At 63.1% G+C, this 106,868-nt stretch carries 100 protein-coding genes, 2 tRNA genes and 2 pseudogenes; 52 read left to right on the plus strand and 52 right to left on the minus strand.

Features of this window, described 5'->3' with window-relative positions; all coding sequences use genetic code 11:
* Positions 1–131: 131 nt before the first annotated feature.
* From AC3WR3_RS05970 to AC3WR3_RS05980, 3 genes are all read right to left on the minus strand, one after another.
* A complete protein-coding gene (locus tag AC3WR3_RS05970; RefSeq protein WP_492291434.1) occupies positions 132–758 on the minus strand; it encodes a glutathione S-transferase family protein in 627 nt (208 codons plus the stop codon).
* Between the two features lie 101 nt (positions 759–859).
* Entirely contained in the window at positions 860–2,128 is a 1,269-nt protein-coding gene (locus tag AC3WR3_RS05975) for an O-acetylhomoserine aminocarboxypropyltransferase/cysteine synthase family protein (RefSeq protein WP_492291435.1), read from the minus strand.
* Positions 2,129–2,283: 155 nt separating this feature from the next.
* Positions 2,284–2,460: a hypothetical protein gene (locus AC3WR3_RS05980; protein WP_265436477.1), complete on the minus strand. Its 177-nt coding sequence runs from the start codon at positions 2,458–2,460 to the stop codon at positions 2,284–2,286.
* Between the two features lie 100 nt (positions 2,461–2,560).
* On the opposite strand from AC3WR3_RS05980, the gene sgrR reads away from it, so the two are divergent.
* The 3 genes from sgrR to AC3WR3_RS05995 are packed head-to-tail and all read left to right on the plus strand — an operon-like array spanning position 2,561 to position 5,489.
* Complete coding sequence (sgrR, locus tag AC3WR3_RS05985; RefSeq protein ID WP_492291436.1) at positions 2,561–4,300, plus strand: HTH-type transcriptional regulator SgrR; 1,740 nt, start codon at positions 2,561–2,563, stop codon at positions 4,298–4,300.
* 50 nt (positions 4,301–4,350) lie between these two features.
* The gene (locus tag AC3WR3_RS05990; protein WP_319912269.1) at positions 4,351–4,746 is read left to right on the plus strand and encodes an acyl-CoA thioesterase; all 396 of its coding nucleotides are present in this window, start codon (positions 4,351–4,353) and stop codon (positions 4,744–4,746) included.
* Positions 4,747–4,775: 29 nt separating this feature from the next.
* The gene (locus AC3WR3_RS05995) at positions 4,776–5,489 is read left to right on the plus strand and encodes a hypothetical protein (RefSeq protein ID WP_492291437.1); all 714 of its coding nucleotides are present in this window, start codon (positions 4,776–4,778) and stop codon (positions 5,487–5,489) included.
* A gap of 48 nt (positions 5,490–5,537) precedes the next feature.
* Here AC3WR3_RS05995 and AC3WR3_RS06000 read toward each other — a convergent pair whose 3' ends face one another.
* Together AC3WR3_RS06000 and AC3WR3_RS06005 are read right to left on the minus strand one after the other, a co-directional pair.
* On the minus strand, positions 5,538–6,287 hold the full coding sequence (locus tag AC3WR3_RS06000) for a lipase secretion chaperone (protein WP_492291438.1): 750 nt from the start codon (positions 6,285–6,287) through the stop codon (positions 5,538–5,540).
* Complete coding sequence (locus AC3WR3_RS06005; protein WP_492291439.1) at positions 6,284–7,195, minus strand: lipase family alpha/beta hydrolase; 912 nt, start codon at positions 7,193–7,195, stop codon at positions 6,284–6,286. Before AC3WR3_RS06005 ends, AC3WR3_RS06000 begins: the two co-directional genes overlap by 4 nt.
* Before the next feature lie 280 nt (positions 7,196–7,475).
* Between AC3WR3_RS06005 and AC3WR3_RS06010 the strand changes: the two genes are divergently transcribed.
* On the plus strand, positions 7,476–7,901 hold the full coding sequence (locus AC3WR3_RS06010) for a DUF2753 family protein (protein ID WP_139439193.1): 426 nt from the start codon (positions 7,476–7,478) through the stop codon (positions 7,899–7,901).
* 23 nt (positions 7,902–7,924) lie between these two features.
* Positions 7,925–8,539 carry a superoxide dismutase gene (locus AC3WR3_RS06015; protein WP_492291440.1) on the plus strand — a complete coding sequence of 205 codons (615 nt, stop codon included), beginning with the start codon at positions 7,925–7,927 and terminating at the stop codon, positions 8,537–8,539.
* A 78-nt stretch (positions 8,540–8,617) separates the two neighbouring features.
* Here AC3WR3_RS06015 and AC3WR3_RS06020 read toward each other — a convergent pair whose 3' ends face one another.
* The 8 genes from AC3WR3_RS06020 to AC3WR3_RS06055 form a co-directional block, all read right to left on the minus strand.
* On the minus strand, positions 8,618–9,544 hold the full coding sequence (locus AC3WR3_RS06020) for a SanA/YdcF family protein (protein ID WP_319916813.1): 927 nt from the start codon (positions 9,542–9,544) through the stop codon (positions 8,618–8,620).
* 155 nt (positions 9,545–9,699) lie between these two features.
* Entirely contained in the window at positions 9,700–12,444 is a 2,745-nt protein-coding gene (locus AC3WR3_RS06025) for a collagenase (RefSeq protein ID WP_492291441.1), read from the minus strand.
* 177 nt (positions 12,445–12,621) lie between these two features.
* Entirely contained in the window at positions 12,622–14,037 is a 1,416-nt protein-coding gene (locus tag AC3WR3_RS06030; RefSeq protein ID WP_492291442.1) for an AMP-binding protein, read from the minus strand.
* Between the two features lie 10 nt (positions 14,038–14,047).
* Complete coding sequence (gene menC, locus AC3WR3_RS06035; RefSeq protein WP_429161733.1) at positions 14,048–14,977, minus strand: o-succinylbenzoate synthase; 930 nt, start codon at positions 14,975–14,977, stop codon at positions 14,048–14,050.
* Complete coding sequence (menB, locus tag AC3WR3_RS06040) at positions 14,977–15,837, minus strand: 1,4-dihydroxy-2-naphthoyl-CoA synthase (RefSeq protein ID WP_236661741.1); 861 nt, start codon at positions 15,835–15,837, stop codon at positions 14,977–14,979. Before menB ends, menC begins: the two co-directional genes overlap by 1 nt.
* 86 nt (positions 15,838–15,923) lie before the next feature.
* Positions 15,924–16,691: a 2-succinyl-6-hydroxy-2,4-cyclohexadiene-1-carboxylate synthase gene (menH, locus tag AC3WR3_RS06045; RefSeq protein ID WP_492291443.1), complete on the minus strand. Its 768-nt coding sequence runs from the start codon at positions 16,689–16,691 to the stop codon at positions 15,924–15,926.
* A gap of 135 nt (positions 16,692–16,826) precedes the next feature.
* Positions 16,827–18,560, minus strand: a complete 1,734-nt coding sequence (gene menD, locus AC3WR3_RS06050) for a 2-succinyl-5-enolpyruvyl-6-hydroxy-3-cyclohexene-1-carboxylic-acid synthase (protein WP_492291444.1) — start codon at positions 18,558–18,560, stop codon at positions 16,827–16,829.
* A gap of 30 nt (positions 18,561–18,590) precedes the next feature.
* Positions 18,591–19,910 carry an isochorismate synthase gene (locus AC3WR3_RS06055; RefSeq protein ID WP_492291445.1) on the minus strand — a complete coding sequence of 440 codons (1,320 nt, stop codon included), beginning with the start codon at positions 19,908–19,910 and terminating at the stop codon, positions 18,591–18,593.
* A gap of 208 nt (positions 19,911–20,118) precedes the next feature.
* Between AC3WR3_RS06055 and AC3WR3_RS06060 the strand changes: the two genes are divergently transcribed.
* The 5 genes from AC3WR3_RS06060 to AC3WR3_RS06080 all read left to right on the plus strand — a co-directional run bounded on the left by AC3WR3_RS06060 (position 20,119) and on the right by AC3WR3_RS06080 (position 25,090).
* Positions 20,119–21,024 (plus strand): 1,4-dihydroxy-2-naphthoate polyprenyltransferase, encoded by a 906-nt coding sequence (locus AC3WR3_RS06060; RefSeq protein ID WP_162519292.1) that lies wholly within the window; start codon positions 20,119–20,121, stop codon positions 21,022–21,024.
* Between the two features lie 273 nt (positions 21,025–21,297).
* Entirely contained in the window at positions 21,298–23,424 is a 2,127-nt protein-coding gene (gene cstA, locus AC3WR3_RS06065) for a pyruvate/proton symporter CstA (protein ID WP_265436465.1), read from the plus strand.
* A gap of 59 nt (positions 23,425–23,483) precedes the next feature.
* On the plus strand, positions 23,484–23,681 hold the full coding sequence (locus AC3WR3_RS06070) for a YbdD/YjiX family protein (RefSeq protein ID WP_025325546.1): 198 nt from the start codon (positions 23,484–23,486) through the stop codon (positions 23,679–23,681).
* A gap of 163 nt (positions 23,682–23,844) precedes the next feature.
* Positions 23,845–24,858: a CobW family GTP-binding protein gene (locus AC3WR3_RS06075; protein WP_492291446.1), complete on the plus strand. Its 1,014-nt coding sequence runs from the start codon at positions 23,845–23,847 to the stop codon at positions 24,856–24,858.
* Positions 24,859–24,871: 13 nt separating this feature from the next.
* The gene (locus tag AC3WR3_RS06080) at positions 24,872–25,090 is read left to right on the plus strand and encodes a DUF6500 family protein (protein ID WP_111910688.1); all 219 of its coding nucleotides are present in this window, start codon (positions 24,872–24,874) and stop codon (positions 25,088–25,090) included.
* Between the two features lie 77 nt (positions 25,091–25,167).
* On the opposite strand, the gene AC3WR3_RS06085 is transcribed toward AC3WR3_RS06080, so the two are convergent.
* Positions 25,168–26,562, minus strand: a complete 1,395-nt coding sequence (locus AC3WR3_RS06085; RefSeq protein ID WP_492291447.1) for a PepSY-associated TM helix domain-containing protein — start codon at positions 26,560–26,562, stop codon at positions 25,168–25,170.
* Between the two features lie 259 nt (positions 26,563–26,821).
* Between AC3WR3_RS06085 and AC3WR3_RS06090 the strand changes: the two genes are divergently transcribed.
* Positions 26,822–27,229, plus strand: coding sequence for a hypothetical protein (locus AC3WR3_RS06090; protein ID WP_492291448.1), 408 nt, complete (start codon positions 26,822–26,824; stop codon positions 27,227–27,229).
* A gap of 33 nt (positions 27,230–27,262) precedes the next feature.
* On the opposite strand, the gene AC3WR3_RS06095 is transcribed toward AC3WR3_RS06090, so the two are convergent.
* Both AC3WR3_RS06095 and dbpA read right to left on the minus strand, forming a co-directional pair.
* Positions 27,263–27,553, minus strand: a complete 291-nt coding sequence (locus tag AC3WR3_RS06095) for a YkgJ family cysteine cluster protein (RefSeq protein ID WP_492291449.1) — start codon at positions 27,551–27,553, stop codon at positions 27,263–27,265.
* Positions 27,554–27,643: 90 nt separating this feature from the next.
* Positions 27,644–29,023: an ATP-dependent RNA helicase DbpA gene (dbpA, locus tag AC3WR3_RS06100; protein WP_139439596.1), complete on the minus strand. Its 1,380-nt coding sequence runs from the start codon at positions 29,021–29,023 to the stop codon at positions 27,644–27,646.
* A gap of 531 nt (positions 29,024–29,554) precedes the next feature.
* Here dbpA and AC3WR3_RS06105 point away from each other — a divergent pair.
* Positions 29,555–30,760 (plus strand): NupC/NupG family nucleoside CNT transporter, encoded by a 1,206-nt coding sequence (locus tag AC3WR3_RS06105; RefSeq protein WP_492291450.1) that lies wholly within the window; start codon positions 29,555–29,557, stop codon positions 30,758–30,760.
* A gap of 168 nt (positions 30,761–30,928) precedes the next feature.
* Here AC3WR3_RS06105 and AC3WR3_RS06110 read toward each other — a convergent pair whose 3' ends face one another.
* Positions 30,929–33,925, minus strand: coding sequence for a beta strand repeat-containing protein (locus AC3WR3_RS06110; RefSeq protein WP_492291451.1), 2,997 nt, complete (start codon positions 33,923–33,925; stop codon positions 30,929–30,931).
* A 506-nt stretch (positions 33,926–34,431) separates the two neighbouring features.
* Positions 34,432–34,884: a YaiI/YqxD family protein gene (locus AC3WR3_RS06115; protein WP_202047499.1), complete on the minus strand. Its 453-nt coding sequence runs from the start codon at positions 34,882–34,884 to the stop codon at positions 34,432–34,434.
* 139 nt (positions 34,885–35,023) lie between these two features.
* Between AC3WR3_RS06115 and zntB the strand changes: the two genes are divergently transcribed.
* Positions 35,024–35,989, plus strand: coding sequence for a zinc transporter ZntB (zntB, locus tag AC3WR3_RS06120; RefSeq protein WP_202047498.1), 966 nt, complete (start codon positions 35,024–35,026; stop codon positions 35,987–35,989).
* Positions 35,990–35,998: 9 nt separating this feature from the next.
* Positions 35,999–36,517, plus strand: a complete 519-nt coding sequence (locus AC3WR3_RS06125) for a mechanosensitive ion channel domain-containing protein (protein ID WP_139438827.1) — start codon at positions 35,999–36,001, stop codon at positions 36,515–36,517.
* Between the two features lie 39 nt (positions 36,518–36,556).
* Here the strand turns inward: AC3WR3_RS06125 and AC3WR3_RS06130 are convergent, their stop codons facing one another.
* The 8 genes from AC3WR3_RS06130 to AC3WR3_RS06165 all read right to left on the minus strand — a co-directional run bounded on the left by AC3WR3_RS06130 (position 36,557) and on the right by AC3WR3_RS06165 (position 47,113).
* Positions 36,557–36,805, minus strand: a complete 249-nt coding sequence (locus tag AC3WR3_RS06130; protein ID WP_025325558.1) for a hypothetical protein — start codon at positions 36,803–36,805, stop codon at positions 36,557–36,559.
* A gap of 85 nt (positions 36,806–36,890) precedes the next feature.
* On the minus strand, positions 36,891–38,678 hold the full coding sequence (locus tag AC3WR3_RS06135; RefSeq protein WP_492291452.1) for a cation:proton antiporter: 1,788 nt from the start codon (positions 38,676–38,678) through the stop codon (positions 36,891–36,893).
* Between the two features lie 125 nt (positions 38,679–38,803).
* Positions 38,804–39,325 carry an MltR family transcriptional regulator gene (locus tag AC3WR3_RS06140; RefSeq protein WP_025325560.1) on the minus strand — a complete coding sequence of 174 codons (522 nt, stop codon included), beginning with the start codon at positions 39,323–39,325 and terminating at the stop codon, positions 38,804–38,806.
* Between the two features lie 103 nt (positions 39,326–39,428).
* Positions 39,429–40,574, minus strand: coding sequence for a mannitol-1-phosphate 5-dehydrogenase (locus AC3WR3_RS06145; RefSeq protein WP_202047495.1), 1,146 nt, complete (start codon positions 40,572–40,574; stop codon positions 39,429–39,431).
* A gap of 37 nt (positions 40,575–40,611) precedes the next feature.
* A complete protein-coding gene (locus AC3WR3_RS06150; RefSeq protein WP_492291453.1) occupies positions 40,612–42,540 on the minus strand; it encodes a PTS mannitol transporter subunit IICBA in 1,929 nt (642 codons plus the stop codon).
* Positions 42,541–43,223: 683 nt separating this feature from the next.
* Positions 43,224–45,260, minus strand: a complete 2,037-nt coding sequence (locus tag AC3WR3_RS06155) for an exoribonuclease II (protein ID WP_492291454.1) — start codon at positions 45,258–45,260, stop codon at positions 43,224–43,226.
* An 86-nt stretch (positions 45,261–45,346) separates the two neighbouring features.
* Positions 45,347–46,246 carry a LysR family transcriptional regulator ArgP gene (locus AC3WR3_RS06160; RefSeq protein WP_319912248.1) on the minus strand — a complete coding sequence of 300 codons (900 nt, stop codon included), beginning with the start codon at positions 46,244–46,246 and terminating at the stop codon, positions 45,347–45,349.
* A 240-nt stretch (positions 46,247–46,486) separates the two neighbouring features.
* Positions 46,487–47,113 (minus strand): acyl-homoserine-lactone synthase, encoded by a 627-nt coding sequence (locus AC3WR3_RS06165; RefSeq protein ID WP_265437064.1) that lies wholly within the window; start codon positions 47,111–47,113, stop codon positions 46,487–46,489.
* Between the two features lie 64 nt (positions 47,114–47,177).
* Here AC3WR3_RS06165 and AC3WR3_RS06170 point away from each other — a divergent pair, with 64 nt between their 5' ends.
* The 3 genes from AC3WR3_RS06170 to AC3WR3_RS06180 all read left to right on the plus strand — a co-directional run bounded on the left by AC3WR3_RS06170 (position 47,178) and on the right by AC3WR3_RS06180 (position 50,952).
* Complete coding sequence (locus AC3WR3_RS06170; RefSeq protein ID WP_005324972.1) at positions 47,178–47,960, plus strand: LuxR family transcriptional regulator; 783 nt, start codon at positions 47,178–47,180, stop codon at positions 47,958–47,960.
* A 264-nt stretch (positions 47,961–48,224) separates the two neighbouring features.
* Entirely contained in the window at positions 48,225–48,845 is a 621-nt protein-coding gene (gene lysE / locus AC3WR3_RS06175; RefSeq protein WP_139438811.1) for an L-lysine exporter, read from the plus strand.
* 127 nt (positions 48,846–48,972) lie between these two features.
* Positions 48,973–50,952 (plus strand): bifunctional 2',3'-cyclic-nucleotide 2'-phosphodiesterase/3'-nucleotidase, encoded by a 1,980-nt coding sequence (locus tag AC3WR3_RS06180; RefSeq protein ID WP_492291526.1) that lies wholly within the window; start codon positions 48,973–48,975, stop codon positions 50,950–50,952.
* 62 nt (positions 50,953–51,014) lie between these two features.
* On the opposite strand, the gene lpxL is transcribed toward AC3WR3_RS06180, so the two are convergent.
* The gene (gene lpxL / locus AC3WR3_RS06185; RefSeq protein WP_492291455.1) at positions 51,015–51,938 is read right to left on the minus strand and encodes an LpxL/LpxP family Kdo(2)-lipid IV(A) lauroyl/palmitoleoyl acyltransferase; all 924 of its coding nucleotides are present in this window, start codon (positions 51,936–51,938) and stop codon (positions 51,015–51,017) included.
* A 253-nt stretch (positions 51,939–52,191) separates the two neighbouring features.
* Between lpxL and hldE the strand changes: the two genes are divergently transcribed.
* A complete protein-coding gene (hldE, locus tag AC3WR3_RS06190; protein WP_106885090.1) occupies positions 52,192–53,619 on the plus strand; it encodes a bifunctional D-glycero-beta-D-manno-heptose-7-phosphate kinase/D-glycero-beta-D-manno-heptose 1-phosphate adenylyltransferase HldE in 1,428 nt (475 codons plus the stop codon).
* A 108-nt stretch (positions 53,620–53,727) separates the two neighbouring features.
* On the opposite strand, the gene tolC is transcribed toward hldE, so the two are convergent.
* The gene (tolC, locus tag AC3WR3_RS06195) at positions 53,728–55,053 is read right to left on the minus strand and encodes an outer membrane channel protein TolC (RefSeq protein WP_139438805.1); all 1,326 of its coding nucleotides are present in this window, start codon (positions 55,051–55,053) and stop codon (positions 53,728–53,730) included.
* Positions 55,054–55,359: 306 nt separating this feature from the next.
* Between tolC and nudF the strand changes: the two genes are divergently transcribed.
* The 11 genes and pseudogenes from nudF (at position 55,360) to parC (ending at position 66,712) form a co-directional block, all read left to right on the plus strand.
* Positions 55,360–56,001: an ADP-ribose diphosphatase gene (nudF, locus tag AC3WR3_RS06200; protein ID WP_492291456.1), complete on the plus strand. Its 642-nt coding sequence runs from the start codon at positions 55,360–55,362 to the stop codon at positions 55,999–56,001.
* 51 nt (positions 56,002–56,052) lie between these two features.
* Positions 56,053–56,499, plus strand: coding sequence for a DUF1249 domain-containing protein (locus AC3WR3_RS06205; protein ID WP_025325573.1), 447 nt, complete (start codon positions 56,053–56,055; stop codon positions 56,497–56,499).
* A gap of 27 nt (positions 56,500–56,526) precedes the next feature.
* Positions 56,527–57,345, plus strand: coding sequence for a 3',5'-cyclic-AMP phosphodiesterase (gene cpdA, locus AC3WR3_RS06210; protein WP_492291457.1), 819 nt, complete (start codon positions 56,527–56,529; stop codon positions 57,343–57,345).
* A gap of 12 nt (positions 57,346–57,357) precedes the next feature.
* The gene (locus AC3WR3_RS06215) at positions 57,358–57,945 is read left to right on the plus strand and encodes a YqiA/YcfP family alpha/beta fold hydrolase (RefSeq protein WP_202047489.1); all 588 of its coding nucleotides are present in this window, start codon (positions 57,358–57,360) and stop codon (positions 57,943–57,945) included.
* Positions 57,946–57,947: 2 nt separating this feature from the next.
* A pseudogene (locus AC3WR3_RS06220) lies at positions 57,948–58,572 on the plus strand (NUDIX hydrolase).
* A 38-nt stretch (positions 58,573–58,610) separates the two neighbouring features.
* Positions 58,611–59,012 (plus strand): GFA family protein, encoded by a 402-nt coding sequence (locus tag AC3WR3_RS06225; protein ID WP_492291458.1) that lies wholly within the window; start codon positions 58,611–58,613, stop codon positions 59,010–59,012.
* A gap of 93 nt (positions 59,013–59,105) precedes the next feature.
* A complete protein-coding gene (locus AC3WR3_RS06230) occupies positions 59,106–59,348 on the plus strand; it encodes a DUF1656 domain-containing protein (protein WP_139438791.1) in 243 nt (80 codons plus the stop codon).
* Positions 59,341–60,207, plus strand: coding sequence for an efflux RND transporter periplasmic adaptor subunit (locus tag AC3WR3_RS06235; protein ID WP_247627317.1), 867 nt, complete (start codon positions 59,341–59,343; stop codon positions 60,205–60,207). The genes AC3WR3_RS06230 and AC3WR3_RS06235 overlap by 8 nt, the downstream gene beginning before the upstream one ends.
* A 1-nt stretch (position 60,208) precedes the next feature.
* Positions 60,209–62,221 carry an FUSC family protein gene (locus tag AC3WR3_RS06240; protein ID WP_492291459.1) on the plus strand — a complete coding sequence of 671 codons (2,013 nt, stop codon included), beginning with the start codon at positions 60,209–60,211 and terminating at the stop codon, positions 62,219–62,221.
* 219 nt (positions 62,222–62,440) lie between these two features.
* Positions 62,441–64,336, plus strand: coding sequence for a DNA topoisomerase IV subunit B (gene parE, locus AC3WR3_RS06245; protein ID WP_202047484.1), 1,896 nt, complete (start codon positions 62,441–62,443; stop codon positions 64,334–64,336).
* A gap of 81 nt (positions 64,337–64,417) precedes the next feature.
* The gene (gene parC, locus AC3WR3_RS06250) at positions 64,418–66,712 is read left to right on the plus strand and encodes a DNA topoisomerase IV subunit A (protein WP_492291460.1); all 2,295 of its coding nucleotides are present in this window, start codon (positions 64,418–64,420) and stop codon (positions 66,710–66,712) included.
* A gap of 51 nt (positions 66,713–66,763) precedes the next feature.
* On the opposite strand, the gene AC3WR3_RS06255 is transcribed toward parC, so the two are convergent.
* A complete protein-coding gene (locus AC3WR3_RS06255; RefSeq protein WP_492291461.1) occupies positions 66,764–67,657 on the minus strand; it encodes an HNH endonuclease in 894 nt (297 codons plus the stop codon).
* 738 nt (positions 67,658–68,395) lie between these two features.
* On the opposite strand from AC3WR3_RS06255, the gene AC3WR3_RS06260 reads away from it, so the two are divergent.
* A complete protein-coding gene (locus AC3WR3_RS06260) occupies positions 68,396–68,608 on the plus strand; it encodes a hypothetical protein (RefSeq protein ID WP_202047481.1) in 213 nt (70 codons plus the stop codon).
* A 118-nt stretch (positions 68,609–68,726) separates the two neighbouring features.
* Here AC3WR3_RS06260 and AC3WR3_RS06265 read toward each other — a convergent pair whose 3' ends face one another.
* From AC3WR3_RS06265 to AC3WR3_RS06275, 3 genes are all read right to left on the minus strand, one after another.
* Positions 68,727–69,524 (minus strand): CPBP family intramembrane glutamic endopeptidase, encoded by a 798-nt coding sequence (locus AC3WR3_RS06265; protein ID WP_492291462.1) that lies wholly within the window; start codon positions 69,522–69,524, stop codon positions 68,727–68,729.
* 193 nt (positions 69,525–69,717) lie between these two features.
* Positions 69,718–70,092, minus strand: a complete 375-nt coding sequence (locus tag AC3WR3_RS06270; RefSeq protein WP_492291463.1) for a hypothetical protein — start codon at positions 70,090–70,092, stop codon at positions 69,718–69,720.
* A 70-nt stretch (positions 70,093–70,162) separates the two neighbouring features.
* Positions 70,163–70,414 carry a hypothetical protein gene (locus AC3WR3_RS06275; RefSeq protein WP_492291527.1) on the minus strand — a complete coding sequence of 84 codons (252 nt, stop codon included), beginning with the start codon at positions 70,412–70,414 and terminating at the stop codon, positions 70,163–70,165.
* A 242-nt stretch (positions 70,415–70,656) separates the two neighbouring features.
* On the opposite strand from AC3WR3_RS06275, the gene AC3WR3_RS06280 reads away from it, so the two are divergent.
* Positions 70,657–70,980 (plus strand): hypothetical protein, encoded by a 324-nt coding sequence (locus tag AC3WR3_RS06280; RefSeq protein WP_492291464.1) that lies wholly within the window; start codon positions 70,657–70,659, stop codon positions 70,978–70,980.
* 98 nt (positions 70,981–71,078) lie between these two features.
* Here the strand turns inward: AC3WR3_RS06280 and atcC are convergent, their stop codons facing one another.
* From atcC to atcJ, 4 genes are read right to left on the minus strand one after another with little or no spacing between them, the layout of a single operon-like run.
* Positions 71,079–71,981: a cold adaptation protein AtcC gene (atcC, locus tag AC3WR3_RS06285; protein ID WP_492291465.1), complete on the minus strand. Its 903-nt coding sequence runs from the start codon at positions 71,979–71,981 to the stop codon at positions 71,079–71,081.
* 10 nt (positions 71,982–71,991) lie between these two features.
* A complete protein-coding gene (gene atcB / locus AC3WR3_RS06290; protein ID WP_492291466.1) occupies positions 71,992–72,753 on the minus strand; it encodes a cold adaptation protein AtcB in 762 nt (253 codons plus the stop codon).
* A 13-nt stretch (positions 72,754–72,766) separates the two neighbouring features.
* Positions 72,767–73,297, minus strand: coding sequence for a cold adaptation protein AtcA (atcA, locus tag AC3WR3_RS06295; RefSeq protein ID WP_139438756.1), 531 nt, complete (start codon positions 73,295–73,297; stop codon positions 72,767–72,769).
* 7 nt (positions 73,298–73,304) lie between these two features.
* Complete coding sequence (atcJ, locus tag AC3WR3_RS06300; RefSeq protein ID WP_139438754.1) at positions 73,305–73,589, minus strand: cold adaptation protein ActJcold adaptation protein ActJ; 285 nt, start codon at positions 73,587–73,589, stop codon at positions 73,305–73,307.
* A 361-nt stretch (positions 73,590–73,950) separates the two neighbouring features.
* Between atcJ and AC3WR3_RS06305 the strand changes: the two genes are divergently transcribed.
* On the plus strand, positions 73,951–74,370 hold the full coding sequence (locus AC3WR3_RS06305) for an EF-hand domain-containing protein (protein ID WP_202047477.1): 420 nt from the start codon (positions 73,951–73,953) through the stop codon (positions 74,368–74,370).
* A 79-nt stretch (positions 74,371–74,449) separates the two neighbouring features.
* Here AC3WR3_RS06305 and AC3WR3_RS06310 read toward each other — a convergent pair whose 3' ends face one another.
* The 5 genes and pseudogenes from AC3WR3_RS06310 to AC3WR3_RS06330 all read right to left on the minus strand — a co-directional run bounded on the left by AC3WR3_RS06310 (position 74,450) and on the right by AC3WR3_RS06330 (position 78,343).
* Positions 74,450–74,977 (minus strand): protein disulfide oxidoreductase, encoded by a 528-nt coding sequence (locus AC3WR3_RS06310; RefSeq protein ID WP_492291467.1) that lies wholly within the window; start codon positions 74,975–74,977, stop codon positions 74,450–74,452.
* Positions 74,978–74,980: 3 nt separating this feature from the next.
* A pseudogene (locus AC3WR3_RS06315) lies at positions 74,981–75,136 on the minus strand (DsbA family protein); the annotation flags it as partial.
* Positions 75,137–75,144: 8 nt separating this feature from the next.
* On the minus strand, positions 75,145–75,876 hold the full coding sequence (locus tag AC3WR3_RS06320) for a DsbA family protein (protein WP_492291468.1): 732 nt from the start codon (positions 75,874–75,876) through the stop codon (positions 75,145–75,147).
* Positions 75,873–77,915, minus strand: coding sequence for a protein-disulfide reductase DsbD family protein (locus AC3WR3_RS06325; protein WP_492291469.1), 2,043 nt, complete (start codon positions 77,913–77,915; stop codon positions 75,873–75,875). Before AC3WR3_RS06325 ends, AC3WR3_RS06320 begins: the two co-directional genes overlap by 4 nt.
* 50 nt (positions 77,916–77,965) lie before the next feature.
* Positions 77,966–78,343, minus strand: a complete 378-nt coding sequence (locus AC3WR3_RS06330; RefSeq protein WP_479758861.1) for a hypothetical protein — start codon at positions 78,341–78,343, stop codon at positions 77,966–77,968.
* 176 nt (positions 78,344–78,519) lie between these two features.
* On the opposite strand from AC3WR3_RS06330, the gene AC3WR3_RS06335 reads away from it, so the two are divergent.
* From AC3WR3_RS06335 to pspG, 4 genes are all read left to right on the plus strand, one after another.
* Positions 78,520–79,248 carry a 1-acylglycerol-3-phosphate O-acyltransferase gene (locus AC3WR3_RS06335; RefSeq protein WP_139438739.1) on the plus strand — a complete coding sequence of 243 codons (729 nt, stop codon included), beginning with the start codon at positions 78,520–78,522 and terminating at the stop codon, positions 79,246–79,248.
* Positions 79,249–79,455: 207 nt separating this feature from the next.
* Positions 79,456–80,118, plus strand: coding sequence for a phage shock protein PspA (gene pspA / locus AC3WR3_RS06340; RefSeq protein ID WP_492291470.1), 663 nt, complete (start codon positions 79,456–79,458; stop codon positions 80,116–80,118).
* 2 nt (positions 80,119–80,120) lie between these two features.
* Positions 80,121–80,327: a PspC domain-containing protein gene (locus tag AC3WR3_RS06345; protein WP_492291471.1), complete on the plus strand. Its 207-nt coding sequence runs from the start codon at positions 80,121–80,123 to the stop codon at positions 80,325–80,327.
* 48 nt (positions 80,328–80,375) lie between these two features.
* Positions 80,376–80,594 carry an envelope stress response protein PspG gene (pspG, locus tag AC3WR3_RS06350; protein WP_139438733.1) on the plus strand — a complete coding sequence of 73 codons (219 nt, stop codon included), beginning with the start codon at positions 80,376–80,378 and terminating at the stop codon, positions 80,592–80,594.
* A gap of 70 nt (positions 80,595–80,664) precedes the next feature.
* Here the strand turns inward: pspG and AC3WR3_RS06355 are convergent, their stop codons facing one another.
* A complete protein-coding gene (locus AC3WR3_RS06355) occupies positions 80,665–81,009 on the minus strand; it encodes a GIY-YIG nuclease family protein (RefSeq protein WP_492291472.1) in 345 nt (114 codons plus the stop codon).
* A complete protein-coding gene (rarD, locus tag AC3WR3_RS06360; RefSeq protein ID WP_319916848.1) occupies positions 81,006–81,899 on the minus strand; it encodes an EamA family transporter RarD in 894 nt (297 codons plus the stop codon). Before rarD ends, AC3WR3_RS06355 begins: the two co-directional genes overlap by 4 nt.
* Before the next feature lie 101 nt (positions 81,900–82,000).
* Between rarD and AC3WR3_RS06365 the strand changes: the two genes are divergently transcribed.
* Positions 82,001–82,582, plus strand: a complete 582-nt coding sequence (locus AC3WR3_RS06365; RefSeq protein WP_139438723.1) for a uracil-DNA glycosylase family protein — start codon at positions 82,001–82,003, stop codon at positions 82,580–82,582.
* Position 82,583: 1 nt separating this feature from the next.
* On the opposite strand, the gene AC3WR3_RS06370 is transcribed toward AC3WR3_RS06365, so the two are convergent.
* Complete coding sequence (locus AC3WR3_RS06370) at positions 82,584–83,441, minus strand: DMT family transporter (RefSeq protein WP_139438720.1); 858 nt, start codon at positions 83,439–83,441, stop codon at positions 82,584–82,586.
* 91 nt (positions 83,442–83,532) lie between these two features.
* On the opposite strand from AC3WR3_RS06370, the gene AC3WR3_RS06375 reads away from it, so the two are divergent.
* On the plus strand, positions 83,533–84,423 hold the full coding sequence (locus AC3WR3_RS06375) for a LysR substrate-binding domain-containing protein (protein WP_025325605.1): 891 nt from the start codon (positions 83,533–83,535) through the stop codon (positions 84,421–84,423).
* 98 nt (positions 84,424–84,521) lie between these two features.
* Here the strand turns inward: AC3WR3_RS06375 and znuB are convergent, their stop codons facing one another.
* A complete protein-coding gene (gene znuB, locus AC3WR3_RS06380) occupies positions 84,522–85,301 on the minus strand; it encodes a zinc ABC transporter permease subunit ZnuB (protein ID WP_042001991.1) in 780 nt (259 codons plus the stop codon).
* A 20-nt stretch (positions 85,302–85,321) separates the two neighbouring features.
* A complete protein-coding gene (znuC, locus tag AC3WR3_RS06385) occupies positions 85,322–86,086 on the minus strand; it encodes a zinc ABC transporter ATP-binding protein ZnuC (protein WP_492291473.1) in 765 nt (254 codons plus the stop codon).
* 94 nt (positions 86,087–86,180) lie between these two features.
* Here znuC and znuA point away from each other — a divergent pair, with 94 nt between their 5' ends.
* Together znuA and AC3WR3_RS06395 are read left to right on the plus strand one after the other, a co-directional pair.
* Positions 86,181–87,125 carry a zinc ABC transporter substrate-binding protein ZnuA gene (gene znuA / locus AC3WR3_RS06390; protein ID WP_492291474.1) on the plus strand — a complete coding sequence of 315 codons (945 nt, stop codon included), beginning with the start codon at positions 86,181–86,183 and terminating at the stop codon, positions 87,123–87,125.
* A 76-nt stretch (positions 87,126–87,201) separates the two neighbouring features.
* On the plus strand, positions 87,202–87,876 hold the full coding sequence (locus AC3WR3_RS06395) for a transglutaminase-like cysteine peptidase (RefSeq protein ID WP_111913433.1): 675 nt from the start codon (positions 87,202–87,204) through the stop codon (positions 87,874–87,876).
* On the opposite strand, the gene AC3WR3_RS06400 is transcribed toward AC3WR3_RS06395, so the two are convergent.
* Both AC3WR3_RS06400 and AC3WR3_RS06405 read right to left on the minus strand, forming a co-directional pair.
* On the minus strand, positions 87,871–88,812 hold the full coding sequence (locus tag AC3WR3_RS06400; protein WP_492291475.1) for a TAXI family TRAP transporter solute-binding subunit: 942 nt from the start codon (positions 88,810–88,812) through the stop codon (positions 87,871–87,873). The two genes, AC3WR3_RS06395 and AC3WR3_RS06400, sit on opposite strands and share 6 nt — an antisense overlap.
* Positions 88,809–90,107 (minus strand): LapD/MoxY N-terminal periplasmic domain-containing protein, encoded by a 1,299-nt coding sequence (locus tag AC3WR3_RS06405; protein WP_492291476.1) that lies wholly within the window; start codon positions 90,105–90,107, stop codon positions 88,809–88,811. The genes AC3WR3_RS06400 and AC3WR3_RS06405 overlap by 4 nt, the downstream gene beginning before the upstream one ends.
* A 270-nt stretch (positions 90,108–90,377) precedes the next feature.
* Here AC3WR3_RS06405 and mepM point away from each other — a divergent pair, with 270 nt between their 5' ends.
* Positions 90,378–91,715 carry a murein DD-endopeptidase MepM gene (mepM, locus tag AC3WR3_RS06410; protein ID WP_139438705.1) on the plus strand — a complete coding sequence of 446 codons (1,338 nt, stop codon included), beginning with the start codon at positions 90,378–90,380 and terminating at the stop codon, positions 91,713–91,715.
* A gap of 66 nt (positions 91,716–91,781) precedes the next feature.
* Here the strand turns inward: mepM and AC3WR3_RS06415 are convergent, their stop codons facing one another.
* Positions 91,782–92,726 carry a D-2-hydroxyacid dehydrogenase gene (locus AC3WR3_RS06415; protein ID WP_202047463.1) on the minus strand — a complete coding sequence of 315 codons (945 nt, stop codon included), beginning with the start codon at positions 92,724–92,726 and terminating at the stop codon, positions 91,782–91,784.
* Positions 92,727–92,887: 161 nt separating this feature from the next.
* Here AC3WR3_RS06415 and AC3WR3_RS06420 point away from each other — a divergent pair, with 161 nt between their 5' ends.
* Complete coding sequence (locus tag AC3WR3_RS06420) at positions 92,888–93,469, plus strand: YjaG family protein (RefSeq protein ID WP_163147989.1); 582 nt, start codon at positions 92,888–92,890, stop codon at positions 93,467–93,469.
* Between the two features lie 47 nt (positions 93,470–93,516).
* Here the strand turns inward: AC3WR3_RS06420 and AC3WR3_RS06425 are convergent, their stop codons facing one another.
* Complete coding sequence (locus AC3WR3_RS06425; RefSeq protein WP_025325615.1) at positions 93,517–93,996, minus strand: MarR family winged helix-turn-helix transcriptional regulator; 480 nt, start codon at positions 93,994–93,996, stop codon at positions 93,517–93,519.
* A 163-nt stretch (positions 93,997–94,159) separates the two neighbouring features.
* Here AC3WR3_RS06425 and AC3WR3_RS06430 point away from each other — a divergent pair, with 163 nt between their 5' ends.
* The gene (locus AC3WR3_RS06430) at positions 94,160–94,687 is read left to right on the plus strand and encodes a hypothetical protein (protein WP_025325616.1); all 528 of its coding nucleotides are present in this window, start codon (positions 94,160–94,162) and stop codon (positions 94,685–94,687) included.
* 9 nt (positions 94,688–94,696) lie between these two features.
* On the plus strand, positions 94,697–96,295 hold the full coding sequence (locus AC3WR3_RS06435; RefSeq protein WP_429161812.1) for a BCCT family transporter: 1,599 nt from the start codon (positions 94,697–94,699) through the stop codon (positions 96,293–96,295).
* A gap of 74 nt (positions 96,296–96,369) precedes the next feature.
* On the opposite strand, the gene mutS is transcribed toward AC3WR3_RS06435, so the two are convergent.
* Positions 96,370–98,940 (minus strand): DNA mismatch repair protein MutS, encoded by a 2,571-nt coding sequence (mutS, locus tag AC3WR3_RS06440; RefSeq protein WP_492291477.1) that lies wholly within the window; start codon positions 98,938–98,940, stop codon positions 96,370–96,372.
* A gap of 268 nt (positions 98,941–99,208) precedes the next feature.
* Positions 99,209–99,616 carry a Spy/CpxP family protein refolding chaperone gene (locus tag AC3WR3_RS06445; RefSeq protein ID WP_236661740.1) on the minus strand — a complete coding sequence of 136 codons (408 nt, stop codon included), beginning with the start codon at positions 99,614–99,616 and terminating at the stop codon, positions 99,209–99,211.
* A gap of 239 nt (positions 99,617–99,855) precedes the next feature.
* Here AC3WR3_RS06445 and pncC point away from each other — a divergent pair, with 239 nt between their 5' ends.
* From pncC to AC3WR3_RS06485, 8 genes are all read left to right on the plus strand, one after another.
* Positions 99,856–100,347, plus strand: a complete 492-nt coding sequence (pncC, locus tag AC3WR3_RS06450) for a nicotinamide-nucleotide amidase (protein ID WP_202047579.1) — start codon at positions 99,856–99,858, stop codon at positions 100,345–100,347.
* A gap of 80 nt (positions 100,348–100,427) precedes the next feature.
* Positions 100,428–101,489, plus strand: a complete 1,062-nt coding sequence (gene recA, locus AC3WR3_RS06455; protein ID WP_005324574.1) for a recombinase RecA — start codon at positions 100,428–100,430, stop codon at positions 101,487–101,489.
* 40 nt (positions 101,490–101,529) lie between these two features.
* Entirely contained in the window at positions 101,530–102,030 is a 501-nt protein-coding gene (locus AC3WR3_RS06460; protein WP_454009048.1) for a regulatory protein RecX, read from the plus strand.
* Between the two features lie 276 nt (positions 102,031–102,306).
* The gene (gene alaS / locus AC3WR3_RS06465) at positions 102,307–104,931 is read left to right on the plus strand and encodes an alanine--tRNA ligase (protein ID WP_247627295.1); all 2,625 of its coding nucleotides are present in this window, start codon (positions 102,307–102,309) and stop codon (positions 104,929–104,931) included.
* A 16-nt stretch (positions 104,932–104,947) separates the two neighbouring features.
* Entirely contained in the window at positions 104,948–106,195 is a 1,248-nt protein-coding gene (locus AC3WR3_RS06470; protein WP_202047460.1) for an aspartate kinase, read from the plus strand.
* A 93-nt stretch (positions 106,196–106,288) separates the two neighbouring features.
* Complete coding sequence (csrA, locus tag AC3WR3_RS06475) at positions 106,289–106,477, plus strand: carbon storage regulator CsrA (RefSeq protein WP_005315760.1); 189 nt, start codon at positions 106,289–106,291, stop codon at positions 106,475–106,477.
* 213 nt (positions 106,478–106,690) lie between these two features.
* Positions 106,691–106,783: transfer RNA gene (locus tag AC3WR3_RS06480), tRNA-Ser, on the plus strand.
* 4 nt (positions 106,784–106,787) lie between these two features.
* Positions 106,788–106,864, plus strand: a tRNA-Arg gene (locus AC3WR3_RS06485).
* Positions 106,865–106,868: the final 4 nt, after the last annotated feature.

The raw sequence follows: 106,868 nt of genomic DNA on the forward strand, positions 1-106,868 counted from the left end.
GGGTGAGCAGCAGGACATAGATCCGGACAAGGTAGCCAGGATCCTTTCCCACGCGCTGTGATCCTTCCCGAGCTGAAAAGAAAACGCCCCGAGTTCGGGGCGTTTTGCATGTTGTGGCGAGGTGCCGGGGCTCAGGTCCCCTGATCCAGCTCGCGCTCCAGGGCAGCCGCCTTCTGGCGGGCCGGATGGGTATTGAGCCGCTGCCAGTAGGCCTCAAGGTGCGGGAACCGGGCCAGCTGGCCGCCCTGGGCCAGCAGATCCACCAGGAAGGAGTTCATGATGTCGGCGCCGGAGAGGCGATCCCCCACCAGATAGCGGCGGCTTGCCAGCACCTCGTTGAGATAGCCCAGCACCTTGGCGCACTCCGCCTGGGCGTAGCCCGGCAGGAAGCGCATCGGGCTGCCATCCTTGCGCACGAACATGTCCAGCAGCAGCGGCAATATGCCGGAGCTCTCGGCGAAGTGGATCCATTGCAGGTATTCGGGGTAGTCGGGGCTGTCGGTGGCTGGCGCCAGCCGCTGTGGGGCGTGGCGGGCTATCAGGTACTCGGTGATGGCGCCGGATTCTGCCAGCACCCGCCCGTCGAACTCGATGACCGGCGACTTGCCGAGGGGGTGGATGGCCTTGAGTTCGGGCGGTGCCAAAAAGGTGGTGGCGTCGCGCTGGTAGGCCTTGATCTCGTAGGGCAGGCCCAGCTCCTCGAGCAGCCAGATGATGCGTTGGGAGCGGGACTTGTTCAGGTGGTGCAGGACTATCATGGGAACCTCGATTCGGTGGCGGGATTGGGTGTACGAAGGGGCGAGGCAAGTGGTTCACCGATGGACAAAAAAGAGCGGGCAGATGCCCGCTCCGTGCCGACTCAGGTTTCCAGCGCCTGATCCAGATCCGCCAGTATGTCTTCGATCGCCTCGATCCCGACCGACAGCCGGATCATCTCCGGCTTGACCCCGGCCTTGGCCTGCTCGGCTTCGCTCAGCTGGCGATGGGTGGTGGAGGCGGGGTGGCAGGCCAGGGACTTGGCATCCCCGATGTTGACCAGCCGCTTGAAGATCTTCAGCGCATCGTAGAAGCGCACCCCTGCCTCGTAGCCTTCTTTCAGACCGAAGGAGAGGATGGCCGAGGGGCGACCGGCCATGTACTTCTCCGCCAGCGGATAGTGGGGGTGGCCCGGCAGGCCGGCGTAGCTGACCCAGGCCACCTTGGGGTGATGCCTGAGGTGGTGGGCCACCCGCAGGGCGTTGTCCACGTGGCGCTCCATGCGCAGGCTCAGGGTCTCCAGCCCCTGCAGCAGCAGGAAGGCGTTCATGGGGGCCAGGGCCGCCCCCGTGTTGCGCAGGGGCACGGTGCGCACCCGGCCGATGAAGGCGGCTGGGCCAAAGGCGTCCGTATAGACCACCCCATGATAGGAGGGCTCGGGCCGGGTGAGCTGGGGGAAGCGCTCGGCGTGATCCGCCCAGGGGAACTTGCCCGAGTCGACGATGACACCGCCCAGGGAGTTGCCGTGGCCACCGACATATTTGGTGAGGCTGTGCACCACTATGTCGGCGCCGTGCTCTATGGGTTTGCACAGCACAGGGGTGGCGACCGTGTTGTCGACGATGAGGGGCACGCCGCGGGCGTGGGCCACCCTGGCGAAGGCCGCCAGATCGACGATGTTGCCCGCCGGGTTGCCGATGCTCTCGCAGTAGACCGCCTTGGTCCTGTCGTCGATGAGGGCGGCGATGGCCTCGGCGCTGTCATCCTTGGCGAAGCGCACCTCGACCCCGAAGCTCGGCAGCATGTGGGCGAACAGGGTGTAGGTGCCGCCATAGAGCTGGGGGGTGGAGACTATGTTGTCGCCGGCGGCGGTCAGCGCCTGGATAGCGTAGGTGATGGCGGCGGAACCCGCCGAGACCACCAGCCCGGCGATGCCCCCCTCCAGGGCGGCCATCCGCTGTTCCAGCACGTCGTTGGTGGGGTTCATGATGCGGGTGTAGATGTTGCCGGGCACCGCCAGGTTGAACAGATCCGCCCCGTGCTGGGCGCTGTCGAACTCGTAGGCCACCGTCTGGTAGATGGGCACGGCCACCGCCTTGGTGGTGGGGTCGCTGGAAAAGCCGTGGTGCAGGGCCAGGGTCGCATCTTTCATCACACACTCCTTGTTGGACGTCGTCGCCATTATGGATGGATAGACGTCCAATCTAGCAGGCCCTGTGCCGATGTAAACCACCCAATCCGGCAAAGCATTGTCAGGGGCTTGCAGTGATCCTGCCGCGCCCTTTCCCGTCCGGAGTCCTGGCCCGATCAGAGGCGGCGACGATACTCCCTGTCGTCTATCTGCTGCATGTCCCACTGCATCAGGCGGTTGAGCTGCTGCATGGGATCCTCGATCAGGATCAGGGGGCGGGGCTGGATCCGGCGGAAGTAGCGGCGCATTCCTTGCTGGATCCGGTTCGGTGCATGGGGGTTGGTCTGGCTCATGATGGTGCTCCTGTGCTGTGGTGCTCACGTTCGCCAACAGTATTGAGCTAAAATGAGGAAGTAAAAACTGACGACTTTATTGAGAAGGATTTCCTCTTTTATGCCCAGCCGCCGCCTCTACCAGCAATTTCAACGGCTCGCCCAGCAGCTTGGCTGCGATGAGCGGGAGACCAGCCTCGCCGAGGTGGCGGATCTGCTCTGCTGCACCCCGCGCAACGCCCGCCTGCTGCTGCGCCGCATGCAGGATCAGGGCTGGCTCAGCTGGTCGGCGGAGGCCGGGCGGGGGCGGCGCTCCCGGCTCATCTTGCTGGACAATCAGGAGAGCCTGACTCGCCGCCGCCTGCGGGATCTGCTGAGCCAGGGCCAGCTCGCCCAGGCGGTGCGGCTGGCGGAGGGACGGCTGGACTTGCTCACCCCGCTGCTCATCGAGCAGCTCGGTCAGGCCACCCGGGAGGGGCGCCAGATCCTGCGGGTGCCCTACTACCGGCCGCTGCCCCACCTGCTGCCCACGGATCCCCTGCGCCGCTCCGAGGTGCACCTGAGCCGCCAGATCTTCAACGGCCTCACCCGGCGAAATGAGGAAAATGGGGAAATCGAGGGGGATCTGGCCCACCATTGGGAGTGTCTTGGCCCCTGCCACTGGCGCTTCTACCTGCGCCCGGCGGTACGCTTTCACCACGGCCGCGAGCTGGCGGTGGAAGATGTGATGGAGAGCCTGCTCGGCCTGCGGGATCGCCCGTTGTTTGCCCACCTCGCCCGGCTGGAGAGTCGCTGGCCGCGCACCCTGGATCTGCACCTGGACAGCCCGGATCCCCTGCTGCTGCACCTGCTGGCGGAGCCGGTGGCGGCCATCCTGCCCCGCGAGCTCAAGGGGGAGGCGGGCTTTGCCCTGCAGCCGGTGGGCACAGGCCCCTACAGGGTCACCGCCAACGATCCCCTGCAGCTGTGCCTCGCGGCCTTCGACGACTACTTCGGGCTGCGGGCCCTGCTCGACGAGATCGACATCTGGATGCTGCCGGAGCTGGCGGAGCGGCTGGAGAGCCACCTGCAACTGGGGCGCGACAGCCCCGAGCTCGGCACCATGCGCGGCGAGTCGGAGCTGGAATCCGGTTGTTACTTCCTGCTGCAGGACGACAGATCCCTCCCGCTGCAGGATCCCGCCCTGCGCCAGTGGCTGACCCGGCTGCTCAACCCCATCGCCCTGATGGGGCGGGTCGCCCCCGAGCTGCAACGGGGCTGGACCAGTGCCCTCGGCCTGCTGCCCCACTGGCGCGAAGCCCTGCCCGCCGAGGAGCCTCAACCTGCGCTGTTGCCGACCCGGCTGGTGCTGGCCTGTTTCAACCAGCATCTGGAGTTCAACGAGTGTGCCAATGCCATGGCCAGCCTGCTGGCAGAGCAGGGGATCCGGCTCGAGGTGCGCACCCTGGATTACGGCCGCTGGGTGAGCGGGGAGGATGAAGACGTGGATCTCTGGCTCGGCACCCTGAACCTGGAGCATGAACACGCCTTCGCCCCCTACGCCTGGCTCCAGGGCACCCCCTTGCTGCGCCGGGTATGGGGAGGCCAGCAGGCCCTGTGGCAGGGATTGACGCAGTGGCGCGCCAGCGGCGCCGAGCCAGGCCCGCGGGCCTTGCTGGCCGAGGTGCAGCGCCAGGGCTGGTTCGTGCCGCTGTTTCACCACTGGCTGGAGCTGGAGAGCCGGGTCGGCGTGCACGGGGTGCGGATGACGGCCCTCGGCTGGTTCGATTTTCGCAGCGCCTGGCTCAAACCCGAACAGGGGATGGCGGCGCCGGAAGCCGGAGGCGGCTCCCACCCGGATGCCGGGACGCTTGAGTCATAAGGGTTGGCGCGCTAGCCTGTGCGCGGTCCCACGACAAGGAGTCGATATCCATGCTGGAAATGCAGATCCAACCCCGTTTTCAAGAGACGGACGCCCTCGGCCACATCAACAATACGGTGCCGGCGGTCTGGTTTGAATCGGCCCGTGATCCCCTGTTCCGCCTCTTCTCTCCCGAGCTGGATGTGCACGACTGGCATCTGATCATCGCGGGCTATGCGGTGCAGTTCAAACGGGAGCTGTTCTATGGCCAGCAGGTATTGATCAAGACGGGGGTGAGGCGCATCGGCACCAGCTCCTTCACCCTCTGGCAGGAGGCCTGGCAGGGGGGCGAGCTGGCGGTGACCGCCGAGACGACCCTGATCCATTTTGACTACCAGACCCGTCAGTCCATCCCCCTGAGTGACGCGCACCGGGAGGGGCTGAGGGCCTGGCTGGTAGAGAGTTAACCTGGCCTTTTGGCCATCACAGGACACTTATGCGCAAGACAGCGATCGCCCTGAGCCTCGGCTTGGGACTGGGACTCTGCTCCCTGCCTTCTCTGGCCACCACCCTGGCCGAGCAGTTCACCCTGATGGAGAAGGGGGCTGACTATGGTCTCGACACCCGGCTGTTCAGCCATGACGGTGTGGACATCAAGGCCTGGATAGACGGGGTTCCCGTCATCATAGCCGTGCCCATACTGAACGAGCAGGGCAAGCAGGAGGGGGAGAGCCGCTACTACTTCAAGGGGGGCAAGCTGTTCGGGGTGAAGGAGCCCGCCGCCCAGTTCGTCTTCGATGACGGCGGCAAGTTGACTCAGTGGCTGGATGAGAAGGGGCAGCCCGCCGAGTTCGTCAGCAAGATGAGCATGCAGCAGCGGGAGGCCTGGCTCACCAAACGGGCGGCCGAGCTGAGCGCGCTGTTCGTGCCGAGTCAGGCGGAGCAGCAGGCCGGCGAAGGCGGCGTCAAGCTGAAGGGGGCCGAGCTGACCCGCTGGCTCTGCAACGGCAAGCTGATGGCGCTGGCCAAGGGCGACAAGGTGACCTTCGAGCAGGCCAGGCTCAAGACGGGGGCTGAGGGCATGAAGGGGGAGCTCTCCCTGCGCCAGGAGAAGGGGTGGCAGGATCTCTGCCTCACCTGCGAGGTACAGGGCACCCAGGTGACCCGCCTCACCTGGCAGCCGCTGCCGGGTGCCAACAAGCCGCAATGAGTGCGGTAACAACATGAAGCGAGGGGGCCGTCGGGGCCCCCTCGCCATTTATGGCCGCTCCCCGAGTCTCTGCCGGGTCAGCGCCTCCACCCGCCGCCACTGCCCAGGCTCGAACCAGCGCGCCAGGATCGCCTGCTGCTGCTCGGCCCTGTCCAGGGGGAGCAGGGGCTCGAGTTCCGCCAGATAGCCCGCCAGCTGCCGATCGAACCCTTGCTGGCTCTGCGCCAGCTGGCGCAGCCGATCCACCGCCTCAGGCCCCAGCTGTTCCAGCAGCACGGCGTCCCGTTCGGCGGGGGAGAGCCGCTCCAGGCGCTGCAGATCGCCGAGCAGGCGGCCGTTGGCCTCCGCCTCCCTGAACCACTGGGGCTGTTCCGCCAGCCAGAGCGCCAGCTCTTCCCCCAGCATCACCCTGTCTGCGGCGTCGGCCTCTGCCAGCGCCTTGCGCCTCAGGGTCCACTGCTCCATCAGCCTCTCTTCGGCAAACAGCGACGCCTGCTCGGCGGGTCTGAAGTGTTGCCGGCGCAGCCGTTCACGCTCGTCAAACAGCAGCTGCAGGCTGGCGAGGCCGGGATCCGTCGGCACCGTCAGGCTCCCTTCCGCCCGCAGAAACTGCCGATAGCGGGCCAGCATGGCGTCCTCTTCGTCCGTCTCGCCCTGCTCCAGCCGCTGGGCCAGCTGGTGGCGCAGGGCTCCCCGCTCGGGGGCTGCCGCCAGATCAGGGGCAGGCTCGGGCCAGAGCAGGAGTGTGCCCACCAGGGCCGCGCCCAGGGAGAGGGCGACCAGCAGGAGCCGTCTCATAGCCCCAGCCTCTGCAGGCGGTTGGCATGCTGGCGATAGAGGGTGACGGGATCCGTGTCGAACAGGTGGTGGATGCCGAACGACTGGTTCACCTCGTCCAGGTGGTTCATCCGGTAAGCCGTGCCTATCACCTTGCCGAGGTGGCTGCTGCAGACCCCGACCAGGCCGTCATTGGGCTCGTGAAAGAAGGTGCCGGTCAGGGCCAGCGCCGGATCCACGGGATCCAGAATGTTGGTCATGTTGCCGCGCCCGCTCCAGGAGAAGTAGTAGACGCCGTTGTCGGCCAGCAGGGGCCCCTCGCCGCAGTGCTGGCTGGGCAGTCCTTCCGGATAGCGCTGGTTGAAGCGCTGGGCTCCGGCGCTGGTCAAGGCATCGAGGGAGGCGAGGGGATCCTGGGGCAGGTCACTGCCGCCGGAGAGCAGCGCGATGACCCCGGAGAGCGCCGAGGCGGCGGCCACCGCCAGCTGCTCGGCCACCGAGCCCGGCGCCACCCTGGCGCGCACCAGGTCGGCGATCTCGGAGCCCTGGTTGACGCCCCCCACGCTGGTGGCGGAGGCGACCAGCTCGGGGGCGACCGAGGCCACATAGCGAATGGTGGGGCCGCCGTGGGAGTGACCTATGAGGTTTACCTTGTCGGCCCCCGTGATGGCGAGCACCTGCTGTACCTGCCTGAGCAGCTGCTCGCCGCGCAGCTCCGAACTCTGGGTGGCGGAGACCTGTGCCACGTAGACGCGGGCACCGTCCCGGGTCAGGGCCTGGGGAATGCCGTAGAAATAGTCGACCCCGAGCAGCTTGTCGAAGCCGAACAGCCCGTGCACCAGCACTATGGGGTAGCGGGTCTGGGTATAGCCGGCCCCCTGGCCCAGCATGGGCAGGGCGCACAGGAGCACCAATAGCCATCTTTTCATCTTCACCGTCCTTGTGAAAACCGACTGCGCTCCGGCAGCCACCGGCCTCATGCCAGTAGCAGCAGCATGGTAGCTGAACTCAAATGTATCTGTGGATGGGATCACTAAACCGGGGATTGCAGAAAAACCCTACCCATATGGGCAAAAAGAGGCCGCGCCAACTATTCCTTGTGTCCGCCTATCAAATAAGTTAAATAATAATTATTATCATTTGAGTGTCTGAGTCATGACGGTAACCTGGGTGAAGGGATGGGTCGGTGCCACCGACGGGGAGAGCAGCATGGCGCACTGGAAGGCGCAGACCCTGAGTGGCAATCGCCACTTCGATGCGGGAGAGCACGCCAGGGCGCTCGACTATTACCAGCAGGCCCTGTGGCTGGCCCGTCAGCAGTTCGCCTGCTGGCCGGATGCGGACGAAGCCGTGGCAGCCCTGGTGGTGGCCCACCACAACCTGGCGGATCTGCTGGTGGCCATGACGCTGCCGGACAGGGCCGCCGACATGTTGTGCCATGTCCACGACTGCCTGCTCGCCACCAGCCAGTCTCCCGCAAGCCCGGATCCCCTGCGGGCGGCGGCCCTGCGCCATAGCCGCAGCACCCGCACCGAGCTGCTCGCCTTCGTGCAGAAACACGGTCATCACGACGGCATTTTGCGCTGCCTCGGTCAATGTCAGTGCCAGACCGAGCCCGCCCATCGATTGCATTGAGCCCAACAAGAGAGAGAACGAACATGAGCCATACCCTGCCTGCCCTCGCCTATGCCTATGACGCGCTGGAGCCTCACATAGACGCGCTGACCATGGAGATCCACCACAGCCGTCACCACCAGACCTATATCACCAACCTCAATGCCGCCCTGGCCGAGCTCCCCGAGCTGGCGGCCCTGCCGGTGGACGAACTGCTCGCCCGTTTCGACAGCCTGCCGGCGAGCGTGCAGGGGGCGGTGCGCAATCACGGTGGCGGCCATGCCAACCACAGCCTGTTCTGGCAGGTGATGAGCCCGCAAGGGGGCGGTGAGCCGGGCGGTGAGCTGGCCGAGGCGATCAATCGGGATCTGGGGGGACTGGATGCCTTCAAGCAGGCCTTCACCCAGGCGGCCCTGAGTCGCTTCGGCAGCGGCTGGGCCTGGCTGGTGGTCGATCAGAGCGGCAAGCTGCAGGTGGTGAGCAGCGCCAACCAGGACAGCCCCCTGATGGAGGGGCTGGTGCCCGTCCTGGGGCTGGACGTGTGGGAGCACGCCTACTACCTCAAGTACCAGAACAAGCGTCCCGACTACATAGCCGCCTTCTATAACGTGGTTAACTGGCCGGAAGTGGCGCGTCGCTACCAGCAGGCGCTGGCATAAAGAGCGGCATTTACTGCCATAGATGAAAAAAGAGACCCGCCAGTTGGCGGGTCTCTTTTTGGGGTTTCGTCACCGAGCTCAGTCGGTTGCCTTGTCTGCATCTGTCGCTACCGCCGCACTGGTCACCTCGGCAGCACTCGATGTGGCGGGGGCACTGCTGGCTGCCGTGGCTAAGGCCGAACTTGTCGCGGTCGCTACCGCCGCGCTGGGCACGGGTTGTGATGGCTTCGCGGGCTTGGCCGGCGTCTTGGCTGCGGGAATGGGCAGGCAAGGCTGGTGGGTACCTAGTGTGCTGAGGGCCTGACAGGGGATGGGACCACCGATGACGATGGGCTCGCCGAGGAACTTGGGCCCCTTGTCCAGCACGTAGAGATCGAGCAGCCCCATCAGGCGGGCGAACACTTCGCGCACCCGGGTCTTGATGCCCTGATAGGCGCTGGGATCCAGGGCGTTGAAGCCGACCGCCTCGATGCCGAAGTGGCGGGCGATGAAGATGGCGCGCTCGTTGTGGAAGGCCTGGGAGACCACGGTGAAGCGGGCCTGGCCGAACACCTCCTTGGCCCGCACTATGGAGTCCAGGGTGCGAAAGCCCGCGTAGTCGCTGTAGATGGCGCTGGCGGGGATTCCCGCCTGGATCAGGGCCCGCCGCATCTGGCGCGGCTCGTTGTACTGGACGGTGGCGTTGTCGCCGGAGACCAGGATGTAATCCACCTTGCCGTTGTTGTAGAGCTCGGCGGCGGCCTTGATCCTGTACTTGAAGTAGTGGTTCGGGCTGCCCCCGATCAGATATTTGGAGGTGCCGAGCACCAGGGCGACCCGATTGTAGGGCACCGCCTCGACGTCGTCGTAGGTGTAGTGACGGGCGTCTGAGACGGTCCACTCGCTGTAGCCCAGCAGCGCGGCGACTGAGGCCAGCAGCAGGCAGAGGCAGGCGAGCAGGATCTTGGCAAACTTCTTCATGCGCGGTGCGGTTCGGGTCTGAAGTAAGAGATGACAGGGGGCCATTCTATTACAAGTTGCCGTGGCGCGTCAGGTTTGATGCGCCCCCATGGCGTCACTCGGGCACAGGCTGTCGCAGAGCGCGGCGCTATCTTGAGCCCATCAAGGGGCGCCATAAACAAGGGCGGCCATGGCCGCCCTTCCTCATTCATGGCTCACCCTCAATGGGCCGAGTCGTTCGCCTTGCACTCCTCAGACTCCTTGTTGGCGTCCCACCAGGGCAGCAGATCCCGGCTGAGCCAGGCCTGATAGGCCTCGCTGTCGTTTGCGATCAGGGCGTCCAGCTCGGCCTCGAAGTCGCTCATCGCCTGCTGTTGATCCGGGCCTCGCAGGGCCCGGGCCATGGCCAGCCAGCTGGCGCCGCGGCCGGTCTCGCTCAGGAAGCGATGCACCGTATAGGACCAGGAGTAGACCATCTCGCCCCCCTTGTCGTAATCCAGGTGCAGTATGTCGGCCAGGGCAGGTCGTTCGGCCGCCGGGCGACCGGCGACGTTGTCCAGGCCGCGGGCGAAGCACTGGCCGTGGGCGATGAACTCCGCCAGCCCTTCCGACCACCAGGTGGTGCGGTTGAGCGGGTAGTGGCCGAAGTTGCCGTACTGGTTGAAGCGACCGTCCAGGTAGTGGACGTACTCGTGGCGCAGGTTCCACACCTGGAAGGCGGGGCGCTTCCACTCTGCCTCATAGGCGAAGAAGCGGGCCTGGTTGCCGGGACGGGCCGGATCCCCCTCGATGTAGATGCCGCCATTGTCGGTGGAGACGCCGCCAAACAGGGCGCTGCCGTAGCGTTGCCAGTCGGCGGAGGAGTCGAAGATCACCAGCTCCAGGGCCTCGTTGAGATCGTCCGCCACCGGCTGACCGCCGGTCTCCATCTGGCGGTGGAACTGCTGCTCCTCGGCGCCGAGCTCACGGCAGATCCCCTCGGCCTGACTCATGGTCAGCTCCTGGGCCCGCAGGCGCAGGGTCGGCGAGCAGGTGTGCTCGAACGGCAGTACGTCCTCCACCCGGACAGGGGTGCAGAGTCCGGCGAAGTCACCGCTGATGCAGGCCTCGCCGGTGCGATCCGTGTAGGTCAGGTAGTAGGTGGAGAGGGTCAGCGACATGTCGTCCAGCAGATCCTGGCTCTGCTGGCCGCCCGGGATCAGGCTGTGATGACGGATGAGGGTGATGACTGAGTCATCCAGCAGCCTGCGGTAGCCGTCGAGCTCGTCCGGATGGGTGTAGCGGGCGACCCGGTAGAGGCGGGTGTAGGCATCCAGCACGTTGTTGAGCAGGAACAGATCCGCGCCGTCCCGTCCCTTCCACAACGCGAGCTCGCTCATGCCGAGGGCGTGCAGCTGCTGGCGCAGCTCGCCATCCTGCTGGCGGAAGTCGGCGGCGAAGGCGTCGCTATGGTCGCTGGCGAAGTCGAGGAAGTTGAGCAGATCGAACAGGCCGGTTGCCCAGGCGTGCTGGCCGTTGATCTCCCTGGCATGGCGGGTGGCGTAGGCCAGCATCTGGTTGAACTGGCCGAGCAGGGTGCCAAAGCGGCTCTGCACTGCCGGGCTCCTGAACTGGCCGTGCAGGGCTATACTCCAGGCCCCCATGACGGCGCCCACCTCGTCGCTGGCCTGCTCCGGGTAGAGCAGCGGATGGGCGCCGAGCGCCGTCAGTGCCTCGGCCAGCGCCTCGGCGGCGGCCGGGCCGTCCTCCTTGTGCTTGCCGTAGTTGTGGTAGTTGTGGGCACGCACGTATTCCAGCAGCAGCTTCATGGCCGGATGGGCCGGCTGATTGGCCGCCAGCAGGCTCTGGATGCCGCGGGAGACCGCCAGCAGCTTGCGGTCATCGTGGCCATAGTTCTCCTGCCAGACCGGGGCGGGCTGGCCACTGGCGTCCTGCACTATCCTGGCCGCTTCGGCGTCCAGCAGATCGGTATCGGGCAGATCCGGTTCGGAACAGGCGCGGCCGTCGGCGCGGCGGCAGTCGAGCTGCTCCTCCTTGCTGGCCAGCACCAGGGGGCGGTTGAGCACCCGGTTCTCCTGCCACTCGGTTGTTTCCGGCAGGGTCTGCCATTCGCTGCCACCGACCGGGTATTGATAGCCGGTGTCTTTCAGTACCACCTGCACCTCGCTGCCGGCGGGCAGGGTCTGACGGCACACCCGGTAGCTGATGGTCTTGTCCCCCTCCTGACGGGTCTGGGGTTCATCGCACTCCTGCTGCGCCCTGGTCTCGTCCAGCTGCCAGCTGTATTGGCGCCAGACGTGGATCTCGCTCACCTGACGGGCGGCCTGGCTGCCCGCCACTGGTTGCAGGCGGAAGAAGATCTGCTCGAGGCGGCCGTCCCGCTCGTTGGGGGTCTCTTCCAGCACCTTCAGTTGCTGCCAGTCTCGGGGCTGGTACTGCCATGCCTGCTCGGCGCAGCGCCCCTCGGCGTTGAGCTCGCAGCGATCCAGCTCCTGCTCGCTGTGACCCAGGACGATGCGCTCGGGGAGCGGCAGGCTGTCCTGACGCGGTGCGGTCGGGGTGCCTGCCAGCGGCTCCCAGCGGCCTTGTTTCAGGCCATAGCCAAAGTCATGGCTGCTGGCCGGGACGGCCTTGCCGGCCGGCACCACCTCTTCGCAGCTGAGGTAGCGGATCTGCCAGCCCTGCTCGACCCTGAGCTGCGGCTCGCCGCACTGCTGTTCGGCCAGGGCCGCCAGGTTGGCGTCGCGCCAGTCGAAGCGGCGATAGACCCTCAGCTGCTGATAGGGGGCGTCGCCACTGCGGGCGCTCAGCTCATAGGTCACTTCGGTGAGGCTGTCCCCCAGCTGACGGCTGGATTCACCTGTGAGTTGATACTGTTGCCAGTCGGGGGAGTAGCTGGCCAGCGCCGAGGTGGCGAGCAGGCCGGGGGCAGCCAGGAGCAGCAGCCGGGTAGAGAGGTGATTCATCATGATCCCTTTGGTGGATGGAGTGACGTGGGGACCAGACAGGGTATTGGGCTCCAAAAGAATATCAACGAACCAGATGGTGCCGAGGAATCATGTATTCGGGAGCAAACAACATAAAAACAGCCCCAAAGGGGGCTGTGTTGATAGCAAGGACTCAGCCCCATATGGGGGGCGGCGTCACTCCTCTTGCCGCAGGCTCTGGGCGAGCAGGGTACGGGAGGGTTTCAGTCTGCCGCCGAGATCCGGCCAGGGCAGCCAGCGATCCGGCACCATAAAGCCGGGCAGGGTGGCTCTGATCCAGGCGGCCAGCTCGGCGTGGGGCACGGGCTCTGCCAGCCAGTCGATAAAGGCGGCGGGTCGCTGCCCCCACTGTGCGCTGGGGATGGGCACCACCAGGGCCTGGGCCACGGCGCCATGATCCACCAGCCGCTGCTCTATGATCTCGGGCTGGATGTTCTCCCCTCCCGAGATGAAGAGGTTGTCGAGCCGCCCCTCCACCACCAGCTCGCCGTCCGGGGTGAAGTGACCCTTGTCCCGGGTGTGGAACCAGCCCTCCTCATCCAGCGGCAGCACCAGCGCTCCGGCCTGGAAATAGCCGGCAAACAGGGTGTCGCCGCGCACGCAGATCTCCCCCTGGCGGATGCAGACCTCCCGCCCGGGCAGGGGCCTGCCCACCACACCGGCACCGGCACCGGCAGGCTGGCCGGTGCAGACCTGGCTGGCCATCTCGGAGAGGCCATAGCTCGACTTGGGGGTGAACCCCAGGGCCTTGAGCTGGTTGACCAGGGGCTCAGGGATGGCGGCGCCCCCGAGCAGCAGCTCGCGCAGGCGGGTGCGAGCGGGGTCGAAGCCTTGTGCCAGCAGGCGCCAGAGCTGGGTCGGCACCAGCGAGAGGTGGGTGATGGGCTGATCCTCGAGCCGCTCCTTGAGGGGCTGGGTGCGATCGTCCAGCACCAGGCTGGCCCCCGCCAGGAAGACCCTGAACAGGATGGCGTAGCCGCCCACGTGAAACAGCGGCAGGGAGAGCAGCCAGCCGCAGTCGCCATCGAGCGGGATCAGGCTGGCCGAACCCCGGGCCGAGGCCAGGTGGTTGGCGAGGCGGTGCACCACCGCTTTCGGCGTGCCGCTGGAACCCGAGGTGAGGATCATGTTGTTTAGCTGGGCCGGTTCAAGCGGCCAGGCTTCCTCACTGGCCGCCAGCTCGTCCGTGAAGTCGAGCCGCAACGGCAACCAGCCCCCCACCGGAGCCTCGCCCGCGGACCAGAAGGCGCAGGCATCCAGCTGTGCAGCCAGCTCGGCCTGTCTGGGGAGGGGGAAGGCGGGATTGAGCGGGCAGAAGACGAGGCCGCTGCGCACGCAGGCCCAGGCCAGCAGCACGTCCTCCAGGGCGCCGCGCACCACGGCGGCCAGCCGGTCGCCGGCCTTTAAACCCGCCAGCTCGAGCTGGTCGCACAGGGCGTTGAGCCGCGCATCTAGCTGCCGGTAGCTGAGGGAGGTGTCGCCGTGGATGGCGGTGCGCTCGGGTGCCGTCTGTGCCCAGTGGCGCACCGGGCAGGTTGCCAGTGAGGCGTCAGCTGCACGGACGGGCTGCATGGGGGCCCCCTCAGTCACGGTGAAACAGGGGGGTCATCAGGCTTGGGTCGGGTTGACCCTGCTTGTCCAGCAGATCCCTGGCCAGCCAGCGCCTGGTGTCGAGGCCGGGGGCCTGATCCGGCGCCCACTCCCCCGCGAGGCGGGCGAGCTGACCGAGGCCGACGCCGGACTCGAAGCAGGAGGAGACGATCACCTTCAGCTTCAGCTCGCGGGCGCGGGCCACCAGGGCCTCACTGTTGGCCAGGGAGCCGAGCAGGGTCGGCTTGAGCACCAGGGCCTTCAGCTGGGGTATGGGTTCCCAGGGCTTGCCCTGGGCCAGCAACTCGTCGAGGGCCACCGGCATGCCGGTACGGTTGGCGACGAAGGCGATGTCGGCAAAGTCGGCGCACAGATCTTCCAGATATTCGATCCGGTTCGGATCCAGGTGACCGCAGAAGGCCCAGGCCTCCTCGCGGGTCCAGCCCTGGTTGGCATCCAGCACCAGCTTGAGATTGGGACGCCGATCGAGCAACAGGCGGATCAGCGCCAGCTCGTCCCGCATGGGGTAGCGGGCCACCTTCAGCTTGGCCTTGAGCGGAGTCTCGTGCAGCCACTGCTTCCAGTTCTTGAGCAGCTCCTGGGGGGAGCCCTGAATGAGGGGATAGGGTTCGGGCAGGCTGGCGTCCTGCTGTGGCCAGTGACGGCGGGCACAGTCGAGCCCGAATTGCACCGAAGGCAGCCGGGGGGTTATGGTCTGCCCCTGGGCCAGCTGCGCCAGGCAGGCCAGGCTCTCGGCCTGCGCCTCGGCCAGGCTCTCTCTGGAGAAACCGGGCAGGGGGGCTATCTCCCCCCAGCCGTCGTTGATGCGCACCAGCAGGCCCTCTCGCGCCACCTCCACCTTGCCGTGAAAGGTCAGGGGCTGGGTAAAGGGCAGTTGGTAGCGATAGAGGGCGAGTGTCATCAGGGGTTCCGCTTGTATTTGGAGAAGTCGGGGCGGCGCTTCTCGTTGAAGGCGTTGCGCCCTTCCTGACCCTCTTCGGTCATGTAGAAGAGCATGGTGGCATTGCCCGCCAGCTCCTGCAAGCCGGCCTGGCCGTCGCAGTCGGCGTTCAGGGCGGCCTTCAGGCAGCGCAGGGCCATGGGGCTGTTTTGCAGCATCTCCCGGCACCAGCGCACGGTTTCCCGCTCCAGCTCGGCCAGGGGCACCACTGTGTTGACCAGCCCCATGTCGAGGGCTTGGCTGGCATCGTACATGCGGCACAGGAACCAGATCTCGCGGGCCTTCTTCTGGCCGACGATGCGGGCCATGTAGGAGGCGCCCCAGCCGCCGTCGAAGGAGCCCACTTTCGGGCCTGTCTGGCCGAACTGGGCGTTGTCGGCGGCTATGGTCAGGTCGCACATCATGTGCAGCACGTGGCCGCCACCGACCGCGTAACCGGCCACCATGGCCACCACGGGTTTGGGGCAGGTGCGGATGTCGCGCTGGAAGTCGAGCACGTTGAGGTGGTGGGTCCCCTCGTCGTCGCGGTAGCCACCGTAGTCGCCACGGATCTTCTGGTCGCCGCCGGCGCAGAAGGCCTTCTCGCCGAAGCCGGTCAGTATGATGGTACCGATCTGATCGTCGTAACGGGCATCGGCCAGGGCCTGCAGCATCTCTTTCACTGTGCGGGGGCGGAAGGCGTTGCGCACCTGGGGACGGTTGATGGTGATCTTGGCAATGCCATCCAGGGACTTGTGATAGAGGATGTCCTCGTAACCGGCGGAGCAATCCTGCCACTCAATGGGAGCGTACAGTTCCGCTTCCGTCATTGCCTCAATCATGGTGTTTTCCTTCTGGTGTGGTAATGGTCAGCCGGGCAATCCTGTCAGGGGCGACGGTGGCATGGGGTTGCGCTTCCGTCATTGCGTCAGTCATGACTCTTCTCTTCTGGTTGCTTGACCCAGTCTTGCAGGAGCCGGGCAAAGGTGTCGGGCTGGCTGGCGTGCAGGTTGTGCCCGCCATCCAAAGCCAAGTGATTGATATTGCAACCTTGCTTGACCAGCTGGCAAGCCAGGCGATGGAATTTGTGATCCCGGCTGCCGGAGATCCAGCGCACCGGCAACCGGGTTTTGCCCAGCCAGGGGGCGAGATCCGGCTGCTTGCCAAGGGAAGTGGCGCGCAGCATGGTCGCCACGGCTCTCCCCTCGTTGCCAAGGCGCTTGGAGATCTGACGGCCACGGGCCTCCTCGTCCAGATCGGCGAACACCCCCTGCCGGTACCAGTCGGCGAGCACCAGGGCCAGGGGCTCGCACTCGAAGCGCCGGGCCCAGCTCTCGTCGTGGGCGAGGCGGGCGGCGCGCTCGGCCTTTGGCAGGCCCGGATGGCAGTTCTCCAGCAAGAGCGCCTGCAACCCGGCGGGGGACTGGCTGGCGTGATAGAGGGCGAGCCGCCCCCCCAGGGAATAGCCCGCCAGCCGGTAGCGCGCGATATCCCGCGCGGCCAGCTCGCCGCAGAGCCAGCGATGGGCCTCGTCAAAGCCGCTCACCCTCAGCCCCTTGTTGCTGCCGTGGCCCGGCAGATCCAGGGCCAGGCACTCGATGCCGGGCAGGGCCTGGATGACAGGTCGCCAGTCGTCAGCATTGCCGAGCAGGCCGTGCAGCAACACCAGTGTTGGCTGGGTTCTGTTAGTGGCCACGGATAGCCGCTCCCAATGCCTTCAGATCCTCGGCTGCCTCGTTGTCACGCAGAACCTTGATGTCATATGCCACGGATAAGGGTTCCCAGTGCCTTGAGATCCTCGGCCACCTCGTTGTCACGCAGGACCTTGATGTCATATGCCACGGATAAGGGTTCCCAGCGCCTTGAGATCCTCGGCCACCTCGTTGCTCGGTACCTTGATTTCAATCAGGGTTACCCCTTTTTCCAGGGCGGTTGCGTAATCTTGCTCGAACTCGGCCAGGGTGGTCGGCGCCCTGTAGTGCAGGCCGAACATGGCGGCGGCGTGCTCGAAGTGCAGGCCGTGGGGCAGGCAGTAGTAGGTCTCCAGCAGCTGATCCCGGGTCGGCACCGGCAGCATGCGGAAGATGCTGCCACCGTCGTTGTTGAGCAGGATCACCACCAGGGGGCGGCTCCCCTTGCCGAGCAGGGCCAGGCTGTTGAGATCGTGCAGGGCACTGAGATCCCCGAGCAGCAGTGTGGTCGGCTCGTCGCTGGACAGGGAGAAACCGAAGGCCGTGGCGATCAGGCCGTCGATGCCGGAGGCGCCGCGGTTGGTCATCAGCCGGCTGGGGCCCTTGCCGGTTTCGCCGAGCATGTCCATCAACCGGGCCGGCATGCTGTTGCCGACGAACAGCTGGCCCTGGATGAGCTGGGTCAGCCGGTGGCAGACCCCGAGTTCGGAGAAGCGATCGCAGGCGCGGCGAATGTGACTGCTGATGCCCTGCTGGCGCTCCGCCAGCCGGTGCCAGGGCTGATGGCGATGGTCCACCGGATGGGCCGCGGTGAAGGCGCCGGGCGTGCACACCAGGCGGCGACGCAGCCGGTAGTCCGGATCCAGCCTGGCCGGTTGCGGGTCCACCAGCCAGTAATCCTGCCAGGGGTGCTGCTTGATGAACTGGCCGAGCCGCTTGGAGATGAGGCGGGCACCGAACTGCAGCAGCACCTCGGCCCGGGCCAGCTCGGTCACGAAGCAGCTGTTCTGCAGGGCAAGATCCATGTGGATGAGGTTGCGGCTGTCGAAGCGGATCTGGCTCTGCAAGTCCGCCAGCAGCGGCCAGCCGAGGCGCTCCGCCAGCTGGGCCACCCGCTGCGCCTCGGCCGGGTCCTGAATGCGGCCCGCGACTATGACGCCGCGCTTGCCCTGCAAGGCGGCCCAGTCGGGCTGGCGGGGGCAGTGCTGCTCGCCCTGCTGCCAGGGGCTCCAGGGCTCCCTTGAATGGAGCCAGTCGCCGAGCGGGGCCAGGTAGTCGGAAAAGTCCAGGTACGCCTCGCCGGGATAGAGGGGCTCGGGGTACATGCAGTTGAAGTGAACCGGCCCCGGGGTCAGTGCCTGCTTGGCCAGGGCCTGATCCACCGAGCTCAGCACGAAGGCCGCCGGTATGGTCGGGGTGGGGCTCGGCAGGTTCTGCTGATAGACGGGGTAGCGACCGAAGATCCCCTGCTGATCGATGGCCTGGTTGGCGCCGTTGTCGATGAGCTCGGGCGGTCGATCGGCCGAGAGAATAATCAGCGGCACGCCTGTGAGCTGGGCCTCGGCCACCGCGGGCCAGAGGTTGGCCACCGCGGTGCCCGAGGTCATGATCACCGCCACCGGGCGGCCGCTCCCCTTGGCCAGCCCCAGCGCCATGAAACCCAGACCCCGCTCGTCGAAGTGGAGATGGCGGCGAAAGCCGGCATGGGCGGCGGCGGCCATGGTGAGCGGTGCCGAGCGGGAGCCGGAGGCCAGCGCTATGTCCCGCACCCCGAGGCGATAGAGCTCTTCCAGCAAGAGGGAAGACCAGACGTGGTTGAAGGTGGCATGCTGGCTGGCAAACGCTCGGTGCTCAGGCAATTGGCTGGCGGGCATAAGGCTCTCGCAGTGGGTCGATGAAAAACGCTATCCCAGCAGGGAGAGCACGTTGGCGATCTTGTTGTCGAGCTCGGCCCACTCGGCGGCGGGCTCGGATCCGGCCACTATGCCGGCACCGGCAAACAGGCTGATGCCCCGGGCCGTGATGCGGGCGCTGCGAATGGCGACCGAGAACTCCGAGGTCTCCCGGCTCAGCATGCCGCAGGCACCGGCGTACCAGCCACGCTCATGGGGCTCGAACTCGCGGATAAAGGCGAGCGCCGCCTCGCGGGGGGCTCCGCCCACCGCCGGAGTCGGGTGCAGGGCGGCCAGCAGTTGCCAGTCGCACACGCCGGGTTTGAGCTCGGCCTCGATGTCGCACTTGAGGTGTTGCAGCAGCCGCAGTTTCAGGATGCGCGGCTCGGTCAGGGTGGCGTCCGTGGTGAGCGGGGCCAGCCGGCTCAGGATGTCGGCGTGCACCAGCCGGTTCTCCAGCCGGTTCTTGCTGTCGGCCAGCAGCTCGGCGGCCAGGGCCGCGTCGGCCGCCTCGTCACCGGAGCGGCGTATGGTCCCCGCCAGCGCCTCGGTGAAGAGGTGGCTGCCCTCCCGGCGATAGAGGCGCTCGGGGGAGCAGGAGATGAAGCTCTGCTCGGGGGAGAACTGGAAGCCGAAGTGGAAGCACTCCTGGGCGTGACTAGCCCACTGGGTGAGCAGGGACCAGGGGCAGAGGGGATCATCCCCATGCTGGCGGGTCAGCACGCTCTCCCGGGAGAGCACCACCTTGGGGGTGTGGGCCTGAAAGGCGGGGCTGGTTACCCGCTCTACCAGGGTTTGCCACTGGGCCTGACCCGGGACATCCCGGCGCTGCCAGGGCCGTTTTTGCAGTGGGGGCAGGGGGGCTTCCGGCTGAAGGGCGTCGAGGGCCGCCTCGGCCGCCTGCAGTTCGGCATCCAGATTGCTGTCGGTCAGCCAGAGGTTGAGGCAGAGGCTGACACATTCCCCCCGGCGCACCAGCTCGATGCGCGGCAGCACGAAGCGGCAGGGGCCGAACCCCTGCCAGCCTGGCTGGGCCGGGTCGAACGCCAGGCCGCCGTAGTAGCGGGGGCTGTCTTCACTCGTTGAGTTGGCGAGATCGCAGACCCGCTGGATATCCGCTGGCCGGGTCAGCTCGTGGATGGCGCCGAGGGCCACGTACTCCGGGCTCCTGGGGCCGCGGGCCTGCCAATAGATGCGGGGATACAGGGTCTGCGCCGCCAGCCATCCCGGGAAGAGGTCGACGTTGGCCGCCACGCGCAACCGCACGAAGCCGCTGACATTGCTGTGACGCAGGGCGTCCAGTTGTTGCTTGAGATGGGTCTGAGCCAACATGGATGTCTTGTCTGAGCCGGATAGTCGCAATCGCTCTGGGGAGGATGGCGCAGGTTGATGCCAAAGGGCGATGATTTCCTATATATTATCTGCCCATTCTTCCATGTAAATTGCCCGAGGGAGCCCAGCCCCCACGGAGCCAAGTATACCTAAATCCGGTTCGATAACCCTTAACACGATCAATATCTGATTGTTTGGCCATCACAATATGACAAATACCTTCTCTGTTTGGTTGCTGGCGGCGCGTTTGCGAACACTGCCCCTGGCGTGCTCCTCCATTTTGCTGGGCTCGGGGCTCGCAGCCAGCCGGGGGGCCTTCGACGGCGCCATCATGGGCCTCTCCCTGCTGACCGCCATCCTGCTGCAGATCCTCTCCAACCTGGCCAACGACTATGGTGATGCGGTCTCCGGTGCCGACAACGGCGAGCGGATCGGGCCCCAGCGTGCCGTGGTCTCCGGCCTCATCACTCGCCACCAGATGTGCATCGCCATGGGGTTGACCGCGCTGGCGGCAGTGGTGAGCGGCCTCTCCCTGCTGGTCTGCGCCTTCGGGGAGGCGTGGCAGCAGATCCTGACGTTCATCCTGCTGGGGGGCGCCGCCATAGTCGCGGCCATCACCTACACGGTGGGCAAGACCCCTTACGGCTATCGCGGTTTCGGGGACATCTCGGTATTCCTGTTCTTCGGCCTGCTGGGGGTGCTCGGCTCCTACTACCTGTTCACCCATACCCTGGAATGGGATCTGCTGCTGCCCGCCACCGCCTGCGGCCTGCTGGCGACCGCCGTGCTCAACATCAACAATGTGCGGGACATAGAGAGCGATGCCGCCAGCGGCAAGATCACCCTGGCGGTGCGGCTCGGCCGCAACCGCGCCATCGCCTACCACTGGGTGCTGCTGGGGGCGGCGCTGCTGGCCACCATCGCCTTCCTGCTGACCCAGCCCATGAGTATCTGGCCCTGGATCTTCCTGCCCGCCATCAAGCCCCTCACCGATGCCGCCCGCACCCTGCGCGAGAGTTTCGACGGCGAGGTGTTGACCGGCGCCCTCAAGAAGACCGCCATCAGCGCCTTCCTGTTCAGCCTGCTGCTCTCGGTCGGGCTGGCGCTCTCCTGAGCGCTGTTCAGCCATGAACTGGTACGCCAGGCGAACAAGGGCCCCGTGAAGGGGCCCTTCTTGTTGCTGTGCCTTGCCGTTTTCTTCAAGTATTTCAGCGCCTTCCTCTTGCTCTTCAGGCCCGATGGCCGTGATCCGGCTGGCAATATTGAGAAATTCTCGGAACGGGTCGCCGACTTGTGACGAGCCTCGATTGTGGCACGGCTTCGATTGCTATAGAGATGTAAGCGTATGGGGTTCCATATGTAAAAAACCAATGGCAGGGACAGGCTTATGGACAGGTTAGGGAAACATCTCGGATGGGGGCTGCTGGCACTGCTGGGCGCCAGCTCCCTCGGTTACATCGCCCTCAACAGGGGCGAGCAGATCAATGCGCTCTGGATAGTGGTCGCGGCTGTGTGCGTTTATCTTATCGCCTACCGCTACTACGGGCTCTTCATCGCCAAGCGGGTGCTGGCGGTCGACAGCAGCCGCATGACGCCGGCGGTGCGGCACAACGACGGTCTGGACTATGTGCCGACCGACAAGAAGGTGCTGTTTGGCCACCACTTCGCCGCCATCGCCGGCGCCGGCCCCCTGGTCGGCCCCGTGCTGGCGGCCCAGATGGGCTATCTGCCCGGCATGCTCTGGCTGCTGGCCGGGGTGGTGCTGGCGGGGGCGGTGCAGGACTTCATGGTGCTGTTCGTCTCCACCCGTCGCGATGGTCGCTCCCTCGGCGAGCTGATCAAGTCGGAGATGGGCCCGGTCGCCGGGGTCATCGCCCTGGTCGCCACCTTCATGATCATGGTGATCATACTGGCGGTGCTGGCGATGATAGTGGTCAAGGCGCTCACCCACAGTCCCTGGGGCACCTACACGGTCGCCTTCACCATACCGCTGGCCATCTTCATGGGGATCTACACCCGCTACCTGAGGCCAGGCCGCATCGGCGAGGTCTCCATCATAGGTCTGGTGTGCCTCATCTTCGCCATCGTCTCCGGTGGCTGGGTGGCCGAGAGCCAGACCTGGGCGCCCTATTTCGACTTCGACGGGGTACAGCTGACCTGGATGCTGGTGGGCTATGGCTTCGTCGCCTCTGTGCTGCCGGTCTGGCTGCTGCTGGCACCGCGGGACTACCTCTCCACCTTCCTCAAGATAGGCACCATCATAGGCCTGGCCATCGGCATACTGGTGACCCAGCCGACCCTGCAGATGCCGGCGCTGACCCAGTTCGTGGACGGGACAGGCCCGGTCTGGGCCGGGGATCTCTTCCCCTTCCTGTTCATCACCATCGCCTGCGGCGCCGTCTCCGGCTTCCATGCGCTCATCTCCTCCGGCACCACCCCCAAGATGCTGGCCAACGAGAACCAGGCCTGCTTCATCGGTTATGGCGGCATGCTGATGGAGTCCTTCGTCGCCATCATGGCCCTGGTCTCCGCCTGCGTCATCGATCCGGGCGTCTACTTCGCCATGAACAGCCCCCTGGCGGTGCTGGCACCGGCGGGCACCGCCGACGTGGTGGTCTCCGCCGCCGCCGTGGTGAGCAGCTGGGGCTTCCAGATCACCCCGGAGACCCTGACCCGCATCGCCAGCGAGGTGGGTGAGCAGAGCATCATCTCCCGTGCCGGTGGCGCCCCGACCCTGGCGGTCGGCATGGCCTACATACTGCACGGTGCCCTCGGCGGCCTGATGAACGTCGCCTTCTGGTACCACTTCGCCATCCTGTTCGAGGCGCTCTTCATCCTCACCGCCGTGGATGCCGGCACCCGGGCCGCGCGCTTCATGCTGCAGGACCTGATGGGGGTCATCTCCCCCTCCCTCAAGCGGACCGACTCCCTGCCGGCCAACCTGCTGGCCACCGCCCTCTGCGTGCTGGCCTGGGGTTACTTCCTCCATCAGGGGGTGGTGGACCCGCTCGGCGGCATCAACACCCTGTGGCCGCTGTTCGGCATCGCGAACCAGATGCTGGCGGGCATGGCGCTGATGCTGTGCGCCGTGGTGCTGGTGAAGATGAAGCGCCAGGCCTACGCCTGGGTGGCCCTGCTGCCCACCAGCTGGCTGCTCATCTGCACCCTGTCGGCGGGCTGGGAGAAGACCTTCAGCGACAATCCCAAGCTCGGCTTCCTGGCCATCGCGAACAAGTTCCAGGCCATGATCGACAGCGGCACCATCCCGGCCCAGTACACAGAGTCACAGCTGGCCCAGCTGGTGTTCAACAACCGGCTGGATGCGGGGCTGACGCTGTTCTTCATGGGGGTGGTGGTGATCCTCGCCTTCTTCTCCCTGAAGACGGCCATGAAGGCGCTTAAGAACCCGCAGCCGACCGCCAGGGAGACGCCCTACCAGCCGATGCCGGCACAGCAAGGTGCCCCGCGGCCCGAGTCTGATGACGACGGCGATCTGGCCCCCAGCCTCAAGTAAGTCGGCAGGCCGGCACCCCGGGGTGCCGGCCTCTCCTCGACGGCGAACAAGGAGCAAGCATGTTTGATACCCTGGCCAAGGCGGGCAAGTATCTGGGGCAGACCGCCAGGCTGATGGTCGGCGTGCCCGACTACGACAACTATGTGCAGCACATGCGGCTGACCCACCCGGAGCAGACCCCCATGAGCCACGACGAGTTCTTTCGCGAACGCCAGGATGCCCGCTACGGCGGCAAGAATGGCGGGCGTTGTTGCTAATTAGGCCACCACCAGCGCGCACGCCCTGGCCTCGGCGCCGGCTGGATATAATCCCTCTTTCCACAGGACTTCAACATGGCACAGGCTGTAGCTGTCACCCTTTATTGAACGGTTTTCTCGGTTCCAGCTAGCTATACGATCCCAATCTCACAGGATTTCCAACATGACACAGGCTGTAGCGGTTACCCTGCTGACCGGTTTTCTCGGCGCCGGCAAGACCACCTTGCTCAACCACTTCCTGCGCCATCACGCCGATGCCTCCGTGGCCATTCTCGAGAACGAGTTCGGCGCCGCCAATATCGACGGCTCCCTGCTGCAGGGGAGTGACAGGGTCAGCGTGGTGGAGCTCAGCAACGGCTGCGTCTGCTGCAGCGTGCGGGGGGAATTTCGGGCCGCCTTGAGCGATCTGCTGGCCCGACGGGCGGCGGGGGTGTTGCAGTTCGAGCGGCTGATCGTCGAGACCACGGGGCTCGCCGATCCGGCCCCCATCATCCAGACCTTCTTCGTGGAAGAGGCGCTGCGGGATGCCCTGCGCCTCGATGCCGTCATCACCCTGGCCGACTGTGAACAGCTAGGTCGTCAGCTGGATGAACATCCGGTGGCGGCGGCCCAGCTCGGCTTTGCCGACCGCATCCTGCTCACCAAGACCGACAGGGTGGACGGGGCGACCCGGGAGGCGGCCATAGCGCGAGTCCAGGGCATCAACCCCAAGGCGCAGATCATCGACATAGTGCGGGGGGAGTGCCCGGCCGGGCTCTGGCTCGATCTCGATGCCTTCTCCCTGAGCGACGAGCTGAGCCTGAGCCCAGGCATCAAGATAGTGCGTGGGGGCGGTCAGGGCGTCGAGGCGTTTGCCCCCCTCTCGTCTCGGCCCCGCTCCTGGCAGGATGTCATCTCGGCCCACCTGTTCGAGGGGGGCGAGCTGGACCTGAAAAAGATAGGGGCTTTCATGGAGCAGTGCATAGAGCAGCATGGCAACGACATGTTGCGCTACAAGGGGGTGCTGGCCATCGCCGGGGAGCCGCGCCGCCTGATAGTGCAGGGGGTGCACAGGGTGGCGGGGTTCGATTACGGCTCCCCCTGGGGTGACGAGGTGCCCTGCTCGCGGCTGGTGGTGATCGGTCGCTACCTGCCCCTTGAGGCGCTGGAAGAGGGGTTCGCCCTGACCCGGGCCTGAGGAAAAATAACAGATGCGTGAATCACTTAAACAGAAAATCATCCAGGTCTGCCACCAGAAGATTGGTCAGAAGGGGGAGGGGGTGGGCGTCTCCTTCTATGCCTTCTTCGCCAACAGGAACGACGACCCCGAGCTGCTGATGGAGGCGGCGACCTGGTGGATCCAGACCCAGAGACTCGACCACTTCGAGAAGGCGCGCAAGATCATCGCGCTGGTCGAGGCCATGAAATAGGGCGAGATGAAACAAGAAGGGCTCCTGATGAGGAGCCCTTCTTGTTGATGGTCTGCGGCTATCGCCGCCGAGTGGTCTCAGCTGGCGGGCGCCACGGCCGTCCGGCGGGAGAAGAAGAGGCAGTCCATCAGCCAGATGGCCAGCATGGAGGCGCCCACCAGGGGGAAGCAGATCCCGAGCACGACCAGCACTGCGATGGCGCCACCCATGGGGGGCAACTTGGCGGGCAGGGGCGGGGCGGCGAGCCGGCCCTGGGGGCGGCGGCTCCACCAGATCCAGAGCCCGCTCACCGAGCTTGCCAGCACCATCAGGCAGATGATCAGCATGACGAGCTGGTGGGGCCAGCCGTAGAGCTTGCCGGTGTGCAGCATGACGCCGGTTTCCACCGTCTTGGCGACCGGGCCGTAATCCTGCCAGCGCACGTCGGCCAGCACCTTGCCGCTGTATTGATCGATGTGCAGGGTGGCGTCGTTGCGCGGATCATCGGCGAACAGGGCTATGGTATAGACGCCTGTGCCACCGACCGGCGGCGTGATGCTGTAACCCGGGTGAACCCCGCGCTCAGTGGCGATCTCCACTACCCGTTGCAGGGGGATGCGGTGGCTGGCCATGACCATGCCGTCGTGTTCCCCGCCATGGTTCATGGCGCTGTGATCATGGCTTTCCGGCGTCGGCTGCGAGCTCGGTATGGGCGTGTTCTCGACGGCCCAGGGCACAGTCTGTTCATGGGCATGGTTGAGGGTGCGGGCGAGAGGAGCAGATTTCGGCACCTCGTTCCACATGGCGGCCGGGAAACGGTTCCAGACGTTGGCGAACCGATCCCCCCAGAAGCCGGTCCAGGTCATGCCGCTCAGCAGCAGCAGCAGCAGGAAACCCGCTCCCCAGAAGCCGACCACGGCGTGCAGATCGCGCCACCAGAGGCGTCCGCGCTGGTTCATTCTGGGCCAGAGGATGCCTCCTACGCCGGGTCCCTTGCGCGGCCACCACAGGTAGAGTCCACTGACGAGCAGCACTATGCCCCAGCCGGCGGCCAGTTCGATCAGGCGATCCCCTGTGGTGCCGAGCAGCAGCTCCGCATGCAGGGCGCGGGCCACCGCCTGCAGGTTCCACTTGTTGTCCATGGTGCCGAGCAGGGCGCCGCTGGCGGGATCCATGAAGAGGGTCAGTTCGCGCTCGCCCTGATTGACGATGATCTGGGCGCTCGCATCCGTGGCCACGGGGGGCAGGTATTTGCGCAGACTGGCATCGGGCATGGCGATCTTCGCCTTGGCCAGCAGCTGGTCGGCACTCAGGGTCTGGGTGGCGGGGGCCACCTTCATCAGCTCGGGGTAGAGCAGGTTGTCGAGCTGGGGCTTGTACAGGTACAGGATGCCGGTGAGGGAGAGCAGGATCAGAAAGGGGGCGACGAAGAGACCGGCATAGAAGTGCCAGCGCCAGATCCTTTGGTAATAACTCGCGTCTTGATGCTTCATCTTGGATCCTTGCGCCGAGGCTAAAGGTTGCGGTTGGTGGAATGTTTGAGTGGCGCGGATGATAGCAGCAACGTTTTATTAACTGCAACAGAACATGCTGGCTCCACCTTCACTTCGTTGCGCGCCTTGATTGTGCCATCTGGTGTCGATGCCTGCCGGTGAGGGCCGGGGCTCCATGGACTTTTTGCATATAAATCCTTACCTTGTTGCAACATCAGGCGGCGTCGGCACGACGAAAAAATCAGGGGAGGAGGGGGACGTGCACTTGCAACCACACGGCCATTTCGAGATGCAGCGACAGGGGCTGGTGCTGATTTGCCGCCCGAGCGGCCCCTTCAATCTGGCGGGCGCCATGGCCTATGAGGCTGCGTTCAGCCAGCAGATCGCAGGATTGCGCGATGCCCCCTGGGGGATTGTCGAGGTGGCGACCGAGTTCGAGGCCGCCGGTCCCGAGGTGCTGGCGCGTTTTCGTCGTCAGTTTGGCTGGTGCGCCGCCAATGGCTGCGATTTTCTTGCGGTCGTGGTGGTGGGCGGGTTCAAGCGCTATCTGGCGGATCAGGTCTTCAGCGATCTGCCGTTCAGGGCGGTGTGTTACTTCGAGCAGGAGGCGGCGGCCATCCACTGGTTGGGGGAGCGGCTCGGCGGCGACGTCACACCGGTGAGCTGACCCGGTAGCCCGGGGCCGTTCTGTCTGCCAGCCTCACCCCAGCTTGATAAACCACTTGTCCCGCTCGTCGACACAGTCGGGCTCGCCCATCTCGAACTCGCGGCAGATGAGGGGCCGCACCTCATAGATGCGGCACATCATGGTGTTGCGGTCGAGGGCCGCACACCAGCCATCTTCCAGCCGGCGCATCACGGGGATCTCCCCTTCCCGATCGAGCACATAGCGATCCGGCACGCCTGTGTCGGTAAAGAGCATCACTTCGAGGCGGCAGCAGCAGGCTTCGCAGTTCTGGCAGCTCACGTCGGTTTGGATTGCTTGGGTCATGGTGCCTGTCTTGCCGCATGGCGGCATCGAAATATATGAAACAGGCGCCTGTCAGGCGCCTGTGGTCTGGCCAACGGCTTGTGAAGAACCTTAGCCCAGTTTGCGGGCGCGGTAGCTGCGCCCCTTGATCTTGCCTTCCTGCAGCCGCTTGAGGGCGGCGCTCGCCACCTGACGCTTGACCGCCACGTAGGAGTACTGCTCGGAGATCTGGATCTTGCCCACGTCGCTGCCGGCAATGCCGCCTTCGCCGGTCAGGGCCCCCAGGATGTCACCGGCCCGCACCTTGGTCTTGCGGCCCGCATCGATGGAGAGGGTCACCATCTGCGGCGCTATCGGCTTGATGTCGCGGCCCAGGGTATCGAGATCCCCCAGCGGCATGGGGGCCTGCTGGTACTCCTCGATCAGGTTGACGCGCTGAGCTTCGTTGGGCTGATACAGGCTCAGGGCCAGGCCCTGCTGGCCGGCACGACCGGTACGGCCGATGCGGTGCACATGCACTTCAGGGTCATAGGTCAGCTCGTAGTTGATGACGGCACCCAGCTCCTTGATGTCGAGACCCCGGGCCGCCACGTCGGTCGCGACCAGTATGGTGGCGCTGCCGTTGGCGAAGCGTACCAGAACCTGATCCCGCTCCCGCTGCTCCAGATCGCCGTTCAGCGCCAGGGCCGAGAAGCCCTTGGCGGCCAGGTGATCGGCCACGTCGTTGCAGGCGCGCTTGGTGTTGCAGAACACCACGCAGGAGCTCGGCTGATGGTGGCTCAGCAGCCAGGTGAGGGCGTCGAGGCGCTGACCGGCCGGCACTTCATACAGCTTCTGTTCGATGGCGCTGCCCTCGTGCAGGGACTCCACGCTCACCTCGACCGGGTTGCGCTGCACGCCGCGGCTCATCTGGGCTATCCCCTCCGGATAGGTGGCGGAGAACAGCAGGGTCTGGCGGCGCTCGGGAGCATGGCGGATCACCTTGTTGATGTCTTCGCCAAAGCCCATGTCCAGCATGCGATCCGCTTCGTCCAGCACCAGGGTCTCCAGGCTGGAGAGCTCCAGGGTGCCCTGCTCCAGGTGCTTGAGAATGCGACCCGGGGTGCCGACGGCGATGTGGGCACCGAAGCCCAGGGTGGCGGACTGCGGTGCGGTCGGGGTGCCGCCACACAGGGTCACCAGTTTGACGTTCGGCAGGGCGCGGGCCAGACGACGGATCTCCTGAGCTACCTGATCCGCCAGCTCGCGGGTCGGACAGAGCACCAGGGCCTGTACGTCGACACGGTTGACGTTGAGGCGTGAGAGCAGGCCGAGGGCGAAGGCGGCTGTCTTGCCGCTGCCGGTTTTTGCCTTGGCGATCAGGTCTTTGCCCTCGAGTACCAGGGGCAGGCTCTGGGCCTGGATCGGGGTCATCTGCAGGTAACCCAGGCTGGTGAGGTTCTCTTGCAGGGCGGGGGAGAGATTGAGGCTGCTAAATTCGCTGTTGTTCACAAAAGGACTCTATTTCGGAGAAAACGGGGATGCGCCGTGCGCAAGGGCGCGCATTGTATCAGAAAGCGCTGCCGGATGTGGCGGATTTTTGAACGCTTAAGCCTGTGCAACCTCGGGGTGGCTTCATCCGTCCCCATGGCGACAGAGAGGCACGACTGGGATGGCTCCAGGTGAAGGTTTGCGGTCGCTCGCTAATTATTTACCGGAGGTAAACGTTTCCCGTCCCGGCTGATTAAATATTCTTGGTTGAAATATGTGCCGTGCAGAGGAGTGAATGTTGCGAGAATGATGCTGGAATATCCATTGGCGTTATCTGTACAATCTCTACATTCCTATCGATATGTTTTATAAGTAGATTTTTACTTTTAACTGGGTGATTAATATACCGTTAATGGTTAATTAATTTAAAAACGTTTGTATTATCTCGCATACATATTATTGAACCAGATTGTGATGGCTATCTGATTTTTAAATATACGATTCTTTATGATGGCGCCGGTCAAAAATAACAATTCACTGGGTGCTACTGGTATGGAATACGTTCACTTTGTGCTTGGACTCTTGATGGTCCTCGCGCTGGCGTTGCTGGCAAACCGCCGCAACTGGAAACAGATCAAGCTGCGTTATATCGGGCAGCTGTTGGTGGTGGAACTGGCGCTGGCTTGGTTCATGCTCAACTCCGAAGTGGGTCTGGCGGTGGTAGGTGGCTTCGCCGCCGGCTTCACCAAGCTGATGGAGTTTGCCAAGCAGGGGACCGACTTCGTGTTCGGTGGCCTGGTCAACGAAGGGGCCTTCTCCTTCTTCCTGATGGTGCTGATGCCCATCGTCTTCATCTCGGTACTGATCGGCATACTGCAGTACATCCGTCTGCTGCCCATCGTCATTCGTGGCATAGGCACTGTGCTGGCCAAGATCAACGGCATGGGCAAGCTGGAGTCCTTCAACGCCATCAGCTCCATGATCGTCGGCCAGTCCGAGAACTTCATCGCGCTCAAGAACACCTTGCCGCACCTGAACGAGAAGCAGATGTACACCCTGGCGGCGACGGCCATGTCCACCGTCTCCATGTCCATCGTCGGTGCCTACATGCAGCTGATAGAGCCCCGTTACGTGGTGGCCGCGCTGGTGCTCAACATGTTCAGCACCTTCATCGTGCTGTCGCTCATCAACCCGTACGAGCCTGACAATACCGTGACCGACGCCAAGGCGCTGGCCGAGGGGGACGAGCACCATACCCCGAAGAAGGAGAACTTCTTCGAGATGCTGGGGGAGTACATCATGGCTGGTTTCTCCGTTGCCGTGATAGTGGCTGCCATGCTGGTGGGCTTCATCGCCCTGATCGCCCTGGTCAACTACCTGTTCGAGATGGCGTTTGGCGTCAACTTCCAGCACGTCATGGGCTACATCTTCTACCCCATCGCCTGGATCCTCGGCATCCCCGGTGGTGAGGCGCTGCAAGCCGGCTCCATCATGGCGACCAAGCTGGTGACCAACGAGTTCGTGGCCATGATGGATCTGGGCAAGATTGCCGCCGATCTCTCGCCCCGCACCGTGGGCATCCTCTCCATCTTCATGGTGTCGTTCGCCAACTTCAGCTCCATCGGCATCATCGCCGGTGCGGTGAAGGCGCTGAACGAAGAGAAGGGCAACATGGTCTCCCGCTTCGGTCTGAAGCTGGTGTACGGCTCCACCCTGGTGAGCCTGCTCTCCGCCGTGATCGCCGGTGTGATGATCTAATCGCACCTCGCCATCACCATGACAAACCCCTGCCTCGGCAGGGGTTTGTTTTTCTGGGTGAGTCAGCCGAAAGGTGGTTCTGCTCATCATGACTTGCCGCATGTTGAGAAGATAAGAAGAGGCCGCCAATGCTGGCGGCCTCTCTGTCTGGTTGCTCAATGCCTAGTATCAAGGGCAGGTGATGGTGTTGCTGGTCACGCCATTGAGAGTGGCCTGGTAAGTCACCGACTGGGTCAACAGCAATATATCGGTGTTGTTCAGGGTTACCCCGATGACAATGCCATTTTTGCTCCAGATGACGCTGTTGCTGACATCCAGCGTGCTGGCGTCTGAGAAGGTGGCGACGGCCTTGCGGGTCACTATGTTGGCGATCGGCAGGCCGAGTGCTCCCAGCTGGACCTGTGTGGTGCAACTGGCTGTCAGGTTGCCGAGGGTTGCCGCCGTGATGGTGATTGGCTTGCTGTCTGTCCCGGTCAGGAAGCTGGCGGTAATATTGGCTGTTCCTGCGGTCACCCCTTGGGCCAAGCCTGTGCCGGAGACGGTCACGACTCCGGTGTTGTCACTCTGCCAGCTGACCAGGGCGCTCACATCCTGGCTGGTCAGGTTGCTGAAACTGGCCGTCGCCTTGAGTTGCGCCTGATTCCCGCTCGCCAGATTGGGAATGGGGTCTATGGTGAGCCCGGTCAGGGTCGCCGCCGTCGCTGCGATATTGATGGTGGCGCTAGTTCCTCCCAGACTGCCACTGATGACGGCAGAGCCCACCGCCAGCGCCTTGATCTGACCGTTGGCATCCACGCTGACCAGAGTCGGGGCGCTGCTGCTCCAGCTGATCTGGCTGGTCACATCAACCAGGGTATCGTCAGAGTAGGTTGCGAGAGCCTTCAGCTGGCCATTGGTCCCCAATGCCAGTGAGGTAAGGGGAGTGCTGATTTGGATGGCGCTCACAGTCGCAGCCGTGACGGTGACGGTCAAGTTGCTGACTTGCCCGCCGAAGCTGCCGGTGATGACGGCCGTCCCCGGGGCCACTGCCGTGACTTCACCACTGGTGCTGACGGTGGCGACGTCGCTGTCACTGCTGCTCCAGGAGACCAGGGGGGTGATGTTCTGGCTGCTGCCATCGGAGTAGCTGGCAACGGCGGTCAATTGAGCCTTGGTGCCGGCTGCCAGGGTTGATGCCGTTGCCGACAAATCGATCTGATTCACGCTGGCATTGGTCACGCTCAAACTGACGCTGTTACTGGTGACCGCGCCCACACTGCCGGTCAAGGTTGCACTGCCGTTGCTGACAGCACTGACTTCGCCGGACAGGTTGATGGTGGCCACCCCTATGTTCGAACTGTTCCAGACCACCTGGTTCGAAATATCCTGAGTGCTGTTATCGCTATAGGTGGCGATCGCCGTTAACTTGCCCTTGGTCCCCTTGGCCAGGGTGAGACTGGGCGGGGTGATCTGGATCTGGCTGACGGTGGCATTGGTGACGGTCAGCACAGTCCCGGCACTGGTGACACCGTTCAGGCTGGCACTGATAGTGCTGGTACCCACGGCAACCCCGGTTGCCAGCCCCTGGGCATTGATGGTGACCTTGGTTTGATCGCTGCTGAACCAGGCGGCCTGGCTAGAGACATCCAGGGTGCTGCCATCGCTCAGCACGGCCTGGGCCTTGAACTGAACCGAGCTGCCTTTGGCCAGGTTGCCACTGCCGCCATTCAGGACGACCTGGATGCTGTTGACGGTGGCATTGGTAACCACCAGCAGCACAGTATTGCTGGTGACGCCCAAGAAGTTGGCCGAGATACTCGATCCCCCTTCGCTGAACGCGGTGGCTTCACCGTTCAGATCTATGGTCGCGACGCTGATATCCGAGCTGTTCCAATTGACTTGGCTGGTTACGTCCTGCGATGAGTTGTCGCTGAAGGTGGCGATGGCCTGGAACTGCAGCTTGGTCCCCTTGGGCAGGGAGGCCGTCGGCGGTATGACTTGCAGCGCAGTGGCGATGGCATTGGTGACAGTCAGGGTCGCACTGCGGCTGATGGCGCCAAGGGTGGCGGTGACGGTCGCCTGACCAATGCCGCTCCCCGTGACCAGTCCCAGGCTATCGACACTGGCGATGAAGGGGGCGTTGCTGCTCCACTGGACCTGTGATGACACATCCTGAGTAGAACCGTCGCCAAAGGTGGCGATGGCCTGCAACTGGCTCTTGGTGCCGAGGGCTATGGCCGTGACGGCAGGAATGACCTGCAGAGCGCTGACACTGGTGTTGTTGACCTGGATGCTGGTGCTGGCAGTGACCCCCAGCAGGCTGGCGGACAGGGTAGTGGATCCCGCCGCAACGCCGGTCACCAGACCCGTGCTATCCACGGTGGCGACGGCGGTGTTGCTGCTCAACCAACCCACCTGGGAGGAGACATCCTGAGTGCTCTGATCGGCGAAGGTCGCGATGGCCGTCAGCTTGGTCGTGGTACCTATGGCCAGTTGCACTGTGGCCGGGATGATCTGGATCTGGCTGACGGTCAGATCGACTGCCGAGATAATGGTCTGGCCTGTGACCCCCTGTACCGTGGCCGTGACAGTGGCATCACCGGCTTCGATGGCGGTAGCTTTTCCCTTGTCATCGACACTCAACACGGTCGGGTTGCTGCTCTGCCAGCTGGCCTGGGTCGACACATCCCTGGTTGTGTCATCGGAGAGGGTGGCAATGGCCTGCAGTTGCAGGGTCAGCCCCTTGGCCAACCTGGTTGTGGGGGGAATGATGGAGACCTTGGTGGCAATGGCATCCGTGATGGTGAGGGTGGAGATATTGCTGGTAACCCCCTGATAGCTGGCACTGATCCCGGTGCTGCTGACCTTGAGTGTTTTGACCAGGCCCTTCTCATCTATGGTGGCAATGGTGCTATCCGCGCTGCTCCAGCTTGCCTGCTCCGTGATGTCGGCCGTGCTGTTGTCGCTGTAGGTCGCGATGGCAAGATATTGAGTGCTGATCCCGAGCGGGGTGCTGGGGTTGGCTTCGGCTCGGGCCTTGTTGCCAGCGGTGTCGGCTGATATGTCGATCCGGTTCAGTGATTTGGTGACGGGCGCCGGATTGGTTGGATTATCCTCTCCTCCGCCACCCCCGCCGCCGCAACTGAATAAGAAAAGAGTGAAAAACAGTGAAAGAAATACATTCATGGGCTTGCTCATTGATATTCCCCTTCAATCCTTGTGCTTAATATGAAGTGAAGATCATCCCGGTACTCCTGTATGGGAACAGCGAATCCTGCAGCCATGGCCGCCTCAATGTTGAACGAATAATGAAATCATAAAAGGTGTTGTTATGATTGGGTTTTACTTTTATTAGTCAGATGTACTCAATATTTGGTAGGTATTTTAGGCATCCTTTAGACATGGTGGTAATTGGTCAAGTTAATAGTGATTAAATTATTATTTGTGGCGTTTTAATATGTCTAGGATAGCGACATTGATAATTCAATCTATACCGATAGAATTAAAAATATTAGTTTGTGACTAGATTGATACTAAAAGTTATATAAAAAATGAATCTTATGGGTGGGGCGCCGTCTGCGGGTCCAGCGTGGCGCCAGGTGAGGGGGAGGATGGGCCGGCAAACGATGAGCCTCTGCCATCTGTGGCAGGGGCTCATCGTCAGCCAGGCCATGATGCCCTGCTGCGATGACTCAGGTCAGCTTGCCCTTGAGCAGCCATTTGTCGAGGGCATTGGCGAAGCGCTGCTTGTCGGCGGCGTTGAAGGGGGCCGGGCCGCCGGTCTGCACCCCGGCCGAGCGCAGCTCCTCCATGAAGTTGCGCATGCCGAGCCGGGCCTGGATGGTCTCGCGGGTGTAGATCTCGCCACGGGGATTGAGCGCCTCGCCACCGGCATCGATGACCCAGGAGGCGAGGGGGATGTCGCCGGTGATCACCAGATCGCCGGGCTGAACCTGCTGGGCAATGACATGATCCGCCACATCGAAACCCTTCTCCACCTGCTGGGTCTTGATGAAGGGAGAGGGGGGAACCCGCAGCCCCTGATTGGCCACCAGGGTGGTGACAACCTGGGCGCGATGGGCGGCGCGGTAGAGGATCTCCTTGACCGGAATGGGGCAGGCATCGGCATCGACCCAGATGGACATGGCATGGCTTCCTGTAGTTGAAACGGGCATGAAACGAGAGCGGGCATGGTAGCACAGGCGCCCCCTTCCCGGTGCGGGGCTGAGTCGGCCCCTGCTTTCGTGTAAGCTGGGGCCTGAGCATGAACGAGAAGGAGACGAGATGGATCGGGTGCCCAGTGACGTAATTTATGGCCTGACCCTGGATGGCAAGGGGGGGATGACCCCGCTGGCCACAGGCAGCGAGATCCCGGCAGCCCAGCCCAGCTGGGTGCATCTGGATTACGGCAATCCGGAGGCGGCCCGCTGGCTGTTGCAGACCCCCTTGCTCAATGACGCCGCGCGCGAGTCCCTGCTCGGTCAGAGCAACAGGCCCAAGCTGGTGCGGATGGGGGAGACTGTGCTGCTGATCCTGCGTGGCATCAATCACAACAAGGATCACAGGCCCGAGGAGATGGTGGCGCTGCGCATCTACATCACCCCGGATTTCATCCTCAGCAGTCGCCGTCGCTCCCTGCTGTCGGAAAAAGATGTCTTCCAGCAGTTGGTGCTGGGGGGCGGCGCCATCTCTACCGCCGACTGGTTGGTGGAGATCTGCGATGCCCTGACCGACAGGGCGGGGGAGTTTGTCGAGGAGCTGCACGATCAGATCCTGGAACTGGAAGAGATAGTGCTGATGCGTGAACTGCCCGCCAACGGGCGGTTGGCGCGGATCCGCAAGCAGCTCATCATGATCCGCCGCTATCTCTCCCCTCAGCGAGATCTGGTGGCGCGCCTCGCCAACGAGAAGCTCAGCTGGCTGGATGAGGACGATCGCCGTCGCCTGCTCGACATCGCCGATCGGCTGCGGCGCTGGCTGGACGATCTGGATGCCGGGGTGGCTCGCTCCGCCGTGCTGGCGGACGAGATCAACAACCTGACGGCGGAGGCGACCAACCGCCGTGCCTACCAGATGTCGGTGATGGCGCTGATGTTCCTGCCCGCCAGCTTCCTGACCGGCCTGTTTGGCATCAACCTGGGCGGCATCCCCGGGGCCGAGAGCCCGACCGCCTTCTGGGTCTTCTGCGGTTCCCTACTGGCGCTGGCGACCGGGCTGGCGGTCTGGCTCAAATATCGACGCTGGTGGTAAGGAGCGCACATGACGACATGGGAATCCTTTGGTGTGACCCTGCTGCTGTTGCTGGGGCATACTCTCATTCGCGGCCTCATTCACAAGAGCCTGATGGCGCTCGGCCAGAGCCGGCAGGTGAGCGAAAACCGGGTACTCTACGTGGAGCATGTGTTCCACTTCCTGCTCGGCTGCGCCACCCTGCTGATCCTGGCGGGGGTGTGGGGGCTCGACTTCTCCCGGTTGGTGGTGCTCGCCTCCTCCTTCTTCGCCGTGCTCGGGGTCGCCATGGTGGCCCAGTGGTCGATCCTCTCCAACATCACCGCCAGCATCACCATCTTCTTCGCCTTCCCCTACAAGATCGGCGACCGGATCCGCATCCTCGACAAGGATGACTCAGTGACCGGCGTCATCACCGAGATAGGCCTGTTCTACCTGCGGGTGCGGGATGACAATGGCGACCTGGTGACCTACCCGGCCAACCTGATCCTGCAAAAGCCGGTCAGGCGGCTGGAGAGCAAGGAAGCCGAGCCGCTGCAGCCGGAATGAGAAAAGGCTCCCCAGGGAGCCTTTTTGCTGGCATCTGCCTCAACGCTCGAAGAAGCGATAGAGGTGCTCGACCTGGATGGGGCAATCGGCCACCAGGTGGATATGGTCGCGAGCCTCTTCGGTCGAGGAGAAACTCATCGGGCACCCCAGGGTGTCCGTCATCATGTAGAGATGGCCATCCTGACCCCGAAACTCCACTACCCAGCCGGGGGAGATGATGTCATGCATGATCTCCGCCTCCCTGAACCTGTGCTGCTGATGAAGCGCACGCAATTCGCTGACTGTCATGACATCCTCCTGTGACTCATGGCGCCACCCTCAAGTCTAGTCGCCCGCGGCGGACGCAGGCGCAGGGAGCCGGATCGTCGGCGCATCAAGCCGCCTGGGGCTCCCGTGGCGGCTGCAGTGCGATCAGCAGCTCACCGGCCAGCGGTGACACCGGGCCTGTGACGACCCGGGGTTTTCCCCTGGCATCGACGATGAACAGGGGAATGGCGCCGGGATTGGCCTCCTGATACTGGTTCCAGTCAAAGGCGTCGCTCAGGCGGGTCGCCTTGATCTGGCCGCCCCGGCTCAGCAGGCCGCTCAGGCGGGCAAAATTCATCTCTGGCCCGAACAGATCCTGGCGTGCGCGGAAGGTGGCGCTCTCCCGATTCGCCTTGCCGTGCTGCTCGCTGGAGCGCAGGGAGTGGACTTTTTCCTCCCCGTACAGGTGGGCAAAGTGCAGCACCCCGAGGGCGTTGTTGTGACGGTTGGGGGAAAGCGCCAGCACCGTATGGATGCTGGTGAGGGGCAGGTGCAGCTCGGCGTGTTCCGATTGCGGATTGCCAAAATAGCAGGGCAGGCCGCTCATGCGGGCCAGCTTGCAATGTTCCCAGGCCGGATCGGAGAGATGGACGGGTATGCCCTGATCCGCCAGCGCCCGACCGATGGCGCGGGCCACCGAGTTGGCGCCGATCAGCAGCCAGGTGTCGGGAGCGGGCTGGCGCATACCGAGCAGTCTGGCCAGCGGGGTCGCCGTCAGGCTCTGCAACACCACGGTGAAGATGATGACGGCAAACACCAGGGGCACCAGCTTGTCGGCATCTTCAATGCCGGCCTCGTGCATGCTGATGGCGAAGGAGGCGCTGACCGCCGCCGCCACTATGCCTCGGGGGGCTATCCAGGCGAGCAGGGCGCGGGCGCGCCAGGGGAGATCCGATCCCAGGGTCGAGACCAGGATGCAGAGCGGACGGGCCACGAACTGCACCACGCAGAGCAGCACCAGCACCATGGGGCCGAGTTGCCAGAGCTGCGCCAGATCGAGGCGGGCCGCCAGCAGGATGAAGAGGGAAGAGATGAGGATGACAGCGAGATCCTCCTTGAATGCCAGCACCTCCTCCAGATCCAGTCCCTCCTGATTGGCGAGCCAGATGCCGAACACGGTCACCGCCAGCAGGCCGGACTCGTGGCTGAGCCAGTCCGACAGGGTGAAGGTGACCAGCACCAGGGCCAGCACCCCGAACTTGTGCAGGCTGACCGGCAACCAGTCCTTGCGCATGATGAGGGTGGTGATCCAGCCAGCTGCCATCCCGATCAGCGACCCCACCCCCACCGTCTTGGCCAGGGCCAGCAGGGTGTGATCGATGAGGTCCCCCTGGCTGCCGAGGCGCACCGCCTCGAACACCAGTACCGCAAACAGGGCACCGATGGGATCGATGACTATCCCCTCCCAGCGCAGGATCTTGTCCACCTCCCGTACCGGCCGAATGACGCTGAGCATGGGGGCGACCACGGTCGGCCCGGTGACCACCAGCACGGCACCGAGCACCATGGCGACCCGCCAGTCCAGCCCCAGCAGCCAGTAGCTGGCGGCGCCTATGACCGCGAAGCTGGCCAGCATGCCGGTGGAGCAGAGGTTGCGTACCACCTTGCCTATCCCCTTGAGTTCGGTCAGGTGCAGGGTCAGGGCCCCTTCAAACAGGATGATGGCGACCGAGAGCGACACCAGCGGAAACAGCAGCTCCCCCAGCAACTGGTCCGGGTCGAGTACGCCCGTCACCGGGCCGAGCAAGAGGCCGCTGAGCAGCAGGAACAGGATGGCGGGGACGCGCACGGACCAGGCGAGCCACTGGGCGAGCAGGGAGATCAGGGCGATCCCGGCGAGAGAGAGTGCAATCATGCCAACCTCGGGTGGGTAATGGGGTTGGGAGTAGTGTAGCGGGGAAGGAGGGCAAATTGACACCCGGTAGAGGCGGCCTCGGGGAGGCCGGGATCCCGGGAGTAAGCCTCAGCGGGCTGGCCTGATCAGATGGGGCTCTCTTTGTGGAGTTCGGTGACGCAGTCGGTCACCGCCAGCACCAGTGCGGAGCGCACCATCTGATCGAGCCGGTTGAGCTGCATCTGATAGAGGGGCCAGTCCTCCTCGTTGGCCGGGGGATCCTGCGGCATCATGCTGGTCTGATGGATGGCATGCAGGCGGCTTAGCAGGTCGCGGATCGGCTTGTCGCTGAAGCGATAATCCTTGGGGTCGCGTACCAGAAAATCGCGGATCTTCAGGTAGGCCTCGAGATCCTGATAGTGCTCGAGGGAGATGAGGCCGAGGGCGAAGATGAGCTTGAGGCGCACCTCCAGCTGGCCGAGGGGACCGCTCTGGTTGAGCAGGGGTTCGATGGCGTATTTGACGGCATACTCCTCCTGGCGGAACGCGCGCCGCATCAGGGAGTCGACCGCCTCTTCCAGGATGGTCACGACCTCGAGAAAGAAGCCGCGGGGGCCATCCTGCTCGTTCAGTCGCTCCAGTACATCATCTTCCTGGTGTGTGGTCATAGGTGCTCAGGGTCCGGCTGACTGGGAGAGAGTGTGCCTCTCTCCCGGTTTCTATCATATGGGGCGCATGCGCTCGGGCTGCCGGCGAGTACGCCCCATGGGGTCACTTCAAGTTGTTGTAACGGGCGACTATGGTGCGCACCACATCGCTGTTCTCATCCAGGCCGGTGACGCGGGCCAGGGTCCTGGCCGGGCCGAACTCTGCCAGCAGGGCCTGCAGCTCCACCGCCTGGGGGTCGTCATCGTTGTGATAGTGCAATGCCGCGGCTATGCCCTCCTGGAGGTGATCGCTCGGCAGGCCGTACTCCAGGGTACCGAGCAGCGGCTTCACCAGCCTGTCCCCCGCCGCCAGCTTGCGCAGCGGCTGGCGACCGACCCGGTCGATTTCATCCACCAGATAGGGGTTGGCGAAGCGGGACAGGATCTTCTCGATGTAGGCGGCATGCAGGCGCGGGTCGAAGCCGTAGCGTTTCACCAACACGGCCCCGCTCTCCTCCATGGCGCGGCGCACCTTGCTGCGGATCAGCGGATCCTCGATCGCCTCGCGCACTGTGCGATAGCCCCTCAGCTTGCCGAGGTAGGCGGTGACGATGTGGCCGGTGTTGAGGGTGAACAGCTTGCGCTCGACGAAGGCCATCAGGTTGTCGGTGGGCTCCATGCCCGCCACCTGGGGCAGCTCGCCCTTGAACTGGGTCTGGTCGACGATCCACTCGCTGAAGCTCTCCACCGTCACCTCCAGGGGATCGTCGTTGGCCGCGGCCGGTGGCACTATGCGATCCACCGCGGAGTCGACGAAGCCGACGCAGTTGTCGAGGGTGGCATGATACGCGACCGGCAGGTACTTGAGTACCTCCTGCTTGAGGTGGCTGGTGCCGCGTACCATGTTCTCGCAGGCGATGACGTTGAGGGGGGTCAGGTTGCCGGCATCGAAGCGGGCCTGCAGCCCCTTGGCCAGGGTGCTGGCGATCTTGTCCAGTATGTTGGGGCCCACCGCCGTGGTCACCAGATCGGCGGTGATGATGCGGGCTATCACTTCGTGTCCGGCGGAGCTGACGGCGGCGACGTTGCGCACCACGTCCAGTTTCTGATCCGTGCCCACCACGTGCACCTTGTACTCCTGGCGGTGGTTGAGCTGATCGATCAGGGTCTCGTTGACGTCGGCGAAGGTGACCTGATGGCTGGCGTCCGCCAGCAGTTTTCCGATGAAGCCACGGCCTATGTTGCCGGCACCAAAATGCAATGTTTTCATGAGATTAACCTCTACAACCAAAGACGATGAAGGACGATTAGGCAGCCTGTTCGGCCCCCAGCAGATCCAGGAACTCCTGGGGATCCTGGGTGCTGGCCAGCCGGTCGATGAGACCGGGTTCATCCAGTGCATTGGTCAGGCGGGTTATGACCTGAATGTGTTCGTCATTGCGGGCGGCGATGCCGATCACCAGGCGGGCCACCTCGTCGGCGGCTTCGCCGAAGGCGACCCCGGCCGGGTACTGGCAGATGACGATGCCGGTACGCTTCACGTGCTCCTTGGCGGCTATGGTGCCGTGGGGCACGGCGATGGACTCGCCGAGGTAGGTGGAGACCAGCTGCTCGCGCTCCAGCATGGCGTCGACGTAGTCCGGCGCCACATAGCCCCGCTCCGCCAGCAGCTTGCCGGCAGCCCGGATGGCGGCCTCCTTGCTCTCGGCCTTGAGGCCCAGATGCACATCCTGAAGGCTCAGGGTGAAGACCTCGGCGGCCTGTGGTTCATAGCTGTCGTCGTTGGCCGCCACCAGCAGTTGCGGGTTGGCCACGTCGTCGTTGGCCGCATTCGCCAGGCTGAGGTTCTGCACCAGCTCCTGATAGAGGGCGTTGTCGAGGAAGTTGGAGAGGGAGATGTGCCGGGCGTGGGGCGCATGGCGACGGGCACGGTCGGTCAGATCCTTGTGGGTGATGACCAGATCCACCTGATCGTCCAGGTTGTTGATGGCACGATTGGTGACGCTGATGTCGAGACCGGCGGCCTGCACCCGCTTGCGCAGCATGCCGGCGCCCATGGCGCTGGAGCCCATGCCCGCATCGCAGGCGACCACGATATTGCGCACCGCGGTCAGCTCGGCACCTGGCCTCTTGGCCGCTGTGGTTTCGGGTTTGGCACCCTTCATGGCCTTCATCTTGCGGGTGGCTTCACCCAGGGCATCGGCCTCGTCGGCTTCCGGCTGCTGGGCACGGACGAACACGGCGGCGACCAGGAAGGAGACGGTGGCGGAGGCGATGATGGAGAGCAGCACCCCGATCAGGGAGGCTTTCGGCGTCATCAGCAGCACGGCGAAGATGGAGCCCGGGGAGGCGGGGGAGACCAGACCGGCGTTGAACAGGGTCAGGGTGAAGACCCCTGTCATGCCACCTGCGATCACCGCCAGGATGAGGCGCGGGTTCATCAGCACATAGGGGAAGTAGATCTCGTGGATGCCACCGAAGAAGTGAATGATGGAGGCACCGGCGGCGGACTGCTTGGCGGCGCCACGGCCGAACACCATGTAGGCCAGCAGCACCCCCAGACCCGGACCCGGGTTCGCTTCGATCAGGAAGAAGATGGAACGACCCTGCTCGGTGGCCTGCTGGATCCCCAGCGGCGAGAAGATGCCGTGGTTGATGGCGTTGTTGAGGAAGAGGATCTTGGCCGGTTCGACGAAGATGGAGGTCAGCGGCAGCAGGCTGTGGGCGACCAGGAAGTCGACACCGCCGGCCAGGGCGCCGGAGAGCACCTTGACGAAGGGACCGATCACGAAGAAGGCGAGGATGGCGCACAACATGCCGATGATGCCGGCGGAGAAGTTGTTGACCAGCATCTCGAAGCCGCTCTTGACCCGGCCCTCCATCGCCTTGTCGAAGCGCTTGATGGCCCAGCCACCCAGCGGACCGACCATCATGGCGCCCATGAACATGGGGATGTCGGTCCCCACGATGACGCCCATGGTGGTGATGGCACCGACTACGGCACCCCGCTCACCCCCGATCAGCTTGCCGCCGGTATAGCCAATCAGCAGGGGCAGCAGGTAGGTGATCATGGGGCCGACCAGCTTGGCCAAGGTTTCGTTTGGCAGCCAGCCGGTGGGGATGAAGAGGGCGGTAATGAAACCCCAGGCGATGAAGGCGCCTATGTTGGGCATGACCATATTGGACAGGAAGCGTCCAAAATTCTGTATCTTGACTTTGGTATCCGGTGATAACATGTCGGGACCCCGTTTTAAGCCTGTGTGATTAAAAGTGGTAGTCGGGATGACGGGTTTTGCCGAACCCCCATCCCAGTCGTCTAAGCAACTTCAATCTACCAGCTTGTGATCAAATTAGGCTGAAAACGGGGTGTCTTGTGACCCAGCTCTCAAATACCCCGACCTCCCCCCTCCCAACACAGTGACGCCGATCACATTCAGGTGCTGTAGTTTGGCTACATTTCGATCTTTCCCATCGTGAACGGCATTTTAATGTGATGCACCTCACCTTTTGTAGTTTGCGCAAACCCCGTGTCAATGTGATTCTTGTCACAAAGTTATCATTTGTACCCAATTGGAGCATATCTGGTGGCGCCAGATCAGAGGGTAACGGCGATGGATCTCGCGCCATCATCAACTACTAATCAATGAATCAGTGGTTTTGTAACCCACTTTCAGTTTTGCTCCCCGCACTTTCGGCTATTCGGCTCTGTCCCGCCTCCTTTGGCAGGCCCTGATTGGCCTCCCTGGCGACGCCTGCCAATGCCCGCAGCGACAAGATGAGAGTGTCGGCAGGGGTGTCGGCACAGATGCAAGCAGAGGCCGACCCCGCCCATTCACCTCCCTGATGTTTCTGCCGGGTTGCCGCGCCCATAAAAAAAGCCCGCAGTATCGCGGGCTCTTGGCATGCAGGGGGGCGGGGCTTATTCCGCCTTGGGGGCCGCGTCGGCCGCCGCCTCGCTGCTCTCGCTCGCTGGGCTCTCGGCCACAGGTGCTTCCGGGGCCGGGCCCGGCACCAGGGCCACCGCCGGCTTGGCGATGAGGGAGCGGGTCTCTTCCACCGCCTCGGTCAGCTTCACCTCGATGATCTGGCCAAGCTCATAGACCACCTCGGTCTTGTCCAGGTAGACGCGACCGTTGTCCCAGTTGCACTCCAGCCTGTCCTTGTTGTCCAGGATGTGGCGGGCGGGCATGAAGACCACGGCGCCGTTCTCCTGCAGACGCAGCTTGAGGCCGGCGCGCATCACGTCGATGATCTCAGCGTTGAACACCTGATCGGTACCGGCTGCGGCCTGGAGGTAACGGACATAGAGCCAGTCGCCGATGTCGCGCTCCACCCTGCGGTGCAGACGGCGGCACTCGGTCAGGTGTTCGGTGAGCTCCTGGCTCGGACGCATCCCCGGGGCCTTGCCGGCGATGACGGCCTTGAGCAGGCGATGGTTGACCATATCGCCGTATTTGCGGATCGGGGACGTCCAGGTGGCGTAGGCATCCAGGCCCAGGCCGTAGTGGGCACCCGGCTCGGCGGACATCAGGGCATAGCTCTGGAAGCGGCGGATCTTGCCGTCCAGCCAGCGGGTGTCCAGGCTGTCGATCCAGCGGCGCAGGGCGCAGAAGCCGGACAGGCTGGCGATCTCTTCCTTCTCGAACGGCGCCTCGGCGCTCTTGAGCAGATCGATGGCGCCGTCGAGAGACTCCTCGTCAAAGCCGGTGTGGACGTTGAAGATGCCGTAACCGACGCTCTTGCCCAATACGCGACCGGCGCAGATGTTGGCGGCGATCATCGACTCCTCGATCATCCGGTTGGCGATGCGGCGCGGCTCCACGTGGATCGCCAGCACGGCGCCGTTCTCACCCAGCTCGAAGTCGTAGTCGGGACGGTCCGGGAACACCAGGGCGTGCTCGGTACGCCACTTGATCCGCGCCTCCGTCATCGCCTTCATCAGCGGCAGCTGGGCCAGGACGCCGGCATCTATGGTCAGCTCCTTGCCGTGCTCGGCCCAGTCGGAGACGTCGTCATAGTTCAGACGGGCGTGGGAGACGATGCGGGCGGCGAAGAACTCGGTCTCCTCCAGCAGCAGGCCATCCTCGGCGATCAGCAGGCGGGCGCACAGGGTGTTGCGCTCCTCGCCCTCTTTCAGGGAGCAGAGCTCGTCGGAGAGGGTGCGGGGTATCATGGGCACGTTGCGGCCCGGCATGTAGACGGTGAAGGCGCGCTTGGCGGCTTCCTGGTCCAGCTCGCTGCCTTCGGCCACATAGGCGGTCGGGTCGGCGATGGCCACCAGCAGCTCCCAGCCGTTGTCCAGTTTGCGGATGGACAGGGCATCGTCCATGTCCTTGGTCTTGGCGCCGTCGACGGTGAAGAAGGGCACCTGGGTCAGATCGCGACGGGGCAGCTCTTCCTCTTCGATGACGTTCCACTCGGGCAGGTCCGCCGGCTCGATCTGGGCCAGGTTGTGGCGCGCCAGCACCACCCACCAGGGCACGTTGTGATCGTCCTTGTCGGCGATGAGCTGGGTGATCTCGGCGGAGAAGTTGCCATCCACCAGGGCGTGGCGCTTGAGGGTCGCCACCACCCAATCCCCTTCCTTGAAGGACTTCTCGTCCAGACCCTTCTTGGCGCGGGCCTTGATGGCGTCCTTGATGAGGGGGTGATCAGGCACCACGTTGAGGCGGTCGCGGAACATCTTGACGCGGCCGACGAAGCGGACCACGGCCTGTTCCAGCAGGGCATCCGGCTCGGCCACTTCCTTCTCTTTCTCGGTACGGATCAGGGCGCTCACCCGGTCACCGTGCATCACCTTCTTCATGTAGGGAGGCGGCACGAAATAGCTGGTCTTCTCATCGACCTCCAGAAAGCCGAAGCCCCGATCGGAGGCGCGAATCACACCCTCTTTCTTGGGGATGTTTTCGCGGATTTGTTGCTTGAGCTGGGCCAGCAGCGGATTGTCTTGGAACATAAGTGAGGAACCTGAGTGGAGACCTGATGAAGAATCGCCCAGCACTATACGTTTTTACCCCTCCAAAGCCAAGGTGAATGGCCCGCTCAGCGGGGTTGCAGTGCCCGGCGGCCCTGCTCGATCAGGCGCAAGGAGATCTGCTTGTGCAGCCCCCGCTCCAGCACCCAGCGGTGCCAGTAGAGGCGCTCGACCAGGTGGAGATCCGGGCTGAGATCGAGCAGCAGCCCCTGTGCGAGCTGCTGGCGGATCTGCAACTCGGGAATGAGGCAGCAGGCCAGTCCCTGCTCGGCCATGGCGACGAAGGCCTCCGACGAGCGCACCGTGTGGCAGGGGTAACCGCCGGGGGCCAGGGCGAAGTGGCGGGCCATGAAGCTGACGTGCATGTCGTCGCGCTGATCGAAGGCGACCGCCGGTGCCTTGGCCAGTGCCGCCGGGGTGAGCCCCTGGGGGAAGTGGCGGGCGACGAAGGCGGGGCTGGCGGTCAGCAGGTAGCGCATCTCGCCGAGCTCGTCGACGCAGCAGCCTGCCAGCGGCTGGGGTTGCAGGCTAACGGCGCCGAACGCCTGGCCCTCGCGCACCCGATCCAGGGTGCGGCTCTCGTCATCCACCAGCAGGTTCAGCTCTATGGGGTGCTGCTCCAGCAGCGGCGCCAGGGCGGGCAGGAACCAGGTGGCCAGGCTGTCGGCGTTGACGGCGATGCTGACCCGGATCGGCGCCTGGGGCTCGCTGGGGGAGAGTTCCCCCGCCAGCTCCAGCTCCAGCTGGCGCACCTGGCGGTAGTGGGCCAGCAGCTTCTGCCCGAGGGCCGTGGCCTGCAGGGGCTGGCTGCGGATGATCAGCGGCTCGGCAAACTGCTGCTCCAGCTGCTTGATGCGCTGGGAGATGGCGGACTGGGTGAGGTGCAGACGCTGGGCGGCGCGCTCGAAGTTTTGCTCCTGCATCACGGCATCCAGCGCCAGCAGCAGCTTGTAGTCCAGCGTCTTCATCAGCATTCCTTATCAGAGAAGGGGATTGAGCAAGGATGCTACTGGAGCGGGGGCGGAAGAACAACCAGGCCAGACGACGGGCACTGCGTGGGGGCATCCCGGGGCTGTCACTGTGAGATGTGACAGTAGCGACAGAATGAGATTCATAAGATACTCATTCGGTCCGTTTTTGCATGGGGTGGAAACGGGCCATAGCGAGAGTTTTGGTCCCGGGTGTCAGCCCGGGACTTTTTTATGGGGTCAGCTCATGCCGAGCAGTTCCCCGGCCGTAGCGTACTCCCCCCGCAGGGGACGGCTGACGGCGCGCTCGAAGCGCTCGTCCAGATGGAAGCGGATCCCCACCCCGCGCACGGCCCCCAGATCCACCGCCTGACGGTGACCGAGCCGCTCTATGGGTAGTCCGAGGCGGCGGAAGATGCGCTCCACCGGCAGGCTGACCACGGCCACCAGCTCCCGGATCCCCTGCTCCCTGGCGAAGGCATGGACTTCGCGGAAGATGACGCAGGTCAGCTCGCTGATGCCGTTGTCGAGCGCGGGTGCGCGGCCGGCATCGATGGCGAGCCGGGTCAGCTCCCAGACATCGGCGCCGCGCGGGGGGCGCTCGCCGGCGAGGGCACCGGGAAAGATGCTGGGCAGCATGTAGTCCTGGGCGCAGCTGAGCAGCCTGATGCATCCGCACAGACCCTCTTCATCTTCAATCAGCACCCAGTGGGTATCGGGCTTGTCGAAGCTGTCCCGCTCCAGACCCCGGTGGGATTCCACGTCCCAGCCGAGCCGATCGGAGAAGACTCGCTTGCGAAAGCGATAAAGCTCGTTTTCGACCTCCCATCTGGGGTGTTCTTTCAATTTTCCTTTGAAAACAAGCATTCATGTCTCTCCATTTCATGGTTAGGCGCTATAATCCAAGGCCTTGGCCAGGGGAGGCTAGCCTATGACACGCGACCAACTGCTTGAGTATCTGGAACATTTCACGCTGGTAACGGATGGAAACCGGCTGGCCGAGCTGATCGGCCGCTTCACTCTGGGAATGGGCTACGACTACTATCGATTCGCGCTCATCCTGCCCATGTCGATGCAAAGGCCCAAAGTGGTGTTGTTCAACCAGTGCCCCGACTCCTGGGTGCAGGCCTACACGGTGAACAACATGCTGGCCTGCGATCCCATCATCCAGCTCGCCCGCACGCAGACCCTGCCCATCTACTGGAACCGGCTGGACGAGAAGGCGCGCTTCCTGCAAGAGGGGAGCATGGATGTGATGGGGCTGGCGGCGGAGTTCGGGCTGCGCAACGGCATCTCGTTTCCGTTGCACGGGGCGGCGGGGGAGAACGGCATACTGTCGTTCATCACCCGGGAGCGGGCGTCCAGCGACCTGCTGCTGGAGTCCTCGCCCATCCTCTCCTGGATGTCCAACTACATCTTCGAGGCGGCGATCCGGATAGTGCGCCAAAGCATGAGGGAGGATGATCCCCAGGAGGCCCTGACGGAAAGAGAGACCGAGTGTCTGTTCTGGGCCAGCGACGGGAAGACATCGGGGGAGATCGCCTGCATCCTCGGGATCACCGAGCGCACCGTGAACTACCACCTCAACCAGGTCACCCGCAAGACGGGGTCGATGAATCGCTACCAGGCCATCGCCAAGGGGGTCAGCAGCGGCATACTGCTGCCGAATCTGGAGCAGGTCGTGGTCACCAACTTCCCCAGACTGTTGCAGTGAATGCCGGCCGGGTGACGCTGACCTGTCGCCCGGTCTCTCCTCTGTCGCCATCACCCACTGTCCCAAGCCGATCCTGTCACTCCGGCGATTCTCGGGGCGGGCTCCCGGGGCCACAATTGTCAGATCCTGCAATTGACAGCCTGTCAGATGTCGTTTTTTGCCCCGTCTTATCAGTTTTTTGAATGCATCAGAAAATGAATGAATTTCTCTGATTTCACGCCTCCCCTTATAGTGCCCCCAGATCTCCCACACAAAGGTTTGTCCATGTTCGCGACCACACTGCAAGGCTTTACCCTCGGCCTTGCCATGATTATCCCCATAGGTGCCCAGAACGCCTTCGTGCTGAGCCGGGGCATTCACCGCAACCACCATCTGCTGGCGGCGACCCTCTGCTGCCTGTGCGATCTCGTGCTGATCGGCATAGGGGTGTTTGGCGGAGCCAACCTGCTGGCGGCCAGCCCCATCGGCCTGGCGCTGCTGACCTGGGGCGGCGTGCTGTTTCTCGGCTGGTTCGGGGTGCGCTCCCTTGGCAGTGCCTGGCGCGGGCAGGGGGCTGCCCTGGCGGACTCTCCCCAGCTGATGGGGGTCAAGAGCGTGCTGGCCATGACGCTGGGGGTGACCCTGCTCAACCCCCACGTCTATCTGGATACCCTGATGCTGCTCGGCTCCTTCGGCAGCCAGTTTGCCGAGGATCTGCGGCCCGCCTTCGCCGCAGGGGCCATGCTGGCCTCCCTGGTGTGGTTTTACGGACTGGCGGTCGGGGCGGCGGCGCTTTCTCCCTGGCTTGCCCGGAGCAGGGTGCAGCAAGTCATTGATATGGTTGTTGGTATCATAATGCTGGTGCTGGCGGTCAAGCTGGCCAGCGGGGCTCTGCTGGCCTCATAAGGCTATTTTTGTGCCGGGCTTCATAAAAATGAGTCCCGGTGTCATCTGCTGACATATTCGTCTGTTAAATTCCCGCCGCTGGTAAAGCGTTACTCATAATAAAAGGGAAAAGACAGTGAATAACTCCATGAAGCTGGGGGCAATCGCCGCCATCGTGCTGCTGACTGCCTGCAGCAATGAAAATGACAGCAAGGCGCAGCCGGGGACAGTCTCCCTGCGCCTGATCCAGACCTCCGACATCCACTCCAACGTGCTGGGGTATGACTACTACCAGAACAAGGAGGATCGCAAGTTCGGCCTCTCCCGTACCGCCCTGCTGATCCGCGCGGCCCGCGCCGAGAACCCCAACAACCTGCTGCTCGACAACGGTGACCTGATCCAGGGCACGCCGCTGGCGGACTACATCTTCGAGCAGTCCGGTGCCGGCTACCTCGAGAAGCAGGCCCACCCGGTGTTCAAGGCGATGAACGAGCTGGGTTATGACGCGGGCAACCTCGGCAACCACGAGTTCAACTACGGCCTGGATTACCTCGGCAAGGTGCTGGCGGGGGCCGAGTTCCCCTATGTGAACGCCAACGTGTTCGAGGCGGGCGCCTTCAAGCGCGACGCCAAGGGGCAAATCGACTGGAGCGGCAACAAGTTCACCCCCTATCTGCTGCTGGAGCGTCAGGTAACGGATGACAAGGGCCAGTCACAGACCGTCAAGGTGGGCATACTGGGTCTGACACCGCCCCAGGTGCTGCAGTGGGACAAGCGCCATCTGGAAGGCAAGGTGGTGGTGGCCGACATGGTCGAGACCGCCAACCACTATGTGCCCGAGCTGCGCGCCAAGGGGGCCGATCTGGTGGTGGTGGTGGCCCACACCGGCATCAATGCCAACAGCTACGAGGCCATGATGGAGAACTCCGCCTGGCACCTGGCCAAGGTGAAGGGGATAGATGCCCTGATGCTGGGCCACGCCCACAAGAACTTCCCCGGCGACTTCCCTGACCTGCCCGAGGTGGACAACCAGGCCGGTACCCTGAGCGGTATTCCGACCGTGATGCCCGGCTACTGGGGCAATCACCTCGGCATCATAGACCTCAAGCTGGAACAGGTGGATGGCAAGTGGCAGGTGAAGCAGAGCCAGGCCAGCCTGCGCAAGATCGATTCCAGCGAGGGCAGCGCCGTGGATCAGCGGGTGGTGGACCTGGTACAGGCGGATCACGACGCCACCAACCAGTGGCTGGACGAGCCGCTCGGCAAGATTACCTCCCCCATCCACAGCTTCTTCGCCCTGGTGCAGGACGACCCCTCGGTGCAACTGGTGAGCGATGCCCAGCGTCAGCACGCCGAGCAACTGCAACAAGACGGCCTGCTCAAGGAGCCCTACCCGATCCTGTCGGTGGCGGCCCCCTTCCGTGGCGGTCGCAACGGCATCAATGACTTCACCTATGTGGCCCAGGGGGACATCTCCCTGCGCAACGTCTCCGACCTCTACATCTATCCGAACACCCTGCAGGTGGTCGAGGTGAACGGGGCCACCGTCAAGGAGTGGTTGGAGATGAGTGCCGGCCAGTTCAACCGCATAGACACCGGCAAGACAGAGGTGCAGTGGCTGGTGAACGAGAGCTTCCCGACCTACAACTTCGACGTGATCGACGGGGTGAGCTACGAGGTGGACATCACCCAGCCGGCCCGTTACAGCAAGGAGGGGCTCAAGGTGAGCGACGGTCAGCGCATCAGCGGCCTCACCTTCAACGGCCAGCCCATGGATCCGGCCCAGAAGTTCTACGTGGTGACCAACAACTACCGCGCCAGCGGCGGCGGTCACTTCCCGGGCATAGACGGCAGCAACATAGTGCACGAAGATCCCTTCGAGACGCGGGAGATCATCGCCCAGTACCTCAAGTCCCAGTCTGCTGCCAATCCGGCGGGCTTCAGCCCGGCGGCCAACAACAACTGGCACATGAAGGCGCTGCCGGCCAACGTGGACGTGCGGCTCTACTCCTCTCCGGGTGAGGAGGCCAAGGCCCTGGCGGGGGCGGATCTGGCGTACCAGTCCACCCTGCCGATGAGTGACGCCAAGCATCCCGGCTACGCCATCTACCGCCTGATCCGCCAGTAAGGCAGCCTCGGGCAGACAACAAAAAGCCCTCGCAGTGCGAGGGCTTTTTCGTGGGAGAGTCCTTAGTAGAAACCCGGATCCTCCGGGTTGGGACGGGTCTTGAAGCGGCGATGCAGCCACATGTACTGCTCGGGGGCACGGCGCACGGCGGCTTCAATCTCGCGGTTGGCGCGGGCGGCATCGGCCAGGTCGTCACCGCTCGGGTAGCCTTCCAGCGGCGCCCCTATGTGCAGGGTATAACCGGTAGCGGTACGGATGTTGTAGCAGGGCAGGGTGACGGTGTTCTTGACCCTGGCCAGGGTGGCGGTGCCCGTGATGGTGGCCGCCTGCTCCACCGCGAAGTAGGGCACGAAGACGCTGGCGTGGCTGCCGTAGTCGTGATCCGGCGCGTACCAGAGGGCGTCGCCGTTGCGCAGCGCCTTGATCATCCCCTTCACGTCCATCCGGTCCACCAGGTACTTGTTGGAGGCGCAGCGACCATGGTACTGGGCGTACTCCAGCACCGGATTGGTGTTGGGGCGATAGACGCCGACCCCGGGCCGCACCAGGCCGAAGCAGCGGGCGTTGAGCTCAAGGGTGAGGAAGTGGCAGGAGAGCAGCAGCATGCCCTGACCCTTTTCGATGGCGTCGATGACATGCTCTTCCCCTTCCACCTTCATCAGGCGGCGCATCCGCCAGTCTGGCCAGAACCAGGCCATGCCCACCTCGAAGATGGCGCAGCCCACGCTCTCGAAGTTCTGTTTGAGCAGGGTTTCCCGCTGATCCCGGCTGAGCTCGGGCATCGCCAGCTCCAGGTTGCGACGGGCAATCTTGACGCGGGATTTCAATACCTTGCGGGCCAGGGTGCCGAGCTGGCGACCCAGCCACATCTGGCTGCGCCAGGGCAGCAGCACCAGCAGCCAGAGCAGGCACAGACCGAACCAGCTGCCCCAGTAACGGGGATGGAACAGACGGGGTTCGAGGCGGGGAGCATGTTCTTGGGCCATGAAGAGTCTCTTGTTCACAAAGGCAAGGGAGGGAGCCCAGCCGACACGGGGGTATCGGTGCCCGTGGACAGGCTGTCACTCGCAATCTGGGGATTCTATCCGAAAAACGGGGGCGGGTGCGAATCGCCATCACCTGGTCAGAGGGGTCGGGCGGGAAGTGCCGTGGCGGGCATGGCAGTGCTTTTTTCACGTCCCGGAAAAGAGTGTGATAAAATCGCCCGCTGAAATTTTCAGGTTTTGAGAGCCGATACAGATGAAAATCACCCTGCCCGAGTTTGAGAAAGCCCGCGTTCTGGTCGTTGGCGATGTCATGTTGGATCGCTATTGGCATGGCCCCACCGGCCGCATCTCCCCCGAGGCGCCGGTGCCCGTGGTCAAGGTCGAGCACATCGAGGAGCGCCCGGGTGGCGCCGCCAACGTGGCCCTGAACTCCGCCGCCCTGGGTGCCCAGGCCGTGTTGCTCGGGCTGACCGGTCAGGATGAGGCCGCCGATGCCCTGGCTGGCCAGATGGCAGGGGTCAAGGTCGCCTGTGATTTCGTTCGTCTGACCGACTACCCGACCATCACCAAGCTGCGGGTGCTGTCCCGCAACCAGCAACTGCTGCGCCTCGATTTCGAAGAGGCCTTCCACGACGTGGATGCCAGCCTGCTGATGGGCAAGGTGGAGCAGGCGCTGCCAGGGGCCGACGTGATGATCCTCTCCGACTACGGCAAGGGCGCCTTGAACGACGTGCCTGGCATGATTGCCCGCGCCCGCGCCGCCGGCATCCCTGTGCTGGTGGATCCCAAGGGGACGGATTTCGAGAAGTATCGCGGCGCCACCCTGCTGACCCCCAACATGTCCGAATTCGAGGCCGTGGTGGGCAAGGTGAAGAGCGAAGAGGAGCTGGTCGCCAAGGGGCTGGAGCTGGTCAAGCGCTTCGAGCTGGACGCCCTGCTGGTGACCCGTTCCGAGAACGGCATGACCCTGATCCGCGAAGGACAGCCCGAGCTGCACCTGCCGGCCCAGGCTCACGAAGTCTATGACGTCACCGGTGCCGGCGATACCGTCATCTCCACCCTGGCCACCTCCCTGGCCGCCGGCATGAGCCTGGACGAGGCCTGCGCCCTGGCCAACACAGCCGCCGGCATAGTGGTGGGCAAGCTGGGTACCTCCACCGTGAGCCCGGTGGAGCTGGCCAACGCCCTCTATACCGAGCAGGAGACCGGCTTTGGCGTCATGTCCGAGGCCCAGCTCAAGGTGGCCGTACAGGCCGCCCGCCTGCGCGGCGAGAAGGTGGTGATGACCAACGGCTGTTTCGACATCCTGCACGCGGGCCACGTCTCCTACCTGGCCAATGCCGGCAAGCTGGGGGATCGCCTGATAGTCGCGGTCAACACCGATGAGTCCGTGCGCCGCCTCAAGGGGCCGGGTCGTCCGGTCAACCCGACCGAGCGCCGCATGACGGTGCTGGCGGCCCTGGGTGCCGTGGACTGGGTGGTGCCCTTCGGTGAGGACACGCCCCAGCGACTGATCGCCGAGATCCTGCCAGACCTATTGGTCAAGGGGGGCGACTACAAGCCCGAAGAGATCGCCGGCTATGCCGAAGTGACCGCCAACGGCGGCGAGGTGCGGGTGCTGAACTTCGAGGACGGCTGCTCCACCAGCGAGATCATCAAGACCATACGCGAGCGCGGCTGAGCACCTCCGGCCTCGGCCGGAGGTGCCTGATCACTCGCCCTGGCGAGGGGCAAGCAGGCAGCAAAAAGGCGACCACAAGGTCGCCTTTTTTCATGCCGTGAATTTGGCTCAGGACTTGGTCGTCACCTGGGCGGCGGGCATCAGGCCCTGGTTCACGTCTTCCAGATCCTTCTGCTCCAGTATGCCGGCGGCCTGCTTGAGGGAGAGGATGCTGAGGATGTAGTTGTAGCGGGCCTCGGAGAGTTTCTGCTTGGCCTGGTACAGCTTGCGGGTGGCGTCCAGCACGTCGACTATGGTCCGGGTACCCACTTCATAGCCGGCCTCGGTCGCCTTCAGGGCGCTGTCGGCGGAGATGACGGACTGGCTGTAGGCGCGCACCGAGCCGATGCTGGCGTTCACGTTGTTGTAGGAAGAACGCACCGTGCTCTGCACCGAGCGGAAGCTGCGCTCCAGCTGCTCGCTGGCGGCCACGTAGTTGAACTGGGCCTGCTTGACCTGGGAGGTGGTGGCGCCCCCGGTGTAGAGCGGCAGGTTGAAGTTCAGACCGACATTGCCCTGATTGCTGTTGCTCTCGGGGTTGCGGATCTCGTCCTTGTAGTCGTTGTAACCGGCGGTGAGGCCGGCGCCCAGATCCAGGGTCGGCTCGTGGCCCGTCTTGGCCAGATCGATCTGCTCCTTGGCGATGTCCTTGCCGATGCGGGCGCTGTGCAGCTCAAGGTTCTTGTCCAGGGCCAGCTCCAGCCACTTGTCGGAGTTGAACGGGGTCTTCTGCGGGGCGAAACGCTCGGTGTTGAGCACATCCAGCTGGCGATGATCGATGCCGGTCAGCTCGCGCAGGCTCTCGTAGCTGTTGTCCAGGGTGTTCTCGGCATTGATCTCGTCTGCCAGCGCCTGATCGCGCTCGGCCTCGGCTTCATGCACGTCGGTGATGGCGGTCAGGCCCACTTCGAAGCGCTGCTGGGTCTGTTCCAGCTGACGCTCTACCGCGGTCTTGTTGGCACGGACGAACTCCAGAGTGTCCATCGCCTTGAGCACGTCGAAGTAGGCCTGGGCGGTACGCAGCATCAGGTTCTGGTACTCGAGGTTGTAGGCCACGTCGGACTGGGTGGCGCTCTTCTCGGTCAGGTCCAGGTTGACCCAGTTGCTGCGACGGTAGATGGACTGATCCAGGGTCACCGAGCCGGTGGCGCCGCTGTTGGTCTGGGTATCGTCCTTGTTCTGCAGGTAGTTCAGGCCGGCACCCAGATTGATCTGTGGCAAGAGGGCGGCGCGGGATTCGTTGATCTTCTCGAAGGCTTGGTCCCGCTTGGCCTTGGATTCCAGCAGCTGGGTATCCTTGATCTGGGCTTGCTGGTAGATTTCGAGCAGGTCTTCGGCATGAGCGGCACTGCTCACACCCAGCATCACCATGACTGACAAGAGTGTTCTTTTCATATGATATTTTTAACCTTATTTATCAACCCAAAGCTGTCCGCTGGATGAGGGAGGGGATTGTCACCGACCAAGCTTGATTTCAGCTTAACCACTCTACTACATGCAGATTTCATTGCGAACTGTCTCTTTTCCTGCGACAGGAACGTCAAGAGTCAGGGCGAGTTTTCTCGGCAACGCGCCTAGCCAAATGTCCTGTGGCTGCTAAAATCCATCCCTCATCGTCGGCGAGAGCGAGTGAATGAATGTTCATTCATGCCCCGAATATTATGGTCAAACCAAGCCAAGTCAAGCTGGTAGGAGTCTCGTATGTCACAGCAAGCCTTGCCTCAAACCAGTCACTATTCCGGTGATGATGTGAAAATCATCGATAAATCATCTGGATACAACGGCTTTTTTAAAGTGAACGTCTATCGCCTGCAACACAGGTTATTTGCCGGTGGCTGGAATGAGCCCATAGTCCGCGAGCTGTTCGAGCGGGGCCATGCGGCCGCGCTGCTGCCTTATGATCCCGTGCTGGACCAGATAGTGCTGGTGGAGCAGTTCCGCATCGGTGCCATCGAGACCAGCCCCACCCCCTGGCTGCTGGAGCTGGTGGCCGGCATCATAGATGAAGGGGAGACCGCCGAAGCCGTGGTGCGCCGGGAGGCGGTGGAAGAGGCGGGCATCGAGGTGGGTCGCTGCGAGCATGCCATCAGCTATCTGGTGAGCCCGGGTGGCAGCACAGAGCGGATCGAGGTCTATGTGGGGGAGGTGGATGCCAGCCAGGCGGCGGGGATCCACGGTCTGGCGGAAGAGGGTGAAGACATCCGGGTCCATGTGGTGAGCCGCGAGCAGGCTTACGCCTGGCTCAAAGAGGGGCGCATCGACAATGCCGCCTCCGTCATCGCCCTGCAATGGTTGGCCCTCAATCATGGCGAGCTGCAGGCCCGCTGGCTGGCGGAGCGCTGAGGTGGTGCTCGTTCAATATTGCCTGCGGGCTGTGATTGATGGAGGCGCGATATGCCATTAGTCCAGAGCCCGATGAAGCGCTATGTGCCTGATCTGATGTCCTTGCAGCGCACCTGCGAGGTCAACTACATGGCCTTGATGAAGTTGCTGCCCCCCGGCGGCAGCGTGGGGGCGGAGCGCCGCTATCAGGTGGGCAACGGCCTGCAGTTCCAGCTCACCGTCAGCGAAGAGAGCCGCTTCACCAGCCAGGTGATCCTGGCCCAGCACAACCCCGAGTTGCCGAGCTACTTGCAGGCTCGCATCGAGATTCGTTTGTATCACGACGTGCGGATGGCGGAAGTGTGTGCGGCGCAACAGATTTCAATGTTGCAACCACGTTATGATTATCCCAATAAAAAAATGCACCACAGGGATGAAAAAGAGCAGGTAAATCTATTCCTGGCCGATTGGCTAAGATTTTGTCTCAAACATGGCACCAGCCTGATCAACATCCTCTAGTCGAACCCATAAAAAAGAAGCGTGATTTTGGAAACAGAGCTACCTCAGGCGCCGGACGGCAGTGTGCGCCTGTTACAGATTACCGATACCCATCTCTTCGCCAGTGCCGAGGGACGACTGCTGGCCGTGCGAACCGCAGAGAGCCTGGCCGCCGTGCTGGAGCAGGTGCAGGCCAACGCGCATCCGTTCGATCTGATCCTCGCCACCGGGGATCTCTCTCAGGATCACAGCCCGGAATCCTATCAGCGGTTCGCCTCCATGATGGCCCCGTTGGCGCGCCCCATCTACTGGTTGCCCGGCAACCACGATGACGGCCCCCTGATGACCGAATACCTGCATGCCGCCGGGATCAGCGAGACCAAGCAGCTGGTGGGAGAGCACTGGCAGGTGATCCTGCTCGATACCCAGGTGCGCGGCAAACCCCACGGGGTGCTCGGCGATCACCAGCTGGCGGCGCTGGACAACGCCCTGCGCCAGCATCCCGAGCGCCACGCCCTCATCGCCCTGCACCATCAGGCGGTGCCGGTGGGCTGCGCCTGGCTGGATCAGCACAATCTCAAGAATGCCGACGATCTCTTCGCCGTGCTGGCCCGCCACCCGCAGCAGAAAACCATTCTGTTCGGCCATGTGCATCAGGAGTTTGACGAGGTGCACCGCGGGGTGAGGCTGATCGCCAGCCCCTCCACCTGCATCCAGTTCAAGCCGCTCTCCGACGGTTTCGCCCTGGACGAGTCCGGCCCGGGCTGGCGTTATCTCACCCTGCATCCGGATGGCCGCATTGCCAGCCAGGTGTGGCGGTTGCCGGTGGGGCAGTTCGTGCCCGACCCCGATGCCACCGGGTATTGAGGAGAGCATTGCATGAAGCCCGTTCTTCTGTATCTGCACGGTTTCAATTCATCCCCCGGCTCGGCCAAGGCGCAGCAGATGGCGGCCTGGGTGGCCGAGCACAGGCCCGACATCGAAGTGCTCATCCCGGCCCAGCCCAATACCCCGGCGGCGGCCTGGGAAGCCATCGAGGGCGTCATTGCCGAGGCCAGGGCTCGCCATGATGGCCGGCTCAGGCTAGGTGCCGTGGGCAGCTCCCTCGGCGGCTTTATGGCGACCCGGGTGAGCGAGCTGCATGGCTGCCGCGCGGCGCTGATCAACCCGGCGGTGCGTCCTCACGAGCTGCTCTGCGACTACCTGGGCCCCCAGGTCAACCCCTATACCGACGAGCGCTACGAGCTGCTGCCGACCCACATGGACGAGCTGCGGGCGCTGGCGGTGCCGGTGCGCGCCCCCGAGCGGCTCTGGATCCTGCAGCAGCAGGAGGATGAGGTGCTCGACTATCGCAAGGCATTGAGGGAATACGAGTTTGCCCGCCTCTCCCTGGAGTGCGGCGGCAACCACGCCTTCGTCGGCTTCGAGCGCTATCCGGCCCAGATCATTCGTTTCCTCGGGCTCTAGCCGTGCAACCGCCGTTGGCCGCCTTTCTGGAACAGGTACTGGCCACGGCCCAGGCCGGCCTCACCTACTCCCAGGATCCCTTCGATATTGCCCGCTTCGAGGCGCTCAGGGCGGCCACGGTCGCCCTCATCGCCAGCCAGAACGAGCTGGCGCCCGAGGCCATCGCTTCGTGGATCGCTCTGGATGACGGCTACCCCACCCCCAAGCTGGATGTACGGGCCTTTATTCAAAACGACGACGGTCATCTCCTGCTGGTGCAGGAGCGCAGCGACGGGCTCTGGACCCTGCCCGGTGGCTGGTGCGACATCGGCGACTCGCCAGCGGGCGCCGTGGTGCGCGAGGTGGTGGAGGAGACAGGTTTGGAGTGCCGTGCGGTGCAGCTGCTGGCCCTGTTCGACAAGCTCAAGCACCCCCCATCCCCCGCAACTGCCCCATGCCCACAAGGCCTTCTTCCTGTGCGAGGTGACGGGCGGATCGCTGCTCACCGAGACTGACGAGACCCGGGGGGCGGCCTATTTCCCCATCGACGCCCTGCCCGAACTCTCCCGCCACCGGGTGGTCGAGTCCCAGCTGCGCAGCCTGCACGACCATGTGCGGCAGGGGCGGCGCCACACCCTGTTTGACTGACACACCCGGGACACTGGGCCCGGCGGCAAGGAGGCCACATGATCAAACAAATCGGCAATACCCCCATTCAGGCGAAACACAGGGCCAGCTGCCACTGCGGCGCCGTGGTGCTGGAGCTCAGTCTGCCGGACGGCGTGGTGGATCCCCGCCGCTGCGACTGCTCCCTCTGTCGGCGGCGGGGGGCCATAGTCGCCTCGGTGCCGCTCTCCGGCATCCGCATCCTGCAGGGGGAGGAGGCACTGCGCTGCTACCAGTTCAACACCCGCACCGCGAAGCACTACTTCTGCGGTGTCTGCGGCATCTACACCCACCACCAGCGCCGCTCCAATCCGGCCGAGTATGGCTACAACCTCGCCTGCCTCGAGGGGGTCAATCCGTTCGCGCTGGGGGAGGTGCCGCTGCGGGACGGCATCAACCACCCGGCCGACAGGGCGGAATGAGACCAGGGGGCCATCTGCTTCTGTAGCCGTCGAAATGGCTGTGTTAACCTTGGTCTGCCTGCCCTCTGGCGGGCCATTGCCACTCTTCTCCTCTTGCCAACCGGGAGCCTGCCCGTGACGACTGCTTCAGCGCTGCCGGATCTGATCCTGGGGGCCTCGCTCTACTTTCCGCCCCTGTTCAAGGCGGTGCTGCTCGGCCTGCTCGGCTGGTTGCCGGTGCACCACCTGCTGCGGGACTGGCTCTACGGCGGGGAGGTCTGGCACCCCCTGCTGATGGATCTCTCCCTGTTTATCCTCGCCGTCAGTGGCGCACTCTGGATACTGCTACATGGCTAAATCTCCCCTGGCAACCCTCAAATACTTCTCCACCCTGCTGGTCTGCGCCCTGGCGCTGGTGTCGCTCTGGTGGCTGTGGAACTACTACATGCAGGGCCCCTGGACCCGGGATGGCAAGGTGCGGGCCGAGCTGGTCAGCATCACCCCCGAGGTGTCGGGCAAGATAGTCAGCATCTGGATCAAGGACAACCAGCTGGTGAAGAAGGGGGACGTCCTCTTCAGCCTGGATCCCGTGCCCTACCGGATTGCCCTGGACAACGCCAACGCGGCCCTGGCCAAGGCGAAGTCGGATCTCGACAAGGCGGAGCACGAGGCTAGGCGTCGCCAGGGGCTGTCCCGCACCGTCATCTCCGCCGAGGCGGTCGACGAGTCCAGGCTCAATGCCCAGGCGATGAAGGCGGCCTATCAGGTGGCCCAGGCCAATCTGGAGCAGGCCAGATGGTCGCTCGCGCGAACCGAGGTGCACGCCGCCAGCGACGGCTACATCACCAACCTGCAGGCCAGGGTCGGCAACTACGCCAGCGCCGGGGTGCCCCTGGTGGCTTTGGTCGACATCCACTCCTTCTACGTGCAGGGCTATTTCGAAGAGACCAAGCTCGGGCACATAGCGCCGGGCAAGCCGGCCCGCATGGTGCTCTACAGCGGGGAGCAGGCGCTCAAGGGGGAGGTGGAGAGCATAGGGCGCGCCATTCACGATCAGAGCCTGGAGGGGAGCGAGGGGCTGCTGCTCGACGTCAAGCCGAACGTGCCCTGGGTGCGGCTGGCCCAGCGGGTGCCGGTGCGGATCAAGCTGCTGGAAGTACCGCCCGGGCTTGCCCTGATCGCGGGCACCACCTGCACCATCACCATAGGGGAATAGGGTGGCAGGCCGGGGACGCTGGCGCCAGACACCCTGGGGCCAGGCCAATGAGGGCCAGTGGCGCTACGCCCTGCGCAACAGCCTGGCCATGTGCCTGTCGCTCTGGCTGGCCTTCGTGCTGCAACTGGATGCCCCCTACTGGGCCATGACCTCCGCCGCCGTGGTGAGCTTCCCCACTGTCGGCGGCGTCATCAGCAAGAGCCTGGGGCGGGTGGTGGGCAGCCTCATCGGCGCCATGGCGGCCGTGATGATCACCGGCCTTGGCATCAGCGATCCCTGGCTGTTCAGCTTCCTCATCGCGCTCTGGCTCGGCCTTTGCACCTGCATCTCCAACCACCATCAGAACAACGTCTCCTACGCCTTCGCCCTGGCGGGCTACACCGCGGCCATCATCGCCTTCTCCTGCGTCAACGTGACCGAGGCGGAGCACATCTTCGACATCGCCCAGGCCAGGGTGAGCGAGGTGATAGTGGGCATCCTCTGCGGCGGCCTGATGATGATGATTCTGCCGAGCCTCTCGGATGGCGAGACCCTGCTGGCGTCCCTTGGCAAGAGCCAGGCCCGGCTGCGGGAGCATGCCCAGCTGCTCTGGCTGGGGGAGGCGGGAGCCGATGTGCGCGGCGCCCACGAGGGGATCATCGGCCAGATCCTCACCATGAACGTGCTGCGCATTCAGGCGGTGTGGAGTCACCACCGCCTGCGCCGCCACAACCGCTTGCTCAACTTCCTGCTGCACCGCCAGTTGCGGATGGTCAGCCTGATCTCCGGGGTGCGCCGCATGCTGCAACACTGGCCGCAGCCGCCGGACGGGCTGACGCCCCTGCTGGGCTCGGTGATCCGCGCGCTGGGCGAGCCCGATTGCGACAAATACCGCATCGCTCGCCTGCTGGCCCCCTTCGTGGCCGAGTCGGGCAGCGATTTTCGCCGCCGCACCTTCTGGCTGCGCCTGCGCCATTTCTGCTGGAGCTATCTGGAGTGCCAGCGCTGGCTCGGCCGGCTGGCGCCCTATGACGGCCAGGAGTGGCCCGCGCCGCCCCACCACAGCTCGCTCACCCGCTACAACGACAGCGTCGAGGCGGCCTACAACGGTGGTCGCACCTTCCTCTGCGTGGTGCTGGGCTGCGCCTTCTGGATCAACACCCAGTGGGAGTCGGGCGCCTCGGCCCTGACCCTGCTCTCCATCTGCTGCGTGCTCTATTCGGCCACCCCGACGCCGACCAAGGGGACCCAGACCATGCTGCAGGCCATCCTGCTGCTGAGCCTGATCTGCTTCGCGGTCAAGTTCGGCCTGATGATCCGCATCGACGACTTCTGGCTGTTCTGCGCCCTGCTGTTCCCGGCGCTCATCACCATGCAGCTGATCAAGTTGCAGCGCCCCTCGTCGGCAGCGCTCTGGGGCCAGCTCATCGTGCTGCTCGGCTCCTTCCTCGCCATCACCAATCCGCCGAGCTACGACTATCAGGCCTTCGTCAACGACAGCATCGGCAAGGTGCTGGGGGTCATGGTGGCGGGGCTGGCGTTCCAGATCCTCAGACCCAGCTCGGACAGGCGCAAGAGCCGCCGCCTCATCCGCTCCCTGCGCCGCCACTTCATCGATCAGCTGGCCGCCAGGCCCCGGCAGAGCGAGAGCCAGTTTGAATCCCTCATCTATCACTGCATCAGCCAGCTCGGTCAGGGGCAGGATCCGGGGGCCCGGCTCTGGGTGCTGCGCTGGGGCGTGGTGCTGCTCAACTGCAGCCACATCCTCTGGCAACTGCGCCAGTGGCGGGGCAGGGAGCCGGCACTCCATCTGGTGCGGGACGCCTGCGTGCGCTGTCTGGAGGGGATCCTCACCGAGCAGGGGGTGCAGCACAGCTCCCTCCATCAGACCCTGGTCGAGCTGGATCGCATCAGTCGTGGCCTGGCCGATCACCCCGAGCCCTCGGCCCGGGAGCTGGCGGGCCTGGTGTGGCGACTCCATTGCTCCCTCTCCCCCCTGTTGCAGGCACTGCCCTCGGCCGAGGCCCCCGCCTGACTCCTCTCGTCCCTGTTTCTGGCGTTGCAGGTGCAGCCCGTGGCCCTGGCGCCCGCATGCTCCCGCTCGTCCTTGTTGCAGGCGCTGTCACCGGCACTGGCACCCGCCTGATCCCGCGGGGCCATCGCCTCTCTGGATCACCCTTTGCCACCGCCCTATTTGTCCAAGGCCCTCCCAGCGAGTAAGATTCCCTCCAAACGTCAATTCGCAAGGCCCTCCATGTCCACTCAATACAATGCGGATGCCATTGAGGTCCTCAATGGCCTCGAACCGGTGCGTCGCCGCCCCGGCATGTACACAGACACCACCCGGCCCAATCACCTCGGCCAGGAGGTCATCGACAACAGCGTCGACGAGGCGCTGGCGGGCCATGCCCGCACCCTGGAGGTGATCCTGCACGAGGACCAGTCTCTCGAGGTGATCGACGACGGTCGTGGCATGCCGGTCGACATCCACCCGGAGGAAGGGGTATCCGGTGTGGAGCTGATCCTCTGCAAGCTGCACGCGGGGGGCAAGTTCTCCAACAAGAACTACCAGTTCTCCGGCGGTCTGCACGGGGTGGGCATCTCTGTGGTGAACGCCCTGTCCGATCGGGTCGAGGTGACGGTACGCCGGGACGGCCAGGTCTATGACATCGCCTTCGAGCGCGGCGACAAGGTACAGGAGCTGACCATCACAGGCACCTGCGGGCGCCGCAACACCGGCACCCGGGTGCGCTTCTGGCCGCAGGCGAGCTACTTCGACTCCCCGCGCTTCTCGGTCTCGAAGCTCGAGCACCTGCTCAAGGCCAAGGCCGTGCTCTGCCCCGGCCTCACCATCAAGTTCCTCGACAAGAACACCGGCATCAAGCTTGAGTGGTGCTACGAAGATGGCCTCAAGGATTACCTCATCGATGCGGTCAAGCAGTTCACCTGCCTGCCGGAGCAGCCCTTCGTCGGCGCCTTCAGCACGGATCAATCGGCGGTGGACTGGGCCCTGTGCTGGCTGCCGGAGGGGGGCGAGTGCCTCGCCGAATCCTATGTGAACCTGATCCCCACGGCCCTCGGTGGCACCCACGTCAACGGCCTGCGTCAGGGGTTGCTCGACGCCATGCGCGAGTTCTGCGAATTCCGCAACCTCTTGCCGCGCGGGGTCAAGCTGACCCCGGAAGATATCTGGGATCGCTGCGCCTACATCCTCTCGGTCAAGATGCAGGATCCCCAGTTCGCCGGTCAGACCAAGGAGCGGCTGTCGTCCCGCCAGAGCTCGGCCTTCGTCTCGGGGGTGGTGAAGGATGCCTTCAGCCTCTACCTGAACAGCAACACCGAGCTGGCGGAGCAGATCGCCGAGATCTGTATCAGCAGCGCCCAGCGCCGGATGCGCGCCGCCAAGACGGTGGTGCGCAAGAAGATAACCCAGGGCCCGGCACTGCCCGGCAAGCTGACCGACTGCAACTGCGCCGACCCCATGCAGGGGGAACTGTTCCTGGTGGAGGGTGACTCCGCGGGCGGCAGTGCCAAGCAGGCGCGGGATCGGGAGTTTCAGGCCATCATGCCGCTGCGCGGCAAGATCCTGAACACCTGGGAGGTGGAGGCCGGTCAGGTGCTCGCCTCCCAGGAGGTGCACGACATCTCGGTGGCCATCGGCCTGGATCCCGACTCCGAGGATCTCAGCGGCCTGCGCTACGGCAAGGTGTGCATACTCGCGGATGCGGACTCGGACGGTCTGCACATCGCCACCCTGCTGTGCGCGCTGTTCGTGAAGCACTTCCGCACCCTGGTCAACAAGGGCCACGTCTATGTGGCCATGCCGCCGCTGTATCGGATCGACATCGGCAAGGAGGTCTTCTATGCCCTCGACGAGGACGAGAAGAACGGCGTGCTGCAGCGGGTCGAGGCGGAGAAGAAGAAGGGCAAGGTGATGGTGACCCGATTCAAGGGTCTGGGCGAGATGAACCCGAAACAGCTGCGGGAAACCACCATGGATCCCAACACCCGCCGCCTGGTGCAGCTCACCATGGGCGAGCTGGAGGAGGGGGACGAGACCCTGCAGCTGATGGACATGCTGCTGGCCAAGAAGCGCGCCCCGGATCGCCGTGAATGGTTAGAGGAGAAGGGCAACCTTGCCATCATCTAAGCCGTCGACTGGCCCGCGCGGGCCAGCAAGTATCAGCCGGAGTCGCCCAGGGGCGGCTCCCGAACCGAAAGAGATAATCACATGAGTGATGCTATCGAGCTCAGTCTGGACGGGGTAGAGCGCCAGCCCATGCGCGCCTTCACCGAGCAGGCTTACTTGAACTACTCCATGTACGTCATCATGGACCGGGCCCTGCCCCACATCGGCGACGGCCTCAAGCCCGTGCAGCGGCGCATCATCTACGCCATGAGCGAGCTGGGGCTGTCGGCGCTCTCCAAGCACAAGAAGTCCGCCCGTACCGTGGGTGACGTGCTGGGTAAATACCACCCCCACGGCGACAGCGCCTGTTACGAAGCCATGGTGCTGATGGCCCAGCCCTTCTCCTACCGCTACCCGCTGGTGGACGGTCAGGGCAACTGGGGGGCGCCGGACGATCCCAAATCCTTCGCCGCCATGCGTTATACCGAGGCGCGCTTGTCACGCTTCTCCGAGCTACTGCTCTCCGAGCTGGGGCAAGGCACTGTGGAGTGGACGCCGAACTTCGACGGCACCATGAAGGAGCCGGTAGTGCTGCCCGCCCGCCTGCCCCACATCCTGCTCAACGGGGTGACAGGTATCGCGGTGGGGATGGCGACCGACATCCCGCCCCACAACGCGCGGGAAGTGGCCCTTGCCTGTGCCGAGCTGCTGGACAACCCCAATGCGGGGCTGGATGTGCTGATGACGCACATCCAGGGGCCGGACTACCCGACCAACGCCGAGATCATCACCCCGCGCGACGACATCCGCAAAATCTACGAGACCGGCAAGGGCTCCATCAAGCAGCGGGCGGTGTGGAGCGAGGAGGATGGCGACATCGTCATCACGGCGCTGCCCCATCAGGCGTCCGGCGCCAAGATCATGGAGCAGATCGCCGCCCAGATGGTGGCCAAAAAGCTGCCCATGGTCACCGATCTTCGCGATGAGTCGGATCACGAGAACCCGACCCGTCTGGTCATAGTGCCGCGCTCCAACCGGGTGGATGTGGAGGGGCTGATGGCCCACCTGTTCGCCACCACGGATCTGGAGAAGAACTACCGGGTCAACCTCAACATCCTGGGGCTGGACAACCGGCCCCAGGTGAAGACGCTCAAGATGATCCTCTCCGAGTGGATCGTCTTTCGTCGTGAGACGGTGCGTCGCCGTCTGCAATATCGCCTCGACAAGGTGCTGGCCCGCCTGCACATCCTCGAAGGCTTGCTGATTGCCTACCTCAACATCGACGAGGTGATCGAGATCATCCGCACCGAGGATGAGCCGGGCAAGGTGATGGTGGAGCGTTTCAACATCAGCGAGACCCAGGCCGAGGCGATCCTCGAGCTCAAACTGCGCCATCTGGCCAAGCTCGAAGAGTTCAAGCTGCGTGCCGAGCAGGAAGAGCTGGCCGAGGAGCGCGACAAGCTGGAACTCATTCTGGGCTCCGAGCGTCGCCTCAACACCCTGCTCAAGAAAGAGCTCTTGGCGGATGCCGAGAAGTACGGCGACGATCGCCGCACCCCCCTGGTGGAGCGCGCCACCGCCGTGGCCCTGACCGAGAAGGAGCTGACCCCGAGCGAGCCGGTGACAGTGATCCTGTCCGACAAGGGCTGGGTGCGTGCCGCCAAGGGCCACGACGTGGACGTGGCCGGGCTCTCCTACAAGGCGGGGGATGGCTATCTGGCCCACGCCTGCGGCCGCAGCAACCAGCAGGCGGTGTTCCTCTCCAGCCTGGGCCGTACCTATTCCCTGGAGGCGCACACCCTGCCCTCCGCCCGCAGTCAGGGGGAGCCGCTCACCGGTCGCTTCGCCCTGGGGGCGGGGGAAGAGGTACGCCATCTGGTGATGGGCAACGAAGGGGAGCCGTATCTGATCGCGAGCGACGCCGGTTACGGCTTCATCTGCAAATATGACGACCTCATCGGCAAGAACAAGAACGGCAAGGCGCTGCTCACCGTGCCGGAAGGGGGCCAGGTGATGGCGCCCCAGAAGATTGGCTCGCCAGAGACCGATCTCTGCATGGCCATCTCCAACGAGGGGCGCATGCTGCTGTTCCCGCTCAGCACCCTGCCGGTGCTCGGCAAGGGCAAGGGCAACAAGCTCATCAGCATCCCCTCGGCGCGCGTCAAGGCGCGGGAGGAGTTTATGGTGATGGCCGCCATTATCCCGCAGGGGCAATATGTCACCCTGTTTGCCGGCAAGCGCAAGCTGACCCTCAAACCCTCGGATCTCGACTACTACCGCGGCGAGCGCGGCCGCCGCGGTGCCAAGCTGCCCCGCGGCTTGCAGCGAGTGGACAGGATAGAGATTGAACCCGCCGCCGGTGCAGAACCGGCAGCCGGGGAAAATCAGGAAGGGTAATTAATAAGAAGGGCGCGAAAGCGCCCTTTTGTAAACAGATTCAACGTGATGTCATTTCTTGCTTAGTAATTCTTTTAATTCTGAGAGCTTTATCGCTGGTTTGGTTCTATGCAACATTCTGTGGCAATTAGAGCAAACCACCCGAACATCTTCTATTGTGGTTGGGAGGTCAAGGTTCCTTTCTGAGAGAGGATTTATATGATGACATTCAATAAATTCGAACCCTAATTCACCATATTTCTCTTCGAAGTTAAAATCACATATTTGGCAGTTATACCCATAGGTTTTTTTTGCATCTAAAACTAATTTCTTATTCCTTTTGAAGAAAGTAGCTTCACGAGCCTCTCTACTTCCCTCATTATATTCTTCATCTATCCCTGACTCATTCAAACTCAGCGGTAATGGTGGCAAGGATATGTATTTATTTTCAAGTAAGGTTTTTACATATCCCGAGGCCCCACCAAACCGTAGTAGTCGTTCACTTTTTACTCTGTAAACATTCCCGCTCGGCCTGAATTTAGGTAAGTAATCCACATCTTCTTTAAATTGAGTCCAATTTAAATCAATGTCCTGTGTTTTGAAGAAAAATATATAAGGGAAATGGGTGCTTCCCCATAAAAATTTGGATAGTTCGAGTAGCTGTTCTTTCGGGAAGAACTTTACATGACAAAGCACAGGTATTTCTTCTAAACCACCGGTACTTTTTATAAGAAGCATAACGTCATTATAAGTTAGCTGTTTTATGACACTTTTTGCTCCTAGTGGGACGCCCCAAGCATTACACCGACCAGTTGGGAATTCTTTTGATAAAGACGCACTAATAACTTCTCTTAATTCCACAGGGCATTGCGCGACGATGTCTGATATAGCTATGTCACTATAAATAGTCTTTGGGAAATCGGCGTTTGCACCTTTTAATCCTACATCATGAAAAAACAACTGCATAATAATCACCTGAGCTACACATCATTTGTTGTAACTATACAACTGTTTTTGGAGTAGTGCCTTAGTTGTTTTTTAATGCTTAGCAGTGTAAATAAATTTTTCAGCAGTCGATCATAAAACGTTATTGCTGTGACATTGTTCAACTTGCCTTGATAATATAAAAATTATTCTCTATGTCATCGGTGTAAGAAGGGCAGTAGATTTGATTCGCGTAGCGTAATCAGACGATCGCGAAAACCTATTGCCTCAATGTGGTCGGTAATTTTATTTTACGGCCCCCTCATCCCCAGCCCTTCTCCCGCGAGGGGAGAAGGGAGCTCAGATCGCAGCGATTTTGGAATTGCGTGACAGCTACGCCCAAAGGTTGGCAGGCACCTGTCCCCTCTCCTCTTGGGAGAGGGCTAGGGTGAGGGGAGGTAACCGTAGGGTGCAATGAAATTGCACCGCTATTGAATCCGCGAGGTTGCCGGTGCAATGCGCTTCGCTTATTGCACCCTACGTCCTTTCTCTTTTGCCTGCTCGCGACCGGATAACCGGTGCGGCCGATTACGCTTCGCTAATCGACCCTACTTGCCTCTGTTTTATTTAAGGCTCTGTTGCTGGTCGATGGCTTCTGCTGTGGTGGCTTGCTCTCCCCTTTGCCAATTGCCACAGGTCAAGGATTTGGCCGATTAGGCCCCGCAAGTTGTCTCTGCTCGCTAACCTTGTAGGGAGCAGCACAGTGCCAGGAGGCCAAACATGGAAACGGAGAAAGCCATCGGACTGATCGAGGCCCACGGGGCCTTTCACGGCGATCACTACAGCTTCAACAGCGACGAGTTCGTGCAGTGGTGCGAGCAGGATGCCCACCAGACCCTCAGCCTGGAGCAGGCGAATCACGAGCTCGCCCCCTTCTGCATCCGGGTCGGCTATGCAGAGCCGAGCAGGTCGTGGCGTTACTATCTCACCTGATGCCCACCTGACGCAGGCAAAGGCGAGGCAAGGGTCTCGCCTTTTCTATGGGCTGGAGAATGGAAAAAGGAGCCATCAGGGCTCCTTTCTTGTGATCATGCAGCGGCCTGTTGCGGCCCTATATGCCGGCCTGGGCACCATGCAGCAGTACCATGCCGGTAAACAGCAGCCAGTCGTTGATGATGTGCGCGCCGGTCGATACCCAGATGTTTTTGGTGATGATGTAGCCACTGAGCAGCACGATGCGGGCCGTGCCGATCACCAGAAAACATTGCAGAAAATTCCAGTCATAAGTGGGCAGGTGCATGGCCCCGAAGATAAGGGCAGTGGATAGCCAGGCGATGATGATGGCGGACTTGCGCGTCAGGGCGAGCTTTGTGTGACAAAACCAGAGGATGGCCAGAAAAGGCAGGATGGAGACCACCTCCTCGCCAAAGAGCTGAGGGGCCGTTTTTAAATAAAAGAGGATGCGCGCCGTATTGGGGGCCTCTGCCAGCATGGCGCTGACCGGGTTGTCACTCATCTTGAACAGCTGTTGCAGCACCAGGGCAACGGCGACCGAGACCAGAATGTTGACGACGGCGATCGCCAGCATCAAGAGGAGATCCCGCCCCGTCGGCGTTCGAAACAGCGCTCGCCATGCCTTACCCGCCACCATGGCGAGCACGGCCAGGGGGATGAGGGGGAACAGGATGGCGGATACAAAGCCGCCCGCCGTGGTTTTATAAAATGCAAGGTGCGCCGTCAGCACGGCGAAACCCAGCACCACCCCCAGCAGGATCAGCACCCAGCTGCGGCCAGACAAGGCATTCGGGGGCTGGCGATAGAAGGGGAAGTCTCCGGCACTTTTGCGTTCGAAACCATAGCTATCGCCGGCGTTCAATACCGGCATTGCTGCAGACTGGTGCTCACCCATGCTGACCCTCGATAGTTCATTCAGTTGGCATGGAGTCAACCCTACACCAAGTGGGGCGCCTGGGTAGCCACGCCAGCCTCTTTATTAAAAGGCCATTCATCGAGCCGCTATCTCGGAGCACCCGCCTTCTTGGCCGTTGTGTCATTCAGCCCCTGGCACAGCCCCACCGATTTCACCCGGGTTGCCGGTGCCATTAATGATTGAAATTCCAGGCGATGGGCAGCTCAAGGTCGAAGACAAGCTCGCCCCCTTCCAGGCGAAAGGGGACGCTGATCTGGTGCTGCCCATATTTGTCGACGATGAGGCAGCACTCGAAGAAGTTGGATTCGTAGCTGAGCTGGGCCTTGCCCGTGGCGCCTTCGGCGTCGAGCGCTATGCCAAGCACTCGCGGCGGGTGCTCCTGGCTGAGGTTGACCGCAGGATTGCCCTCATCCACCAGCCGCTCCAGCAGGGGGAAGAAGTCCTGCTTGTGGGCATCTATGGCTCGGGCGATGGCTTGTTCCAACTCGGCCTGAGTGGCACAGGGACCCGCCAGCTTATATCGGGTCTGGATCCGCTCCTGGGTCATCCTGGTCTCCTTTTCGCTTGTGCCCGTTCCGGGCCTGTCGGTAAACCTTATCAGATGCGGGGGCAAAGCATCAGGCGGGGATGCGGCCATTGCGCACCAGGGCCCGGCGGATATTTTTGCACATCTTGCCGAAGCGCTGGATCTCGTCGAAGGAGGGCGGGATGCCGCAGTCGATCTGGTATTGCCAGTAGCAGAGATCCGTATCCACCAGCTCCACCAGCTTCTTGGGGCAGCCGATGCAGCTGTTGTCCGGCCCGCACCTGAAGGTATCCGGTTGATAGAGCGGGAATTCTTGTTTCACGGCGTCGATGATCTGCTGCATGGCGGTGATGCGGTCGGGTTTTCTGCTCACGGCGTTCCCCTGCGGTCGGAATGGGGGAGCCATTATATCCCTGACAAAAGGTGGGCCAATGACGCTGAGGGGGTAGTCCGCCTTGGGTGAAAGCCGCCACGGCCCCAGATGCTGCCCTTGTTTCCCCTGGTCTACCCTTCTGTCTGGCGCCGTTTCTGGTCATGATGAAAGCCCCGAACGAACCACTTTTAACTGACCCTTCTGGAGGCGTGATGAAACCCTATGCCCTGCTGTTGCTTTTTCCCCTGGTATGCCAGGCCGAGGCCAGCCCGAACGAACCCGTGCAGGAAGGCACCCTGGCCAATCAGCAGCTGATCCGGGATGCCATGGTGGGGGTCGCATCCTGGGTCTCCACCAAGGGGTGTGACGCGCCGGAGCGCTTCGTGCCCGTGGTGCTGCAACTTCCCGAGGGGGAGCCGGGCAGCCGCTACTGGCAGGAGCGCTGGACTGTGACGGGCTGTGGCAACGACTATCCCGTGGTGATCGATTTTCGGGAGACCGGGATGGAGAGCGCCATGTGGACCATTGCCCGATAGGGTCGGCACCGATCTGCGAGCGTCACAAATGACAACGCCCGGCAAGCCGGGCGTTATGGGGACAGGCGGCCATGGCGCCATGAAAGCGCCGACAGACGCTAGAAGTCGTGGTAGAGGGGCCAGCCGAGCAGGGGGTGCCTGAGCCCGGCGCGCATCTCCATGTTGTCGAGCTTCTCCGGGGAGGCGTTCTCCCTTTGCTGCTGCTGATACTGGCGCACAAACCCCAGGGTGTGCAGCAGGTTCGGCACGAAGCCCGGGCTCAGCTCCTGGCGCAGGGCATCGGCCATGTCGGCGGGCAGCTCGGCGAGCATGAGGGCAAGCTGGACGGCGAGATAGTCGGTATCGTACCAGCGTTCGTCGAGCTCAATCTCCCGCGCAAGCCGGCGCTTGAGATCCTGCTTCACCTTGAGGGGCGCGGCGCCGCTGCCCTTGCCGCACAGGATGCGGTAGAGCAGGGCCTCGGCCAGCTTGTCTTCCATGGTGGGGTGATCGCTCTCGCAGGCGAAGAAGTGCTGGTCGATGAGCCCCATCAGGCGGACCTTGTTGTGCTCGGCCAGCGCCTTCTCGTACTCCTGCCACCCTTGCCACTCCTCGATGTCGGGGGGGCTCGAGATCTTGTCCAGCAGCCTGGCATCCACGTCGCCATAGAGGCTGTTGCCCGTCTGTTTGGGGCTGACGGAGATCAGCATGGACCAGCCCTTCTGGAACGGCTTGATGGGCCCTTCCGGCGCCTGCAGCAGGGCCAGTGCCCGTGCCGTGTCGCGCCCGGAGAGCTCCTGCAACCCCAGGCTCACCACGCCGATGACGTCGTGGGCGGCCTGCTCCAGCAGGTGCATCTTGTACTTGTTGTAGTACTTGTCGGCGAATTTCAGGCTCATCAGCACCGCCTTGCCCTTGATGGCGGCAAGCTGCTGGGCGCTCAGGCGTTCGTTGTCGCGGCCAAAGCGCAGCACCTGGGTGAGGAAGGGGCCTTCGTTGGCCTCGCGGATGACTAGCTGCATAGGGCTCTCCTCAATCCAGGAAGCTGAACATGTCGTCCACTTCGTCGTACTCGTCGCTGACCTGGTTCTTCTCCTTGGCCTGCATCACCAGCTCGTTGGCGAACTTGTTGATGATGCCGTCCCAGGTGGCGTTCTCGCTGCGCAGCAGCGACTTGATGGCTTTCTCCACCTCGGGAGCCTGTTCGCGGATCAGCATCAACAGGCTTCTCGGGTCATCCAGCGGGTAGTCGTGGGCATCCTCGCTCTGCTGGCGCTCGCTGTAGGCGAGGGACTCCTCGAGATCTTCCTCTTCGGCGTGCAGGGTGTCGCGATAGCCCTCTTCATCCTCGTAGCGATCGCCACGGTAGAACTCGATGAAGGGGATGGCGAGGTAGAAGAGACCGGCCGTGTCTTCGGCGATGCACTCCAGGATCTCGCGCTGCTTGGCCTCGCTGTCCTGGGTGCGGATCAGGTAGTTGAGGAAGTCGAAGGTGTGCTGCTGCAGCTCTTCGGCATTGTTCTTGATGGCCTCCTCCCAGTAGAGGGGCTGCTGGCAGACGATGTCGCGGATCCGCTCCGGGGTCATCAGCTCGGAGATGATGGACGGGAAGGAGATGTCGTGCTGGCCGTTGATCTGGGTCAGGGTGACGATATCAATGTTTTCAATGACTTCGGCCAACTGCTCGTCGGACATTGTCTTGGCGATCAGCTCGAACTTCTCGCTGGCCTGCTTGGGCTCGACCACGGCCAGCTCTTTGATCTCGATGGCGGTAATTTCTATCAGACTGTTCATGCTTTGCCTCAAATTAGAAACGCACTTCGTCGTACATGTCCTGATCGTCTTCCTCACCCTCGCCGCCATGGTAGTCGGCGTCGGCATCTTCCCCGTCGTCATCTTCGTCGTCGCGCAGCTCATAGTCGTCATCGGCACGACGGCCACCGCGGGGCAGGGGGTTGTCCAGCAGGTAGAGCACGGCGCAGGCTTCGATCAGCTGATCTTCGCTCTGGGCCCGCACCGCCTTGACCAGCGGCAGATCGGCGTTGTTGAACGCCACCGACACCTTGAACGCGTCCCATGAGGGTTGTACGCCGTCGGCGAGCCACCTGGCCCACTCAGGTTTCGCCTTGGGCGGGAACTGCACCCGGCCGTAGAGGGCGAGCGGCAGGTATTCGGGCATGAACTCCAGCATGCTGATGTCGGCCAGCAGCAGGGCCTTCATCTTGCCGGTAAACTGCTCTAGCGCCTTGGGCTGATCCTGATCCCGGTAGGATTCGATGTTCTCGCCCGCGTCACTCATCAGCGCTTTGATGCGCGCCTGGTCCCATTTTTTTTGCATAGCGCCCTCAGGGGTAGAATTGGTCCCACATCTCCTGCATGGCAGCAGCGGGATCGGTCACGATGACGTTGTTGAAATCCTTGATAAAAGCGGCTCTCGCCTTGGGATCGGAAAGCACTTCGTAGGCCTTCTTCACCTGATGCAGCCTGATGGCTGCCTGCTCTTTCTCTTCTTCGCTCGCCCCGTGCAACTTGTCGGGGTGGTACTGGTTCGAGAGCCGTCGATAGGCTTTCTTGATGTCGTTTTCGCTGGCGTTGGACTTGACGCCCAGCACCCGAAAGTAGTTGTTCATGGCAGATCCTGCATCACTGGCATCATCAGAGTCACAATGCTGGCGCCTGATGGGGCTTGGGGGAACCAGGCACGGTAAAAACCCGTCATTTTAACGGAAACCACAGGCCACCGCCATGAATAGGACGCGATATGGCAGCGGCCCGGGGTGGGCACGGATCCCGTCCGTCACGAAGCGGCTTGTCAGCCCTGCAGACATGGAGGGTCCGGCATGGAGACTACACTGACAGAGGGTATCCGTGACGGGCGACAGTGTACTCATGCTGGAACCACATCGTCGGGCGTGCATGTGACAAGGAACCTGCCCTGGGGATAGGCATCAGGACCCGGCAAGGCCGGGGCCATCACAAGGAATAGACACCATGTTCAAACGTTATCTTCTGCCTCTGGTACTGCTGGGGGGCGTCGCCATCGCCGCCGATGAGAGCCTCGACGAGCCCTTGATGTTCATGAAGGGGGACATCACCAAGGCCCAGTTCATGGAGAGAGCCGAGCAGCGCTTCGCCCGGCAAGACAGCAACGGCGATGGCACCCTGTCGGTTGCCGAGAAAGAGGCCGCCATGGCCAAGATGCATGAGGCGATGAAGCAATCGGGCAAGGCCATGCCCGGCAAGATGGGCAACATGAGGCCGATGCAGGACACGACCAAGGCGCAGTTCATGGAACGCCATGAGACCCTCTTCACCAAGATGGACAAGAACGGTGACGGCGTGATCGACGAGGCCGAACGGGCCAGTGTCAAGGCCCGGCTCGGCCAGGGGATGATGTCACCGGCGCAATAGGGGCAGCAGCAAAAAGTACCGCCTTCAGATAAAAAAAGAGCCCGGTCGTCATACCGGGCTCTGTTCATTGTGATGGGGCTCAAGCCTGCCAGCCGGCCCACAGCAGCCGCAGCTGCAAGCCCCAGCGACTGCTCCAGCCCGTGGTGCTGCTCACCACCTTGCCCTCCTTGAGGATGAGGAAGCTGGGGGTGACGCTCACCTGCCAGCGGGCGGCGAGCGCCCCCTGCTCATCGTTGTGGGTGGGGAAGCTCAGCCCCTTCCTGGCCATGCCCTGCTGCAACCTGGCGTCGTCGCCGGAGCGCAGCGCCACCGTCAGCACGTTGCCGCCGTCCTGCCAGAGCTGCTCCACTGCCGGGGTAGTGAAGCGGCAGACGGCGCACCAGCTGGCCCAGTAGTAGACCAGCAGCGGCCGCTCCCGGCTCATGGCCAGCAGGTCGGCCCGGGTGCCATCTTGCAGGGTCAGCACTGGCAGCGGGCTCCCCTCCGGCAGCGCCGGACTGCGCCACAGATCCAGCACGGTCGAGATGACCAGGGCAAACAGCAGCAGCCAGAGCACCTCCCTGCCCCAGCGTCGCCAGCGGGGTCTGGGGGTTGTCGTCTCGGTCATTGGTTACCCCAGTTTCGCCAGTTCAGTTTTCACGAGCTGCTCGAGCTGCTCATAGGGGAGGGCACCCGGCACCAGCTGGTTGCCGATCAGGGTCGCCGGTGTGCCCTGCACGCCCAGCAAGGTGCCGATGCGCTGACTGTATGGACGCAGCTCCACGGATAGTTTCCTCATATCTGCTTGCCCAGTTCGGCCTTCACCAATTGCTCGAGCTGCTCATAGGGGAGGGCACCCGGCACCAGCTGGTTGCCGATAAGCGTCGCCGGTGTGCCCTGCACTCCCAAGAGGGTGCCGATGCGCAGGCTATTGCGCAGCTCCTCGGTGGCCTTGCCCTCGGGCTTGAGCGCCACATTGCCGGTGGCCGCCAGCGCCTTATTGATGTCCGCCTCGGTCAGCATGCCCTGCTTGCTCATCAGCTTGTCGTGCAGGGAGAGGAAGCGGGCCGGATCCTGTTGCCACAGGGTCAGGCTGTACTGGGCCGCCTTGGCGGAGGTCTGCCCCTTGAACGGCAGCAGCTTGATCACCAGCCCCAGATCGTTCGGGTAGGCCTTGAGCAGCTTGGCCACCGCAGGGTCGAACTGCTTGCAGTAGGGGCAGTTGTAGTCGGTGAAGAGCACCAGGGTCAGCTTGGGGTTCTTGGCCCCCAGGCGCGGGCTGGTGGCGCTGTTGAACAGCACGTCCTGGTTGCCCTTGATGAAGTCGCCGAGCTGGGCCGCCTGATCCGCGGCGTTCTGTTTCTCCCAGGATTCGGCCGCCTCATCCAGGATCTTCGGGTTCTGGACCAGGGTCTCGCGGATGAGCTCCTTGATGCGGGCCTCCTGCTCCGGGGTGAAGGGGGCGGCGTGCAGGGCCGGGGTCAAGAGTGTGCCCAGCAGGGTCAGGGCGAGCAGGGTCGGTTTCATTTGTTTTCTCCTTGAGAGGGGGCAATACCGGCTTGCGCCAGGGTGGCAAGCAGGGTCGATCGGTCCAGCAGGGGGGAGAGGATCTCGCCATCCGTCAGGCCGGGCCCGTAGATCTGGTTGAAGGGAATGGCCACGCTGCCGCGCTGGCGCAGGAAGCTGGCGATGCCCTCGGAGGGGCGGCTCCAGTCCCCGCGCAGGGCCACCACATCGGGGGCGCTCAGGGCCTGTTGCACGTCATCTCGCAGCAGTACGTTGAATTTGTTGGCCTTGCAGGTGATGCACCAGTCGGCGGTCACATCGACGAAGACCCGCTTGTTCTGGGCCAGTGCCAGTTCGATGGCCTGCTCCGAGAGCGGCTGCCAGTCGACCCTGTCCTGCTGGGGCTTGCCGTCCAGGGTGAAGGCGCCGCCGAGCAGCAGGGCCCCGCCCAGCAGGCAGTCCAGCGCCAGCCCCAGGGTCAGTGTGCGTATGCCGTGACGCCAGACGACGGCCAGCAGCAGGGCCGTCAGCATCAGCGCCATCAGGATCAGCATCCAGAAGGGGCCGACGTGGTTGCCGAGCAGACTGAGCTGCCAGAGGCTGGAGCCCAGCATCATCAGGCCGAGCAGGGTGCGCAGCCGCCCCATCCAGCGGCCCGGCTTCGGCAGCCAGAGCGCCAGGCGTGGGACGGCGGCGATCAGCAGCCAGGGCAGGCTCATGCCCACACCGAGCGCGGTAAAGATGAGCCAGAGCTGGCCCAGCGGCGCCCCGAGGGCAAAGGCGACCGCAGTGCCGAGGAAGGGCGCGGAGCAGGGGGTCGCCAGCAGGGTGGCAAAGCAGCCCTGCAGGAAGTGACCCCCCAGCCCCTGACCGCCGCTGGTGGCCAGGCGGGTATTGAGGTTGCTCGGCAGTCGCAGCTCGAACAGCCCCAGCAGGTTGGCGCAGAACAGCGCCGTCACCACCACCATGAAGCCGATAAACCAGACGCTCTGGAACTGGATCCCCCAGCCGACCGCCCCCTGGGTGGTGCGCAGCAGGGTGCTCATCAATGCCAGCGCCCAGAAGGAGACCAGGATGCCGGCACTGGCCGCCAGGAATTGCAGGCGCACCGGGCGGCGCTCCCGGCTCTCGAGTTGCAGCACGGATCCCAGCTTGAGGGCCAGCACCGGCAGCACGCAGGGCATCAGGTTGAGGATGAGCCCCCCCAGCAGCGCGGCTCCCAGCAGCCAGAGCAGCGACTGGCCGCCGCTCGGCAGGGCCAGGGGCTCACCTATGCGGACCTCGCTCTGCCAGGCCTGCTCGCCGCTCGCCAGCACCAACCCGAGTGGCTGATGACGGATATCGGGGGCATCCCCCTGCCAGCCATCGCTGACCGGAATGCGGGCGATCAGGGTGTTGCCCTGCACCTCCAGCTTGGGCTCGCCAAATTCGGCCCCCTCCAGGCGCTGGAGGAAGACCTGGGGATCCTGCCAGCCCTGGGGGTTGTCGGCGGTCAGCTGCAGCTGGTTCTGCCGGTAGCCCGCCTCGAGGGTCACAGTGCCCGGCATGGCCTGTGGCAGGGTGCTCATCGCCTTCGCATAGGCAAGGTCGAACCCTTCGGGGGCAGCGCCGTCCAGCGCCAGGGTGAAGGGGTAGTCGGTCAGGATGCAGACGTTGCTGCAGGTCGAGAGGCGCAGGGTGCCCGTCAGTGCCTCGCCGCCGCTGCGGGTGAGGCTGATGGGAAGGCTGACGTCCCCCTGATAGCCCTGGGTCGAGATGCCGCTGACGTCGAACCGTCTGGGCACTGGCCAGTGCCACTGCGCCGCCGGCTCGGGTTTATCCCAGAGGATCTCGGGGGCTATGCCGCCTTCCCCCGGGTTCTGCCAATAGGTTTTCCAGCCGGATTCAAGCTGCAGGCTGAGTAGCACCCGGGGGGCGGCGGGATCCCGGGTGTCAGCTTGCAGCCGCACCTTGGCGTGATCGTTCTGGGGGCTGGTGAGCCAGCCAGTGTCGCTGGCCAATCCCATGGATTGCCACAGCAGACCGCTCAGCAACAGGGCGGTCTTGATGATGTTTGACATGTGTTTGTCTCTTGAAAATGAAAGTCAGGGTGGAGAAAACCGCCGCAGACTCATTCCCGCCAGACGCAGAGGGTGAGGTGCAGTCGCCGTTCGGGAGGCGAAATGTTGATGGGAGGGGGAAGCGCAGGGGCGCGGCGCGACAGGGGCGCCAGCAGGGCAATCACGAAGGCGATGGCAAAGAAGATCTGCTCGGCGCAGAGCAGGCTGGCGGCACTGAGCCACTTGCCGTTGAGCTGGCAGCTGCTGGGCTGGGGCGTCGCGGCTTGCCCCTCGTCGGCATCGGCGCTGGACGAGGAGAGGGGAAGAGCCTGGCAACTCAGGGCCTGGTCGAGCTGTGCCAGCCTGGCCAGCGGCTGGGCCGCACAGTTGAGCACCAGAATGCAGACCAGCAGCAGGAGTCTTGTCGCCACGCGTTGTCGCAAAATCATGCTCGTCCTACCCTGTTGAATGGGGCATATCCTATCGATCAATGGTGGCGTGAGCAAGCCGGTGGGATTCGATGCGGCCACGTGTTCCATCCGGGGTGGTCGGTTCTGTCTGGCGAACGCTTGTTCGCTAAAAGGGGGACCAGTATACTGCGCCGAGTCAAATTCCGAGGTGTTCGATGCTCAAACTTGCCCGTGTGCTGCTGCTTACCCTGCTGCTCATCTTCTGGTTCGTGTTTGGTCTGTTGCTCTGTCTGGTGCGTCCGCGCCACCCCAACAACGTCTATGTTTTCGCCCGCATGTACCATGCCGTCTGCCCGCTCATCGGGCTCAAGGTCCGGGTCACCATTCCGGACGAGGTCAAGTCGGTGGGGCCTGCCGTCTATGTCTGCAATCACCAGAGCAACTTCGACATCTTCACCGTGACCGGCGCCGTGCGTCCCGGCGTGGTGGCAGTGGGCAAGAAGAGCCTGCTGTGGCTGCCCTTCTTCGGCCTCATCTTCTGGCTCTCCGGCAACGTGCTGATCGACAGATCCAACCGCTCCCGTGCCATCGGCACCATTGGTCAGGTAGTGGATCGCATCAAGCACCACGGCACCTCCATCTGGATGTTCCCGGAAGGGACCCGCTCCCAGGGCCGTGGTCTGCTGCCGTTCAAGGCCGGCGCCTTCCACACCGCCGTCCAGGCCGAAGTGCCCGTGGTGCCCATCGTCTGCTCCAGCTACTTCGGTCAGGTCGACCTGAACCGATGGGACAACGGCGAGGTGCTGCTGGAGATGCTGCCCCCCCTGTGCAGCAAGGAGCACGGCGCCGCCGGCATCCGCGATCTGTCGGATACCTGCCGAGCCAGGATGGAAGCCAAGCTGGCGGAGCTGGATGGCAAGCTGGGCCATCGCCCGGCCGCCTGAGGCTGAACCCAACTCCATGAAGGGAGCCGCTGGCTCCCTTTTTTATTGGTTAAAATCACCACATCATTGGCAATTCTCGCCAACTCATGGCCTTGAGATGGCAATGCCAAGTCTCCATCTATCTGTAAAACAAAAATAAATTATCTTGGCACGGCTCTTGTAATGCCATGGGAAGAGAGTGACATCCCATCAACAAGGAGCCAGACCATGAGCGTATTCAGCCGCCTGACCGACGTGATCAATGCCAACCTGCACAGCCTGCTCGACAAGAGTGAAGAGCCGGAGAAGATGCTGCGTCTGATGATCGAAGAGATGGAGCAGGTGCAGATCGAGATGAGAACCCAGGCCGCCCGCGTCATCGCCGAACAGAAACAGCTGGAGCGCCATCAGCAGGCGCTGCGCCACCAGATCCAGGAGTGGTCTGCCAAGGCCGAGCTCGCCATCCAGAAGGGACGTGAGGATCTGGCCCGTGCCGCCCTCACGGAGAAGCTGGCCGAGGTCAAGAAGTGCGAGCAACTGGAGCAGGACAAGGCCCGGGTGGCCGAGGTGCTGGCCCAGCTCACCGCCGACAGCGAGCGGCTGGCGACCAAGCTGACCGAGGCCCGCGAGAAGCAGAAGATGCTGACCCTGCGCGAACAGACAGCCCATAGCCGGATCCGTGCCCGCGCCCAGGTGGACAACCAGCGCATGCATGAGTTGATGGCCCGCTTCGACGGCTTTCAGGGCCGGGTCGATCAGCTGGAAGCCCAGCTGGAGGCGGCGACCCTGGGGCAGAATCCCTCCCTGGAGGCCCAGTTCCGCGAGCTGGAGTTGAACGACGAGATTGAGCGCGAGCTGGCTCGCCTGAAAAGTCGGAAGGCGGAGGTATAACCATGAGCCCCTGGCCCAAAGATCTGGCCCATCGCAAGCTGACCGGGGTCTGTGCCGGTCTGGCCAACGGGCTCGGGATCTCGAGGGTGACGGTGCGGGTGCTGGTCTTGCTGGCGCTTATCCTGATGCCGCCCCTGGCCCTGGCCCTCTATCTGCTGGCGGTGCTGGTGATGCCGCCCCGTCGTGAATTGAAACGCTGGCTGGATTGATCCCCGGATCAGACCCGCTGGCCACTGCAAGCCTGTGAGGAGCACAACATGCTGGAATTTATCGTCTTGATGCTGGTGCTGGTGACCATGGCGCTGACCGGTTTTACCGTGCTGGCCATGCTGCTGGTGAGCGGGGTCTTCGTGCTGTTTGGCGCCCTGGCCGGCATGTTTGCCCTCGTCATCAAGCTGGCGCCCTGGCTGCTGCTGGTGCTGGCGGTGTGCTGGTTGCTCAGCAACAGGCGCAAGCAGTCGAACACCTACCGTTAAGCCTCCCTGCTATCGGATCCTTCCTTGGCCGCTGCTCCCAGCGGCCTTTTTTATGGCGGGAGCGACTGGTTCAGGGGGACGGTTCGATGGGGGCTGTATCGGCGCTCAGCCAGGGCTGGCTCCAGTCTTGCCAGAGTCCGGGGTCGAGCACCAGGCACTCCTTGAATGCCTTGCTCTGCTGCTTGAGGCGATACTCGAGGCGCAGCGCCTCGCCCTTGTCCGCCACCCCCTGGCGCCACACCAGGGTCAGCGGCCCCTTGCCACGCAGGGCGCGGGCGCCCTTGCCGCTCTGGTGCTGGCGCAGGCGCCGCTCGGGATCCGTGCTGATCCCCGCATAGAGCGAGCCCGCACCGGTGCGTACCAGATAGATAAACCAGTTAGTTGCAGGCTTATCGGCACAGACGTCCGTCGTCATGACTCTTTCCACTGGACCCGGCCGCGCCTGAGCAGGTGCAGGGGCAGCAGGCTCACCAGCAGACCGGCCCAGACGAAGGCGAAGCCCACCGATTTCACCGGATCCGGGATCTCCCCAAACCAGAAGATGGCGAGCAGGAAGGCGAGGCTCGGCTCTATGTATTGCAGCAGCCCCACAGTGCTCATGCGGGTGCGTGCCACTGCGTAGCAGAACAGCCCCACCGGCAGCAGGGTCGCGGGGGCGCTGCCCATCAGCAGCAGCTTGTCGGCCCAGTCACCGGCCATGAACTGGCTCATGCCGTGCAGACCCAGCCAGGCGAGGATCAGCAGGGCGACGGGAAGCTGGGCCAGGGACTCGAGATAGAGGCTGACACCGGCATCGTGGCGCACCTTCTTCTTGATGAGGCCGTAGAAGGCGAAGTTGGCCCCCATGATGAGGGAGAACCAGGGCAGCTCGCCGTAGGAGAACAGCATGTAGGCCAGCCCCGCCAGGGCCAGGGCGACCGCCAGATGCTTCTGGGGGGTGAGCCGCTCCTTGAGGAAGAGCACGGCGAAGGCGATGTTGAACAGCGGCGTCATGAAGAAGGCGAGGCTGGTGGCCAGCACCTGGCCCGTGGTCAGACACCAGGTGAACATGCACCAGCTGATGGACATGACGGGGCCCGCCAGCAGGATGAGGCCGAGCTGGCGGGGTTCGCTGCGCAGGCGTGCCCAGGGGACCCGCACGCCGAGCAGCAGGAAGAGGCCGCCCAGCAGGACAACAGACCAGAGCACCCGGTGGGAGAGCAGCTCCCACATGTTGATCTCGGGCATGAACTGGTAATAGAGGGGCAGCATGCCCCAGAGCACGAAGGAGAGGGCCGCACTGCCGGGGCCCAGCCAGTTCTTCATCGCTTTCCGTTTATTAAATTAAACAAATATGGCCGCATGATAAGTATCTGCCGCCGGTTCCACAAGCGGGATCCTGCCGGAAACTCTGTTACCATCAGGCCATGAACCGACTAGACCTGCTGTTTGAACAGATCCGGGCCTGCCGCCTGTGCGAGGCCCACCTGCCGCTCGGCCCCAGGCCGGTGATCCGCGGCAGCGAGCGCGCTCGCCTGCTGATCATCGGTCAGGCGCCCGGTACCCGCGTCCATGCCAGCGGCATCCCCTGGGATGATCCATCCGGCGATCGGCTGCGCCACTGGCTCGGGGTGGACAAGGCCACCTTCTACGACGAGTCCCGCATCGCCATCATGCCCATGGGGCTCTGCTACCCCGGCAAGGGCAAGTCGGGGGATCTGCCGCCGCGCCCAGAATGTGCCCCCACCTGGCACGACAAGGTGCTGATGCTGTTGCCCAACATAGAGCTGACCCTGCTGATCGGCCAGTATGCCCAGCGCCACTATCTGCGGGAGGCGGGCAAGGAGTCCCTTACCGAGACGGTGCAATGCTGGCGGGAGTATGGTCCCGGCTGGCTGCCGTTGCCGCACCCTTCCCCGCGCAACACCTTCTGGCTCAGGAAGAACCCCTGGTTCGAGCAGGAGGTGATCCCCCATCTGCAGCAGCGGGTTGCCCCCTTGCTGCTTTGATTCAGACCGCCGGCTCTGCCAGCGGTTTTGACTTGCCGCGCGCCATGGCGACCAGCGGCAAGATGATGCACAGACACCCCAGCAGCAGCGGCAGACCGGGCTGTTCGTCGAACAGCCAGACTCCGATGGCGACCGCCATCAACAGGCCCGTGTACTCCGCCGAGGCTATCTTGCTCGCCTCCGCCTTGCGATAGGCCACCACGCACAAGCCCGCATAGACCATGATCAGCGCCGAGGAGCCGAAGGCGGGCCACCACATCTGCCACTGCCAGTTCCCCCCTTCCCACCAGGCCAGCGCCAGTATGAAGGGCATGCTCAGCACGTTGGTGAAGAACAGAGTCTGGGCGATGGGCTGCTTGAGCGGGATCCGCTTGATCAGCAGGTTGTTGACCGCCATGGAGAGCGCCACCCCGAGCGCCGCAAGGGCGGCCCAGTTCACCTCGGTCGGGCGCAGCACTATCAGCACACCGATGAAACCCACCAGGGCCGTCAGCACCTTCTGGCGCGACAGCGCCTCCCCTGCCAGCCAGACCGCGAGCGGCACCATCAGCAGCGGGGCTGCATAGAAGAGGGCGTTGGCGGTGGCCAGCGGCAAGCGGGTGAGGGCGACCACCATCAGGCAGACGCCGATCGCCCAGATGTGGGCCCGCAGCAGGTGCCATTTGATGGCCACCGGCGGGTTGCGCCGCCAGGACCAGAGCAGCCAGGGCGCCAGCAGGAGGGCGGCGGAGAGCTGGCGGAAGAAGACGAACTGGAACACGGGCTGGCTCGGCTCCAGCACCTTGACCAGCGCATCGGAGAAGACCGCCACCATGTTGCCCAGCACCAGATAGAGGATGCCAATCCCGACTGCGTTCATACCACCTCCCACGTTAGATGAGGGAAGGGTAGTCTGATGCCTGTTATCCAGTAAAATGATAAAAAATCACCATCCATGAGAATTTTGGATAATGAAGCTACCTCCTTTGCGCGCCGTTCAATACTTCGAGGCGGTTGCCCGCCTGCTCAGCTTCTCCCGTGCGGCCCTGGAGCTCAATGTCAGCCAGAGCGCGGTTAGCCACCAGATCCGCCTGCTTGAGGACTTTCTGGGGGAGCGGCTGCTGCTGCGCCAGGGGCGACTGCTGTCACTGACCGCCCAGGGGGAGAGCTATTTCGAGGGGATCTCCGCCGGGCTCGGCCAGATAGCCCAGAGCAGCGAACAGCTGCGCGGCGGCGGCGAGATGCGGCTGCGGCTCGCGGTCTACAGCTCCTTTGCGGTGAAGTGGCTGATCCCCAGGCTGGCCGGGCTGCGCCAGCTCTACCCCGAGCTGGATCTGAGCCTCGAGATGGTGGCGGAAGATCCCGAGCTCTCCGATCGGGTGGCGGACTGCTTCATCACAGTCTCCCCCCACGGGCGCGGCTATTGCCACGATCTCATCTATCGGGAGCGGCTCTTTCCGGTCTGCAGCCGTCGCCTGTTGCAGCAGGTGGAGGGGGAGTGGCCTGCCGCCATCTGGCAGTTGCCGCTGCTCTCGGTGCAATCCATCTACAAGGCGCGGGGGGAGGATTGGCAGCGCTGGGCCAAGGCGGGGGGGCTGGTGATTCCGGACGAGGCGCGGATGCACCACTTCAGCCATGTGCTGCTGGCGATGGAGGCAGCGGCCTGGGATCAGGGGGTGGCGTTCGTGAACGACTACATGCTGCGACCGGACGATCCCCAGCTGGTGGCCCTGCCGGTGCACCAGCTGGAGACCGGAGATGCCTTCTACTTCACCTGCAAGCGCTCCCGGGCCCATGAGCCCGCCATCAGCCGGCTGCGCCAGTGGTTGATGATGGAGACGCGCCAGAGCATGCCGCTCTAGCCGGTTGGGCTGCTGGCTCAGAATGGACAGGGGGCAGGGGATGAACGAGGAGGCGAGATTGGGAGTGGCCTGACAGCTGGGATCAGGCCACTCCAGGCTCAGGCTTTCTTGAACTGGCTCAGGATAAAGAGGCTGGTGGCGCAGACCACGACCGAGGGGCCTGCCGGTGTGTCCTGGAACCAGGAGAGGGTCAGCCCCCCCAGCACGGCGAGACAGCCGATCAGGGCCGCGAAGCCGGCCATCTGCTCCGGCGTCTGGCTGAAGCGGCGGGCGGTGGCGGCGGGAATGATCAGGAGCGAGGTGATGATGAGCGCCCCGACAAACTTCATGGCCACGGCGATCACCAGGCCTATCAGCAGCATCAGCACGCAGCGCAGCACGTCGACCCGCACCCCTTCCACCCGCGCCAGCTCCTCCGAGATGGTCATGGAGAGCAGGGGATCCCACAGCCGCCACAGGGTGAGCAGCACCAGGGCGCCGCCGCCGTAGATCCATAGCAGGTCCATGGGCTGCACCGAGAGCAGGTCGCCGAACAGGTAGGCCATCAGATCCACCCGTACATTGTCCATGAAACTCAGGGTGACCAGGCCCAGCGACAAGGCGCTGTGGGCCAGGATGCCGAGCAGGGTATCGGTCGCCACCTGCTGGTTGCGGCTCATGATCACCAGCAGCATGGCCATGGCGAGGCAGCAGACCACCACCGCCAGGGTGAGATCCACCTGCAGCAGTATGCCGAGCGCTATGCCGAACAGGCAGGCGTGGGAGAGGGTATCGCCAAAATAGGCCATCTTGCGCCACACCACGAAGCTGCCGAGGGGCCCGGCCAGCAGGGCGATGCCGAGGCCGGCCGCGAGGGCGTATAACAGAAAGCTGTCCACTTGAATGTCCTTAACTGCGCTTATGGATTGCGAGACGGCAGGCGGATGACGGGGACCTGCGGCTCATGATGATGGTGTTCGCCGTCGCAGTGGTGATGGTGGGTATAGACCGCCAGCGCCTCCCGCTCCGGCCGCCCGAACAGGCGGGCAAACTCGGGGTGACGGGCCACGCTCTCCGGCTCGCCGTGGCAGCAGACGTGGCGATTGAGGCAGATCACCTCGTGGGTGCTGGCCATCACCAGGTGCAGATCGTGGGAGACCATCAGCACGGCGCAGTTGAACTCGGCGGCGAGCTGGCTGATGAGGGCGTAGAGCTCGATCTGGCCCGTGATATCCACCCCCTGGACCGGTTCGTCCAGCACCAGCAGCTCGGGCTTGACCAGCAGGGCGCGGGCCAGCAGCACCCGCTGCATCTCGCCGCCGGAGAGCTTCTGCATCCGGTTGTCCCGCAGATCCTGGGCGCCGACCCGCTCCAGCGCTTCCTCGATGGAGAGGCGGCTGTTCTTGCCGAGTTGCAGGAAGCGGCGCACCGTCAGCGGCAGGGTGGGATCCAGATAGAGGCGCTGGGGGACATAGCCGACCCGCAGATCGCGACGACGAATGATCTTGCCGGAGTCCGGGTTGAGCAGGCCCAGCACCAGCTTGCTCAGGGTGCTCTTGCCCGCCCCGTTGGGGCCGACCAGGGTGGTGATTTTGCCTTTGTTCAGGGTAAAGGAGACCTTGTCGAGCACGGACCGTCCGTCAAACGACAGACAGACCTCTTTCAGCTCCACCAGTTGGGTCATGACAGCTCCGGGGTTTACAGCCTGTGAGAGTTATAATATAACAGCGACGTTGGTTTGTTATATTATCACACACTCACTCCCTGACGAGACCTCTATGCGAATTCTTACTCTGATCACTGCGCTGCTGGCGGTGAGTCTGCCTGTCCGTGCCCTCGAGGTGCTGACTACCATCAAGCCCCTTGGTTTCATCGCGGCGGCCATCACGGATGGCGTGAGCGAGCCCAGCGTCTTGCTGCCAACCGGTGCCTCTCCCCACGACTTCTCCCTGCGTCCTTCCGATATTCGCAGCATCAACGACGCCGATCTGGTGGTCTGGGTCGGCCCCGAGCTGGAAGGTTTCATGGCCAAGCCGCTGGCCAATCATTCCCACAAGCTGACCCTGACCCAGGTTCCGGGGATGCCGCTGTTCAACTACGCGACTCAGGGCAGCCAGGATCCCGCTCATCATGACGACCACGACCATGATCACGCCGCCCATGAGCACGATGACCACGATCACGAGGAAGGCCATGAGGGGCATCACCACGAGGGGGTGGATCCCCATATCTGGCTGGGGCCGACCCAGGCCAAGGTAATTGCCAGGGCGATCGCGACCGAGCTTGGCAAGCAGGATCCGGCCAATCAGGCCCGTTATGCCGCCAACCTGGCCGCGTTCGATGCCAAGGTGAACGCCAAGGACAAGGTGATCGCCGAGCAGATGAAGGTGGTGAACCAGAAGGGCTATTTCGTGTTTCACGAGGCTTATGGTTACTGGGAGCGTCACTACGGCATGAGCTCCAGGGGCCACTTCACCGTGAGCCCGGAGCGTCGCCCCGGCGCCAAGACACTGGTGGAGATCCGCAAGGCGCTTGAAGAGAAACAGGCGAGCTGCATCTATGCCGAGCCGCAATTTTCCCCTGCGGTGATCGAATCGGTCGCCCGCAACACTGGCGCCAAGGTGTTGCTGCTGGATGAAGTGGGTGAGCAGGTGCCGCTTGGTCCCGATGCTTATCCGCACTTCATGCAACAGCTGGCCGACGCCTTCGCCCAGTGTCGTTGAGGCATCCCTGACTCGCCCTATGGGGTGGCCGCAGCCAACTATACTGACCTCCAGCGTCTGATATGGAGTGTCAGCTATGAAATTATTGCTTGTCCCCACCTGCACCCTGGCACTGCTCTGTGCCAGTGTGCAGGCCTCTCGCCTGTCCGAACACATTGCCAGCCCCGAGCTGAAGGCAAAAATGCAGGAAGTCTATGGCGCCAGGGCCATCCAGCGCGCCGAGGCCTTTTCCCGCCTGCTCGCGCCCAGAGCGGGCACCACGGATCAGCAGAAGCTGGAACTGGTCAACAACTACTTCAACAATCTGACCTACAGCGAGGATCCCAGGCTTTGGGGGGACGAGGACTATTGGGCCAATCCGCTGGAATTCATCGGGGCCAGAGGGGGTGACTGCGAGGATTACAGCATCTCCAAGTACTACACCCTGATGGAGCTCGGCGTTGACGAGAAGAAGCTGCGGCTGGCCTATGTGAAGGCGATCCGTTACAACCAGTTTCACATGGTGACGCTCTATTTCCCGACGACCAAGTCCGACCCTCTGGTACTGGACAACATCAATGGTCGCATCCTGCCCGGCAGCAAGCGCAACGACCTGCAACCCGTTTACAGCTTCGATGCCAAGAGCATCTGGGTCATGAAGTCACGTCGTGAGGGAACGCTGGCCGGGAGTGCCGATCGCCTGACCCAGTGGAAATCGATGCAGAGCCGCTTCTCCAGCGAACATCTGCGAGCCCCCCGTCGCCAGCTATAGCTTGCCTGCGGCTTTCAACTCCTCGAAATACCTTGCTGCCCCCGGATGTTGCGGGGCGTTCAGCACCGGGCCTATCTTGTTGCGCGCCTTGTGGAACAGGTTGGCATAGCCATAGGTCTGCTCGTTGAAACTGGTCTGCTGGCTCAGCATGGCCTTGGTCAGGCGATAGGCGTCTTCCTCCGGCGTGGCGGCATTGGTCACCAGGGTGGCGGCGATGGCAAAGGTGGGGGTGGCTTTCAGGTTGCCGGGATAGATGCGGGCCGGAACCTGGCTGCGCTGGTAGTATTTGATGCCTTGCAGCAGTTGATCCCGGGTCGCGCCCTCGATGGCCATGAAATGGATGGCGCAGCGCTTGGATGTCTCCAGCACTATCCGGTTCGGGTGCCCCATCACCAGCCCATATGCATCGATCTGTTTGCTGCACAAGGCTTCGGACAGATTGGCCACGCTCTTCAGATCGAGATCCTGCTCCTTTGCCCCCAACACGTTGAACAGCGCCAGCGCCGTCTGGCGAGTGCCCGAACTCTTCAGTCCCATGTCGATGGGGGCCAGCTTGAGTTGCTCCAGGGTGGTGATGTCGCCATCGGCCCGCACCACTATGGTGAAAGGCTCGGCGTGGGTGGCAAAGAGGCTTCTCAATTCGGGCTGGGGTTGCTTGGCAAATGCTCCCGTGCCCTGGCTGGCCTGATAGAGCCAGTCAGACTGGACGAGGGCGTAGGGGATGTCTCCGGCTTGCAACTGCCGCAGATTCTCGATGGAACCCGAGCTGGCCTGCGGTTTGCATTGCAGTGCGGGGTCGCTCTTGTGAGCCAGTCGGCAAAACTCCTTGATGACCTGGTAATAGATACCCTGCTCTCCCCCCGTGCCTATGGTCATGGACACAGCGTGCGAGCCGGGCTGCCACAGCAGGGCAAGCAATAGAATAGGTATTCTCATGATGCCTCCTGGCTGGCATAGCCATCGATGCCCCAGCTGCGCAGGGTATCCGTGTCGTTGATGTCGCCGGCTTCTGCCAGCAGGGTATAACCGGAGGCATGCAGACACTGGGAAAGCAGGTTCCAGTAGAGGGGGGCCTGGGTCAGCTGGCAGCTGATGAAGACCGGCTTGATGGGATCGAGCTTGGTCAGGTTGTCGTTGTTCATGGGCACATTGCTGAATGCCATCTCGACACCCTGGGCCTGAAGCGCTCCCAGATGCTCCTCGGCCAGGGGAGGGAAGCTTGCCAGATCCCAGCGCCAGTCCAGGGTCTTGCCCCTGGCGCTGGCCAGCGTGGGGGCGAACTGTGCCCAGTCGGGATGATTGAGCAGGCTGAGGGGGAGCTGTAGCCCTTCCGCCTTCTGGGTCAGCCAGTCGTTGAGCAGTGCCCGGATCTCGTCCGGCGAGCTGTCCGTGGTGGGGGGGGTCTGGGGCAGCAGCCGGCTATAGAGCCGGATGTTTCCCTGAGTTGAGAAAAAGTGTTGCAGGTACATGCCGTTGGCGATGTCGGTCAGTCCCGCGAGTTTCTGATGGGCCTGCAGGTTGTCATGTTTGCCGAGCTGGGTGATCTTGAGTCTTTGCTGCAGCAGATCCCGCTTGCGCTCGGAGACCAGCTGGTTGATGGAGACCACGACCTCCTGCAACTCGCGAAGCCATGGGGTTGGCAGATTGCCGCTGAACTGGCGTTTGCGGATCTGCACCAGCTGCAGGCTGACTTGTTCGAGGGGACGCAGCAGGCGGCTGCACACCCAGGTGATCACCAGAGTGAATACCAGCAGCCCCGCGAGCAGTGCCAGTCCGGTGCGGCTGATGGCGTTCCAGAGGTGTTGGTAGGCGTACCCTTCGTGGCCCTCGAGGGTGAGGGTGCCCAGAATGCGCCAGCCGTCGGTGAGCTCCTGTTCGATCTTGACCGGTGGCATGTGGACGACAGCCGGCAGCCAGCTGGGGATATTTTGCTGGGCCGTGTGGAAGACCTTCTGGAACAGCAACTGGCCATCGGGATCCAGCAGCGTGACCGAGCTGACGAAGCCGCCATCGAACATGGCGTTGACTATGGTTTCCGCCAGCACCTTGTCATCGTTGAGCAGGGTGCCCTGCAGCACCAGACCCAGGGCCGTGATGGCCGTCTCCAGGTTGGCCGACATCTGATCGAGGATGGACTGCCGTACCGTGGTGATCTCCAGCATGAGCAGCAGGATGGCACCAATGATGAACAGGATCAGGATGATTACATTTAACAATCTTGCCAATGACATACCCACTCCCTGGAAATGTTTTTGCAACATCTGATGGTCCGGGGGGGAACGCAACCGGACTTGGTTCTTAAAAATAGAAAAAAATGGCTGAAAAAGGCGATCATTTCTGCCCATGCAGGAAGGTTATGCATAAAATGTGAGTTTCGTGCATATCGCGATGAACTTTTTGTAAGTATTTAGGTCTAAAACCCAGATATTCGGTTTTCATAATAAAAAATCATATAAACAGACCCACAACTACCACCCTTAGATCTAATAACAGGATAGCGGATGAAACGTCTCCGTCCCTTGGTAGCGCAGGCTGCCAACTGGGAACCCCCGGTTCCCCGCAAGCATTTTTACGCCATGCTATTGCTCACGGCCATGACGCTGTCAGCGGTAGCCGTATTGCCAGCTCCAGGTGACATCCTTGAGCGGCCATTGCGTCTGGAGTTGCCGATTGCCACCACTGGCACCGCAACCAACGAAGACAACACCGACTTCAACGACATCCCGGATCACGAACTGGTGGAAGCCGCGGCGCCGGAAGATGACATTCCGGCCGATGCCACGCCCCAGTGGCAGGACTACCGGGTGCGCAACGGCGAGAACCTGACCACTATCTTCAACAATCTCGGCCTCTCCACCACCACCCTCTACAAGGTGCTGGATGCGGATGCCAAGAACAATCTGGCCCGCCTCAAGCCCGGCCAGACCATAGAGTTGCTGATCGATCAGGACAACATACTGCAGCAGCTGAAGATCCGCCTGAACATCAAGCAGACCCTGGTGCTGGAGCGTACCGACGACACTTACAGCGCCAACATGCTCAATGAAGAGGTGCAGTGGCAGCAGAAGAGCTATGACGGTGTCATCAATGGCAGCTTCTACGTCAGCGCCCGCAACGCGGGGATCCCGGCCAACCACATCCAGAAGATTGCCAACCTGTTCCAGTGGCGCCTGAATTTCGCCAAGGATCTGCAAAGAGGCGACAAGTTCAAGGTGTTGGTGAGACAGGAGACGGTCGAGGGCAAGAGCACCGGCAACACCCAGCTGCTGGGCGTCGAAGTGTTCAGCCAGGGCAAGACGGTATCTGCCTGGTTGTCGGAAGATGGCAACTATTATGATGGCCAGGCGAACAGCCTGGAGCGCGGCTTCCGCCGGTATCCGACCCATAGTCGCTACCGGGTCAGCTCCAGCTTCAACCCGGCCCGACGCCACCCCATTACCGGCCAGGTCCGCCCCCATGAGGGGACTGACTTCGCCCTGCCGGTGGGGACGCCCGTGATGGCGACCGGCGACGGTGTCGTGCTCAAGGCGACCCGCCATCCCCTCGCGGGCACCTATGTGGTGATCAAGCATGGCCGCACCCTGATGACTCGCTATCTGCACCTGAGCAAGTTGCTGGTCAAACCCGGCCAGAAGGTGAAGATGGGGGACAAGATAGCGCTCTCCGGCAACACGGGTCGCTCTACCGGTGCCCATCTGCACTACGAGGTGCGAGTCAACAACCGTCCGGTGGACCCCATGAAGGTCAAGCTGCCGATGGCGGAGCCGCTCTCCGGCAAGGACAAGCGCCAGTTCCTTGCCAAGGTGAAGAGCTATCGCAAGGAAATGGAGGCGGGTTGAGCCCCTCTCTGCGGATACAAAAAGGCCCCGCCAATCTGGCGGGGCCTTTTTGCTGGTGGCCCGGACTCAGTAACCCTTGTCGAAGTCGATGCGGCCGTCGAGTTGCTGGCCGTCGATGAAGCGGATGTAGTTGCGGATGAAGATCTGGGCCACATCTTCCGGGAAGCTGTAGGCACTGTTGTGGGGAGTGATGATGAGATTGGGCTGATGCCAGAGCGGGCTGTCGGCGGGCAGGGGCTCCTGCTCGAACACATCCAGCACTGCAGTGCCCAGCTTGCCGCCGCGCAATGCCGCCAGCAGATCCCCTTCATGGACGGCGTTGCCCCGGCCGACGTTGAAGAAGATGGCCCCCGGCTTGCAGTGGTTGAAGCGATCGGCGGTGAACAGATGGCGGGTCTCGCGGGTCGCCGGCAGCACGCTGACGATGACGTCGGCCTGGGCCAGCATCTTGTTCAGTGCCGGCAGTTGATACACCTGATCGAAGCCGGCGCGCTCATTGCCACTGTGGCTGATGCCGAGCACCCGCATGCCGAAGTGCTTGGCGGTGTGGGCTATGTGCTGGCCTATGCTGCCGGTGCCCAGGATCAGCATGGTGCGTCCCTTGAGCCCCAGATAGGGGTGGCTCTGCCACAGTCGCTGCTGCTGTTGCTCGCGGTAGAGCGGCAACTGGCGCGACAGGCTGAGCAGGTGGCCGAACACGTACTCGCTCATCAGCGGCCCGAAGATGCCGCGCACATTGGTGAGCAAGTAATCGCGGCGGCAGCTGGCATCCAGCAGCACATCGACCCCGGCGTAGGTGGACTGGAGCCAGCTCAGCCTGCCGGCTTTGGCCAGCAGGGGTCTGGCCCGTGCCGGTTCGGCCATCAGGATGTGGGCATCACCGATCAGCTTCTCGGCGTCGCTCTGGTTGTCGGCCCGCAGTATGTGCAGATGGGGAAGGCGGGCGGCCTTGAGCAGGCGCTCATAGTGGTTGTTGTCCTGGCTGAGCAGAAGCAGGGTACGTTGGCTCATACTCTTGTTCCTTATCATGTTTGCGGCACGGCGGAGGAGGTGTCTGTCCTCATCTTACCCCAGTTGATCGGGCAAGATAGTCGACCAGGGCGCTTTTTCGTTTTCGCCACGCCCCTCGTGGGCTACAATCTGCCCCACATTTTGCAAAGGATCCGACTCCAGTGTTTGGTGACAAGTTTTATAAGCGACTGGCCGAGCTGCAGCCTTGGCAGCAGACCGTCTACACCCTGGCGCTGGCAGAGCGCATGTACCCCAACTATGCGCTGTTTACCCAGGCCTCCGGCTTTGGGGATGCGAAGGCATTTCGCCACGCGTTGGATCAGATGTGGAATTACCTGACGGTGAAGGGCTCCCGCGTCAACCTTGGGGCTATCCTGGAGGCGTTTGAAGTCTATATTCCCGAGCCTGGCAAATTTGAGTCCTACGGCGCCTACCCGGCGCTGGATGCCTGCGTGGCGCTGGGCTGTGCCTACAACTCGGTGATCTGCCGGGTGGGGGAAGAGGCCAACGATGCCAGCCATGCTTCGGTCGGTACCGTGGCCGGTTTCATCGAGATGCTGGAAGAGCGGGATCTCAGTGACGAAGAGCTCTACGAGCATGAGTACATGGAAGCCGAGCTGGAGTTCCAGGTCGAGCTGCTAAAGCGGGTCGCCCATGAGCGCGACAGCGATCGCATCCTGGCTATCCGCACCTTTGCGGCCCAGGGCGGCGTCTCCAACATAGGCATCAGCCTGGAAGAGTGATCTCCCCCACGCTTCCCATAAAAAAAGCTCCCATCCGGGAGCTTTTTTTATGCTCGCTCTTCGGTGAGCGGCCTGACGCTAAGCACGGGAGCCGCGTCTATGCCGTCGGCATTCATCATGGCCGAGATCCGTTGCAGGGAGGAGAGCAGCAGTCCCTGCTCCCAGTTCTCCAGGGCCTGGAAGCGCTGGATGAAGCTCTCCTGCAGCGGGGTGGGGGCCTGGGCGAGCAGGGCGCGCCCCGCGTCAGTCAGTGTCGCATGCACCTTGCGCTTGTCGGTTTCGCTGCGGATCCGCTGCACCAGCTGGCGGCTCTCCAGCCTGTCCATGATGGTGGTCGCGGTGGCCTGACTCATGTTGGTGTGATCGGCGAGCTGGCGCATGGAGATCTGGCCAAGCTCGTTGATCCCCTTGAGCAGCAGGAGCTGCGGCGACGTCAGTCCGGCCTCCTTGATCAGGCGCTTGGAGTGCATGTCGATGGCACGGATGATCTGGCGCAGAGCAATCAGCACTTCATCATGTTTTTCCATGGAGTCGGGGTCATCGCAGGGCAGTGGAGAGGCGCAAAATTCTCCGCCTAATCCACAACAAGGTCAATATGGTTTTTGGTGTAATCATTTCTGCTCTAATGAATTTTATGTTAGGTTATTGGACAATTGCCGCATTTAAACCCGATATTTGAGGAGTGACATCATGAATGACGACCTGGATATCAAGTCCCTGGTTGCCGACCTTCGCGTGGTCAGGGTCCGCTATGAACTGCCAGATACCTCGGCTTTCGTGCGTTATCAGCCCGCCTATGACGAGGATCCCAACAACCTGCAAGTCCATCACTACGATGGTGAGCTGCCGCTCTCCTGCAGCGACACAGGTTCTTTCAGTCTAAAGGAGTTGGTGAACGAATTGCGCTACGCCTATGTGCTGGTGCACCTCTTCCCCGACGAGAGCGCCATGAACTTCTACCTGGCCGGTCTGGACAATGGCCTGGCCCAGCTCGAGTTCATCGGCGGCTCCTATGACTTCAACCGGCTCTGGATCACCAGCGGGGTCTCCAGTCTGGGGGTGCCCATGGCCATCTTCCTCGGCAAGCGTCACGCCGTGAACGGCCAGCCTTCGGTCACCCTGGTGGATCACCGCGAGCGGGTGGCGGGTCGACTGGTCTATCGCGCCATCGGTGGTGCGGGGGATCACGTGGGTGAAGATTTTTTCAACAATGACTAAGGAGGCCAGATGAGAGCAACCAAAGGGCTTTTGAAAGGCCTCAATCCCACCATGGCCATGACGGCCCTCACCGTCGTGACCCTGTTCCTGCTGTTTGGGGTGTTTGACCCGGATACTGCGGGAACCTGGTTCACCGGCGCCAAGGACACCATCATTGCTGGCTTCAAGTGGTACTACATCCTGGTGGTCGCCCTGTTCCTGTTCTTCGCCGTCTACCTGATGTTCAGCCGTTTTGGCAGCATTCGACTGGGCGACGACGACCAGGTACCGGAGTTCGGCTACTTCGCCTGGTTCTCCATGCTGTTCAGCGCCGGCATGGGCATAGGCCTGGTGTTCTGGAGCATCGCCGAGCCCATGTATCACCTGCAGGGCAACCCCTTCGTCACCGAGGGGATGACGCCGGAAGCGGCCCAGATGGCCATGCGCCTCACCTTCTTCCACTGGGGTCTGCACCCCTGGGCCATCTATGTGATCGTCGGCCTGTCGCTGGCCTTCTTCAGCTACCGCCGCAAGTTGCCACTGGCCATTCGCTCCGTGCTCTACCCCATTCTCGGCGAGCGGATCTACGGCTTCTGGGGCCATGCCGCCGACGTGCTGGCGGTGTTCGGTACCGTATTCGGGGTGGCGACCTCCCTGGGGCTTGGCGTCTCCCAGATGAACACCGGCCTCAACCAGATGTTCGGCATGGAAGTCTCCCAGCACAGCCAGCTCTGGCTCATCGGCGGCATCAGTCTGATCGCCACCCTGTCGGCCATCTCCGGCGTGGGGCGCGGGGTGAAGATCCTCTCCGAGCTCAACATCTGGCTGAGCGCCTTCATCCTCGCCCTCTTCCTAGTGCTGGGGCCGACCACCTACATCCTCAACGCCTATGTGCAGAACATCGGCGATTACCTGCAGAACATCGTCAAACTGAGCTTCTGGACCAACACCGAAGCCAACGGCACCTCGGCCTGGCAATCGAGCTGGACCGCCTTCTACTGGGGCTGGTGGATAGCCTGGGCCCCCTTCGTCGGCATGTTCATCGCCCGCATCTCCAAGGGGCGCACCATTCGTGAGTTCGTGCTCGGCGTGCTGCTGGTGCCCTCCCTGCTCGGCATGTTCTGGCTCACCGTGTTCGGCGGTACGGCCATGCATCTGGAGCTGTTTGGCGGCGGTGGCGTGGTGGCGGCAGTCAACCAGGACGTGACCCTGGCGCTCTACAAGACGGTGGATCTGCTGCACTGGGAGACCTTTGGCTGGATTGCGAAAGGGGTGTTGACCCTGCTTATCTGCACCTACTTCATCACCTCCAGCGACTCGGGCACGCTCGTGATTACGACGCTGCTCTCCATCGGCGATCAGGATCCCCCCGTGCTGCACCGCGCCATCTGGGGGCTGGGCCAGGGGCTGGTGGCGGCCATCCTGCTGGTTTCCGGCGGCCTGGCGGCCCTGCAGGCGGCCAGCATCATAGCCGCGCTGCCCTTCTCGCTGATCATGCTGGCCATGTGCTATTCGCTGATGCAGGGGCTCAAGCAGGAGAGCCAGCACCAGTTCGAATACCGGCAGAAGCTCAAGCGCCATCCCGGCTCGGTCAATCTGAGCCTGCTGGATCGCATAGGTCCGGGTTGATGCTCCAGTGCCAACCAGGAAAAAAGGGGAACCTCGCGGTTCCCCTTTTTTCATGCCTGAGCGGCGGCCGGTATCTACAGCATCTGCTTGAGGCGATAGAGCAGGTCCAGCGCCTGACGGGGGGTGAGCTCGTCCGGGCGCAGCGCTGCCAGCTCTTCCACCACCGGATGGATCTGCGGGGCGAGGGTCACCGGAGCCGGGCGGCTTTCACCGGCGGCCACCGGGATGGCGCTTTCCAGCTCGTGCAGTTTGTGGCGGGCCTGCTGGATCACCGATTTCGGTACCCCCGCCAATGCGGCGACTTGCAGACCGTAGGAGCGGCTGGCCGCGCCTTCCTGTACCGCGTGCATAAAGGCGATGGTGTCGCCGTGCTCCACCGCATCGAGATGGACGTTGGCCAGCCCGCTCATCAGCTCCGGCAAGCGGGTCAGTTCGAAGTAGTGGGTGGCGAACAGGGTGTAGGCGCCAATCTTGCTCGCCAGCTGTTCGGCACAGGCCCACGCCAGCGAGAGGCCGTCGTAGGTGCTGGTGCCGCGGCCAATCTCGTCCATCAGCACCAGACTGCGGGCGGTGGCGTTGTTGAGGATATTGGCGGTCTCGGTCATCTCCACCATAAAGGTGGAACGGCCGGAGGCTAAGTCGTCCGACGCCCCGATCCGGGTGAAGATGCGGTCGATGGGGCCGATGCGGGCGCTGTCGGCGGGCACGAAGGCGCCGATATGGGCCAGCAGCACGATGAGCGCGGTCTGGCGCATGTAGGTGGATTTACCGCCCATGTTGGGACCTGTGATGATCAGCATCCGCCGCTCCCGCTCGAGCCGGATGGGGTTGGCGATGAAGGGGTCTGTCATCACCTGCTCCACCACCGGATGGCGGCCCGCCTCGATCAGGATCTGATCCTCGTCGATGAGCGTCGGGCAGCGGTAGTCGAGGGTTTCGGCCCGCTCCGCCAGATTGGCCAGCACGTCCAGCTCCGCCAGCGCCGCGGCGGACTCCTGCAGATCGCCGAGGTGCGGCAGCAGGGCATCGAGCAGCTCTTCGTAGAGGCGCTTCTCCAGTGCCAAGGCCTGGGCCTGGGCGGTGAGCACCTTGTCCTCGTATTTCTTCAGCTCGTCGATGATGTAGCGTTCGTTGTTCTTGAGGGTCTGGCGGCGGATATAGTGAGCCGGCACCAGATGGCTGTTGGCGCGGCTCACCTCGATATAGAAGCCGTGCACCTTGTTGTAACCCACCTTGAGGGTGTTGATGCCGGTCAGCAGGCGCTCACGCTCCTCGATGCGGGCGAGGCTGGCAGTGGCGCCGTTAGCCAGATCCCGCAGCTCGTCCAGCTCCTGATTGAAACCGTCACGGATGACGCCGCCATCGCGGATAAGCACTGGCGGCACCTCCATCACAGCGCGCTCCAGCAGGTCGAGCAACTCGGGGAAGGTGCTGGCGCGCTCGCGCAGCTGCTGCACCGCTTCGTGCTCGTTATCCGCCAGCAGGCGCTGCAACTCGGGCAGCTGGGCGAAGGCCTGACGCAGGCGGGTGAGGTCGCGGGGGCGGGCCGAGCGCAGGGCGAGACGGGCCAGCACCCGCTCCACATCGCCCACCTGACGCAGCAATCCGCCCAGCTCGTCGTAGAGGTTCTGCTCGATGAGCTCCTTGATGGTGCTCTGGCGACCTTTCAGGATCACCCGATCGCGGATCGGCTGGTGGATCCAGCGCTTGAGCAGCCGGCTCCCCATGGGGGTGGCGGTGCGATCCAGCACCTCGGCCAGGGTATTTTCGTAGCCACCGGCCAGATTCTGGGTCAGCTCCAGATTGCGGCGGGTGGCGGCATCCATGATGACGGCGTGATCGGGCTGCTCGAGGCGTACGCTGCGGATGTGGGGCAGGGCGGTGCGCTGGGTGTCCTTGACGTACTGCATCAGGCAGCCGGCGGCGCACAGGGCGGTCTCGCTCTGCTCGACCCCAAAGCCCACCAGATCCTGGGTGCCGAACTGCTGGCACAACAGCTTGCGGGCAGTGCCCAGCTCGAACTCCCACTCCGGGCGGCGGCGCAGGCCACGGCGCCCCTCGACGTGGCGCAGGAACTCGAAGGATTCCGGGTAGAGCAGTTCGGCCGGATTGGTGCGCTGCAGCTCCGCCAGCAGGGTCTCTTCTTTCTCGAACTGGTTGATGAAGAAACGGCCGGAGCCTATGTCCATGGTGCCGTAGCCGAAGCGGCGGCCATCGTGATAGACGGCGGCGATCAGGTTGTCCTGTCGCTCGCTGAGCAACGCCTCGTCGGAGACGGTGCCCGGGGTGATGATGCGAATGACCTTGCGCTCCACCGGCCCCTTGCTGGTGGCGGGATCCCCCACCTGTTCGCAGATGGCGGCGGATTCACCGAGCTGCACCAGCTTGGCAAGATAGCCCTCGATGGCGTGATAGGGGACGCCCGCCATGGGAATGGGGCTGCCCGCGGACTGGCCGCGCTTGGTCAGGGAGATGTCTAGCAGTTGGGACGCCTTGCGGGCATCGTCGTAGAACAGCTCGTAGAAGTCGCCCATCCGGTAGAACAGCAGGATCTCCGGGTTCTCGGCCTTGAGGCCAAGGTACTGCTGCATCATGGGGGTGTGGGCGCTCAGGTTGGCGCTGGTGGCTTGGTGCTGTGCTGTCATGTTCTATTCCAGAAGGTGCTCTTGCGGGCAAGCGTCTGCCGTAATGGGTCTGAATCTGGTGGCCATTCTACATGGTCGGGCCGAGATGGTGAGGGGTTATCTCGCGTTGGGGAAGGCTGTCCTGAGGTTTCAGGGGGCGGGTGGCGCTGGCAGGCCATCACCGGGATCAGAAGCTAAGAGGAGGGTGGGGTGCGAGGCGTGGGGGAGTAAGGGGCAAGATCCCCGCCATCAGCGCGGGGATTGGCATCACAGAAACGGGAGCCGTCTCTCAATACATGGCTTCGTTGCCACTGAGCATCTCGTGCAGCTTGGTTTTCTGCTCCGGGGTCAGCACCTTGCTGACTTCGAACAGGTAATGGGCACGGTAGTAGCGAGCCTCGGCCTGCACGTTGCTGATGGTCTGCAACTGCTTCTTGGCGGCCGCTTCGTCCCACTTGCCGGTCTTGATCATGTTGATGATGACGTCCTGACCGATGGCGTCGAGCTTGACCGCGCCGAGCTCCTTGGCCGCCTGCTCACGCAGGCTCTTGATCTGCTCAACCTGTGCGGTGGAGAGGTTCAGCTCTTGCGCCAGGGTGGTCTCGCTCTGCAGCTCCGGGGTGCTCTCGGCGGCGAAGGTGTTGGTGGCAAAACAGATCGCCAGGGCAGTCATGGCGACTTTAAATTGATGCTTCATCTGCTTTCTCCAGTATCCAAAAAGATAGAAACCGCATACATGGCGGTGCCTGCAGATTATAGGAAGCCCCATGTACTGGAGCTTAAGCGCGGGCGACTTGCCGCTGTGGTGCGTTTGCCCGGCAGGGCCATGCCGGTCGGTCGCTGACGCAGCCGGTCCCGGGTCGGTTGCTCGCGATTCGGGGCAACTGCATAATGACCCCCATGTTTCCCCCGCAAGGGGCCAGAGAGGGCATGATGATGGGGCTTGAGGCAGAGATCGACCGTTTATCCCGGGAGCTCGGCGAGGCATTGCAGGCAAGAGGCTGGCTGGCCGCCACGGCGGAGTCCTGCACCGGTGGCGGCGTCGCCACGGCCATCACGGATATTGCGGGCAGCTCAGGCTGGTTCGACCGCGGTTTTGTCACCTACACCAACGAAGCCAAGCAGCAGATGCTGGGGGTGAGCATCGACAGCCTGCTGCGCCATGGTGCCGTCAGCGAGGCCGTGGTGCTGGAGATGGCCAGAGGGTGCCTGGCCCGTTCCGATGCAGGGATCTGCGTCGCCATCAGCGGCATCGCCGGGCCCGGTGGCGGCAGTGACGACAAGCCGGTCGGCACCGTCTGGTTCGCCTGGGCGGATCGCTCGGGCCGTCATCACTCCCTGCTCGCCCGCTTCGATGGTGACCGCCATCAGGTGCGCCAGCAGGCGGTCAGACAGGCCTTGTCCGGACTGCTGGCCCTACTCAGATAAATTGGGCTTGATACTGTATGCATAAACAGTATACTTAGCCCAACTTCACTTCTACATCACGATTCCCAGCGGAGATTGGCATGGATCAGAACAAACAGAAGGCACTGGCGGCTGCGCTGGGCCAGATCGAAAAGCAGTTTGGCAAAGGCTCCATCATGCGTCTGGGCGACAGCAAGACCATGGACATCGAAGCCATCTCCACCGGCTCCCTCTCCCTGGACGTGGCGCTGGGCATCGGCGGTCTGCCGTGCGGTCGTATCGTCGAGATCTACGGCCCGGAATCGTCAGGTAAAACCACCCTCACCCTGCAGGTGATCGCGGAAGCCCAGAAGAAAGGCAAGACCTGTGCCTTCGTCGATGCGGAACACGCCCTCGACCCCATCTATGCCGCCAAGCTGGGGGTCAACGTCGACGACCTGCTGATCTCCCAGCCGGATACCGGTGAACAGGCCCTGGAAATCTGCGACATGCTGGTGCGCTCCAACGCCGTTGACGTCATCATCGTCGACTCGGTGGCCGCCCTGACGCCGAAAGCGGAAATCGAAGGGGAGATGGGTGACTCCCACGTCGGCCTGCAGGCCCGCCTGATGTCCCAGGCCCTGCGCAAGCTGACCGCCAACATCAAGAACGCCAACTGCCTGTGCATCTTCATCAACCAGATCCGGATGAAGATCGGCGTCATGTTCGGCAGCCCGGAGACCACCACCGGTGGTAACGCGCTCAAGTTCTATGCCTCGGTGCGTCTGGATATCCGTCGCATCGGCGCCATCAAGGAAGGTGACGAAGTGGTCGGTAACGAGACCCGCGTCAAGGTAGTCAAGAACAAGGTGGCCCCGCCCTTCAAGCAGGCCGAGTTCCAGATCTTCTACGGTGCCGGCATTTCCAAAGAGGGCGAGCTGGTGGATCTGGGCGTCAAGCACAAGCTGATCGACAAGGCCGGTGCCTGGTACAGCTACAACGGCGAGAAGATCGGTCAGGGCAAGGCCAACGTGATGAAGCTGTTCGCCGAGAACAAGGTGATGGCTGCCGAGGTGGAAGCCCGTTTGCGTGAGCTGCTGCTCTCCGGTGCCGTACCGGTCGAGAAGCCGGTGGCCGCGGTCGCCGAAGAGTTTGAAGACGAAAGCGAACAAGAGTTCGAATAAGGAACAAGGAAGGCCGGGTTGATACCCGGCCTTGTCATTTATGGTCGATGAATCCTCCCCCGAACCCGTTGAACTCTCCTTTGAAGACATGTTTGCCGCCGCCCGCGCCTTTGCCATGCGCAGTCTGGCTCGCCGCGAGAGCGCCGAGTCGGAGCTGGCCAAGCGGCTGCGGCTGCAGGGCTTCAATGAAGAGGTGATCGAGGCGGTTATCGAGTATTGCCGCGGCTACAACTGGGTCAATGACGATCGTTACGGCGCCATGGCGGTGCGGGCCGGTGCGGCCAAGGGCCATGGTCCCATCAAGATCCGCTTCGATCTGCGCCGCAAGGGGCTGGACGATATGCAGATAGACGCCGCCTTCGACCAGCCGGAGCTGGACTGGTTCGAGCTGGCGCTCGCCCTGCTGGCACGGCGTGCCAGCGTCGCCGATCTGGCCGATTTCAAGCTGCGGATGAAATGGCTCAAGTACCTGCTTGGGCGGGGCTTTACCCAGGATCAGGCGCGTTACGCCATCTCTGCCCTGCAGCAGGGGGAGGAATAAAGAGCCTGTGCTGGTCATGGCGCCATGCGTGTTCCTGCACCGTGCGCTGATAAGAGAGGGCCTTTTCCCTGTTTTATCCTGTTTCTGATGGCCGCGGCACCATGATCCGCCACCCAGCCGACTCCCCTTTCAGCCTGCTCCTGTACGGCGTCCTGCCGCTGCCCCGTCCATTGGGGGCTTTTTCACCCGTGACGGGCCCGCGCGTTTTACTTTACCCCGCAGAAAACTTACATTATTGCGATTAAAAGTCCGTATCCGAATCAAGCAGGATTTTCCATGTATATGTCCACGTCAGAGTTACGCGCAGCGTTTCTCGAGTATTTCCGCTCCCAGGGGCACCAGGTTGTCTCCTCCAGCTCGCTGGTGCCGCACAACGATCCGACCTTGCTGTTCACCAACGCAGGGATGAACCAGTTCAAGGACGTGTTCCTTGGCGCAGAGAAGCGTGCCTACAACCGCGCGACCACGGCCCAGCGCTGTGTACGGGCCGGCGGCAAGCACAATGACCTGGAAAACGTCGGCTATACCGCTCGTCACCACACCTTCTTCGAGATGCTGGGCAACTTCAGCTTCGGTGACTACTTCAAGCAGGATGCCATCCGTTTTGCCTGGGAATTCCTGACCGGTACCCTCAAGCTGCCCAAAGAGCGCCTGCTGGTGACCGTCTATGAAACGGACGACGAAGCTTTCAACATCTGGGCAAACGAGATCGGCGTGCCGGTCGAGCGCATCGTGCGCATCGGCGACAACAAGGGTGCCGCCTTTGCCTCCGATAACTTCTGGCAGATGGGTGACACCGGTCCCTGCGGCCCATGCACCGAGATCTTCTACGACCACGGCGATCACCTCTGGGGTGGCCCTCCCGGCTCACCGGAGGAAGACGGCGACCGTTTCATCGAGATCTGGAACGTGGTCTTCATGCAGTTCAACCGTCAGGCTGACGGCACCATGGAGCCGCTGCCCCGTCCGTCCGTGGACACCGGCATGGGCCTGGAGCGCATCTCCGCCATCATGCAGGGGGTGCACTCCAACTACGAGATCGACATCTTCCAGGCGCTGATCAAGAAGGCCGCCGAGATCGTCGGCACCGAGGATCTGAGCAATCAGTCCCTGCGCGTCATCGCCGACCACATCCGCTCCTGCGCCTTCCTGGTGGCTGACGGCGTCATGCCCTCCAACGAAGGCCGTGGCTATGTGCTGCGCCGCATCATCCGCCGCGCCGTGCGCCACGGTCGCAAGCTGGGTGCCACCGAGATCTTCTTCTACAAGCTGGCCGCCGAGCTGGCGGTGCAGATGAAGGACGTGGCTGCCGAACTCATCGCCCAGCTGCCGCTGGTCGAGCGCGTGCTGCGCATCGAGGAGGAGCAGTTCGTCCGCACCCTGGACAGAGGTCTGCTGCTGCTCGAAGAGGTGCTGGCGAACCTGGGGGATGCCAAGGTCATCCCGGGGGAGGTGGTGTTCAAGCTGTATGACACCTACGGCTTCCCGGCAGATCTCACCGCCGATGTGGTCCGCGAGCGCGAGATCGGTATCGACGAGGAAGGCTTCAAGGCCGAGATGGAGAAGCAGCGCGCCCGTGCGAAGGAGGCTTCCAGCTTCGGTGTGAACTACAACGAGGTGTTGAAACTCGATTTCGAGACCCCATTTACCGGTTACAAGCAGCTGAGCCAAACGACTCAGGTGGTCGGCATCTACAAGGATGCTGTCGAAGTGAGCGGGCTGATCGCCGGTGAAGAAGCAGTGATCGTGCTGGCCGAGACCCCCTTCTACGCCGAATCCGGTGGTCAGGTGGGCGACAGCGGCATTCTGAAAGTGGATGACGGCATCTTCGCCGTGACCGACACCCAGTATGCTGGCAATGCCATCATCCACAAGGGCTATATGGAGCTGGGTACCCTGGAGAAGGGCGCCGAGGTGGAAGCCGTGGTCGACGGGGAGCGCCGTCAGGCCGTGGCCCTGAACCACTCGGTCACTCACCTGCTGCACGCGGCCCTGCGCCAGGCGCTGGGTGATCACGTGACCCAGAAGGGCTCCCTGGTCGGGGCGGAGCGCATGCGCTTCGACTTCTCCCATTTCGAAGGCCTGACCATGGCGACCATTCGCCGGGTCGAGGAGCTGGTCAACGCCCAGATCCGTGCCAACCACGATGTCGTCACCCAGGTGATGGATCTGGAAGCGGCCAAGGCCGCTGGCGCCATGGCGCTGTTTGGCGAGAAGTATGAAGAGGACGTGCGTGTCGTGCGCATGGGCGATTACTCCACCGAGCTGTGTGGCGGTACTCACGCCAAGCGCACCGGTGACATCGGCTTCTTCAAGATCATCGCCGAGAGCGGTGTTGCCGCCGGAGTGCGCCGTATCGAAGCGGTGACCGGCAAGGGCGCCATCGATTTCATGCACCAGCTGGCAGAGCAGTTTGAAGAGGCCGCGGCCCTGGTGAAAGGGGACCAGTTCTCCATCGGCAGCAAGGTGCGCCAGCTGCTGGACAAGTCCAGGATGATGGAACGCGAGCTGGAGCAGCTCAAGGCCAAGCTGGCCGCTCAGGCTGGCAGCGACCTGCTGAGCCAGGTGATCGAGATCAAGGGCCAGAAGGTGCTGATCGCAGCGCTGGACGGAGCCGATCCCAAGTCCCTGCGCGGCATGCTGGACGAGCTGAAGAACCGGATGAAGTCCGGTGTCGTCCTGCTGGCAACCAGCAGCGAGGACAAGGTCAACCTGATCGCCGGCGTGACCAACGATCTGACCGCCAAGGTGAAGGCCGGCGAGCTGGTCAACCTGGTGGCCCAGCAGGTGGGTGGCAAGGGCGGTGGCCGTCCTGACATGGCCCAGGCGGGTGGTACCCAGCCTGAAGCGGTGCCGGCGGCCCTGCAATCCGTTCACTCCTGGCTGGAAGAGCGCCTGTAAACGGGCGAGGTGATCTGTGGCACTCTATGTACAGAAGTACGGCGGCACCTCGGTCGGCACGCTGGAGCGGATCGAGGCGGTAGCTGATCGCGTTCAGCTGAGCCGGGCCCAGGGGCATGATGTGGTGGTGGTGGTGTCCGCCATGTCGGGCGAAACAAACCGGTTGCTGGGCATGGCCCAGCAGCTGGATCCGGATGCCAACCGGCGCGAGATGGATGTGCTGGTCTCGACCGGTGAACAGGTCACCATAGCGCTGCTGGCCATCGCGTTGAACAAACGGGGTTGTCCTGCGGTCTCAATGACCGGTGATCAGGTTCGTATCCACACTGATTCCGCCCATGGCAAGGCGCGCATCACCCAGATCGACACCGAGCAGGTTCAGGCCGAGCTGGGTGCGGGCAAGGTGGTGGTGATCGCCGGCTTCCAGGGCCGTGATGAGCACAACGCCATCACCACCCTGGGGCGAGGTGGTTCGGACACCACGGCGGTTGCCGTGGCGGCCGCCATCAAGGCCGATGAATGCCAGATCTTTACCGATGTGGATGGGGTCTATACCACGGATCCGCGCATCGAGCCCAAGGCACGCCGCCTCTCCACCATCACCTTCGAGGAGATGCTGGAGATGGCGAGCCTGGGGGCCAAGGTGCTGCAGATCCGTTCGGTGGAATTCGCGGGCAAGTACCGCGTACCGCTGCGGGTGCTGTCGAGTTTTGTCGACGGAGAGGGAACCTTAATCACATATGGAGGTGAGAGGATGGAAGCACCCCTGGTATCCGGCATTGCGTTCAATCGCAACGAGGCCAGCCTGACCATTCTGGGTGTGCCGGACAGGCCGACGGTGGCCGCGCAGATCCTGAATCCGATCAGCGATGCCAACATAGATGTCGACATGATAGTGCAGAACACCATGGGGGATGGCACCGCCGACTTCACCTTCACGGTGAATCGCGATGACTATCGCCGGGCTCGCGCCCTGCTGGAGGAGACCGCCACCGAGCTGGGGGCCGCCTGCGTGCAGGGCAACGGGGAGATCGCCAAGGTCTCCATCGTCGGGGTCGGCATGTGGAATCATCCCGGGGTCGCGCGCACCATGTTCAAGGTATTGGGCGAGGAGGGGATCAACATGCAGCTGATCTCCACCTCTGAAATCAAGATATCCGTGGTGATTGACGAGAAGTACCTGGAGCTGGCCGTGCGTTCGTTGCACTCAGCGTTCGGGCTGGATAATGAGCCTCATGAGCAGCCCTTGGGGAACAATCCCTGATTGATTTAGTTTCAACCATTTACCATATCGGTATCTTTGTAAGATAATGGCGCATATCGATATAAATACAAAACAGGATACAGGAGCAAGCGAATGCTTATTTTGACTCGTCGTGTAGGGGAAACCCTGATGATCGGTGACGAAGTGACAGTCACCGTACTGGGCGTTAAGGGTAACCAGGTTCGTATCGGTGTGAACGCACCCAAAGAGGTCTCCGTGCACCGCGAAGAGATCTACATGCGGATACAGGCCGAGAAAGTACCGGGCCAACCGAATTTCTAAGCCATTCCATTGGCAGCCTCAAGGCGACATCTCAGGTGTCGCCTTTTGTTTTTCCGGGCCCTGCAAATCGGCTTGCGAGGCGCGGAACCAGGGGGTAAGTGTCGATATTGCTTGAATATTCCACGCTTTGACCAAATGCTGAGCGAACACGCTGTTTTCTCCAAAAAAGTGTTTGACTAAAAATCCCTGTGAAGTATTATCAGCCCCGCAAACGGAGAGGTGGCCGAGAGGCTGAAGGCGCTCCCCTGCTAAGGGAGTATGCGGCTTATACCCGCATCGGGGGTTCGAATCCCCCCTTCTCCGCCATTTTGCGCCCGTAGCTCAGCTGGATAGAGTACCTGGCTACGAACCAGGTGGTCAGAGGTTCGAATCCTCTCGGGCGCACCATACC

The organism is Aeromonas sp. EU05-FHT14A05 (genome assembly GCF_058791175.1).

What these genes read in the sequence shown, in the direction of transcription:
- AC3WR3_RS05970 (WP_492291434.1), bottom strand. Translation starts at nt 758, where the DNA reads ATGATAGTCCTGCACCACCTGAACAAGTCCCGCTCCCAACGCATCATC.
- AC3WR3_RS05975 (WP_492291435.1), bottom strand. Translation starts at nt 2,128, where the DNA reads ATGAAAGATGCGACCCTGGCCCTGCACCACGGCTTTTCCAGCGACCCC.
- AC3WR3_RS05980 (WP_265436477.1), bottom strand. Translation starts at nt 2,460, where the DNA reads ATGAGCCAGACCAACCCCCATGCACCGAACCGGATCCAGCAAGGAATG.
- sgrR (WP_492291436.1), top strand. Translation starts at nt 2,561, where the DNA reads ATGCCCAGCCGCCGCCTCTACCAGCAATTTCAACGGCTCGCCCAGCAG.
- AC3WR3_RS05990 (WP_319912269.1), top strand. Translation starts at nt 4,351, where the DNA reads ATGCTGGAAATGCAGATCCAACCCCGTTTTCAAGAGACGGACGCCCTC.
- AC3WR3_RS05995 (WP_492291437.1), top strand. Translation starts at nt 4,776, where the DNA reads ATGCGCAAGACAGCGATCGCCCTGAGCCTCGGCTTGGGACTGGGACTC.
- AC3WR3_RS06000 (WP_492291438.1), bottom strand. Translation starts at nt 6,287, where the DNA reads ATGAGACGGCTCCTGCTGGTCGCCCTCTCCCTGGGCGCGGCCCTGGTG.
- AC3WR3_RS06005 (WP_492291439.1), bottom strand. Translation starts at nt 7,195, where the DNA reads ATGAAAAGATGGCTATTGGTGCTCCTGTGCGCCCTGCCCATGCTGGGC.
- AC3WR3_RS06010 (WP_139439193.1), top strand. Translation starts at nt 7,476, where the DNA reads ATGGCGCACTGGAAGGCGCAGACCCTGAGTGGCAATCGCCACTTCGAT.
- AC3WR3_RS06015 (WP_492291440.1), top strand. Translation starts at nt 7,925, where the DNA reads ATGAGCCATACCCTGCCTGCCCTCGCCTATGCCTATGACGCGCTGGAG.
- AC3WR3_RS06020 (WP_319916813.1), bottom strand. Translation starts at nt 9,544, where the DNA reads ATGGCCCCCTGTCATCTCTTACTTCAGACCCGAACCGCACCGCGCATG.
- AC3WR3_RS06025 (WP_492291441.1), bottom strand. Translation starts at nt 12,444, where the DNA reads ATGAATCACCTCTCTACCCGGCTGCTGCTCCTGGCTGCCCCCGGCCTG.
- AC3WR3_RS06030 (WP_492291442.1), bottom strand. Translation starts at nt 14,037, where the DNA reads ATGCAGCCCGTCCGTGCAGCTGACGCCTCACTGGCAACCTGCCCGGTG.
- menC (WP_429161733.1), bottom strand. Translation starts at nt 14,977, where the DNA reads ATGACACTCGCCCTCTATCGCTACCAACTGCCCTTTACCCAGCCCCTG.
- menB (WP_236661741.1), bottom strand. Translation starts at nt 15,837, where the DNA reads ATGATTGAGGCAATGACGGAAGCGGAACTGTACGCTCCCATTGAGTGG.
- menD (WP_492291444.1), bottom strand. Translation starts at nt 18,560, where the DNA reads ATGCCCGCCAGCCAATTGCCTGAGCACCGAGCGTTTGCCAGCCAGCAT.
- AC3WR3_RS06055 (WP_492291445.1), bottom strand. Translation starts at nt 19,910, where the DNA reads ATGTTGGCTCAGACCCATCTCAAGCAACAACTGGACGCCCTGCGTCAC.
- AC3WR3_RS06060 (WP_162519292.1), top strand. Translation starts at nt 20,119, where the DNA reads ATGACAAATACCTTCTCTGTTTGGTTGCTGGCGGCGCGTTTGCGAACA.
- cstA (WP_265436465.1), top strand. Translation starts at nt 21,298, where the DNA reads ATGGACAGGTTAGGGAAACATCTCGGATGGGGGCTGCTGGCACTGCTG.
- AC3WR3_RS06070 (WP_025325546.1), top strand. Translation starts at nt 23,484, where the DNA reads ATGTTTGATACCCTGGCCAAGGCGGGCAAGTATCTGGGGCAGACCGCC.
- AC3WR3_RS06075 (WP_492291446.1), top strand. Translation starts at nt 23,845, where the DNA reads ATGACACAGGCTGTAGCGGTTACCCTGCTGACCGGTTTTCTCGGCGCC.
- AC3WR3_RS06080 (WP_111910688.1), top strand. Translation starts at nt 24,872, where the DNA reads ATGCGTGAATCACTTAAACAGAAAATCATCCAGGTCTGCCACCAGAAG.
- AC3WR3_RS06085 (WP_492291447.1), bottom strand. Translation starts at nt 26,562, where the DNA reads ATGAAGCATCAAGACGCGAGTTATTACCAAAGGATCTGGCGCTGGCAC.
- AC3WR3_RS06095 (WP_492291449.1), bottom strand. Translation starts at nt 27,553, where the DNA reads ATGACCCAAGCAATCCAAACCGACGTGAGCTGCCAGAACTGCGAAGCC.
- AC3WR3_RS06105 (WP_492291450.1), top strand. Translation starts at nt 29,555, where the DNA reads ATGGAATACGTTCACTTTGTGCTTGGACTCTTGATGGTCCTCGCGCTG.
- AC3WR3_RS06110 (WP_492291451.1), bottom strand. Translation starts at nt 33,925, where the DNA reads ATGAATGTATTTCTTTCACTGTTTTTCACTCTTTTCTTATTCAGTTGC.
- AC3WR3_RS06115 (WP_202047499.1), bottom strand. Translation starts at nt 34,884, where the DNA reads ATGTCCATCTGGGTCGATGCCGATGCCTGCCCCATTCCGGTCAAGGAG.
- zntB (WP_202047498.1), top strand. Translation starts at nt 35,024, where the DNA reads ATGGATCGGGTGCCCAGTGACGTAATTTATGGCCTGACCCTGGATGGC.
- AC3WR3_RS06125 (WP_139438827.1), top strand. Translation starts at nt 35,999, where the DNA reads ATGACGACATGGGAATCCTTTGGTGTGACCCTGCTGCTGTTGCTGGGG.
- AC3WR3_RS06130 (WP_025325558.1), bottom strand. Translation starts at nt 36,805, where the DNA reads ATGACAGTCAGCGAATTGCGTGCGCTTCATCAGCAGCACAGGTTCAGG.
- AC3WR3_RS06135 (WP_492291452.1), bottom strand. Translation starts at nt 38,678, where the DNA reads ATGATTGCACTCTCTCTCGCCGGGATCGCCCTGATCTCCCTGCTCGCC.
- AC3WR3_RS06140 (WP_025325560.1), bottom strand. Translation starts at nt 39,325, where the DNA reads ATGACCACACACCAGGAAGATGATGTACTGGAGCGACTGAACGAGCAG.
- AC3WR3_RS06145 (WP_202047495.1), bottom strand. Translation starts at nt 40,574, where the DNA reads ATGAAAACATTGCATTTTGGTGCCGGCAACATAGGCCGTGGCTTCATC.
- AC3WR3_RS06150 (WP_492291453.1), bottom strand. Translation starts at nt 42,540, where the DNA reads ATGTTATCACCGGATACCAAAGTCAAGATACAGAATTTTGGACGCTTC.
- AC3WR3_RS06155 (WP_492291454.1), bottom strand. Translation starts at nt 45,260, where the DNA reads ATGTTCCAAGACAATCCGCTGCTGGCCCAGCTCAAGCAACAAATCCGC.
- AC3WR3_RS06160 (WP_319912248.1), bottom strand. Translation starts at nt 46,246, where the DNA reads ATGAAGACGCTGGACTACAAGCTGCTGCTGGCGCTGGATGCCGTGATG.
- AC3WR3_RS06165 (WP_265437064.1), bottom strand. Translation starts at nt 47,113, where the DNA reads ATGCTTGTTTTCAAAGGAAAATTGAAAGAACACCCCAGATGGGAGGTC.
- AC3WR3_RS06170 (WP_005324972.1), top strand. Translation starts at nt 47,178, where the DNA reads ATGACACGCGACCAACTGCTTGAGTATCTGGAACATTTCACGCTGGTA.
- lysE (WP_139438811.1), top strand. Translation starts at nt 48,225, where the DNA reads ATGTTCGCGACCACACTGCAAGGCTTTACCCTCGGCCTTGCCATGATT.
- AC3WR3_RS06180 (WP_492291526.1), top strand. Translation starts at nt 48,973, where the DNA reads ATGAAGCTGGGGGCAATCGCCGCCATCGTGCTGCTGACTGCCTGCAGC.
- lpxL (WP_492291455.1), bottom strand. Translation starts at nt 51,938, where the DNA reads ATGGCCCAAGAACATGCTCCCCGCCTCGAACCCCGTCTGTTCCATCCC.
- hldE (WP_106885090.1), top strand. Translation starts at nt 52,192, where the DNA reads ATGAAAATCACCCTGCCCGAGTTTGAGAAAGCCCGCGTTCTGGTCGTT.
- tolC (WP_139438805.1), bottom strand. Translation starts at nt 55,053, where the DNA reads ATGAAAAGAACACTCTTGTCAGTCATGGTGATGCTGGGTGTGAGCAGT.
- nudF (WP_492291456.1), top strand. Translation starts at nt 55,360, where the DNA reads ATGTCACAGCAAGCCTTGCCTCAAACCAGTCACTATTCCGGTGATGAT.
- AC3WR3_RS06205 (WP_025325573.1), top strand. Translation starts at nt 56,053, where the DNA reads ATGCCATTAGTCCAGAGCCCGATGAAGCGCTATGTGCCTGATCTGATG.
- AC3WR3_RS06215 (WP_202047489.1), top strand. Translation starts at nt 57,358, where the DNA reads ATGAAGCCCGTTCTTCTGTATCTGCACGGTTTCAATTCATCCCCCGGC.
- AC3WR3_RS06225 (WP_492291458.1), top strand. Translation starts at nt 58,611, where the DNA reads ATGATCAAACAAATCGGCAATACCCCCATTCAGGCGAAACACAGGGCC.
- AC3WR3_RS06235 (WP_247627317.1), top strand. Translation starts at nt 59,341, where the DNA reads ATGGCTAAATCTCCCCTGGCAACCCTCAAATACTTCTCCACCCTGCTG.
- parE (WP_202047484.1), top strand. Translation starts at nt 62,441, where the DNA reads ATGTCCACTCAATACAATGCGGATGCCATTGAGGTCCTCAATGGCCTC.
- parC (WP_492291460.1), top strand. Translation starts at nt 64,418, where the DNA reads ATGAGTGATGCTATCGAGCTCAGTCTGGACGGGGTAGAGCGCCAGCCC.
- AC3WR3_RS06255 (WP_492291461.1), bottom strand. Translation starts at nt 67,657, where the DNA reads ATGCAGTTGTTTTTTCATGATGTAGGATTAAAAGGTGCAAACGCCGAT.
- AC3WR3_RS06260 (WP_202047481.1), top strand. Translation starts at nt 68,396, where the DNA reads ATGGAAACGGAGAAAGCCATCGGACTGATCGAGGCCCACGGGGCCTTT.
- AC3WR3_RS06265 (WP_492291462.1), bottom strand. Translation starts at nt 69,524, where the DNA reads ATGGGTGAGCACCAGTCTGCAGCAATGCCGGTATTGAACGCCGGCGAT.
- AC3WR3_RS06270 (WP_492291463.1), bottom strand. Translation starts at nt 70,092, where the DNA reads ATGACCCAGGAGCGGATCCAGACCCGATATAAGCTGGCGGGTCCCTGT.
- AC3WR3_RS06275 (WP_492291527.1), bottom strand. Translation starts at nt 70,414, where the DNA reads ATGCAGCAGATCATCGACGCCGTGAAACAAGAATTCCCGCTCTATCAA.
- AC3WR3_RS06280 (WP_492291464.1), top strand. Translation starts at nt 70,657, where the DNA reads ATGAAACCCTATGCCCTGCTGTTGCTTTTTCCCCTGGTATGCCAGGCC.
- atcC (WP_492291465.1), bottom strand. Translation starts at nt 71,981, where the DNA reads ATGCAGCTAGTCATCCGCGAGGCCAACGAAGGCCCCTTCCTCACCCAG.
- atcB (WP_492291466.1), bottom strand. Translation starts at nt 72,753, where the DNA reads ATGAACAGTCTGATAGAAATTACCGCCATCGAGATCAAAGAGCTGGCC.
- atcA (WP_139438756.1), bottom strand. Translation starts at nt 73,297, where the DNA reads ATGCAAAAAAAATGGGACCAGGCGCGCATCAAAGCGCTGATGAGTGAC.
- atcJ (WP_139438754.1), bottom strand. Translation starts at nt 73,589, where the DNA reads ATGAACAACTACTTTCGGGTGCTGGGCGTCAAGTCCAACGCCAGCGAA.
- AC3WR3_RS06305 (WP_202047477.1), top strand. Translation starts at nt 73,951, where the DNA reads ATGTTCAAACGTTATCTTCTGCCTCTGGTACTGCTGGGGGGCGTCGCC.
- AC3WR3_RS06310 (WP_492291467.1), bottom strand. Translation starts at nt 74,977, where the DNA reads ATGACCGAGACGACAACCCCCAGACCCCGCTGGCGACGCTGGGGCAGG.
- AC3WR3_RS06320 (WP_492291468.1), bottom strand. Translation starts at nt 75,876, where the DNA reads ATGAAACCGACCCTGCTCGCCCTGACCCTGCTGGGCACACTCTTGACC.
- AC3WR3_RS06325 (WP_492291469.1), bottom strand. Translation starts at nt 77,915, where the DNA reads ATGTCAAACATCATCAAGACCGCCCTGTTGCTGAGCGGTCTGCTGTGG.
- AC3WR3_RS06330 (WP_479758861.1), bottom strand. Translation starts at nt 78,343, where the DNA reads ATGATTTTGCGACAACGCGTGGCGACAAGACTCCTGCTGCTGGTCTGC.
- AC3WR3_RS06335 (WP_139438739.1), top strand. Translation starts at nt 78,520, where the DNA reads ATGCTCAAACTTGCCCGTGTGCTGCTGCTTACCCTGCTGCTCATCTTC.
- pspA (WP_492291470.1), top strand. Translation starts at nt 79,456, where the DNA reads ATGAGCGTATTCAGCCGCCTGACCGACGTGATCAATGCCAACCTGCAC.
- AC3WR3_RS06345 (WP_492291471.1), top strand. Translation starts at nt 80,121, where the DNA reads ATGAGCCCCTGGCCCAAAGATCTGGCCCATCGCAAGCTGACCGGGGTC.
- pspG (WP_139438733.1), top strand. Translation starts at nt 80,376, where the DNA reads ATGCTGGAATTTATCGTCTTGATGCTGGTGCTGGTGACCATGGCGCTG.
- AC3WR3_RS06355 (WP_492291472.1), bottom strand. Translation starts at nt 81,009, where the DNA reads ATGACGACGGACGTCTGTGCCGATAAGCCTGCAACTAACTGGTTTATC.
- rarD (WP_319916848.1), bottom strand. Translation starts at nt 81,899, where the DNA reads ATGAAGAACTGGCTGGGCCCCGGCAGTGCGGCCCTCTCCTTCGTGCTC.
- AC3WR3_RS06365 (WP_139438723.1), top strand. Translation starts at nt 82,001, where the DNA reads ATGAACCGACTAGACCTGCTGTTTGAACAGATCCGGGCCTGCCGCCTG.
- AC3WR3_RS06370 (WP_139438720.1), bottom strand. Translation starts at nt 83,441, where the DNA reads ATGAACGCAGTCGGGATTGGCATCCTCTATCTGGTGCTGGGCAACATG.
- AC3WR3_RS06375 (WP_025325605.1), top strand. Translation starts at nt 83,533, where the DNA reads ATGAAGCTACCTCCTTTGCGCGCCGTTCAATACTTCGAGGCGGTTGCC.
- znuC (WP_492291473.1), bottom strand. Translation starts at nt 86,086, where the DNA reads ATGACCCAACTGGTGGAGCTGAAAGAGGTCTGTCTGTCGTTTGACGGA.
- znuA (WP_492291474.1), top strand. Translation starts at nt 86,181, where the DNA reads ATGCGAATTCTTACTCTGATCACTGCGCTGCTGGCGGTGAGTCTGCCT.
- AC3WR3_RS06395 (WP_111913433.1), top strand. Translation starts at nt 87,202, where the DNA reads ATGAAATTATTGCTTGTCCCCACCTGCACCCTGGCACTGCTCTGTGCC.
- AC3WR3_RS06400 (WP_492291475.1), bottom strand. Translation starts at nt 88,812, where the DNA reads ATGAGAATACCTATTCTATTGCTTGCCCTGCTGTGGCAGCCCGGCTCG.
- AC3WR3_RS06405 (WP_492291476.1), bottom strand. Translation starts at nt 90,107, where the DNA reads ATGTCATTGGCAAGATTGTTAAATGTAATCATCCTGATCCTGTTCATC.
- mepM (WP_139438705.1), top strand. Translation starts at nt 90,378, where the DNA reads ATGAAACGTCTCCGTCCCTTGGTAGCGCAGGCTGCCAACTGGGAACCC.
- AC3WR3_RS06415 (WP_202047463.1), bottom strand. Translation starts at nt 92,726, where the DNA reads ATGAGCCAACGTACCCTGCTTCTGCTCAGCCAGGACAACAACCACTAT.
- AC3WR3_RS06425 (WP_025325615.1), bottom strand. Translation starts at nt 93,996, where the DNA reads ATGGAAAAACATGATGAAGTGCTGATTGCTCTGCGCCAGATCATCCGT.
- AC3WR3_RS06430 (WP_025325616.1), top strand. Translation starts at nt 94,160, where the DNA reads ATGAATGACGACCTGGATATCAAGTCCCTGGTTGCCGACCTTCGCGTG.
- AC3WR3_RS06435 (WP_429161812.1), top strand. Translation starts at nt 94,697, where the DNA reads ATGAGAGCAACCAAAGGGCTTTTGAAAGGCCTCAATCCCACCATGGCC.
- mutS (WP_492291477.1), bottom strand. Translation starts at nt 98,940, where the DNA reads ATGACAGCACAGCACCAAGCCACCAGCGCCAACCTGAGCGCCCACACC.
- AC3WR3_RS06445 (WP_236661740.1), bottom strand. Translation starts at nt 99,616, where the DNA reads ATGAAGCATCAATTTAAAGTCGCCATGACTGCCCTGGCGATCTGTTTT.
- pncC (WP_202047579.1), top strand. Translation starts at nt 99,856, where the DNA reads ATGGGGCTTGAGGCAGAGATCGACCGTTTATCCCGGGAGCTCGGCGAG.
- recA (WP_005324574.1), top strand. Translation starts at nt 100,428, where the DNA reads ATGGATCAGAACAAACAGAAGGCACTGGCGGCTGCGCTGGGCCAGATC.
- AC3WR3_RS06460 (WP_454009048.1), top strand. Translation starts at nt 101,530, where the DNA reads ATGGTCGATGAATCCTCCCCCGAACCCGTTGAACTCTCCTTTGAAGAC.
- alaS (WP_247627295.1), top strand. Translation starts at nt 102,307, where the DNA reads ATGTATATGTCCACGTCAGAGTTACGCGCAGCGTTTCTCGAGTATTTC.
- csrA (WP_005315760.1), top strand. Translation starts at nt 106,289, where the DNA reads ATGCTTATTTTGACTCGTCGTGTAGGGGAAACCCTGATGATCGGTGAC.